General features: G+C 72.2%; 113 protein-coding genes, 1 pseudogene and 1 riboswitch (1 of these 115 only partly in view). Of the genes and pseudogenes, 56 read left to right on the forward strand and 58 right to left on the reverse strand.

From position 1 onward, the window contains the following. The first annotated feature begins 302 nt into the window (after nt 1-302). The 3 genes from ABZT74_RS27395 to ABZT74_RS27405 all read left to right on the forward strand — a co-directional run bounded on the left by ABZT74_RS27395 (nt 303) and on the right by ABZT74_RS27405 (nt 2,690). Entirely contained in the window at nt 303-1,328 is a 1,026-nt protein-coding gene (locus ABZT74_RS27395) for a 6-phosphofructokinase (protein WP_355867010.1), read from the forward strand. Between the two features lie 138 nt (nt 1,329-1,466). Continuing rightward, entirely contained in the window at nt 1,467-2,420 is a 954-nt protein-coding gene (locus ABZT74_RS27400; RefSeq protein ID WP_356167821.1) for a cytochrome c oxidase assembly protein, read from the forward strand. 114 nt (nt 2,421-2,534) lie between these two features. Beyond that, nucleotides 2,535-2,690, forward strand: a complete 156-nt coding sequence (locus ABZT74_RS27405; RefSeq protein WP_355867016.1) for a hypothetical protein — start codon at nt 2,535-2,537, stop codon at nt 2,688-2,690. A gap of 36 nt (nt 2,691-2,726) precedes the next feature. Here ABZT74_RS27405 and ABZT74_RS27410 read toward each other — a convergent pair whose 3' ends face one another. From ABZT74_RS27410 to ABZT74_RS27425, 4 genes are read right to left on the reverse strand one after another with little or no spacing between them, the layout of a single operon-like run. After that, nucleotides 2,727-3,932, reverse strand: a complete 1,206-nt coding sequence (locus ABZT74_RS27410; protein WP_355867019.1) for a histidine kinase — start codon at nt 3,930-3,932, stop codon at nt 2,727-2,729. Continuing rightward, nucleotides 3,929-5,641: a cation acetate symporter gene (locus ABZT74_RS27415; protein WP_356167818.1), complete on the reverse strand. Its 1,713-nt coding sequence runs from the start codon at nt 5,639-5,641 to the stop codon at nt 3,929-3,931. Before ABZT74_RS27415 ends, ABZT74_RS27410 begins: the two co-directional genes overlap by 4 nt. A gap of 3 nt (nt 5,642-5,644) precedes the next feature. Further along, nucleotides 5,645-6,040 (reverse strand): hypothetical protein, encoded by a 396-nt coding sequence (locus ABZT74_RS27420; protein ID WP_356438891.1) that lies wholly within the window; start codon nt 6,038-6,040, stop codon nt 5,645-5,647. Between the two features lie 10 nt (nt 6,041-6,050). Next, complete coding sequence (locus tag ABZT74_RS27425; protein ID WP_355867028.1) at nt 6,051-6,806, reverse strand: response regulator transcription factor; 756 nt, start codon at nt 6,804-6,806, stop codon at nt 6,051-6,053. 98 nt (nt 6,807-6,904) lie between these two features. Between ABZT74_RS27425 and ABZT74_RS27430 the strand changes: the two genes are divergently transcribed. From ABZT74_RS27430 to ABZT74_RS27445, 4 genes are all read left to right on the forward strand, one after another. Further along, nucleotides 6,905-7,408 carry an Lrp/AsnC family transcriptional regulator gene (locus ABZT74_RS27430; RefSeq protein WP_355867031.1) on the forward strand — a complete coding sequence of 168 codons (504 nt, stop codon included), beginning with the start codon at nt 6,905-6,907 and terminating at the stop codon, nt 7,406-7,408. A 125-nt stretch (nt 7,409-7,533) separates the two neighbouring features. Continuing rightward, complete coding sequence (gene ddaH, locus ABZT74_RS27435) at nt 7,534-8,346, forward strand: dimethylargininase (RefSeq protein WP_355867034.1); 813 nt, start codon at nt 7,534-7,536, stop codon at nt 8,344-8,346. Beyond that, the gene (gene rocD, locus ABZT74_RS27440) at nt 8,343-9,593 is read left to right on the forward strand and encodes an ornithine--oxo-acid transaminase (RefSeq protein WP_356167814.1); all 1,251 of its coding nucleotides are present in this window, start codon (nt 8,343-8,345) and stop codon (nt 9,591-9,593) included. The genes ddaH and rocD overlap by 4 nt, the downstream gene beginning before the upstream one ends. A 100-nt stretch (nt 9,594-9,693) precedes the next feature. Further along, nucleotides 9,694-10,416: a lysophospholipid acyltransferase family protein gene (locus tag ABZT74_RS27445; protein ID WP_355867041.1), complete on the forward strand. Its 723-nt coding sequence runs from the start codon at nt 9,694-9,696 to the stop codon at nt 10,414-10,416. Nucleotides 10,417-10,493: 77 nt separating this feature from the next. Here the strand turns inward: ABZT74_RS27445 and ABZT74_RS27450 are convergent, their stop codons facing one another. The 8 genes from ABZT74_RS27450 to ABZT74_RS27485 all read right to left on the reverse strand — a co-directional run bounded on the left by ABZT74_RS27450 (nt 10,494) and on the right by ABZT74_RS27485 (nt 17,715). Continuing rightward, nucleotides 10,494-12,104 (reverse strand): alpha/beta hydrolase, encoded by a 1,611-nt coding sequence (locus ABZT74_RS27450; protein WP_355867044.1) that lies wholly within the window; start codon nt 12,102-12,104, stop codon nt 10,494-10,496. 168 nt (nt 12,105-12,272) lie between these two features. Further along, nucleotides 12,273-13,031, reverse strand: a complete 759-nt coding sequence (locus ABZT74_RS27455; RefSeq protein ID WP_356168173.1) for an urease accessory protein UreD — start codon at nt 13,029-13,031, stop codon at nt 12,273-12,275. Then, nucleotides 13,028-13,705, reverse strand: coding sequence for an urease accessory protein UreG (gene ureG, locus ABZT74_RS27460; RefSeq protein ID WP_356438894.1), 678 nt, complete (start codon nt 13,703-13,705; stop codon nt 13,028-13,030). The genes ABZT74_RS27455 and ureG overlap by 4 nt, the downstream gene beginning before the upstream one ends. A gap of 253 nt (nt 13,706-13,958) precedes the next feature. Next, a complete protein-coding gene (locus ABZT74_RS27465) occupies nt 13,959-14,633 on the reverse strand; it encodes an urease accessory UreF family protein (protein ID WP_356438897.1) in 675 nt (224 codons plus the stop codon). Next, nucleotides 14,633-16,354 carry an urease subunit alpha gene (locus ABZT74_RS27470; protein WP_356438900.1) on the reverse strand — a complete coding sequence of 574 codons (1,722 nt, stop codon included), beginning with the start codon at nt 16,352-16,354 and terminating at the stop codon, nt 14,633-14,635. Before ABZT74_RS27470 ends, ABZT74_RS27465 begins: the two co-directional genes overlap by 1 nt. Next, on the reverse strand, nt 16,347-16,658 hold the full coding sequence (locus ABZT74_RS27475; RefSeq protein ID WP_355867059.1) for an urease subunit beta: 312 nt from the start codon (nt 16,656-16,658) through the stop codon (nt 16,347-16,349). The genes ABZT74_RS27470 and ABZT74_RS27475 overlap by 8 nt, the downstream gene beginning before the upstream one ends. A gap of 16 nt (nt 16,659-16,674) precedes the next feature. Further along, a complete protein-coding gene (locus ABZT74_RS27480) occupies nt 16,675-16,977 on the reverse strand; it encodes an urease subunit gamma (protein ID WP_081223127.1) in 303 nt (100 codons plus the stop codon). Between the two features lie 459 nt (nt 16,978-17,436). Then, nucleotides 17,437-17,715, reverse strand: a complete 279-nt coding sequence (locus tag ABZT74_RS27485) for a type II toxin-antitoxin system Phd/YefM family antitoxin (RefSeq protein WP_356167800.1) — start codon at nt 17,713-17,715, stop codon at nt 17,437-17,439. Nucleotides 17,716-17,914: 199 nt separating this feature from the next. On the opposite strand from ABZT74_RS27485, the gene ABZT74_RS27490 reads away from it, so the two are divergent. The 3 genes from ABZT74_RS27490 (at nt 17,915) to ABZT74_RS27500 (ending at nt 19,488) form a co-directional block, all read left to right on the forward strand. Beyond that, the gene (locus ABZT74_RS27490; RefSeq protein ID WP_356438904.1) at nt 17,915-18,163 is read left to right on the forward strand and encodes a hypothetical protein; all 249 of its coding nucleotides are present in this window, start codon (nt 17,915-17,917) and stop codon (nt 18,161-18,163) included. A 7-nt stretch (nt 18,164-18,170) separates the two neighbouring features. Then, on the forward strand, nt 18,171-18,476 hold the full coding sequence (locus tag ABZT74_RS27495; protein ID WP_356438907.1) for a hypothetical protein: 306 nt from the start codon (nt 18,171-18,173) through the stop codon (nt 18,474-18,476). A 352-nt stretch (nt 18,477-18,828) separates the two neighbouring features. Beyond that, a riboswitch (cyclic di-AMP (ydaO/yuaA leader) is annotated at nt 18,829-19,011 on the forward strand. A 3-nt stretch (nt 19,012-19,014) separates the two neighbouring features. Continuing rightward, nucleotides 19,015-19,488 (forward strand): C40 family peptidase, encoded by a 474-nt coding sequence (locus ABZT74_RS27500; RefSeq protein WP_355867071.1) that lies wholly within the window; start codon nt 19,015-19,017, stop codon nt 19,486-19,488. Nucleotides 19,489-19,622: 134 nt separating this feature from the next. Here ABZT74_RS27500 and ABZT74_RS27505 read toward each other — a convergent pair whose 3' ends face one another. Further along, entirely contained in the window at nt 19,623-20,303 is a 681-nt protein-coding gene (locus ABZT74_RS27505; RefSeq protein ID WP_356438910.1) for a LysE family translocator, read from the reverse strand. A gap of 145 nt (nt 20,304-20,448) precedes the next feature. On the opposite strand from ABZT74_RS27505, the gene ABZT74_RS27510 reads away from it, so the two are divergent. After that, complete coding sequence (locus ABZT74_RS27510; protein WP_356438913.1) at nt 20,449-21,390, forward strand: LysR family transcriptional regulator; 942 nt, start codon at nt 20,449-20,451, stop codon at nt 21,388-21,390. A 123-nt stretch (nt 21,391-21,513) separates the two neighbouring features. On the opposite strand, the gene ABZT74_RS27515 is transcribed toward ABZT74_RS27510, so the two are convergent. After that, nucleotides 21,514-21,972 (reverse strand): ATP-binding protein, encoded by a 459-nt coding sequence (locus tag ABZT74_RS27515; RefSeq protein WP_355867080.1) that lies wholly within the window; start codon nt 21,970-21,972, stop codon nt 21,514-21,516. 211 nt (nt 21,973-22,183) lie between these two features. On the opposite strand from ABZT74_RS27515, the gene ABZT74_RS27520 reads away from it, so the two are divergent. Both ABZT74_RS27520 and ABZT74_RS27525 read left to right on the forward strand, forming a co-directional pair. Further along, nucleotides 22,184-23,041 (forward strand): helix-turn-helix transcriptional regulator, encoded by an 858-nt coding sequence (locus ABZT74_RS27520; protein ID WP_356438915.1) that lies wholly within the window; start codon nt 22,184-22,186, stop codon nt 23,039-23,041. Nucleotides 23,042-23,054: 13 nt separating this feature from the next. Next, nucleotides 23,055-23,279, forward strand: coding sequence for a DUF397 domain-containing protein (locus ABZT74_RS27525; protein ID WP_355867086.1), 225 nt, complete (start codon nt 23,055-23,057; stop codon nt 23,277-23,279). Between the two features lie 12 nt (nt 23,280-23,291). Here ABZT74_RS27525 and ABZT74_RS27530 read toward each other — a convergent pair whose 3' ends face one another. Then, complete coding sequence (locus ABZT74_RS27530) at nt 23,292-24,416, reverse strand: 8-amino-7-oxononanoate synthase (protein ID WP_356167779.1); 1,125 nt, start codon at nt 24,414-24,416, stop codon at nt 23,292-23,294. A 160-nt stretch (nt 24,417-24,576) separates the two neighbouring features. Here ABZT74_RS27530 and bioB point away from each other — a divergent pair, with 160 nt between their 5' ends. From bioB to ABZT74_RS27550, 4 genes are all read left to right on the forward strand, one after another. Further along, on the forward strand, nt 24,577-25,881 hold the full coding sequence (gene bioB / locus ABZT74_RS27535; protein WP_356438918.1) for a biotin synthase BioB: 1,305 nt from the start codon (nt 24,577-24,579) through the stop codon (nt 25,879-25,881). After that, on the forward strand, nt 25,874-27,154 hold the full coding sequence (locus tag ABZT74_RS27540) for an adenosylmethionine--8-amino-7-oxononanoate transaminase (RefSeq protein ID WP_356438921.1): 1,281 nt from the start codon (nt 25,874-25,876) through the stop codon (nt 27,152-27,154). The genes bioB and ABZT74_RS27540 overlap by 8 nt, the downstream gene beginning before the upstream one ends. A gap of 1 nt (nt 27,155) precedes the next feature. Further along, on the forward strand, nt 27,156-27,872 hold the full coding sequence (gene bioD, locus ABZT74_RS27545) for a dethiobiotin synthase (RefSeq protein ID WP_356167771.1): 717 nt from the start codon (nt 27,156-27,158) through the stop codon (nt 27,870-27,872). A 171-nt stretch (nt 27,873-28,043) separates the two neighbouring features. Continuing rightward, nucleotides 28,044-28,733, forward strand: coding sequence for a class I SAM-dependent methyltransferase (locus ABZT74_RS27550; RefSeq protein ID WP_356438923.1), 690 nt, complete (start codon nt 28,044-28,046; stop codon nt 28,731-28,733). Between the two features lie 18 nt (nt 28,734-28,751). On the opposite strand, the gene ABZT74_RS27555 is transcribed toward ABZT74_RS27550, so the two are convergent. Further along, nucleotides 28,752-29,126 (reverse strand): fic family toxin-antitoxin system, toxin component, encoded by a 375-nt coding sequence (locus tag ABZT74_RS27555; protein WP_355867104.1) that lies wholly within the window; start codon nt 29,124-29,126, stop codon nt 28,752-28,754. Between the two features lie 4 nt (nt 29,127-29,130). Then, complete coding sequence (locus tag ABZT74_RS27560; protein WP_356167765.1) at nt 29,131-29,382, reverse strand: toxin-antitoxin system HicB family antitoxin; 252 nt, start codon at nt 29,380-29,382, stop codon at nt 29,131-29,133. A 246-nt stretch (nt 29,383-29,628) separates the two neighbouring features. Between ABZT74_RS27560 and ABZT74_RS27565 the strand changes: the two genes are divergently transcribed. The 6 genes from ABZT74_RS27565 (at nt 29,629) to ABZT74_RS27590 (ending at nt 37,235) form a co-directional block, all read left to right on the forward strand. Next, nucleotides 29,629-30,591 carry an ABC transporter ATP-binding protein gene (locus tag ABZT74_RS27565; RefSeq protein WP_356438926.1) on the forward strand — a complete coding sequence of 321 codons (963 nt, stop codon included), beginning with the start codon at nt 29,629-29,631 and terminating at the stop codon, nt 30,589-30,591. Nucleotides 30,592-30,598: 7 nt separating this feature from the next. Beyond that, nucleotides 30,599-33,166 (forward strand): ABC transporter permease, encoded by a 2,568-nt coding sequence (locus tag ABZT74_RS27570; RefSeq protein ID WP_356438929.1) that lies wholly within the window; start codon nt 30,599-30,601, stop codon nt 33,164-33,166. 120 nt (nt 33,167-33,286) lie between these two features. Beyond that, entirely contained in the window at nt 33,287-33,712 is a 426-nt protein-coding gene (locus ABZT74_RS27575) for a GNAT family N-acetyltransferase (protein ID WP_355867113.1), read from the forward strand. A 254-nt stretch (nt 33,713-33,966) separates the two neighbouring features. Further along, nucleotides 33,967-35,292, forward strand: a complete 1,326-nt coding sequence (locus ABZT74_RS27580) for a hemolysin family protein (protein WP_356438932.1) — start codon at nt 33,967-33,969, stop codon at nt 35,290-35,292. After that, nucleotides 35,289-36,302: a hemolysin family protein gene (locus tag ABZT74_RS27585; RefSeq protein WP_355867119.1), complete on the forward strand. Its 1,014-nt coding sequence runs from the start codon at nt 35,289-35,291 to the stop codon at nt 36,300-36,302. Before ABZT74_RS27580 ends, ABZT74_RS27585 begins: the two co-directional genes overlap by 4 nt. A 117-nt stretch (nt 36,303-36,419) precedes the next feature. Next, complete coding sequence (locus ABZT74_RS27590; protein ID WP_356438936.1) at nt 36,420-37,235, forward strand: SGNH/GDSL hydrolase family protein; 816 nt, start codon at nt 36,420-36,422, stop codon at nt 37,233-37,235. An 809-nt stretch (nt 37,236-38,044) separates the two neighbouring features. Here the strand turns inward: ABZT74_RS27590 and ABZT74_RS27595 are convergent. Next, nucleotides 38,045-39,397, reverse strand: coding sequence for a BN159_2729 family protein (locus tag ABZT74_RS27595; protein ID WP_356438939.1), 1,353 nt, complete (start codon nt 39,395-39,397; stop codon nt 38,045-38,047). Beyond that, on the reverse strand, nt 39,394-39,975 hold the full coding sequence (locus tag ABZT74_RS27600) for a sigma-70 family RNA polymerase sigma factor (RefSeq protein ID WP_355867128.1): 582 nt from the start codon (nt 39,973-39,975) through the stop codon (nt 39,394-39,396). The genes ABZT74_RS27595 and ABZT74_RS27600 overlap by 4 nt, the downstream gene beginning before the upstream one ends. 451 nt (nt 39,976-40,426) lie before the next feature. On the opposite strand from ABZT74_RS27600, the gene ABZT74_RS27605 reads away from it, so the two are divergent. The 4 genes from ABZT74_RS27605 (at nt 40,427) to mug (ending at nt 43,556) form a co-directional block, all read left to right on the forward strand. Next, on the forward strand, nt 40,427-40,903 hold the full coding sequence (locus tag ABZT74_RS27605) for a transcriptional regulator (RefSeq protein ID WP_081223151.1): 477 nt from the start codon (nt 40,427-40,429) through the stop codon (nt 40,901-40,903). Between the two features lie 6 nt (nt 40,904-40,909). Beyond that, nucleotides 40,910-41,485: a hypothetical protein gene (locus tag ABZT74_RS27610; RefSeq protein WP_355867132.1), complete on the forward strand. Its 576-nt coding sequence runs from the start codon at nt 40,910-40,912 to the stop codon at nt 41,483-41,485. An 83-nt stretch (nt 41,486-41,568) separates the two neighbouring features. Beyond that, on the forward strand, nt 41,569-43,011 hold the full coding sequence (purB, locus tag ABZT74_RS27615; protein WP_356438942.1) for an adenylosuccinate lyase: 1,443 nt from the start codon (nt 41,569-41,571) through the stop codon (nt 43,009-43,011). Beyond that, complete coding sequence (gene mug, locus ABZT74_RS27620; RefSeq protein ID WP_355867427.1) at nt 43,008-43,556, forward strand: G/U mismatch-specific DNA glycosylase; 549 nt, start codon at nt 43,008-43,010, stop codon at nt 43,554-43,556. The genes purB and mug overlap by 4 nt, the downstream gene beginning before the upstream one ends. Nucleotide 43,557: 1 nt before the next feature. Here the strand turns inward: mug and ABZT74_RS27625 are convergent, their stop codons facing one another. The 3 genes from ABZT74_RS27625 to ABZT74_RS27635 are packed head-to-tail and all read right to left on the reverse strand — an operon-like array spanning nt 43,558 to nt 45,780. Next, nucleotides 43,558-44,001: a hypothetical protein gene (locus ABZT74_RS27625; protein WP_356438945.1), complete on the reverse strand. Its 444-nt coding sequence runs from the start codon at nt 43,999-44,001 to the stop codon at nt 43,558-43,560. A gap of 58 nt (nt 44,002-44,059) precedes the next feature. Next, on the reverse strand, nt 44,060-44,848 hold the full coding sequence (locus tag ABZT74_RS27630; protein WP_356438948.1) for an ABC transporter permease: 789 nt from the start codon (nt 44,846-44,848) through the stop codon (nt 44,060-44,062). Next, a complete protein-coding gene (locus ABZT74_RS27635; RefSeq protein WP_356438951.1) occupies nt 44,845-45,780 on the reverse strand; it encodes an ATP-binding cassette domain-containing protein in 936 nt (311 codons plus the stop codon). The genes ABZT74_RS27630 and ABZT74_RS27635 overlap by 4 nt, the downstream gene beginning before the upstream one ends. A 108-nt stretch (nt 45,781-45,888) precedes the next feature. Between ABZT74_RS27635 and ABZT74_RS27640 the strand changes: the two genes are divergently transcribed. The 3 genes from ABZT74_RS27640 (at nt 45,889) to ABZT74_RS27650 (ending at nt 48,985) form a co-directional block, all read left to right on the forward strand. Continuing rightward, a complete protein-coding gene (locus tag ABZT74_RS27640; RefSeq protein ID WP_356438954.1) occupies nt 45,889-47,052 on the forward strand; it encodes a histidine kinase in 1,164 nt (387 codons plus the stop codon). Nucleotides 47,053-47,066: 14 nt separating this feature from the next. Then, nucleotides 47,067-47,729 (forward strand): response regulator transcription factor, encoded by a 663-nt coding sequence (locus ABZT74_RS27645; RefSeq protein WP_356438957.1) that lies wholly within the window; start codon nt 47,067-47,069, stop codon nt 47,727-47,729. Between the two features lie 98 nt (nt 47,730-47,827). Then, nucleotides 47,828-48,985, forward strand: coding sequence for an ROK family protein (locus tag ABZT74_RS27650; protein WP_356167731.1), 1,158 nt, complete (start codon nt 47,828-47,830; stop codon nt 48,983-48,985). Between the two features lie 123 nt (nt 48,986-49,108). Here ABZT74_RS27650 and ABZT74_RS27655 read toward each other — a convergent pair whose 3' ends face one another. Then, on the reverse strand, nt 49,109-49,870 hold the full coding sequence (locus ABZT74_RS27655; RefSeq protein WP_356438961.1) for a GntR family transcriptional regulator: 762 nt from the start codon (nt 49,868-49,870) through the stop codon (nt 49,109-49,111). 292 nt (nt 49,871-50,162) lie between these two features. Then, nucleotides 50,163-51,047: an RNA polymerase sigma factor SigJ gene (sigJ, locus tag ABZT74_RS27660; RefSeq protein WP_356438964.1), complete on the reverse strand. Its 885-nt coding sequence runs from the start codon at nt 51,045-51,047 to the stop codon at nt 50,163-50,165. Nucleotides 51,048-51,230: 183 nt separating this feature from the next. On the opposite strand from sigJ, the gene ABZT74_RS27665 reads away from it, so the two are divergent. Beyond that, on the forward strand, nt 51,231-52,061 hold the full coding sequence (locus ABZT74_RS27665; protein ID WP_356438967.1) for an alpha/beta fold hydrolase: 831 nt from the start codon (nt 51,231-51,233) through the stop codon (nt 52,059-52,061). An 81-nt stretch (nt 52,062-52,142) separates the two neighbouring features. Here ABZT74_RS27665 and ABZT74_RS27670 read toward each other — a convergent pair. Next, nucleotides 52,143-53,036 (reverse strand): annotated as a pseudogene (locus tag ABZT74_RS27670) (EamA family transporter); the annotation flags it as partial. Here ABZT74_RS27670 and ABZT74_RS27675 point away from each other — a divergent pair. From ABZT74_RS27675 to ABZT74_RS27685, 3 genes are all read left to right on the forward strand, one after another. Next, entirely contained in the window at nt 53,027-54,502 is a 1,476-nt protein-coding gene (locus tag ABZT74_RS27675) for a PLP-dependent aminotransferase family protein (RefSeq protein WP_356438970.1), read from the forward strand. The pseudogene ABZT74_RS27670 and the gene ABZT74_RS27675 overlap by 10 nt on opposite strands. A 184-nt stretch (nt 54,503-54,686) precedes the next feature. Then, nucleotides 54,687-56,282, forward strand: coding sequence for an alkaline phosphatase D family protein (locus tag ABZT74_RS27680; protein WP_356438973.1), 1,596 nt, complete (start codon nt 54,687-54,689; stop codon nt 56,280-56,282). A gap of 531 nt (nt 56,283-56,813) precedes the next feature. Beyond that, nucleotides 56,814-58,280 carry a GNAT family N-acetyltransferase gene (locus ABZT74_RS27685; RefSeq protein WP_356438976.1) on the forward strand — a complete coding sequence of 489 codons (1,467 nt, stop codon included), beginning with the start codon at nt 56,814-56,816 and terminating at the stop codon, nt 58,278-58,280. A 182-nt stretch (nt 58,281-58,462) separates the two neighbouring features. On the opposite strand, the gene ABZT74_RS27690 is transcribed toward ABZT74_RS27685, so the two are convergent. Continuing rightward, nucleotides 58,463-59,779, reverse strand: coding sequence for a PLP-dependent transferase (locus ABZT74_RS27690; protein WP_355867174.1), 1,317 nt, complete (start codon nt 59,777-59,779; stop codon nt 58,463-58,465). Between ABZT74_RS27690 and ABZT74_RS27695 the strand changes: the two genes are divergently transcribed. Next, entirely contained in the window at nt 59,741-60,247 is a 507-nt protein-coding gene (locus ABZT74_RS27695; RefSeq protein ID WP_355867177.1) for an Lrp/AsnC family transcriptional regulator, read from the forward strand. The genes ABZT74_RS27690 and ABZT74_RS27695 overlap by 39 nt on opposite strands. A gap of 63 nt (nt 60,248-60,310) precedes the next feature. After that, nucleotides 60,311-62,002, forward strand: coding sequence for a DUF885 domain-containing protein (locus tag ABZT74_RS27700; RefSeq protein ID WP_356438979.1), 1,692 nt, complete (start codon nt 60,311-60,313; stop codon nt 62,000-62,002). A gap of 56 nt (nt 62,003-62,058) precedes the next feature. On the opposite strand, the gene ABZT74_RS27705 is transcribed toward ABZT74_RS27700, so the two are convergent. Next, entirely contained in the window at nt 62,059-62,574 is a 516-nt protein-coding gene (locus tag ABZT74_RS27705) for an immunity 21 family protein (RefSeq protein WP_356167716.1), read from the reverse strand. Nucleotides 62,575-62,695: 121 nt separating this feature from the next. After that, nucleotides 62,696-63,208 carry a rhodanese-like domain-containing protein gene (locus ABZT74_RS27710; protein WP_356438982.1) on the reverse strand — a complete coding sequence of 171 codons (513 nt, stop codon included), beginning with the start codon at nt 63,206-63,208 and terminating at the stop codon, nt 62,696-62,698. 182 nt (nt 63,209-63,390) lie between these two features. Here ABZT74_RS27710 and ABZT74_RS27715 point away from each other — a divergent pair, with 182 nt between their 5' ends. Then, nucleotides 63,391-63,837 (forward strand): Lrp/AsnC family transcriptional regulator, encoded by a 447-nt coding sequence (locus tag ABZT74_RS27715; RefSeq protein WP_355867189.1) that lies wholly within the window; start codon nt 63,391-63,393, stop codon nt 63,835-63,837. A 146-nt stretch (nt 63,838-63,983) separates the two neighbouring features. On the opposite strand, the gene ABZT74_RS27720 is transcribed toward ABZT74_RS27715, so the two are convergent. The 5 genes from ABZT74_RS27720 to ABZT74_RS27740 all read right to left on the reverse strand — a co-directional run bounded on the left by ABZT74_RS27720 (nt 63,984) and on the right by ABZT74_RS27740 (nt 70,311). After that, complete coding sequence (locus ABZT74_RS27720) at nt 63,984-66,986, reverse strand: SMC family ATPase (RefSeq protein ID WP_356438985.1); 3,003 nt, start codon at nt 66,984-66,986, stop codon at nt 63,984-63,986. Between the two features lie 55 nt (nt 66,987-67,041). Further along, complete coding sequence (locus tag ABZT74_RS27725; protein WP_356438988.1) at nt 67,042-68,205, reverse strand: exonuclease SbcCD subunit D; 1,164 nt, start codon at nt 68,203-68,205, stop codon at nt 67,042-67,044. A 107-nt stretch (nt 68,206-68,312) separates the two neighbouring features. After that, nucleotides 68,313-68,939 (reverse strand): YigZ family protein, encoded by a 627-nt coding sequence (locus tag ABZT74_RS27730; protein WP_356438991.1) that lies wholly within the window; start codon nt 68,937-68,939, stop codon nt 68,313-68,315. Between the two features lie 101 nt (nt 68,940-69,040). After that, complete coding sequence (locus tag ABZT74_RS27735; protein ID WP_356438994.1) at nt 69,041-69,583, reverse strand: histidine phosphatase family protein; 543 nt, start codon at nt 69,581-69,583, stop codon at nt 69,041-69,043. Then, nucleotides 69,580-70,311 carry a hypothetical protein gene (locus ABZT74_RS27740; RefSeq protein ID WP_356438997.1) on the reverse strand — a complete coding sequence of 244 codons (732 nt, stop codon included), beginning with the start codon at nt 70,309-70,311 and terminating at the stop codon, nt 69,580-69,582. Before ABZT74_RS27740 ends, ABZT74_RS27735 begins: the two co-directional genes overlap by 4 nt. A gap of 246 nt (nt 70,312-70,557) precedes the next feature. On the opposite strand from ABZT74_RS27740, the gene ABZT74_RS27745 reads away from it, so the two are divergent. Continuing rightward, complete coding sequence (locus ABZT74_RS27745) at nt 70,558-70,965, forward strand: CoA-binding protein (RefSeq protein WP_356439000.1); 408 nt, start codon at nt 70,558-70,560, stop codon at nt 70,963-70,965. Nucleotides 70,966-71,056: 91 nt separating this feature from the next. Further along, the gene (locus ABZT74_RS27750; RefSeq protein ID WP_356439003.1) at nt 71,057-71,497 is read left to right on the forward strand and encodes a GNAT family N-acetyltransferase; all 441 of its coding nucleotides are present in this window, start codon (nt 71,057-71,059) and stop codon (nt 71,495-71,497) included. Between the two features lie 55 nt (nt 71,498-71,552). Here the strand turns inward: ABZT74_RS27750 and ABZT74_RS27755 are convergent, their stop codons facing one another. Then, nucleotides 71,553-72,401, reverse strand: coding sequence for an alpha/beta hydrolase (locus tag ABZT74_RS27755; protein WP_356439006.1), 849 nt, complete (start codon nt 72,399-72,401; stop codon nt 71,553-71,555). Nucleotides 72,402-72,579: 178 nt separating this feature from the next. Between ABZT74_RS27755 and ABZT74_RS27760 the strand changes: the two genes are divergently transcribed. From ABZT74_RS27760 to ppk2, 3 genes are read left to right on the forward strand one after another with little or no spacing between them, the layout of a single operon-like run. Further along, the gene (locus ABZT74_RS27760; protein ID WP_356439009.1) at nt 72,580-73,734 is read left to right on the forward strand and encodes an inorganic phosphate transporter; all 1,155 of its coding nucleotides are present in this window, start codon (nt 72,580-72,582) and stop codon (nt 73,732-73,734) included. Between the two features lie 19 nt (nt 73,735-73,753). Next, nucleotides 73,754-74,002, forward strand: a complete 249-nt coding sequence (locus tag ABZT74_RS27765; protein ID WP_356439012.1) for a hypothetical protein — start codon at nt 73,754-73,756, stop codon at nt 74,000-74,002. A 57-nt stretch (nt 74,003-74,059) separates the two neighbouring features. Beyond that, on the forward strand, nt 74,060-74,965 hold the full coding sequence (ppk2, locus tag ABZT74_RS27770; protein WP_355867221.1) for a polyphosphate kinase 2: 906 nt from the start codon (nt 74,060-74,062) through the stop codon (nt 74,963-74,965). 21 nt (nt 74,966-74,986) lie between these two features. On the opposite strand, the gene ABZT74_RS27775 is transcribed toward ppk2, so the two are convergent. Both ABZT74_RS27775 and ABZT74_RS27780 read right to left on the reverse strand, forming a co-directional pair. After that, nucleotides 74,987-75,346 (reverse strand): metalloregulator ArsR/SmtB family transcription factor, encoded by a 360-nt coding sequence (locus tag ABZT74_RS27775; protein WP_356167691.1) that lies wholly within the window; start codon nt 75,344-75,346, stop codon nt 74,987-74,989. Beyond that, a complete protein-coding gene (locus tag ABZT74_RS27780; RefSeq protein ID WP_356439110.1) occupies nt 75,343-75,648 on the reverse strand; it encodes a hypothetical protein in 306 nt (101 codons plus the stop codon). Before ABZT74_RS27780 ends, ABZT74_RS27775 begins: the two co-directional genes overlap by 4 nt. Between ABZT74_RS27780 and ABZT74_RS27785 the strand changes: the two genes are divergently transcribed. Next, the gene (locus ABZT74_RS27785; RefSeq protein ID WP_356439104.1) at nt 75,631-76,608 is read left to right on the forward strand and encodes a cation diffusion facilitator family transporter; all 978 of its coding nucleotides are present in this window, start codon (nt 75,631-75,633) and stop codon (nt 76,606-76,608) included. The genes ABZT74_RS27780 and ABZT74_RS27785 overlap by 18 nt on opposite strands. Nucleotides 76,609-76,703: 95 nt before the next feature. Here ABZT74_RS27785 and ABZT74_RS27790 read toward each other — a convergent pair whose 3' ends face one another. Continuing rightward, nucleotides 76,704-77,261, reverse strand: coding sequence for a YbaK/EbsC family protein (locus ABZT74_RS27790; RefSeq protein WP_356439016.1), 558 nt, complete (start codon nt 77,259-77,261; stop codon nt 76,704-76,706). A 79-nt stretch (nt 77,262-77,340) separates the two neighbouring features. Then, the gene (locus ABZT74_RS27795; RefSeq protein ID WP_355867230.1) at nt 77,341-77,913 is read right to left on the reverse strand and encodes an XRE family transcriptional regulator; all 573 of its coding nucleotides are present in this window, start codon (nt 77,911-77,913) and stop codon (nt 77,341-77,343) included. 92 nt (nt 77,914-78,005) lie between these two features. On the opposite strand from ABZT74_RS27795, the gene ABZT74_RS27800 reads away from it, so the two are divergent. Further along, a complete protein-coding gene (locus ABZT74_RS27800; RefSeq protein WP_356439019.1) occupies nt 78,006-78,863 on the forward strand; it encodes a DMT family transporter in 858 nt (285 codons plus the stop codon). A gap of 26 nt (nt 78,864-78,889) precedes the next feature. Here the strand turns inward: ABZT74_RS27800 and ABZT74_RS27805 are convergent, their stop codons facing one another. Beyond that, nucleotides 78,890-79,708, reverse strand: coding sequence for an acyltransferase (locus ABZT74_RS27805; protein WP_356167682.1), 819 nt, complete (start codon nt 79,706-79,708; stop codon nt 78,890-78,892). A gap of 153 nt (nt 79,709-79,861) precedes the next feature. On the opposite strand from ABZT74_RS27805, the gene ABZT74_RS27810 reads away from it, so the two are divergent. Beyond that, nucleotides 79,862-80,392: a gamma carbonic anhydrase family protein gene (locus ABZT74_RS27810; RefSeq protein ID WP_356439022.1), complete on the forward strand. Its 531-nt coding sequence runs from the start codon at nt 79,862-79,864 to the stop codon at nt 80,390-80,392. A 19-nt stretch (nt 80,393-80,411) separates the two neighbouring features. Here the strand turns inward: ABZT74_RS27810 and ABZT74_RS27815 are convergent, their stop codons facing one another. Together ABZT74_RS27815 and ABZT74_RS27820 are read right to left on the reverse strand one after the other, a co-directional pair. Continuing rightward, complete coding sequence (locus tag ABZT74_RS27815; RefSeq protein ID WP_356167676.1) at nt 80,412-81,062, reverse strand: DedA family protein; 651 nt, start codon at nt 81,060-81,062, stop codon at nt 80,412-80,414. Nucleotides 81,063-81,292: 230 nt separating this feature from the next. After that, nucleotides 81,293-83,761, reverse strand: a complete 2,469-nt coding sequence (locus ABZT74_RS27820; RefSeq protein ID WP_356439025.1) for a beta-glucosidase — start codon at nt 83,759-83,761, stop codon at nt 81,293-81,295. A 434-nt stretch (nt 83,762-84,195) separates the two neighbouring features. On the opposite strand from ABZT74_RS27820, the gene ABZT74_RS27825 reads away from it, so the two are divergent. Further along, entirely contained in the window at nt 84,196-85,140 is a 945-nt protein-coding gene (locus ABZT74_RS27825; protein ID WP_356439029.1) for an SDR family oxidoreductase, read from the forward strand. Between the two features lie 80 nt (nt 85,141-85,220). Here ABZT74_RS27825 and ABZT74_RS27830 read toward each other — a convergent pair whose 3' ends face one another. Then, nucleotides 85,221-85,658: a DUF4442 domain-containing protein gene (locus ABZT74_RS27830; RefSeq protein ID WP_356439107.1), complete on the reverse strand. Its 438-nt coding sequence runs from the start codon at nt 85,656-85,658 to the stop codon at nt 85,221-85,223. A 216-nt stretch (nt 85,659-85,874) separates the two neighbouring features. Here ABZT74_RS27830 and ABZT74_RS27835 point away from each other — a divergent pair, with 216 nt between their 5' ends. Both ABZT74_RS27835 and ABZT74_RS27840 read left to right on the forward strand, forming a co-directional pair. After that, a complete protein-coding gene (locus tag ABZT74_RS27835) occupies nt 85,875-86,948 on the forward strand; it encodes a hypothetical protein (RefSeq protein ID WP_356439032.1) in 1,074 nt (357 codons plus the stop codon). Between the two features lie 87 nt (nt 86,949-87,035). Further along, a complete protein-coding gene (locus ABZT74_RS27840) occupies nt 87,036-88,400 on the forward strand; it encodes an MFS transporter (RefSeq protein ID WP_356439035.1) in 1,365 nt (454 codons plus the stop codon). On the opposite strand, the gene ABZT74_RS27845 is transcribed toward ABZT74_RS27840, so the two are convergent. From ABZT74_RS27845 to ABZT74_RS27855, 3 genes are all read right to left on the reverse strand, one after another. Continuing rightward, nucleotides 88,362-89,207, reverse strand: coding sequence for a fused MFS/spermidine synthase (locus ABZT74_RS27845; RefSeq protein ID WP_356439038.1), 846 nt, complete (start codon nt 89,205-89,207; stop codon nt 88,362-88,364). The two genes, ABZT74_RS27840 and ABZT74_RS27845, sit on opposite strands and share 39 nt — an antisense overlap. A 157-nt stretch (nt 89,208-89,364) precedes the next feature. Then, a complete protein-coding gene (gene tuf / locus ABZT74_RS27850) occupies nt 89,365-90,534 on the reverse strand; it encodes an elongation factor Tu (protein WP_356167658.1) in 1,170 nt (389 codons plus the stop codon). Nucleotides 90,535-90,890: 356 nt separating this feature from the next. Next, nucleotides 90,891-91,625 (reverse strand): DNA alkylation repair protein, encoded by a 735-nt coding sequence (locus ABZT74_RS27855; protein WP_356439041.1) that lies wholly within the window; start codon nt 91,623-91,625, stop codon nt 90,891-90,893. Nucleotides 91,626-91,674: 49 nt separating this feature from the next. Here ABZT74_RS27855 and ABZT74_RS27860 point away from each other — a divergent pair, with 49 nt between their 5' ends. After that, entirely contained in the window at nt 91,675-92,499 is an 825-nt protein-coding gene (locus tag ABZT74_RS27860) for a VTT domain-containing protein (RefSeq protein WP_356439044.1), read from the forward strand. On the opposite strand, the gene ABZT74_RS27865 is transcribed toward ABZT74_RS27860, so the two are convergent. Then, nucleotides 92,496-93,671, reverse strand: coding sequence for a thiolase family protein (locus tag ABZT74_RS27865; protein WP_356439047.1), 1,176 nt, complete (start codon nt 93,669-93,671; stop codon nt 92,496-92,498). The two genes, ABZT74_RS27860 and ABZT74_RS27865, sit on opposite strands and share 4 nt — an antisense overlap. Before the next feature lie 188 nt (nt 93,672-93,859). On the opposite strand from ABZT74_RS27865, the gene ABZT74_RS27870 reads away from it, so the two are divergent. Together ABZT74_RS27870 and ABZT74_RS27875 are read left to right on the forward strand one after the other, a co-directional pair. Further along, nucleotides 93,860-94,321 (forward strand): helix-turn-helix domain-containing protein, encoded by a 462-nt coding sequence (locus tag ABZT74_RS27870; RefSeq protein WP_356439050.1) that lies wholly within the window; start codon nt 93,860-93,862, stop codon nt 94,319-94,321. Nucleotides 94,322-94,504: 183 nt separating this feature from the next. After that, nucleotides 94,505-95,380: an undecaprenyl-diphosphate phosphatase gene (locus tag ABZT74_RS27875; RefSeq protein ID WP_356167643.1), complete on the forward strand. Its 876-nt coding sequence runs from the start codon at nt 94,505-94,507 to the stop codon at nt 95,378-95,380. 51 nt (nt 95,381-95,431) lie between these two features. Here ABZT74_RS27875 and ABZT74_RS27880 read toward each other — a convergent pair whose 3' ends face one another. Beyond that, the gene (locus ABZT74_RS27880; RefSeq protein WP_356439053.1) at nt 95,432-96,229 is read right to left on the reverse strand and encodes a hypothetical protein; all 798 of its coding nucleotides are present in this window, start codon (nt 96,227-96,229) and stop codon (nt 95,432-95,434) included. 314 nt (nt 96,230-96,543) lie between these two features. Between ABZT74_RS27880 and ABZT74_RS27885 the strand changes: the two genes are divergently transcribed. Further along, nucleotides 96,544-96,723 (forward strand): hypothetical protein, encoded by a 180-nt coding sequence (locus ABZT74_RS27885; protein WP_355867276.1) that lies wholly within the window; start codon nt 96,544-96,546, stop codon nt 96,721-96,723. Between the two features lie 36 nt (nt 96,724-96,759). Here ABZT74_RS27885 and ABZT74_RS27890 read toward each other — a convergent pair whose 3' ends face one another. After that, entirely contained in the window at nt 96,760-97,500 is a 741-nt protein-coding gene (locus ABZT74_RS27890) for a glucose 1-dehydrogenase (RefSeq protein WP_356439056.1), read from the reverse strand. Nucleotides 97,501-97,750: 250 nt separating this feature from the next. Between ABZT74_RS27890 and ABZT74_RS27895 the strand changes: the two genes are divergently transcribed. Together ABZT74_RS27895 and lnt are read left to right on the forward strand one after the other, a co-directional pair. Next, a complete protein-coding gene (locus ABZT74_RS27895) occupies nt 97,751-98,236 on the forward strand; it encodes a nuclear transport factor 2 family protein (protein ID WP_356439060.1) in 486 nt (161 codons plus the stop codon). Nucleotides 98,237-98,482: 246 nt separating this feature from the next. After that, complete coding sequence (gene lnt / locus ABZT74_RS27900) at nt 98,483-100,069, forward strand: apolipoprotein N-acyltransferase (RefSeq protein WP_356439063.1); 1,587 nt, start codon at nt 98,483-98,485, stop codon at nt 100,067-100,069. Here the strand turns inward: lnt and ABZT74_RS27905 are convergent. The 8 genes from ABZT74_RS27905 to ABZT74_RS27940 all read right to left on the reverse strand — a co-directional run bounded on the left by ABZT74_RS27905 (nt 99,987) and on the right by ABZT74_RS27940 (nt 108,132). Next, nucleotides 99,987-100,898, reverse strand: coding sequence for a Gfo/Idh/MocA family oxidoreductase (locus ABZT74_RS27905; RefSeq protein WP_356439066.1), 912 nt, complete (start codon nt 100,896-100,898; stop codon nt 99,987-99,989). The genes lnt and ABZT74_RS27905 overlap by 83 nt on opposite strands. 939 nt (nt 100,899-101,837) lie before the next feature. Then, nucleotides 101,838-102,395: a hypothetical protein gene (locus ABZT74_RS27910; RefSeq protein WP_356167625.1), complete on the reverse strand. Its 558-nt coding sequence runs from the start codon at nt 102,393-102,395 to the stop codon at nt 101,838-101,840. Nucleotides 102,396-102,530: 135 nt separating this feature from the next. After that, nucleotides 102,531-103,214: a uracil-DNA glycosylase gene (ung, locus tag ABZT74_RS27915; RefSeq protein ID WP_356439069.1), complete on the reverse strand. Its 684-nt coding sequence runs from the start codon at nt 103,212-103,214 to the stop codon at nt 102,531-102,533. Between the two features lie 168 nt (nt 103,215-103,382). Then, complete coding sequence (locus tag ABZT74_RS27920) at nt 103,383-104,963, reverse strand: ABC transporter substrate-binding protein (RefSeq protein WP_356439072.1); 1,581 nt, start codon at nt 104,961-104,963, stop codon at nt 103,383-103,385. Between the two features lie 271 nt (nt 104,964-105,234). Beyond that, entirely contained in the window at nt 105,235-105,996 is a 762-nt protein-coding gene (locus ABZT74_RS27925; RefSeq protein WP_356167621.1) for an SDR family oxidoreductase, read from the reverse strand. Between the two features lie 17 nt (nt 105,997-106,013). Beyond that, nucleotides 106,014-106,775, reverse strand: coding sequence for a 3-oxoacyl-ACP reductase FabG (gene fabG / locus ABZT74_RS27930; protein WP_081223210.1), 762 nt, complete (start codon nt 106,773-106,775; stop codon nt 106,014-106,016). A gap of 203 nt (nt 106,776-106,978) precedes the next feature. Next, complete coding sequence (locus ABZT74_RS27935; RefSeq protein ID WP_355867303.1) at nt 106,979-107,362, reverse strand: DUF3037 domain-containing protein; 384 nt, start codon at nt 107,360-107,362, stop codon at nt 106,979-106,981. After that, nucleotides 107,359-108,132: a HipA family kinase gene (locus ABZT74_RS27940; RefSeq protein ID WP_356439075.1), complete on the reverse strand. Its 774-nt coding sequence runs from the start codon at nt 108,130-108,132 to the stop codon at nt 107,359-107,361. The genes ABZT74_RS27935 and ABZT74_RS27940 overlap by 4 nt, the downstream gene beginning before the upstream one ends. Nucleotides 108,133-108,342: 210 nt before the next feature. On the opposite strand from ABZT74_RS27940, the gene ABZT74_RS27945 reads away from it, so the two are divergent. Further along, a complete protein-coding gene (locus ABZT74_RS27945) occupies nt 108,343-108,813 on the forward strand; it encodes a Rieske (2Fe-2S) protein (protein WP_355867308.1) in 471 nt (156 codons plus the stop codon). Nucleotides 108,814-108,825: 12 nt separating this feature from the next. Here the strand turns inward: ABZT74_RS27945 and ABZT74_RS27950 are convergent, their stop codons facing one another. Further along, nucleotides 108,826-109,464 (reverse strand): cysteine hydrolase, encoded by a 639-nt coding sequence (locus ABZT74_RS27950; RefSeq protein ID WP_355867311.1) that lies wholly within the window; start codon nt 109,462-109,464, stop codon nt 108,826-108,828. A gap of 145 nt (nt 109,465-109,609) precedes the next feature. Here ABZT74_RS27950 and ABZT74_RS27955 point away from each other — a divergent pair, with 145 nt between their 5' ends. Next, the gene (locus ABZT74_RS27955; RefSeq protein ID WP_355867314.1) at nt 109,610-110,077 is read left to right on the forward strand and encodes a pyridoxamine 5'-phosphate oxidase family protein; all 468 of its coding nucleotides are present in this window, start codon (nt 109,610-109,612) and stop codon (nt 110,075-110,077) included. 22 nt (nt 110,078-110,099) lie between these two features. On the opposite strand, the gene ABZT74_RS27960 is transcribed toward ABZT74_RS27955, so the two are convergent. Beyond that, nucleotides 110,100-110,406: the final stretch of a LysR family transcriptional regulator gene (locus ABZT74_RS27960; RefSeq protein WP_355867316.1), read on the reverse strand. The gene runs 596 nt beyond the window's last position; 307 of the gene's 903 nt are visible here — the last part of the coding sequence; its start codon lies beyond the right edge, outside the window; it ends in the stop codon at nt 110,100-110,102.

The raw sequence follows: 110,406 nt of genomic DNA on the forward strand, positions 1-110,406 counted from the left end.
GCGCGGCGCTCCGTGCGCATCCCCGCGCCCCCCCCGCCGGCCTCGCCACCCCGCCCCCCCCCCCGGGGGCCCGGCCGAGAGGAACCGTTCCGGGGAGGAACGGTTCCTCTCGGCGTTTCCGGGGGTGCGGAGCCGGCGCCCGCCCCGGGGCCCGTCTGGCACCGGTTCCGCACAGGTGAGCGGGCTCGTCCAGCTGGCGGACGCACGGTGCGGTTCCGCCCCCTCCCGCCGGTAGGGTGGCCGGGTTCCTGCCGGACAACGTGGTCCGGTCCCCGGCCCACGTTGAGAAGGTATTTCGGGCTATGCGCATTGGTGTCCTCACGTCCGGCGGCGACTGCCCCGGCCTGAACGCCGTCATCCGGTCCGTCGTACACCGTGCCGTCGTCGACCACGGCGACGAGGTCATCGGCTTCCGCGACGGCTGGAAGGGACTGCTGGAGTGCGACTACCTCAAGCTCGACCTCGACGCGGTGAGCGGCATCCTGGCCCGCGGCGGCACCATGCTCGGCTCCTCCCGGGTCCAGCCCGCCCATCTGCGTGACGGTGTGGAGCGGGCCCGTGGCCACGTCGAGGAGCTCGGGCTCGACGCGATCATCCCGATCGGCGGCGAGGGCACGCTCAAGGCCGCCCGCCTGCTGTCGGACGCCGGCCTGCCGATCGTCGGCGTGCCCAAGACCATCGACAACGACATCGCGGTCACGGACGTCACCTTCGGTTTCGACACCGCCGTCGGTGTCGCGACCGAGGCCCTCGACCGCCTGAAGACCACCGCCGAGTCGCACCAGCGCGTGCTGATCGTGGAGGTCATGGGCCGCCACACCGGCTGGATCGCGCTGCACTCCGGAATGGCGGCGGGGGCGCACGCCATCGTCGTACCGGAGCGGCCCTTCGACATCGAGGAGCTGGCCGCGAAGGTCGGCGAACGTTTCGCGGCCGGCAAGCGCTTCGCCATCGTCGTCGCCGCAGAGGGCGCCAAGCCCCGCGAGGGCTCCATGGCGTACGACGAGGGCGGCAAGGACGTCTACGGCCACGAGCGTTTCGCGGGCATCGCCCGGCAGCTCTCCATCGAGCTGGAGGAGCGCCTCGGCAAGGAGGCCCGGCCGGTCATCCTCGGACACGTGCAGCGCGGCGGCACACCGACGGCGTACGACCGTGTCCTCGCGACCCGGTTCGGCTGGCACGCCGTGGAGGCCGTGCACCGCGGCGAGTTCGGGAACATGACCGCGCTGCGCGGGACCGACATCGTGATGGTGTCGCTCGCGGAGGCGGTGGAGACCCTCAAGACGGTCCCGGACGAGCGCTACGCCGAGGCGGAGTGCGTGCTCTGAGACGTTCACATCTGGAACTGCCCCCGGTCGCGAGTGCGGCCGGGGGCAGTTCTAGTCTGGTGCGGACAGACAGCGCACAACCCTCCCTCAGTGCCTTAAAAGGGCCCGGGAGGCACCCCCAGAAACAGGAGCCGGTGGATGGATCACAGCGGGCACGGCATGACCATGGATCTGCCGCCGTTCACGCTGGGACGAGGGCTCACGTGGTCCCCGGACCCGTTCTTCCTCGTCGCGTGTCTGCTCGGGCTCGGACTGTACGGCTGGGGCGTGGTGCGGCTCGCACGGCGCGGCGACAGCTGGTCGTGGGGCCGGACCGTCTCCTTCGTCATCGGCGTGCTGACCGTGCTGCTCATGATGTGCACCCGGCTGAACGACTACGGCATGGTCATGTTCAGCGTGCACATGGTGCAGCACATGGTCATCAGCATGCTGTCCCCGATCCTGATCCTGCTCGGCGCGCCGATCACCCTCGCCCTGCGGGCCCTGCCGGTGGCGGCGAAGCGGGGCAGCAAGGGGCCGCGTGAACTGCTGCTGATGTTCCTGCACAGCAGGTTCATGCGGATCATCACCCACCCGGCGTTCACCATCCCGCTGTTCATCGCGAGCCTGTACGCGCTGTACTTCTCCCCGATCTTCGACTTCCTGATGGGCTCCAGGACGGGCCACATCGCGATGATGTGCCACTTCCTCGCCGTCGGGCTGGTGTTCTTCTGGCCGATCATGGGCGTGGACCCGGGCCCGCACCGGCCGGGCTATCTGCTGCGGATGCTGGAGCTGTTCGCGGGCATGCCGTTCCACGCGTTCTTCGGCATCGCGCTGATGATGGCCTCGCAGCCGATGGTCGAGACCTACAAGAACCCGCCCGCGTCCCTCGGCATCGACGCGCTCGCCGACCAGACCGCCGCGGGCGGCATCGCCTGGGCGTTCAGTGAGATCCCCTCCGTCCTCGTCCTGCTCGCGCTGCTCTTCCAGTGGTACGGCTCCGAGCAGCGGCAGGCCAAGCGCCAGGACCGGGCGGCGGACCGCGACGGTGACAAGGAGCTGGAGGCGTACAACGCCTATCTGGCCTCGCTCGACGCACGCAGTCGCTGACCGGCGTGGGGCGCGGGAAGTCGCCCCGCCCCTGGCGAACTGCGTCCCTCCGGGTGAAAATGGCCCCAAAGGCCACGGTCCGCGCTGCGGGCCCGCCTGGAGGAGGGTGTCGCGATGCCCGGTTCGACGAAGACGATGGGGGTGCTCACCGTGGGCGGGCTCGTCATGGTGACGGCCTACACGGTGGCGCTGGGCAGCAACGGCTGGCTGTGGTTCGGCTGGGTCGTGCTCGGTCTGATCACGCTGGGGATGGTGGTCTCGCACGCCTGACCGCGGCGCGCGGGGCCCGGCCTTTGTGCGACCCGGTCACTGCCGGGGGCGCCGGGCCGCCGAGTGGACGCCCGGCTGGTACTTGGGCAGCCGGGCGGTGATCTTCATGCCCGCGCCGGCGGCGGTCTCGATGACGAGGCCGTGGTCGTCGCCGTAGACCTGGCGCAGCCGCTCGTCGACGTTGGACAGGCCGATCCCGCCGGAGGGGCTGACCTCGCCTGACAGGATGCGGCGCAGCCGGTCGGGGTCCATGCCGACTCCGTTGTCCTCGATGACGACGAGGGCCTCGGCTCCCGCGTCCTGGGCCGTGATGCTGATGTGGCTCTTGTCGGTCTTGCCCTCCAGACCGTGCTTGACGGCGTTCTCCACCAGTGGCTGGAGGCAGAGGAAGGGCAGCGCGACCGGCAGCACCTCGGGCGCGATCTGCAGGGTGACGGAGAGCCGCTCGCCGAAGCGGGCCCGGACGAGCGCCAGGTAGTGGTCGATGGCGTGGAGTTCGTCCGCGAGGGTGGTGAAGTCGCCGTGCCTGCGGAACGAGTAGCGGGTGAAGTCGGCGAACTCCAGCAGGAGTTCACGCGCGCGCTCCGGGTCGGTGCGGACGAACGAGGCGATCACCGCGAGCGAGTTGAAGATGAAGTGCGGGGATATCTGGGCGCGCAGGGCCTTGATCTCGGCCTCGATCAGCCGGGTCCGGGACTGGTCGAGGTCGGCCAGTTCCAGTTGGACGGAGACCCAGCGCGCCACCTCGCCGGCCGCGCGCACCAGGACGGCGGACTCCCGGGGCGCGCAGGCGACGAGCGCTCCGTGGACCCGTTCCTCGACGGTGAGCGGGGCGACGACGGCCCAGCGCAGCGTGCAGGAGGGCTCCTCGCAGTGCAGCCGGAAGGCCTCGCCGCGGCCGGTGTCCAGCGGGCCGCCGAGCCGTTCCATGATCTCGGCTCGGTGGTGGGAGCCGACACCGTCCCAGGCGAGGACCGTCTCCTGGTCGGTGAGGCAGAGCGCGTCGGTGCCGAGCAGGGTGCGCAGCCGCCGCGCGGAGCGGCGGGCGGTCTCCTCGGTGAGACCGGCGCGCAGCGGGGGCGCGGCGAGCGAGGCGGTGTGCAGGGTCTGGAAGGTGGCGTGCTCGACGGGCGTGCCGAGGCCGCCGAGGGTCTGCGGGCGCGCGGTGCGCCTGCCGAGCCAGAACCCGGCGGCGAGCAGCGGCAGTGCGGCGACGCAGAGGCCGGCGAGGAACCCGCTCACCGGCCCGCCGCCTCGGTGAGTTCCTCCGGGAGGTGGAAGCGGGCGAGGATCGCGGCCGTCCCCGCCGGTACGCGGGTGGCGGTGGCCAGGGACACGAGCAGCATGGTGACGAAGCCGAGCGGCACGGACCAGAGGGCCGGCCAGGCGAGCAGGGCGTGCAGCGGGCCGGTGCGCGGATAGCCGGCCATGGTGGCCGCGACGGCGACGAGGGCCGCGCCGCCGCCGACGAGCATCCCGGCGGCGGCCCCGGGCGGGGTGAGCCGGCGCCACCAGATGCCGAGGACGAGCAGCGGGCAGAACGAGGACGCGGACACGGCGAACGCGAGCCCGACCGCGTCGGCGACGGGCAGCCCGCCGACCAGCACGCTCGCGGCGAGCGGTACGGCCATCGCGAGGACGGTGCCGAGCCGGAAGTGCCGGACGCCGCGGGAGGGCAGCACGTCCTGGGTGAGCACTCCGGCGACCGCCATCGTCAGTCCGGAGGCCGTGGACAGGAACGCGGCGAAGGCTCCGCCCGCGACGAGGGCGCCCAGCAGGTTCCCGCCGGCTCCGCCGATCATCCGGTCGGGCAGCAGGAGCACGGCGGCGTCCGCGTCGCCGCTGAGGCTCAGTTCCGGGGTGTACAGCCGGCCGAGTGCTCCGTAGACGGGCGGGAGGAGGTAGAAGGCGCCGATGAGTCCGAGCACGGCGACGGTGGTGCGGCGGGCGGCGACGCCGTGCGGGCTGGTGTAGAAGCGGACGACGACGTGGGGCAGGCCCATGGTGCCGAGGAAGGTGGCGAGGATCAGGCCGTAGGTCGCGTAGAGGGGGCGCTCCTCGCGTCCGGCGGCGAGGGAGGTCGACATGCCGCCGTTGGTGCCGCGGTCGGCCGCGGGGACCGGGTCGCCGCGGCCGAAGGTCAGCCGGGTGCCCCGTTCGACGTGGTGGGTGCCGGGCGGGAGGCGCAGTCGCGCGGCGTCGTAGCGGCGGCCGTCCACGGTGCCGGTCGCGGTGACGGTGAGCGTCCGGGACAGCTTCAGGTCGAGGGTGTCGTCGATCCGGACGAGACGCTGCTCGCGGAAGGCCGGCGGTTCGTCGAAGGCGTGGCGGGGCGCGCCGTGGGACTGCCAGGCGAGGACGAGGAAGAGCGCCGGGACGAGCAGGGCGGTGAGCTTGAGCCAGTACTGGAAGGCCTGCACGAAGGTGATGCTGCGCATGCCGCCCGCGGCGACGGTGGCGACCACGACGACGGCGACGAGGACGCCGCCGAACCAGTCGGGCGCGTCCGTCATGACGGCCAGTGTCAGCCCCGCGCCCTGGAGTTGGGGCAGCAGGTACAGCCAGCCGACGCCGACGACGAAGGCGCCGGCGAGCCGTCGGACCGCCTGTGAACCGAGCCGTGCCTCCGCGAAGTCGGGCAGTGTGTAGGCGCCGGAGCGGCGCAGCGGCGCCGCGACGAACAGGAGCAGCACGAGATAGCCGGCGGTGTAGCCGACGGGGTACCAGAGCATGTCGGGTCCCTGGACGAGGACCAGGCCGGCGATGCCGAGGAAGGACGCGGCGGAGAGATACTCGCCGCTGATCGCGGCGGCGTTGAGGCGGGGGCCGACGGTGCGTGAGGCGACGTAGAAGTCGGAGGTGGTCCGGGAGATGCGCAGGCCGAACGCTCCGACCAGGACGGTCGCGACGACGACCAGGGCGACCGCGGGGACGGCGTAGTTCTGGTTCACGGGTCAGCGGTCCTCGACGAGCCGCACGAAGTCGCGCTCGTTGCGTTCGGCCCGGCGGATGTACCAGCGGGCGAGCAGCACCAGGGGAGGGTAGACGCAGAAGCCGAGGACGGCCCATTCCAGTCCGGCGCGGTCCGGCATCGCGGCGAAGAACAGCGGCAGCGGGGCGACGAGCAGGACGAGGACGGTGAACACGGCGAGAGCTACGCGGAGTTGGCTGCGCATGAGGGAGCGGACGTAGGTGTGGCCGAGGGTGGTCTGTTCGTCGATCTCGGTTCGTGGCCGGTAGGAGCCGGACCCGTGCGGGTGCCGTCCGCGCGAGCGGAGGCGGGCGGACGGGAGGGTTCGCCGGGGTGCTCCGGTGACGACCACACGGCGTTCGGCGGGGTCCTGCGGCACGCCGTCCTCCTCAGCTCGTGGTCCGGCGCAGCAGCAGGTCGCGCAGTTGTCGCGCGTGGCGGCGGCTGACCTGGAGTTCGACGGAGTCGACGAGGACGCTGACGGTGCCCGCGTCCAGCCGGAGTTCGGCTATGTGGCGCAGGGCGACGAGGTGGCGGCGGTGGATGCGGACGAAGCCGCGGGAGCGCCAGCGCTCTTCGAGGGTGGACAGCGGAATGCGCACCAGATGGCTGCCCTGCGCGGTGTGCAGCCGGGCGTAGTCGCCGTGGGCCTCGACGTGGGTGATGTCCTCGACGGCCACGAAGCGGGTGACGCCGCCGAGTTCGACGGAGATGTGGTCGGGGTCGGGCTCGTGGACGGGGATCCGTGGTGCGGTGTCCCGGAGTTGGGCCGCGCGGCGGATCGCCTCGGCGAGCCGTTCGCGCCGTACGGGCTTGAGGACGTAGTCGACGGCCTTGAGGTCGAAAGCCTGGACGGCGAATCCCTCGTGGGCGGTCACGAACACGACGAGCGGCGGCTGCGCGAACCCGCCGAGCAGCCGGGCCAGGTCGAGTCCGTCGAGGCCCGGCATGTGGATGTCGAGGAAGACGACGTCGATCGCCTCCGGCCCGCCCGGTCCGGACTCCAGGGCGCGGTTGATGCGGCGCAGCGCCTCGGTCGCGTCGCCTGCTCCCTCGGCGCTGCCGATCCGGGGATCGGCGTTCAGGAGATACAGGAGTTCCTCCAGGGAGGGTTGTTCGTCGTCGACGGCGAGGGCGCGCAGCATGAGAGTGGAGTGTAAGAGCGATTCGTGCGGCTGGACATGTGCGGGACATGGCCGTCGTACCCGGCGGGGTGGCGGCCGCCGCTGGATACAGTGCCGCCATGAACAGCAAGCCCGCGATGTTCGACGAGCTGGACCGCAAGATCATCACCGCTCTGATGGCCAACGCCCGGACGAGCTTCGCGGAGATCGGCGCGGCCATCGGGCTGTCCGCCACGGCGGTCAAACGCCGGGTCGACCGGCTGCGCGAGACGGGCGTGATCACCGGGTTCACCGCCACGGTGAAGCCGGTCGCGCTCGGCTGGCGCACGGAGGCGTACGTCGAGGTGTACTGCGAGGGGGCGGCCCCGCCGCGGCGGCTCGCGGAGGTGGTGCGCAACCATCCGGAGATCACCGCGGCGATGACGGTGACCGGGGGCGCCGACGCGCTGCTGCATGTGCGGGCCGTGGACGTGGAGCACTTCGAGGAGGTGCTGGAGCGCATCCGGGTGGAACCGTTCATCCGGAAGACGGTCAGCTACATGGTGCTGTCCCATCTGCTACCGGAGGCTCCGGAGGCGGGGGCGACCCATGCGGCCCCCGACGACGCAGGAAACGTGCGCTGACCCAGTCGATCACGCAGCGATGCTGCGCGTATAAGCAGCTCTCGTCGCTTGTCGCCCGTATCCCCCGTTTCCTACCGTTGAGGTATCCACCCAGCCGACACCGCAGGAAGCGGAGGGACCCCTCTGTGCCCGACAGCCGTGTGCCGCGCCCCCGGCGCTTTCTCGTCTGCGAACCCAGACACTTCGCCGTCCAGTACGCGATCAATCCCTGGATGCATCCCGACACCCCCGTGGATGTGGATCTCGCGCGCGACCAGTGGAAGGCGCTGATCGGCGCCTACCGCGCGCACGGACACTCCGTCGACTCCGTCGAGCCGGTCGCCGGCCTGCCCGACATGGTCTTCGCCGCGAACTCCGCGCTCGTCATCGCGGGCCGGGTCTTCGGCTCGTACTTCCACGCGCCGGAGCGGCGCCCGGAGTCCACCGCGTACGACACCTGGTTCAAGACGGCCGGGTTCGACGTCTACCGTCCCGAGGCGGTCTGCGAGGGCGAGGGCGACCTCGTCCCGACACGCCACTACGTCCTGGCGGGCACCGGCTTCCGTACGACGCCCGAGGCCCATCGCGAGGTCCAGGAGTTCTTCGGCGTACCGGTGATCACGCTGCGTCTGACGGACCCGCGGTTCTACCACCTCGACACCGCCCTGTTCGTCCTGGACGACGAGAACATCGCCTACTACCCGGAGGCCTTCTCGCCCGGCAGCCGTGAGGTGCTGGCCCGGCTGTTCCCGGACGCGGTGGTCGCGACCCGTGAGGACGCCTTCGCCTTCGGCCTCAACTCCGTGTCCGACGGCCGTCACGTCTTCATCGCGCCGCGCGCCGAGGCCCTGGCCGGTCAGCTCGACCGGCACGGTTACGTTCCCGTCCCCGTCGACCTCTCGGAGTTCCAGAAGGCCGGCGGCGGCATCAAGTGCTGCACTCAGGAGATCCGTTCATGACCGCTCCCGCCCGTGTGAGTACCCCCGCCGTCGACGCGCCGCGCGGCTCCGCCGAGCTGATCCGCGCCGAGGCGCCCGTTCTGGCGCACAACTACCATCCGCTGCCCGTGGTCGTCGCGCAGGCCGAGGGCAGCTGGGTCGAGGACGTCGAGGGCCGCCGCTACCTCGACATGCTGGCCGGCTACTCCGCCCTCAACTTCGGCCACCGCAACCCGGTGCTGATCGAGGCGGCGCACCGCCAGCTCGACCGGCTCACCCTCACCTCACGGGCGTTCCACAACGACCGGCTGGCCGGGTTCGCCGAGTCCCTGGCCGAGTTGACCGGCCTGGACATGGTCCTGCCGATGAACACCGGCGCGGAGGCGGTGGAGAGCGCCATCAAGGTGGCGCGCAAGTGGGCGTACGAGGTGAAGGGCGTCGAGCCCGGCCGGGCGACGATCGTGGTGGCCGCCGACAACTTCCACGGCCGGACGACGACCATCGTCAGCTTCTCGACGGACGAGACGGCGCGGGCCGGCTTCGGTCCCTTCACGCCCGGTTTCCGGGTCGTGCCGTACAACGACCTGGCCGCGCTGGAGGCGGCGATCGACGAGACCACGGCCGCGGTGCTCCTGGAGCCGATCCAGGGCGAGGCGGGCGTGGTCATCCCGGACGACGGCTATCTCGCCGGCGTCCGGGAGCTGACCCGTCGCACCGGCTGCCTGTTCGTCGCGGACGAGATCCAGTCGGGCCTCGGGCGCACGGGCACCACTCTGGCGGTGGACCACGAGTCCGTCGTCCCGGACCTGCTGCTCCTCGGGAAGGCTCTGGGCGGCGGCATCGTGCCCGTTTCCGCGGTCGTCGGGCGCCGGGACGTGATGGAGGTGCTCCGTCCGGGTGAGCACGGCTCCACGTTCGGCGGCAATCCGCTCGCCGCCGCGGTCGGTTCCGCGGTCGTCGGCCTGCTGCGGACCGGGGCCTACCAGCGCCGGGCCGCCGCGCTGGGCGTCCTCCTGCGGGACGGCCTGACGACGCTGGTGGGCCAAGGTGTCGTGGGCTTCCGCTCGCGCGGTCTGTGGGCCGGCGTCGACATCGACCCGTCCCTCGGCACGGGCCGTGAGATCAGCCAGGCGCTGATGGGCGAGGGAATCCTCGTCAAGGACACACACGGCTCGACCATCCGTCTGGCACCCCCTCTCACCATCACGGAGGAGGAACTCGGGACGGCTCTCGGGGCCCTGGAGAAGGTTCTGACGCAAGGGGTCTGATACCGGCCAAGGGGCCACAGAGGGTGACTCCGGAACGGTTACGCCCGGCGACGGCCGTGCCTACACTGATCGCTCCCCCGGGGAAATGAGGAGCGCTCCAGTGTTCTATTACGTGCTCAAGTACGTACTTCTTGGTCCGCTGTTGAGACTGGTCTTCCGGCCTCGGATCGAGGGCCTCGAGCACGTACCGTCGTCGGGCGCGGCCATCGTGGCCGGCAATCATCTGTCCTTCTCGGACCACTTCCTGATGCCGGCGATCCTGAAGCGCCGGATCACCTTCCTCGCGAAGGCCGAGTACTTCACCGGTCCGGGGATCAAGGGCCGGCTGACGGCCGCGTTCTTCCGCAGCGCGGGGCAGATCCCGGTCGACCGCTCCGGCAAGGAGGCCGGGCAGGCCGCGATCCGCGAGGGCCTCGGCGTCCTGACCAAGGACGAACTCCTCGGCATCTACCCGGAGGGCACCCGCTCACACGACGGCCGCCTCTACAAGGGCAAGGTCGGCGTCGCGGTGATGGCGCTGCGCGCCCAGGCACCCGTGATCCCCTGCGCGATGATCGGCACGTTCGAGGCCCAGCCCCCGGGCCGGAAGCTTCCGCGGATCCACCCGGTGTCGATCCGCTTCGGCGAGCCCCTCGACTTCTCGCGCTACGCCGGGATGGAGAACGAGAAGACGGTCCTGCGCGCCATCACCGACGAGATCATGTACGCCATCCTCACTCTCTCCGAGCAGGAGTACGTCGACCGGTACGCGGCCGACGTCAAGAAGGAGGAGGCCAGGAAGGCGGAGTCGCGGCGCCCGTTCCGGCGCACGCCGTCGGGCTGAGCCGCGCGGGCGACCGGACGGGAAGAACGTGAAGGGGGCGGCCGGTCGGAACCGGCCGCCCCCTCGTGTCGCGGGTACTACGGCTGAGGAGTGGCGTGCGGCGTGCACGTCACGTCGGCCGCGTCCGTCTTCCCGGTGAGCAGGTAGGAGTCCACCCGCCCGTTGATGCAGGGGTTGAGCAGACCGGTCACACCGTGCGAACCGGCGCCCTTCTCGGTGATGAGCCGGGAGCCCTTGAAGCGCTTGTGCAGTTCGACGGCACCCGCGTACGGCGTGGCGGCGTCGTTGGTGGACTGCACGATCAGGACGGCCGGCAGGCCCTTGCCGGTCTTCACGTCAACCGGCGTCTGCTGCTTGACCGGCCAGGTGGCGCACGGCAGGTTCATCCACGCGTTGGCCCACGTCATGAACGGGTAGTCCTTGTGCAGCCGGGAGTTGTCCCGGTCCCACTTCTGCCAGCTGGTCGGCCACTTGGCGTCGGTGCACTCGACGGCCGTGTAGACGGCGTTGCCGTTCTCCGCGGAGGCGTTGCCCGCGGTGTCGGACAGGTCGGGCGCCGCGGCGTCCACGATCGCCTGGGTGTCACCGGCGACGTACTTGCTGAACACCGTGGCGATCGGCACCCACGAGGAGTCGTAGTACGGGGCGCTCTGGAAGAAGGAGATCAGCTCGGCGGGGCCGACGACGCCGCCCAGCGGGCTCTTCTTCGCGGCGGCGCGCAGCTTCAGCCACTGGTCCTGGACCTTGGCGCGGGTGTCGCCGAGATGGAAGGCGGCGTCGTTCTTGGCGACCCAGTCCTCCCAGTCCTTCCAGCGGCCCTCGAAGGCCACGTCCTGGCCCAGGTTGGCCTCGTACCAGATGTTCTCGCGCGCGGGGTTGACGACGCTGTCGACGACCATGCGGCGCACGTGGCCCGGGAAGAGGGTGCCGTAGACGGCGCCGAGGTAGGTGCCGTACGAGACGCCGAGGTAGTTGAGCTTCTTCTCGCCGAGCGCGGCGCGGATGACGTCCAGGTCGCGGGCGGTGTTGGGCGTGGTCATCTGCCGCAGCACGGCCTTGCCGCTGCGCTCGGCACAGCCGTCGGCGTACTCGGCGGCCAGCTTGCGCTGGGCGCGCTTGTCCGCCTCGCTGTCCGGGACCGGGTCCGCCTTGGGCGCCTTCACGAACTCCTGCGGGTCGATGCAGGAGATCGGGGCGGAGTGGCCGACACCGCGGGGGTCGAAGCCCACGAAGTCGTAGGCCTTGGAGGTGTTCACCCACAGCGGGTTCTTGCCGGTGACCCGGGTCGGGAAGCGCATGCCGGAGCCGCCGGGGCCGCCCGGGTTGTAGACGAGGGCGCCCTGGCGCTCCTCCTTCGTCCCGGTGCTGCCGATCCGGTCGACGGCGAGCTTGATCTGCTTGCCGTGCGGGTGGGCGTAGTCCAGCGGCACGCTGACCCAGCCGCACTGGATGGGCTTCACGAAGCCCCAGTCGGCCGGGCAGTCCTGCCAGTCGATCCCCGCCTTGGCGGCCCGGTCCGCGGCGACGGCGGCACCGCGCTGCTCGCGGCTCTGCCCGTGGCTCCAGCCGTGACGCGAGTCGGCGGTGGCCGACGGGGCCGCCACGGCTCCGGCTATCAGGGTCGCCGTGACGAGCACGCCGGCCGAACCGAACGCCGTCACCCGCTTCGAGGTTCTCTTGGACCTCAAGTGGGACCTCCCCGTACATCGTTGCGATTGGTACGGGGATCCTTGCGGCTGTGAGGTCCCTGAGAACAGATGTGACCGGCGTTCTTTACCATTCCGATAGCCGGTACGCCGTGCTCCGTTGAGCGGTGAGCCTCCGGTGAACCCGCCTTTGTCCAGCGGTTCCTGACGCTACGTGAGGTCGCGCAGCGCCTCGTCCATGATCCGTCGCAGCAGCAGGGCGTCGGGGGCCAGCGCGGTGACGAGGACGGCGGGCCCGGCGAGCGGGGTGAGTGCGGCGTACTCCCCCAGCATCCGCGCCGGCGGCGGTTCCTCCTCGAACTCCGGCCGTACGACGACGAGCTGGCCGAGAGCCCGGCGTCCCGCGAGGACGGCGGGCCCGTCCCAGCCGCCCGGCGCGCCGGGGCCGCACGCCAGTTCCTGGTCCAGCAGGGTCCGTCCGTCGTGGCGCACGGTGAGCCGGCTGGTGAGGCGTCCCGGGTTCTCGGCCACCCGGCCGAGGACCTGCTCCTCCCGGAAGACGAGCCGGGCGCCGCGCCGCAGTTCGATGCGCGAGGTGACGGACAGCTCGCTGCCGCCGGCGGAGATCAACTGCTCGGGCAGCCAACGCAGTTCACCGTCCCCGTCGACGTCGAGGCGCACGTCGTAGCGTGCCTCGCCCTTGGCCTGTCCGGGCAGGGCGATGGTGGCGGCGGCCGATCCGACGTGCAGGTGCGCGTCCGGGCCGACCCGCGCCTCCACGGTGAGGTGGTCGCCGCCGAGCGGTCCGCTCATCGCGCCGACGAGCGTCACCCGCGCCTCGGTTCCGCTGCCGCGGGTGCGGCGCAGGGCGAGCGGCCCCTCGCCGTCGAGCACGGGCAGTGACGTCCCGCCCCGTCCGTCGGCCCGGGCCTCGATCCGTGCGGTGGCGCGCACGCCCTGGGTGGTCACGCCGTCCACGCGGCGAGCCGGCCGCGCACCCAGCCGGCGACGTCCGCGACCCCGGCCTCGGTCCGCAACGACTGGAAGACCACGGGAAGTTCGTCGCGCTGCGCCTTGGCGTCGGCGGCCATGCGTCCGAGGTCGGACCCGACGTAGAGGGCCAGGTCGGTCTTGTTCACCACGAGCAGGTCGGCGGTGGTGACGCCCGGTCCGCCCTTGCGCGGGATGTCGTCCCCGCCCGCGACGTCGATCACGAAGATCTGGGCGTCGACGAGTCCCCGGGAGAAGGTCGCCGTGAGGTTGTCGCCGCCGGACTCCACGAGGATCAGATCCAGCGGCCCGGCCTCGTCCTCCAGGTCCTCGACCGCTTCGAGGTTCGCGGAGATGTCGTCCCGGATGGCGGTGTGCGGGCAGGCCCCCGTCTCCACGGCGGTGATCCGTTCCGGCGGCAGGACCGCCTCCCGCAGCAGGAACTCGGCGTCCTCGCGGGTGTAGATGTCGTTCGTGACGACGGCGAGGGACAGTTCGTCGCGCAGGGCCCGGCAGAGCGCGGCGACGGTGGCGGTCTTGCCGGATCCGACGGGGCCTCCGAGTCCGATGCGCAGGGCGCGGCGTCGGCCGTCGGGCCGGTGGGCGTCGGCGCTGATCGCGGCGGGGCCGTCGTGGGAGTGGCCGAGATGCATGACAGGGCTCCTGATTCTTCCGGTCCGCTTCGGTGCGGTGCGGTGCGATCGGTCCGGCTTCGGCCGGTCGGGCGCTCCGGGCCGAGGACGGGGAGGGGTGTGCGGGTGTGCGGGTGGCTCTCGCGGTGGCGGTGGGCACCGGCCCCGACGGACCGGGGCCTTGGGGCGGGGTGGTGGGGTGCGGGGTGGCGGGACGACCGTGTCCGGCGGTGGTCGTCCCGAAGGTGCCCCTTCCGGTGCGTGCCGTGTCCGGCTAGGACGCGAAGAGACGGACGGGCCAGGCGGCGTGCGCCTCCGCGCTGATCTCCAGCATCGGTGCCGACGCCGCCGGCAGTGCCTCGACCCCTTCGTCGAGGACCCGCCGTGCCGCGCTCGCCGCCGCGTGCGCGACGACGTCCAGCTCGGGTGCCAGCCGGGCCAGTACGGCCGTCGCGTCGAACGGGTCGAGGCTGAGCAGCCGCACCGTCGCGGACGCGGGCCCGCTGACGCACTCGTACACGGAGCAGTACGCGGCGTCCTCGGGTCCGAGTCCCGCCGCCCGTGCCGCCACGCCGAGCACGACCGGCTGGTGGGCTCCCTTGGGGAACTCCTTGGCCAGCTGGTCGAGTTCGGCGCAGGGCCAGGTGGCGCGGGCGGCTCTCATGAGCTGCCGCCCCAGCCGGCGCGCGACGCCCCGCAGCGCGAGGGAGGGGGTGCGGGCGTCGGCGGCGGCGTCCAGGGCCACCGGGTCGCCGCCGAGCGCGGCGGTCGCGGCCAGCGCGGCCGCGACGAGTCCGGTCGTGTGCAGGCGGCCCCGGCAGAACTCCTCCAGGCTCGCCGCTCCGGTGATCCGCCCGGCCTTGACGGCGGCCTCGGCCCCGCCGGAGTGCGCGTGCCCTCCGGCGGGGAACCGGCCGTCGGCCAGGACGAGCAGTGCTGCGCGGGACATCAGAAGAGGAAGTAACGCTGGGCCATGGGCAGTTCGGCGGCCGGAGTCGCCTCGACGAGTTCCCCGTCGATGTGCACGGCGAAGCTGTCGGGGTCGATCCGCACGTCGGGCCGTGCGTCGTTCTCCCGCATGTCGGCCTTGGTCACCGCCCGCGTCGACTCGATGGCCACGAACCGCTTGCCGAGCGAGAGACGTTCCGGCAGCCCGTCCTCGATGGCGAGCGGTGCCACGAAGTTGAAGGAGTTGGCGGCCGGGGCCCGCCCGATCGCCCCGAACATCGGCCGGGGCAGGATCGGCTGCGGTGTCGGGATCGACGCGTTGGCGTCGCCCATCTGCGCGTACGCGATCATTCCGCCCTTGATGACGAGGTGCGGCTTGACCCCGAAGAACGCGGGTTCCCAGAGCACCAGGTCGGCGAGCTTGCCGGTCTCGACGGAGCCGATCTCGCGTGCGAGGCCCTGCGCGAGCGCCGGGTTGATGGTGTATTTGGCGACATAGCGACGGACCCTGTGGTTGTCCGCGGCGCCGTCCCCGGGCAGCGCGCCCCGGCGCCGCTTCATCACGTGGGCGGTCTGCCAGGTCCGCATGATCACCTCCCCGACCCGGCCCATGGCCTGGGAGTCGGACGAGATGATCGAGATGGCGCCCAGGTCGTGCAGTATGTCCTCGGCGCCGATCGTCGAGGGCCGGATGCGGGACTCGGCGAAGGCCAGGTCCTCGGGCACCGCCGGGTTCAGGTGATGGCACACCATCAACATGTCGAGATGTTCCTCGGCGGTGTTGACGGTGTACGGCCGGGTCGGGTTGGTCGAGCTGGGGAGTACGTACGACTCGGAGACCACGGACATGATGTCCGGCGCGTGCCCGCCGCCCGCGCCCTCGGTGTGGTAGGCGTGGATGCCGCGTCCGCCGATCGCGGCGAGGGTGTCGGCGACGAACCCCGCCTCGTTGAGCGTGTCGGTGTGGATGGCGACCTGGATGCCCGTGCGGTCGGCCACCGTGAGGGCGGCGTCGATCGCGGCGGGCGTCGAACCCCAGTCCTCGTGGATCTTCAGGCCGAGCGCGCCGCCCCGGATCTGCGACAGCATCGCGTCGTGCGAGACGGTGTTGCCCTTGCCGAGCAGACCGAAGTTGAGCGGATAGCCCTCCATCGCCTCCAGCATCCGGGCCAGATGCCAGGGGCCGGGCGTCACGGTGGTCGCCTTGGAGCCCTCGGCGGGGCCGGTGCCGCCGCCGACGAGCGTGGTGATGCCGGAGGCGAGCGCCTCGTCGGCGATCTGCGGGCAGATCAGATGGACGTGGGCGTCGATGGCGCCCGCGGTCAGGATGCGCCCGTTGCCCGCGATGATCTCGGTCTCGGGACCGATCACCAGGTCGGGGTGGACTCCGTCCATGGTGTCGGGGTTGCCCGCCTTGCCGATGCCGGTGATCCGGCCGTCGCGGATACCGACGTCGGCCTTGACGATCCCCCAGTGGTCGATGATCACGACCCCGGTGACGACCGTGTCCGGGGTGCCGTCGGCGCGGGTGGCGCGAGACTGCCCCATGGACTCGCGGATGACCTTGCCGCCGCCGAACACCGCCTCGTCACCGGCGAGTCCGGGACCGCCGGAGCGGTCCTCCTCGATCTCGACCAGCAGGTCGGTGTCGGCGAGGCGGATGCGGTCGCCGGTGGTGGGGCCGAACAGATCGGCGTACCGGGCGCGCGAGATCTCAGGCATCGAGGGCACCTCCGGTCTCGCCGCGCAGACCGGGCACCACACGGGCACCGGCGAGCGGGACGAGTTCGACGTCGACGGGGATTCCGGGCTCGAAGCGCACGGCGGTGCCGGCGGCGACGTTGAGCCGCTTGCCGCGTGCGGCGGCGCGGTCGAAGTCCAGACCGGGGTTGGCCTCGGCGAAGTGGTAGTGGGAGCCGACCTGGACGGGACGGTCGGCGGCGTTCAGGACGGTCAGGCGGGTGACCTCGCGGCCCTCGTTGTAGCGGACGGGCCCGTCGGCGAAGAGGATCTCTCCGGGAATCATGGCGCGTGCTCCCCCGTCAGACGATCGGGTCGTGGACGGTGACGAGCTTGGTCCCGTCGGGGAAGGTCGCCTCGACCTGGACGTCGTGGATCATCTCGGGGATGCCCTCCATGACGTCGTCACGGGTGAGGATCTTGCGCCCGGAGGACATCAGCTCGGCGACGGTGCGTCCGTCCCGGGCGCCTTCCAGGATGTGCGACGTGATCAGTGCGATCGCTTCCGGATGGTTCAGTCTCACTCCGCGGGCCCGCCGCTTCTCGGCCACGTCGGCGGCCACGTGGATCAGCAGCCTCTCCTGCTCGTGCGGGGTCAGTTGCACGGCTTCCCACCTCACAGTCCTCGCTCCGGACCGTGCGGGGCCCGGGGTGCCGCAACCATCGCGACGAGATAGATGTAACACACCGACACTTGTCGCGTTCTTGGCGAATCCGGGCACAAGAACCCCTGGCGGCGTGGATCGGCAGGTTAGTTGGACGGAGTTTCAACTACGTTAACCAGTCCTTGATCCACTCATGACCGGTACCTGGCCGGCCGCATACCCGGCGCGCGCCGCGGCCTCGGCCGCGTCACCTCCGGGCAGGGAACGGACGGCAGGCACCGCCATCATGGCCGCCGGGGCACGCGTGCGCGGGGTACGACACCAGGGCGCGGGCGACGGACCGTATACGGCGGGAGCGCGGCCTGCGGGAGCGCGGGCACCCCCGCAACGCCGGGTGCCCCGTACCGGAGTACGGGGCACCCGGCTCGCGACGCGAAAGCGCTCTCAACCCTCGGGCGGTCAGGAGGCGTTGGGCCCCCGGTGCTCGGCGGCGATGCCGAAGCCCCGACGCTCACGGGGCGCCGACGCCACGTCACGGACGCCGGACACGGAGCCGACCACCCGCTCGCCGGAGGAGCCGTGGAGTTCTTCGAGGCGTTCGAGGTCCGCGGCGGAGACGAGGGCGACGAGAGGCTTTCCGTGCCGCGTCACGACGACGCGCTCGCCTCCGTAGACGACGCGGTTGATCAGCTCGGCCAGCTCGGCCCTGGCTCGGGTCACCGGAATCTCGTAGGCCATGGGGCCAGCCTAGACCGGTCGTGCCGCGTTCCCAGGAGCGCGGGATCTCTCCGGAACGCGACGCGAGCGCAGCCGAAACGGCTCCCGGCCGCCCGACAGGGCCCTTTGGCTCTCGGCATCGGCCCCCTTCCCGAGCGACGTACGGCCTGTACATTTTTTACAGACGTCGTCGATCCATCGACCGCGAGGAGGGGTGCCCATGCACCGCCCGTCCGCCCGCCCCGTCCTGCCCGATCTCACGGAAGGCGCCGGCGCGGGACCCCGGAGGCCGGACCCCCGCTCGAAACCGCTCGACGAGCGGGTCGCGTCCCTCGGGGCACCCATCGACGGCACGTCGCCGAACGACGTGACGGCACGGCTCAGGCACCGCGAACACCGCGACCCCGACCGGAACGTCCCGCCGTACACCGACTCGCCCGGCGCACCCGGCGCACCCGGCGCGAGGTGAGCGGCCGATGATCCCCGACCTTCCTCCGCTGCCCGCGCTCACCCGCGCGGAGGCCGAACTGATCGACCGCTATCTGGACGTGGTCGACCTGGTCGGCCGGATCAACCCGGCCCGCCCCGGCGACACCTACCGGGGGCTGCGCGCCGCCCAGGCGCTGGTCTCCGAGGCGACGGCCCTGCGGGACGCGCTCGCGCTCATGCACCAGCGGGGCGAGAGCGAGGTGCACGCGCCGACCCTGGCCCAGGCGCTGCGCGTACTGGACGGTGAGCGGCGGGCCGCCCGGGTCACGATCCCGCCCGCGACCGGCAGTTGAGGCACTCGCACCCGGGTCCGGCGCGCGCCGCGTCGCCGGACCGTCCGTGCCGCGACTCAAACGCACCAGATGGTGTACCCCCTGATGGCGTAGGAATCGGTCCTTTCTCGGACCCCTCCGACTTGCGCAACACGGAGGACAGAAAGGCGGAATGAGGGGTTCCGATGCAGGTGCGGGGGTCGCCCGCGTCCCCAACACCCCCTCGAACAGAGGGGTGTCCACCCGAACGGGTGAGTGGTGAGTAAGCCCACAAAACACCGGTTCCGCTCGGATTTTCCGTCGTTCATGGGTGAAGATCCCTTCCGACGACAAGCCCCCGCCGCAGCGGCGGGGCGGTCCGGGCGGACGCCGAGTCCTGCCGCCGCCCGGATGCCCGGTCGACAGAAGTGCATCGGCAGGAGTGGAGGACCCAGCACGACGGTCCGCCGGAGCAGCATTCCGGGCGGTCCTTGGGGTGAAGCCGCAGCAGCGGCCGGGCAACTTCGCCAGCCCGAATCCGACAGGTCATCCTTCACAGGCGGCTGACGAAGGGTTGCGCATGACTGCGCTCAATCGTGTCCCGTCGCTGTGGACCAGGGCCGGTACGGCCTCGGCCCTCACCATCGCCGCCGTCGGCGGCAGCCTCGTGGTCCCTGGCCTCGCACCTGACGCCCAGGCGGCCACGACCGCGACGAAGGCACTCCAGGTCGCGGCCTCGAAGCACGGCGCCCCGTACAAGTACGGCGCCACGGGACCGCACCGCTTCGACTGCTCCGGGCTCACGCTCTACTCGTTCAAGAAGGCGGGCAAGAAGCTGCCTCGAACGGCCGCGGCGCAGTACAACAAGACGCACCACGTCTCCGCCTCGCATCGCAAGGCCGGGGACCTCGTGTTCTTCCACTCGGGCCGGAGCGTGTACCACGTCGGCATCTACGCCGGGAAGGGAAAGATCTGGCACTCCCCGAAGACCGGGGAAGTGGTGAAGCTCCAGAAGATCTGGACACGGAGCGTCTGGTACGGGCGGGTCAGCTGACCTGACCTCGGGCGGCGGCGGGGGCCGCCGCCCGGGGAACACACCGGTCCGAACGCCTCTTCGGCGCGCCGCCCCTGGACGGCCGTGCGCCGGAGGGCCGTCGGCCGTCCCCTCCGCTCGCCGGCAGCGCCCGCTCAGCCCCTCAGCGGCTCCAGGAGCAGCACGAGGCCGAGCACGGTGAGCGCACCGCCGGTGACGGCCTCCACGGCACGTGCGGCACGCGGCCGGCGCAGCCACCGTCCCAGCCGGTCCACGAGCAGCGCGACCGCCGGGAACCACACCAGGGCCAGCACGACCACGATCAGCGCCAGGAGCAGCGTCCGCGGCATCGCGGGGCTGCCCGCCGGCACGAACTGCGGCAGCAGGCTGAGAAAGGTGATCGGCGCCTTCGGATTGAGGGCGTTGGTGACGAAGCCCTGCCGCAGCGGCCGAGCGGCCGGTCCCGGCCCGGCCGGCGCCGCCCCACTCGTCTCTGCTCCCGGCCCCTCCCCCCGGTCCGTCGAGGGCGTACCCGTCCCGTCGGCCCCGCACGGCCGCCCCAGCACGTGCAGGGTACGCAGGCCCAGATACAGCACGTAGGCGCCGCCGAGCAGCTGGAGCGTCCGGAACAGCGCCGGTACGGCGGTCAGGACCGCGGCGACCCCGGCGACGGCCAGTGCCGTGTGCAGGAGCAGCCCGCCCGCGATGCCGAGGGCGCACGCGACTCCGGCCCGGCGCGAGACGAGGGCGTTGCGTACGACGACGGTGAAGTCGGCTCCGGGCATGGCGACCATGCCGGCGGCGACCCCGGTGAAGGCGAAGAGCTGTGCGTCCATGCCTCCAGGTTCACCCGCACGGGCCTTCAGCAGGTATGTCGAATATCCTGGGTTCCTCTTAAGCATTCGTTCATACCTCGGGGAGAGGTCGTACCGAGCCCCCTCCCCTTCGGTCCGGCGGAGGCCCTGGGTCAGGGAGTGGCACATGTACGACCCGACGCGACTGGCCGCGCTGGTGGCGGTCGCCGAGGCGGGCTCCATCACCCGCGCCGCCGAACGGCTCGGATACACACCGCCCGCGCTCTCCCAGCAGGTGGCGAAGCTGGAACGGGAGGCGGGGGCCACACTGCTGGTGCGCTCGCACCGCGGGACCCGGCTCACCGGTGCCGGCGAGCTGCTGGTGGCGCGGGCGCGGCGGGTGCTCGACGAGATGGAGCTGGCCCGGCACGAACTCGCCCGGCTGGCGGGCCTGTCGGGCGGCACACTGCGGCTCGGCACGTTCCAGACGGCGGGCATCCATCTGCTGCCGCCCGTGCTCAGCGCGTTCCGCCGGGCCCATCCGGACGTGGAGCTGGCGGTCGCCGACTACGAACCTCCGCACGGGATCGCGGCGGTCGCGGCCGGCGAGGTGGACCTGGCACTCACGCACACCTACGAACCCGCACCGCCCGTCCCGCTTCCCGCGTCCGTCGCCGTCGAGCCGGTCCTGGTCGAGGAGTTGGTGCTGGTGACCGCTCCCGGACACGTGCTCGCGGCCGGTTCGGGACGGCTGGCCCTCGCGGACCTCGCGGGCCAGCCGCTGATCAGCATGGCACCGGACCACCCGCCGCGGCAGGCCGTGGAGGCCGCTCTCGCGCGGGCCGGCGCCACCCCCGCCGTGCTCGTCGAGACGCCGGGCTACGCCCTGGTGTGCGCGCTGGTCAGCGCCGGGCTCGGGGTCGCGGTCGTGCCGGAGATGGTGGCGTCGACCGCCGCGACTCCGGTGGGGACACGGCTGCTCGACCCGGGCGACCTGCGCCGCACGATCTCGGTCGTCCACCGGGCCGACGGGACCACCCCCGCGGCGGACGCGTTCCGTGCCCTGCTGCGCGGCGCGTTCGGCCGCGTCGGCCGTCAACACCCTTACGGCAACGGGCCGAACGCATAGGTCCGTGCGCCTCGCGGCCGTCCGTCGCACCCCGCGTCGTGCACGCGTCGAGCCGTCCGCGCCGGAAGGCGGGTTCGCCCAACTGCCCTTCTCGCGGCCGGGGATGCGGCCCCTACGGTGTCCCTATGCCTCGGGCGGTCCTCCGGCGGCGACCGGCTGGACCGGTACCGTCCAGGGGAGTTCGATGGCGACCGTCTTGCCGCCCTCGCGGGTGGCCCGGACGGTGAGCCTGCCGCCGCACTCTTTGGCGAGCCAGCGGATGATCACCATGCCACGGCCGTTGTCCTGCTGGACCGCCGCGGGCAGTCGCTTCGGGAAGCGCGGATGGCTGTCGGTGACGCCGATCCGCAGGCGCTCCTCCCGGTCGAGGCACACGTCGACCGTGAAGGTGGGCGACTGCCCCAGGGTGTGCTGAACGGCGTTGGTGGCCAGTTCGGACACGATCAGGCGGACGGTGTCTCCGACTTCCGCGTCGCCCGGCAGGCCCCATTCGGCCAGCACTTCCGCGACGAATTTACGGGCCACGGAAACCGAGACGGCTTCGCTCGGCAGAGTGACGGCTGCTTCCTGGTGATCTGCCATGGCGAGGTCGTCCCTTTCCCACGGGACCGGAGTCCGACACGGAGCGGATGGTTCGAGTACGGTCCCGGACTGGTGCTTGCGCCAGACTGCCATTACCGGGGCGGTCGCGGGTGCGATCCACCGAGTAATGCATATATCTGTCGCTCGATGCGGTGAACTCTGCGCCGGCGGAGCGTATTCGGGCGGCTTGGAAGGAGTAAGGAGAACGGCCATGCAGCACGGTCCCGCGGTGCGCCGCCGCAAGCTCGGCGCCGAACTGCGCGCGCTGCGCGCGGGCACCGGTCTGACGAGCGGACAGGCGGCCCGTCTGCTCGGCTGGCACCAGTCGAAGGTGAGCCGCATCGAGACCGGCACCAGCGGAGTGAAACCGGTCGATGTCGAGCGCCTGTTGGACGCCTACGGGGTCGAGGACACCGAACTGCGCGAGCTTCTGGTCGTGCTGGCGGGATCCGAGGGCAACGGCCGGCACCACTGGTGGCACGCGTACCGCGGGGTGCTGCCGCCGGCATACCGCGACTTCATCAGTCTGGAGTCGGGCGCGAGTGTGATGCGCACCCTGGAGACGTCCGTCGTACCGGGACTGCTGCAGACGCCGGACTACGCCCGTGCGGTGACGCGGGCGGCCGTGGACGGGCTGGAGGATAGCAAGCTCGACACCCTGGTCGAGGTGCGGCTGGCCCGGCAGGACGTGCTGCGCGCCGATCCTCCGCTGGAGTTGTGCGCGGTGCTCGACGAGGCGGTGCTCCGACGGGAGGTGGGCGGTCCCGAGGTGATGGCACGCCAGCTGAGCCGACTGTGCGAGGCGGCGGCGCTCCCCCAAGTCCGGCTTCAGGTACTGCCGTTCGCCGCCGGAGCGCACATCGGGATCACCGGGCCTTTCGTTATCTTCTCATTTCCGAACACAACTGATCTGGATGTGGTTGTTCTCGACCACTTGACGAGTAGCCTCTACCTCGAACGGAAAGAAGACCTCCAGGCCTATACGGAGGCCTTCAACACCCTTCGGTTCCACGCACTTTCGCCCGAGGACTCGTTGGACTACATCGCCGGGATAGGTGACGGCGCGTAAGGAGGCACCCCCATTGTCTGCATCGCCTCGGTACGTACCCTCCAGCACTTCACTGCGCGACGTGCGATGGCTGCGCAGCAGCCGCAGCACGGGAATGAACAACTGCGTCGAGACAGCGCGCCCCGGCTCCGGACCATGGTCCGGAACGGTCGCGGTGCGCGATTCCAAGAATCCGGCAGGCCCCGCCCTGCTGTTCGCCCCTGCCGCCTGGGAGGGGTTCATCACCGGCCTGGCCTGACCGCGGGCCGGTTCACCGGTTGCGGCTGATCACGTCCACCGCGCGCTCGATCTGCTCCTCGGAGAGGTCCGCGCGGGCCGTCAGCCGCAGCCGCGACACGCCGTCGGGCACCGACGGGGGACGGAAGCAGCCGACGGCGAGGCCCGCCTCGCGACAGTCGGCGGCCCAGCCGAGGGCCCGTTCGGGGGACGGTGCCCTGACGGAGACGACGGCGGCGTCCGGCCGTACCGCCGACAGGCCCTCGGCCGTCAGCCGGGTGTGCAGCGCCGTGGCCACCGCACGCGCCCGCGCCGCTCGCTCCGGTTCGTCGCGCAGCAGTCGCAGCGCGGCCAGCGCCGCTCCCACCGCAGCCGGCGCGAGGCCGGTGTCGAAGATGAAGGTGCGTGCCGCGTTGACGAGGTGGTCGATGACCGCCGCCGGGCCGAGGACGGCTCCACCCTGGCTGCCGAGCGACTTGGACAGCGTGACCGTCACGACGACGTCCGGGTTCCCGGCGAGCCCCGCCGCGTGCGGGGCGCCCCGGCCGCCGTCGCCGAGGACACCGAGCCCGTGCGCGTCGTCGAGGATCAGCCCCGCCCCGTACTCCCGGCAGGCGAGGGCCAGTTCGGTGAGCGGCGCCGCGTCCCCGTCCACCGAGAAGACCGTGTCCGAGACGGCGACGGCCGGGCCATCGTGGGTACCGAGCGCCTTGCGCACACCCGCGGGGTCGGCGTGCCCCACGACCTGGGTGGTACCGCGGGCGAGCCGGCAGCCGTCGATCAGCGAGGCGTGGTTTCCCGCGTCCGAGACGAGGAGCGAGCCGTGCGGGGCGAGGGCGGTGACGGCGGCGAGGTTGGCCGCGTAACCGGAGGAGAGGACCAGCGCGGACTCGAAGCCGCAGAAATCGGCCAGCTCGCGCTCCAGCTCGGTGTGGAGTTCGGTGGTGCCGGTGACGAGCCGGGAACCGGTCGCGCCGCCGCCCCAGGTGCGCGCCGCCTCCGCGGCGGCGGCCGTGACCCGGGGGTGGCGGGCCAGACCGAGGTAGTCGTTGCTCGCGAGATCGAGCAGCGGCGAGTCGGCGGGGCGCGGGCGCAGAGTCCGTACGAGACCGGCGGCGCGGCGCGCCGCGGCCTGCTCGTCGATCCAGCCGAACGCCATGTGTCCTCCGGACCGTCGTGACGGGTGATTTGTAGGCAGTGCACAGACCCTAGCGGCCGGACCAGCCGCCCAGGATGTGGCAATACCCACACGTCGAACCCACTCTGTTGTCCGATCTCTCCTTGGCCGGGGCCGGTCGTATACGCCAGGATCGGACCTCATGGACCTGCTGAACACGCTGGTGGACAAGGGGCTTCGGCGCGAGCTGCCGACCCGCGAGGAGGCGCTGGCCGTACTGGCCACGTCCGACGACGACGTGCTGGACGTGGTGGCCGCGGCCGGCAAGGTGCGCCGTCGCTGGTTCGGCCGGCGGGTGAAACTGAACTATCTGGTCAACCTGAAGTCGGGCCTGTGCCCGGAGGACTGCTCGTACTGCTCGCAGCGTCTCGGTTCCCAGGCCGGGATCCTGAAGTACAGCTGGCTGAAGCCCGACGAGGCCTCCCGTGCCGCGGCGGCGGGGCTCGCCGGGGGAGCCAAGCGGGTGTGCCTGGTGGCCAGCGGCCGCGGACCGACGGACCGTGACGTGGAGCGGGTCTCCGACACGATCAAGGCCATCAAAGACCAGAACGAGGGCGTCGAGGTGTGCGCCTGCCTCGGTCTGCTCTCCGACGGCCAGGCCGAGCGGCTCCGCGAGGCCGGCGCGGACGCCTACAACCACAACCTGAACACGTCCGAGGGGACGTACGGGGACATCACGACCACGCACACGTACGCCGACCGGGTCGACACGGTCCAGAAGGCGCACGCGGCGGGGCTGTCGGCCTGTTCGGGGCTGATCGCGGGCATGGGCGAGTCGGACGAGGACCTCGTCGACGTCGTGTACGCGCTGCGCGCGCTCGACCCCGACTCCGTGCCGGTGAACTTCCTGATCCCGTTCGAGGGCACCCCGCTCGCCAAGGAGTGGAACCTCACCCCGCAGCGGTGCCTGCGCATCCTCGCCATGGTCCGGTTCGTGTGCCCGGACGTCGAGGTCCGGATCGCCGGTGGCCGCGAGGTCCATCTGCGCACCCTCCAGCCCCTCGCCCTGCACCTCGCCAACTCGATCTTCCTCGGTGACTACCTGACCAGCGAGGGCCAGGCGGGCAAGGCGGACCTGGACATGATCACGGACGCCGGCTTCGAGGTGGAGAACGCGGGCGAGGTGACCCTGCCGGAGCACCGTGCGGCGGGCGGCTGCGGTTCGCACGCGCCGGCCGGCGACGCGGTGTCCGAGGGCGCCGGGTGCGGTGCGCACGCGGAGGCCGGGTGCGGGTCCCACGCGGGTGGCGGCTGCGGTTCCCACGAGGACGCCGGGGTGTGCGGCTCGGTCCCGGCGCCCGCCGGGGCGGCGCGCGCGGAGACCGCGGGCACCGAGTCGGCGGATGCGGAGACGGCAGGCGCGGAGACCGCGTCCGCCGGCGCCCGGACCGACCTGGTCGCCGTCCGCCGCCGTGGTGCCGGAACGGACCTCGCGCCCAATGCCTGAGCTGTCCATGCGGGAACTGCTCGACCTCGACCAACGGCACGTCTGGCATCCGTACGGGCCGATGCCCGGCCGTCAGGAGCCGCTGGTCGTGGAGTCGGCGAGCGGGGTCCGGCTGCGGCTGGCCGGAGGCGCGGGTGAGCTGATCGACGGGATGTCGTCCTGGTGGTCGGCGATCCACGGCTACGGCCATCCGGTCCTCGACGAGGCCGCGCGCGGCCAGCTGGACCGGATGAGCCACGTGATGTTCGGCGGGCTCACCCACGAGCCCGCCGTACGGCTCGCCAAGCGGCTGGTGGACATCTCTCCGGACGGCCTGGAACACGTCTTCCTCGCCGACTCCGGATCCGTGTCCGTCGAGGTGGCCGTCAAGATGTGCCTCCAGTACTGGCGTTCGCTCGGCCGCCCGGCCAAGCAGCGGCTGCTGACCTGGCGCGGCGGCTACCACGGGGACACCTGGCAGCCCATGTCGGTGTGCGATCCCGAGGGCGGGATGCACGAGCTGTGGCAGGGCGTGCTCCACCGCCAGGTGTTCGCCGACGCGCCTCCGGCGGAGTACGACGACGCGTACGCCGACCGGCTGCGCGAGCTGATCGGCGAACACGCGGACGAACTGGCCGCGGTGATCGTCGAGCCGGTGGTGCAGGGCGCGGGCGGCATGCGGTTCCACTCCCCCGCGTACCTCCGGGTGCTGCGTGAGGCGTGCGACGCGCACGGCGTGCTGCTCGTCTTCGACGAGATCGCCACCGGTTTCGGTCGGACGGGCGAGCTGTTCGCGGCGGACCACGCGGGCGTGACACCGGACGTGATGTGCGTCGGCAAGGCCCTGACCGGCGGCTATCTGACGATGGCGGCGACGCTGTGCACCGCGCGGGTGGCCGAGGGCATCTCGCGCGGCGAGGTCCCGGTGCTGGCCCACGGCCCGACGTTCATGGGCAACCCGCTGGCCGCCGCGGTGGCGTGCGCGTCCGTCGACCTGCTGCTCGGGCAGGACTGGCGGACCGAGGTGAAGCGGATCGGGACGGGACTGCGGGACGGGCTCGCGGAGGCCACGTCCCTGCCGGGCGTGCGGGACGTACGCGTGCTCGGCGCGATCGGGGTCGTCCAGCTCGACCACGAGGTGGACATGAAGGCGGCGACGGCGGCCGCGGTGCGCGAGGGCGTGTGGCTGCGGCCGTTCCGCGACCTCGTCTACACGATGCCGCCGTACGTCACGGGCGACCGGGACGTCGAACGGATCGCGCGCGCGGTGTGCGCGGCGGCACGGGAGGGTTGAGATGCCGGTACTGGTGATCACGGGAACGGGCACGGAGGTAGGCAAGACGGTCGTCACGGCCGCCGTCGCCGCCACGGCGCTCGCGGCCGGACGGTCGGTGGCCGTGCTGAAGCCGGCGCAGACCGGTGTGGGACCGCACGAGCGGGGCGACGCCGACGAGGTCGCGCGGCTCGCGGGAGCCGTCACGACGCTCGAACTCGGGCGTTTCCCGGAGCCGTTGGCGCCGGCCACCGCCGCCCGGCGGGCCGGGCTCGTGCCGGTGGCGCCGCGGGACGTCGCCGAGGCCGCGGCCAAACTGGCCACCGAGCACGACCTGGTGCTCGTCGAGGGCGCGGGCGGCCTCCTCGTCCGCTTCGACGACGAGGACGGGACGCTGGCGGACGCGGCCCGGATGCTCGACGCTCCCGTGCTGGTCGTCACACCGGCCGGCCTCGGCACGCTCAACGCGACGGAACTGACGGCCCGTGAACTACGGTCACGTGAGCTGGAGTTCGCGGGCGTGGTCATCGGCAGCTGGCCGGACGCGCCGGATCTGGCCATGCGCTGCAACCTCGCGGACCTGCCGGCCGTGTGCGGCGCGCCGCTGCTGGGCGCGGTCCCGGCGGGGGCGGGGAGACGGTCGGCCGCCGACTTCCGCGCGGGAGCCCCGGGCTGGCTGGATCCGCGCCTGGGCGGTCGCTGGAACGCGGACGCCTTCGCCGCGGCCAACAGCGCCTGAGCCCCTGCGGGCCGGACGCGTGGACGCCCGGGGAGGTCGCCGCGGACCGGCCCGCGGTCCGGCGGTCTCCCGGCGCGGAGCCGCGAAGGGAGCGGGTGTGCCGTCCGGCGCGTGCGACGGACCCGTCGGGGGGACAATCCCGGTAGGACCCGTCCTCCCGGGAGGCCCGTCATGCCGTTCAAGCCGTTGCGTCCGGCCGGCTCCGGCAAGGTGACGGCGGACGCCGTGCACCATCCGGTGTTCGCCCGCTCCTACGCCCGCCTCAGCGTCGGCGCCGAGTCCCGGATGGGCATGGGCCGGATGCGGGACCGGCTGCTCGCCGGGCTGTCCGGCCGGGTCATCGAGGTCGGCGCGGGCAACGGACTGAACTTCGCGCACTATCCGGGCACCGTCTCCGAGGTCGTCGCCATCGAACCCGAGCGGCTGCTGCGGCAGTTGGCGGTAGAGGCGGCCCTGCGCTGCGAGGTCCCGGTCGATGTGGCGCCGGGTGTGTCGGAGGCCCTGCCGGTCAAGAGCGAGGCGTACGACGCGGCGGTGCTGTCGCTGGTGCTGTGCAGCGTGCGGGACGTGCCGAGGACGCTCGCCGAGGTGCGGCGGGTACTGCGCCCCGGCGGCACGGTGCGGTTCTTCGAGCACGGCAGCGGCGGCGGACCGGTGATGCGGTCGACGCAGCGGGTCCTGGACCGCACGGTGTGGCCCCGGCTGGCCGGCGGTTGCCACCTGTCCCGCGACACGGTCTCCGCGCTGCGCGACGCCGGCTTCGAACTGGGCCCGTACCGCAGGCTGTTCATGCCCGAGAAGGGCATGCGGCTGCCCACCTCGTTCTGCGTCCTCGGCACCGCGTACCGCCCGGCGGAGTAGGGACCGCAAGCTGTCGCGCTAGAGGCTCCAGCGGCGCAGCTCGTGCGTGATCTCGTGCACGGTTGCCTCACCGCTCTTGACCAGACGGGCCAGCTCCCGCACCTGTTCGGGCGAGGTGACGACCTTCAGGCCGCTGGCGACGAGATAGGCGTACGCGACGGCCGAGGCGAACATCGCGTTGGATCGTTCGAGCGCCGGGACGTGCAGCAGGAGCTGGAGCAGCGCGGCGGCGCGGGCGTGCGGACTGTCGTAGACGGGGATGCCGAAGATCTCCGCCTCGTGCCGGCTGACCGCGGCGACGAGGGCTCCCCAGTCGGTGACCTGGGGATCTCCGGGTGTTTTCTGTTCGGCGATCATGAGGAGCCAGGCAAGGTCGACTCGGAGACTGCTCAAGGGATCAACGACGACCTTCGCGGGTGCCTTCACGGGTGCCTTCACGGTCCGACCCGAACTCCTCGGCGAACACGGACTCGTACTGCTTCATGAAATCGGCGGCGGCGTCCACGAACGTGTGGCCCACCTCCCCGGTGTCCTGCCGGACCAGCTCCTCGATGTAGCGGTTCACGCTCATCCCCCGTTCCAGGGCTCGCTCACGGGCGGCTCGGGCCGTGCCCTCGTCCACCCGGACGTTCAGCTGAGTCTTCGCCATCCTTCGAAGCTAGCGCGGAACCGCTAGCACCCGCAAGAGGGCCTGCCTCTCCGGGACCCGGGACGGCGCCCGGCGACACCAGGAGCCCGGCGACCACGGGTGGAGAGTGCCCCTTACATCCGGGCCCGGAGCGCGACCTGGGGCGGAGGGCATCCGGCACTCAAGGGGGATACCGGGTGTGCCCGCCGTCACACTACGCTCGGGCGCGACGAGGGATTCGGGACGTCGAACACGGAGGAGGCGGCCTTGTCCACAGCTGCTGCGGAGCAGGTACCCGGCCGCGCGGAGGGGGACGGGATCGCCGCCCGCGCCCGCGGTCTGACGAAGGCGTACGGCTCGGGCGAGACCGCGGTGCTCGCCCTCGACTCGGTCGACGTGGACATCGCGCGCGGCCGGTTCACCGCCGTGATGGGCCCGTCGGGCTCCGGGAAGTCGACGCTCATGCACTGTCTGGCGGGGCTCGACACCGTCTCGGCCGGACAGGTGTGGCTGGGCGGCACGGAGATCACCGGGCTGAAGGACCGTGAACTGACGCGGCTGCGCCGGGACCGGATCGGCTTCATGTTCCAGTCGTTCAACCTGATCCCGACGCTGAACGCCGCGGAGAACATCACGCTGCCCATGGACATCGCGGGCCAGAAGCCCGACCGGCAGTGGCTGGACCAGGTCATCGACACGCTGGGGCTGCGTGACCGCCTGAAGCACCGGCCCGCCCAGCTCTCCGGCGGCCAGCAGCAGCGCGTGGCCTGTGCGCGGGCGCTCGCCTCACGGCCCGAGCTGATCTTCGCCGACGAGCCGACCGGCAACCTGGACTCCCGCGCCGGGCTCGAGGTCCTCGGCTTCCTGCGCGAGGCGGTCGACGAACTGGGCCAGACCGTCGTCATGGTCACGCACGACCCGGGCGCGGCCGCCCACTCCGATCTGGTGCTCTTCCTCGCGGACGGCCGGATCGTGGACGAGACGCACCGGCCGACCGCGGAGGCCGTGCTGGAGCGGATGAAGCGCTTCGACACGGTCCGCGTGACCTACGACGGCCGCGAACCCGACGGCAGCGCGGCGGACACCGGCGGGTCCGGCGACACGGCAGCCGGGGGCGGGCCCGGTGAGGTGCCCCACGTGCGCGGCTCCGTCGAGGGGTCTCCCCCGGCGGGCTCCGGGAACGGTTCCGCCGCGCCCGGCTCCGCCGACGTGACCCTCGACAAGGACTGAGGCGGCTGTGCTCAAGGCGACCCTGCGGAGCTTTCTCGCGCACAAGGGGCGGCTGCTCCTGTCGGCGCTCGCCATCGTGCTGTCCGTCGCGTTCGTCGCGGGCAGCCTCATCTTCTCGGACACGGTGACCCGCACGTTCGACCGGCTCTTCGCCTCCACCTCGGCCGACGTGACGGTGGAGCCGAAGAACGACCTGAACTCCCAGCTGCCGACCGGCGCCACCGAGACCGTGCCGGCCTCGCTCGCCGGGCGGATCGCCAAGGTCGAGGGCGTCGCCGCGGCCCGTGTCGACGCCTCCGTCGAGAACGCCCCGGTCGTCGACGGCGCGAACAAGTCCGTCGGCCCGACGACCGGTGCCCCCACCATCGTCACGGACTGGCAGGTCACCGACCGCAGTCCGGTGAAGCTGACCTCCGGACACGCTCCGAAGGGCGACGGCGAGGCGCTGCTCGACGCCGACACCGCCGACAAGAAGCACCTCGGCATCGGGGACACGCTGACGGTGCAGGCGCAGCCCGGGTCGTTCGAGGTGCGGATCGTCGGGATCGCCACCTTCACCACGACGAACCCCGGTGCCGCGCTGCTCTTCCTCGACACCCCGACCGCGCAGGCGAAACTCCTCGGGTCCACCGACGCCGCCACCAGCATCTCCGTGGACGCGGCGGAGGGTGTCGGCGACGCGACAGTCAAGCAGCGGATCGCCGCCGAGCTGGGCGCCGCGAAGTACGACGTGAAGACCGCCGACGAACAGGCCGAGTCGTCCGCCGAGCAGCTCGGCGGCTTCCTGGACATCATCAAGTACGTGATGCTCGGCTTCGCCGGGATCGCCGTCCTCGTCGGCATCTTCCTGATCGTCAACACGTTCTCCATGCTGATCGCCCAGCGCACCCGCGAACTGGGCCTGTTGCGGGCGCTCGGCGCCGACCGCCGCCAGGTGCGCCGGTCGGTGCTCACCGAGGCGCTGCTCCTCGGCCTGGTGGGTTCGACCCTCGGCCTCGCGGCCGGGATCGGTCTCGCGGTCGGTCTGATCAAGCTGATGACCGCGTTCGGCATGAACCTGAAGTCCACGGAGATGGTGATCGGCTGGCCGACACCCGTCGCGGCGTACGTCGTCGGGGTGGGCGTCACGTTCGTCGCCGCGTATCTGCCCGCCCGGCGCGCGGCGACCGTCTCCCCGATGGCCGCCCTCTCCGACGCCGAAGTCGCCGGTGTCGGGAAGCCGTTGCGGAACCGGGCCGTCGTGGGCGTGGTCGTCGGGGTGGCCGGGGCGGCGGCGCTCGCCGGATGCGCGGCCGCCTCGAAGACGTCGACGTCCGCCTCCCTGCTCGGGCTCGGTGTGGTCCTCACCCTGATCGCCACGGTGATCGCGGGGCCGCTGCTGGTCCGGCCGGTGATCCGGGTCCTCGGGGGCGCCTTCCCCGCGCTCTTCGGCTCGGTCGGCCGGATGAGCCAGCGCAACGCCCTGCGCAATCCGCGCCGCACGGGCGCCACCGCCGCCGCGCTGATGGTGGGGCTGGCCCTGGTCGGCGGAATGTCCGTGGCCAGCGCCTCGATGAGCAAGTCCTTCGACAGCCAGATCGACAAGACGCTCGGCTCCGACTTCGTGCTGCAGAACGACAACTTCGTGCCCTTCTCCAAGGAGTTGACGGACAAGGTGCGCGCCACCGAGGGCGTGGGGCTCGTCGTACGGCAGCGGTTCACACCGCTTGCCGTCCGGCTGCCGGACGGCAAGCGGGTCGAGACGTCCGCCGCGGCCTACGACCCGCGGCTCGACGACGTCGCCCACATCACGTACGCGCGGGGCGACACCGCGGCGGCGCTCGCGGACGGACGCCTCGCCATGGACGCGACGTTCGCGAAGGACCACGGCGTACGGGTGGGCAGCACGATTCCCGTCGAGTTCCCGGCGGGCCGCACGGCGGACCTCACGGTGGGCGCCCTCACCGACCAGGCGGGCAGCGGCGGGTTCGGGATGCAGGGCGGGCTCGTCATCGGCTTCGGCACGGTCGAGAAGTACGTGCCCGGCGGGCAGGACTCCGCTCTGTACGTGAACGCGAGCCCGGGCACCGACGCCGACCGGCTGCGCCCGCGCCTGGAGAGAACCCTCGATCCGTACCCCCAGGTACAGGTCCGCGACCAGGCCGACTACAAGAAACTGGTGCACGACCAGATCGCCGTGCTGCTGTACCTCGTGTACGCCCTGCTCGGGCTCGCCATCGTCATCGCGGTGCTCGGTGTCGTCAACACCCTCGCCCTGTCGGTGGTGGAGCGGACCCGGGAGATCGGGCTGCTGCGGGCCATCGGACTCGGCCGCCGCCAGCTGCGCCGCATGATCCGGCTGGAGTCGGTGGTGATCGCCGTGTTCGGAGCCGTGCTCGGGCTGGCGCTGGGGCTCGTCTGGGGCGTGTGCGTCCAGCGGGTGCTGGCCCTCCAGGGGATGGAGGAACTCGCCGTCCCCTGGACGACGATCGTGGCGGTCGTGGTCGGCTCCGCGCTCGTGGGAGTCGTGGCGGCCCTGCTCCCGGCGCTGCGGGCGTCCCGGATGAACGTCCTGGCGGCGATCGCCCACGAGTGACCGGCGCGCCGCCGGCCGACCGGGCTCCTCGCGTACCGGTCGGCCGCGCCCTGTGGGCCGTTGACCGTCCGGATGGTGGAATGCGGTGTCTCCGCACGGCCCGCGTGATGGGATCGGCGCATGACCGACCTGCGCATACGGGCCGCCGCGCCCGAGGACCTGGACGCGGTGCTCGCCTTCTGGAAGACGGCCGCCGAGGGCACGAGCATCAGTGACGACCGCGAGGGCGTCGAGCGGCTGCTCGCCCGGGACCCCGAGTCGCTGCTCCTGGCGGAACGCGGTGGAGAACTGGTCGGCACCGTGATCGCCGGCTTCGACGGCTGGCGCTGCCACCTGTACCGGCTGGCGGTGCATCCGGACCGGCGGCGGCTCGGCATCGGCTCGGCGCTGCTCGCCGCCGCGGAGGAGCGCTTCGTACGGCTCGGCGGGCGGCGTGGGGACGCGATGGTGCTGCGGCGGAACGAGTCGGCCCACCACGCGTGGCGGGCCGCCGGGTACGCGCCCGAGGAGCACTGGCGACGCTGGGTGAAGCCACTCGGTGGGTAGCGGGTGTCGTCCGGACCGGTCGGGGGAACCGGACTGATCCCGGCGACACCCTGGTTCCCGACCGGGTGCGGGGGCCACCGAGGAGAACGCTTTGCCCTTCCTTTACCCTTGGTGGACAGTCCGTCCCTCTACGAAAGGTGTGAGCGTCCGCCCATGGGCGAACCTCCCAGTACCCGGCGCCGTGCATCTCATGGCGGCCGCGGACATCGCGCGATCCCCCCGACCCTGGCCGATCATGGGACGGAGGTGACCCGATGACCGAAGTTCTCCTGCTGCTGGTGGCCGTTCTGCTGTCGCTGGCCTGCGGCGCCTTCGTGGCGGCGGAGTTCTCGCTGACCACGGTCGAACGCAGCGAACTGGAACGTGCCGCGGAGCGTGGCGAGCGGGGCGCCTCGGGCGCCCTGAAGGCCGTACGCAACCTCACCTTCCAGCTGTCGGGCGCCCAGCTCGGCATCACCGTGACCAACCTGGTCGTCGGCATGCTGTCCGAGTCCTCGATCGCCAAGCTGATCGCGGGCCCGCTGGAGTCGATCGGGGTTCCGGCCTCCGCGTCGCGCTCGGTCGCCCTCGTCATCGGCACGGCGCTCTCGACCGTCTTCCTGATGGTCGTCGGCGAGCTGGTGCCCAAGAACTGGGCGATCTCCTCACCGCTGGCCGTGGCCAAGCGGGTGGCGACGCCGCAGGGCTGGTTCAGCGCGGCCTTCCGTCCGTTCATCGCGCACCTCAACAACACGGCCAACCACGTCGTACGGCGTTTCGGCCTCGAACCCGCCGAGGAGCTGGCCTCCGCGCGCGGGCCCCAGGAGCTGGTGGCGCTCGCCCGGCACTCCGCCAAGGAGGGCGCGCTGGAGGCGGACACCGCCGAGCTGTTCGTGCGCACCCTGAACCTCGCCGACCTGACCGCGGAGAACGTGATGACGCCGCGCGTCCAGGTCATCGCGCTGGACATGCAGGCGACCTGCGAGGACGTGGCGAACGCGACCCGGGCGACCGGGCTGTCCCGTTTCCCCGTCTACCAGGACAGCCTCGACGAGGTCGTCGGCGTGGCCCACATCAAGGACGTCCTCACGGTCCCGGCCGAGGACCGGACACAGACACCCGTCGCCCGGATCATGCGGGAGCCGCTGCTCGTACCCGAGTCGCTCACCGTCGACCGCCTGCTGGACCGGCTGGCCGGCAGGCGCACGATGGCCGTGGTCATCGACGAGTACGGCGGTACGGCCGGTGTCGCCACCCTGGAGGACATCGTCGAGGAGGTCGTCGGCGAGGTCCGCGACGAGCACGATCCGCACGAGACACCCGACCTCGCCCCGGTCGGCACGGACGACGACGGCCGGGCCCTGTACTCGGCCGACGGATCCGCCCGCACCGACCAGCTCGCCCGGGTCGGACTGCGGGTGCCCGACGGCCCGTACGAGACCCTGGCCGGTTTCGTCGCGGCCGAGCTGGGCCGCATCCCCGCCGAGGGGGACTCCGTCGAGGCCGCCGGCTGGCGGCTCGACGTGGTGGACGCCTCGGGACGGCGAGCCGCCCGCGTGCTGCTGCACGCGCCGCACGACGCCGAGGAGAGCACGCGATGACCGCCGTACAACTGCTGATCGGGCTCGCGACGCTCGTCGTGAACGGCTTCTTCGTGGGCGGCGAGTTCGCGCTGATCTCGGTGCGCCGCAGCCAGATCGAGCCGCACGCGGAGCAGGGCGACCGACGTGCCCGCAGTGTGCTGTGGGGACTCGAGCACGTCTCCGCGCTCCTCGCCACCGCCCAGCTGGGCATCACGCTGTGCACCCTGGTGCTCGGCATCGTGGCCGAACCCGCGATCGCGCATCTGCTGGAGCCGGTGTTCCACGCGGTGGGCGTGCCCTCCGGCGCGGGCCACGTCGTCTCCTTCGCCATCGCGCTGACCCTGGCGACGTATCTGCACATGCTGCTCGGTGAGATGGTGCCGAAGAACGTGGCGCTCGCCGAACCGGTACGGACGGCGCTGCTGCTCGGGCCGCCGCTGGTCGCCCTCTCGCGGGCGCTGCGCCCGGTGATCTTCACGGTCAACGCCTTCGCCAACGGACTGCTGAAGCTGTTGCGGGTGGAGACCAAGGACGAGGTCACGGCGACCTTCTCGGACGACGAGCTGGCCCGCCTCGTCAAGGACTCCGGTGCCGCCGGGCTCATCGACGACCGGGCCCAGGAGCGCCTGCACGACGCCCTGGAACTGGGCCGCCGGCCCGTGCACGACGTCGTGCTCCCGGTGGAACGCGTGGTCTACGCGCACGCGGGCGTCACGCCCGAGGAGCTGGAGCGGCTGTCGGCCGAATCGGGCTTCTCGCGTTTCCCGGTCGTCGACGACGGCCGCCGCATCCTCGGCTATCTGCACGTCAAGGACGCGCTGGACGCCACCCCGCGTGACCTGCCGTTCCGGGTCGAGGACATGCGGCCCATCGCCCGGATCCGGGAGAGCACTCCCCTGGACGACGTCCTGACGGCCATGCGCCGCAGCCGTACGCACCTCGCGGCGGTGATGGGCAGCGACGGGCGGCTCGCGGGGCTGGTGACCATGGAGGACGTTCTGCGGGAGCTGTTCGGGCAACCGGTCTAGGGCCTCCGACCGCGGAGACATGCCGGGTGCCCGGCGGACGGCGACCGTCCGCCGGGCACCCGTGCGACCCACCCGACCGACCGATAAGTATGTGTTCGGGTTACCATCTTTCCCGCCATGCAGACGAATGCCACCTACACCAGTCTTGTCGCGGTCGGCGACTCCTTCACCGAGGGCATGTCGGACCTGTTGTCCGACGGTTCCTACCGTGGATGGGCCGACCTCCTCGCGGCCCGGATGGCGGCCCGCGCCCCCGGTTTCCGCTACGCCAACCTCGCGGTGCGCGGCAAGCTGATCGGACAGATCGTCGCCGAACAGGTCGACGTCGCCGCCGCCATGCGGCCCGACGTGATCACTCTCGTCGGCGGCCTGAACGACACCCTGCGGCCCAAGGTCGACATGGGGCGCGTCCGCGGCCTCCTGGAGGAGGCGGTGGAGCGGCTCGCCCCGGCCTGCGAACAGCTCGTCCTGATGCGCAGCCCGGCCCGCAACGGTCCGGTCCTCGAACGCTTCCGCCCGCGCATGGAGGAGCTGTTCGTCGTCGTCGACGACCTGGCGAAGCGGCACGGCGCCCTGGTGGTCGACCTCTACGGGGCACCCTCGCTCGCGGACCCGCGCATGTGGGACGTGGACCGGCTGCACCTGACCGCCGAGGGACACCGCAGGGTCGCCGAGGCCGTGTGGCAGACGCTCGGGTACGACGGCGAGGACCAGGAGTGGCGTACCCCGATGGGGGCCACCACCCTGCCCGGCTTCATCTCCCGCCGCACCGCCGACGCCCGATTCGCCCGGCAGCACCTGATGCCGTGGATCGGACGGCGTCTGACGGGCCGCTCGTCGGGCGACGGCCGCCCGGCGAAGCGCCCCGACCTGCTGCCGTACGAGGGTCCTGTCACGGGAAGTCACGGCGCGGATTCCGTGCACGGGGGCTGAATCGGTATCCCTGGTGTACGGGGTGTGTGTCCACGGGGCGCGGAGCCGCAACGGCCGCCTCGCTCGGGCGGATCCGTGGGCGGCCGGCGCCGGTCCCGGTCGCTCCGGGGTGCCGCCGGTCTCGTCACCTGCGGTGCGCGGGCGGCTTCCGCCGTGCCTCTCCGTCGAGCGACACGGCGGCCATGCTCCGCATGAGAGGCAAGCTACCGCCTCGCGCCGCGGCCTCCACAGGGCGCACAGGGGGCGCTCGACGGCGCGACGCCCACTGACGGCTCGCGGCACGCGCTCCCGGGAACTACGGCTGGGCCCGGCGTGAGCACCGGGCCCAGCCGACGGCCCCTTCAGCTTTGCGGAGCATGGAAAGGAGCCGTCTCACCACCCGGATCGGATGGCGAGCAAGGGGCCGGCCGGCGGACCCGGCCGGGTTCAGCATCCAAGCACTCCTGCGGGAACCTGAGAAGTACGCCCCTGGGCAGCACGGGGCGGGCGGGTCGCCGCCGGGCCGCACGGGCGCACGGTGCGGCGACGGACTCGTACCTTTTCGCCCCGTCGCGCCATCGGTGGACGGATCAGGGCCGATGTGCCCCACCGACGGCACCTCGTCACCGCGTGACGGAGGGAGAGAACCGGCCAGGCCCGACTCGCTCGCCTACAACCCGTGCGGGAGGTTCTGGGCCAGTTGCAGTACGGGGTTCCGGCGGGCCCGTGGACACGTGACCGTGGTTCTTCTGGTGCAGAGGTGCGGGTTGGCACAGGTGAGAAACAGTCACCCGGAGCGGAGATTCCTGTGGCTCGATCGCGTCGCTCGACTACACGCCGCCCCCGTCGGTGCCGGCCATGGGCGGGGCGGTGGTGGTCAGTGGTCCGTGGGCCATGACGATCGCGGCCAGCGGGTACGGCGGACCGGCGGTACCGCGCAGCACCAGTAGCGGCATCCCGCGCTCGTCCTGTCGCCGTCCGAGTGACAGCCAGACACGGTCGGACCGGTCGGTCTGCCCCACGCCGAGGTCGTAGATCCGTCCCCAGAGATAGAAGGGGTCGGCCGCCGCGTCGCTGGCCTCCTGAAGAAGTTCGGGAACACCGTGGGCGGTGAGGTGGACCGCGACGCCGTCGAGGGTCCCGGCCGCCACCTGCGCGTGCCCGGCCGTCCGGGTGCGTACGTTGCGGGCCGCGCCGATCGCGTCGAGCCAGTACTCCCAGTCGGCCAGACACGTGGCCTTGATGGCCACCGTGACGCGCTCGCAGTCCGCGGTGATCCGCATGGCCTCCAGGCGCGCGAGGTGTTCGGACTGAAGCGTCGCGGCGACGGAGACCGCACGGGCGGAGGCGGTGTCCCATCCGGCGGTGCGGGACCGCGCGGCGGCCGGGCGCACCCGGGGAGCCTGTCCGTCCACCGGTTCGGGTACCGGCTCGGGCACCATGGCGACCTCGGCTCCGAGCACACCATCGGCCCCGGACGCGGTCGGGTGCGCGTGTGCCCCCTCGTGGCCGGCCGCGGCCTCACGTCCGGGCGTCGCCTCGGGATCTGCCGCGAGCGCGTGTCCGTGCGCCGTCTCGTGTCCGGCGGTGCCCTCGCAGCCGTTCTCGTCCGTGCCTGCGTCCACGCTCCGGTTCTCGATCCCGCTCTCGATCGCGTTGTCGACCCCGTACTCGATCCCGTTCTCGCGGTCCGGCCCGTGCCCGTGCCCGCCGCCGTACTCGCTCCCGGGCGCACGCTCGACACCCCGCTCAAGGCCGTGTTCACTCCCCTGTACGTGGTCGGCGGAGGGACGTTCCCTGCCGCGGTCGGCGAGGTGCAGGACGATGGCGCCACGGGCTCCGGGGACGAGGGGCACCGCCGAGGGGCCGTGGTCGTGCCGGGGTTCGGGTTCCTCGCCGCCCGGGAGCAGCCCTTTGCGGTTCAGCGCGGTGGCGATCCGCATCGCGACCTCACTGGGGTAGCCGCAGTCCTCGACGATCGTCTCCACGGCCACCCGATAGGACTCCGGACCGTTGCGCCAGGCCTCGACCTGGGTCCGCAGTCGTTCGAGGACCCCGGCGCCGCCGACCTCCACCAGCCGCCCCTGCGCGTCCAGTGTGGCGACGAACTCCCGCGCGAAGACGCCGAGTTGATCGGCGAGATCCGCTTCGACCGCGGTGCGGCCCCCGGGCGCGGCGGTCATGCCGCGGCTCCCTGGTACTCGCTGCGCAGCTTGGCCAGCGCCCGGAACTGCAGGGTCTTGACCGCGCCCTCGGTCCGCGCCATGTGCCGGGCGGTCTCCAGCACCGACAGTTCCATGAGGAAGCGGCGGGTGAGCACTTCGCGCTGCGGCGGCCGCAGCTGGCCGAGGGCCTGGCGCAGCAACTCCTCGTCCAGGCCGATCAGTACGGTGTCCTCGGTGCTGAGGGTGAGGTCCTCGTCGAAGCCGAGCATGTCCTCGACGACGAACTCCCGCCGCTGCGCGCTCTTGCAGTGATCGATGACCTTGTTGCGCGCGATGGTGATGAGCCATCCCACGAACCCGACACCGCGGTAGGTGAAGGTGCCGCGTTTCATCCAGGCGTTGAGGAAGGTCTCTCCCGTGATGTCCTCGGCGACCTGCCGGTTGCGCACGCGGCGCTGTACATAGGCGAGCACCGCGGGGTGGTGCAGTGCGTAGAGCTCCCCGAACGCGTCCCGGTCGCCCGCGAGGGCGCGAGCGATCAGGGCCGGTTCTCTGGTGTCGGACCGCGGTGTGGCGGCGTTAGCCTCGGCGATCAAGGCCTACTCCGTTCATGAGTGGATGATCTGTGGTGGGCGGGTGCGCTGACGGTCTGCCGGACGGCGAGCTGTGACGGTGTGTTCCGGCCGTGGCCGGCTCCGGGCGCCGGGCGGCCCGGGCCTCGTGAGCGAGGGTCTTGCGGTCGCGCGGTGCCCCCCGCCGTCGCCTCGCAGCTCCGCGACGTGATCGAGCTGATGCCGAGGCGCTGCGCGCAGAGGTCCCCACGACCAGGACTTGCATACGTGCGACTAACTCACAGTCATGCAACATATGCAACTTGCGTACACGTACGCAAGTTGCTTCGCGGTACAGCCGCAGGACTTTTTGCCCTGAACTGGCGTACGAACGCTGCCCCTTGGCCTGTCGAGACGAGATCGCTCCGACTGACCTGCGACGATGACCGCGTGCAAGTCGTGTGCAACTTGCACACGTGCGCGCTACTCTCCGGGCATGCGGAGCATGGAAGAGTCCCCCCACGAGTCCCGCGGTGAGCGACAAGCTCTCGCAAGGAGGGTTGGCGAGTACCTCACGAAGGCCGCGACCGCGGCCGGGTACGACGTCCGCCCACGAGCAGGCGGCCGGGCCCAACTGGCCGTCTCGATCGGAGTGAGCCTGACGACGATCAGCAGAACCCTGGAGGGGAAGACGCTCCCCCTCCCCTCACAACTGACGACATGGGCGTCGGTGCTCGGTCTCGACCAACGGGAGATGTTGGTCAACAGCGGCATGCTTTCCCCGGAACACGGGCCTCAGCCGACGATCCGGAGGGTGGCCTCGGCGTCACTCACGCCGGAGGAGGCCATGGACGCCTGGGGAATCACCGATCTCAGAATCCGCACGATGCTCAACGGGAACATCGTCCAGGCGATCGAGCTCCAGAAGGACCTCGACGCAGGCGACGACCGGGGGGCCACGGCAAGGGGGTAACGAAACGTGGCGTACAGACTGGCAATCGCGTCCACCGCCAGCTGCACAGCCGGCGGGACATTCGTGGGCGAGGGCGTCTGGCACCGTACGTGGGAACTGGCGGCTGTCGGGGGCGCTCTTCTGACCGTGGGCGTCGCGGGGCTGCTGGCCGCCCTGCTGCGCCACACGCTCAGCCAGGTCGAGGCCCGCACACGGCACGACCTCGGCGTGCTGGCGGAGCACCGGAGGTGTCTTGAGCTGGACATGCAGATGCGGGAAGCGGACCTGTCCCGGCGCGAGCGGGCCCTGGCCCGCAGCGCCACCCTCACGTCGCTGCGGCTCGCCGGTCACGCGAGGGCGGTCGACCAGGCGCGCAACGAGAACGCGGCGCTGCGCGCCAGGAACGCGCAGCTGATGGAGGAGATCGAGGAGGTCAACGACGAGCGGAACCAGCTGATCACCACCGAACTCGGCCTGGCCCGCGACCGTTTCACCACCAAGACGTACGGGGGTCTGCGTGCCGTGGTCGGCAGCCGGCAGTCCCATCCGGACCCGCACGCGCGAGCGGGTTACGAGACCCGTCCACCGCGCTCGGGATCATGAATCCGGAGGTCTTCGTCCAGGGATCATGAGGCCCGACCCGGCGGTACGGGAGCGGCTCTGTGCAGCCGGTATGCTCCGTTCACGTGACTGCCGCGCCCGCAAAGCCCCGTATCCCCAACGTCCTCGCCGGACGCTACGCCTCCGCCGAGCTCGCCACGCTCTGGTCCCCCGAGCAGAAGGTGAGGCTGGAGCGTCAGCTCTGGCTCGCCGTGCTGCGTGCCCAGAAGGACCTCGGGATCGAGGTGCCGGACGCCGCCGTCGCGGACTACGAGCGCGTCCTGGACCAGGTCGACCTCGCCTCCATCGCCGAGCGCGAGAAGGTCACCCGGCACGACGTGAAGGCCCGGATCGAGGAGTTCAACGACCTCGCCGGACACGAGCACGTGCACAAGGGCATGACGTCCCGCGACCTCACGGAGAACGTCGAGCAGCTGCAGATCCGTCTCTCGCTGGAGCTGATGCGCGACCGCACGGTCGCCGTCCTCGCCCGTCTGGGCAAGCTCTCCGGTGAGTACGCCGAGCTGGTCATGGCCGGCCGCTCGCACAACGTGGCCGCGCAGGCCACCACCCTGGGCAAGCGCTTCGCGACCGCCGCCGACGAGATGCTCGTCGCCTACGGCCGCCTCGAGGAGCTCCTCGGCCGCTATCCGCTGCGCGGCATCAAGGGTCCCGTCGGCACGTCTCAGGACATGCTGGACCTCCTCGGCGGGGACGCCGCCAAGCTCGCGGACCTGGAGCAGCGGATCGCCGGGCACCTGGGCTTCGCGCAGGCCTTCACCTCCGTCGGCCAGGTCTACCCGCGCTCCCTGGACTACGAGGTCGTGACCGCGCTGGTGCAGCTGGCCGCCGCTCCGTCCTCCACCGCCAAGACGATCCGGCTGATGGCCGGGCACGAGCTGGTCACCGAGGGCTTCAAGCCCGGCCAGGTCGGCTCCTCTGCGATGCCGCACAAGATGAACACCCGCTCCTGCGAGCGCGTCAACGGCCTGATGGTCATCCTGCGCGGCTACGCGTCGATGACGGGCGAGCTGGCGGGCGACCAGTGGAACGAGGGCGACGTGTCGTGCTCGGTGGTGCGCCGCGTCGCGCTGCCGGACGCGTTCTTCGCGCTGGACGGGCTCCTGGAGACCTTCCTGACCGTCCTCGACGAGTTCGGCGCGTTCCCGGCCGTCGTCGCCCGTGAGCTGGACCGCTACCTGCCGTTCCTCGCGACGACCAAGGTTCTGATGGGCGCGGTGCGCGCCGGTGTCGGCCGCGAGGTCGCCCACGAGGCGATCAAGGAGAACGCGGTCTCCTCCGCCCTCGCCATGCGCGAGCAGGGCGCGGAGCGCAACGAACTGCTCGACAAGCTCGCCGCGGACGAGCGCATCCCGCTGGACCGCGCGCAGCTGGACGAGCTGATGGCCGACAAGCTGTCCTTCACCGGCGCCGCCGCCGACCAGGTCGCCGTCGTGGTGGCCCGCGTCGAGGAGATCGCCAAGCAGCACCCGGAGGCGGCCGGCTACACGCCGGGGGCGATCCTCTGACGCGGCTCACCCCCGCGGACCTGGAGGCCGCCCGCGACCGGCTCGTGCCGGATGTCGTCGCGGACGGCCTCTCGGTGCTCTTCTGCGGCATCAACCCGGGTCTGATGACGGCTGCCACGGGCCATCACTTCGCCCGGCCGGGCAACCGGTTCTGGCCCGTGCTGCATCTGTCCGGGTTCACGCCGCGGCTCATGAAGCCGGCCGAACAGCAGGAGCTGCTCTCCTACGGACTCGGCATCACCAACGTGGTGGCGCGGGCGACCGCGCGGGCCGACGAGCTGAGCGCCGGGGAGTACCGCGAGGGCGGCCGGCTGCTCGGTGAGAAGGTGGCACGGCTGCGTCCGAGGTGGCTGGCGGTGGTGGGCGTGACCGCCTACCGGGCGGCTTTCGACGACCGCACCGCGCGCATCGGTCCCCAGGAGCGGACCATCGGGGCGAGCCGGGTGTGGGTGCTGCCCAACCCCAGCGGGCTCAACGCGCATTGGACCGCCGCGACGATGGCCGAGGAGTACGGCCGACTGCGGTCGGCCGCCGAGTCGTCCTGAGTCACGGCGGGTCCGTCACGGTGACCAGGGCCAGGAGCTGGAACGGCAGTTCGCGGTCCCACTGCCCTATGCCGAGGGCGACCCAGCGCTCCACGCCCTCCGGTCTCCAGAGGTGCAGGTCGGGCACATGGGAACTCAGGCCACCCCAGGGCTCCGGTATGTCCTCGCCGCTCGTCGACCGCTCGAGGACACTCGCCAGGCCGACGCGCTGCGGAGGCCCCCATCGCCGGGTGAGCAGTTCCGAAAGGCCGTCCCGCTCCGCCTCGAACTGCTCCTCCGTCTCCTCCCGCGTCGCGCCGTCCGTGTCCCAGAAGTCCCCGCTCGTCACCAACTCGGCCAGGTGGTAACCGGGTCCGGCGGTTCCCACGTCGGAGCGGCCGTGCTCCGTGGGGAACTTCTCGGAGCACAGCCGGTCGATCGTGGCGAGATGCCGCGCGATGGTCATGGCCTCCAGTAAAGCCCCCGGCACTGACAATTGGTGGGGCGTCAGAAGCCCGTCGGGGTCAGGCGTCCCGGCGCCGGACGCTCCAGGATCCGGCACCGAGCGCCGCGGCGGTCCACAGAGCGGTCACCCCGAGGCCGGTCCAGGGACCGAGCGTGCCGTCCTGTGTCCGGTGCAGGACCAGCTGGCCGGCCCTGTCCGGGAGCAGGTCCGCCACGCTTCCCGACGCTCCGCCGACGACGAAGGACACGGTCAGCAGGAACGGGATCAGGATGCTCAACGTGGCGACTCCGCTGCGCAGTACGGCCGCGAGACCCGCCGCGAACAGGGCCATCAGCGTCAGGTAGAGCGCGCAGCCGACGACCGCGCGGGCCTGCTCCGCCGGGCCGAGTCCGTCCGCCCTGTCACCGAGCACGGACCTCCCCACGAACAGACCGGTGATTCCGGTGGCCAGGCCGACGACGAGGACCGGGGCGCCGATCGCCGCCGTCTTCGCGAGGAACCAGCGCCCCCGGCCGGGGACCGCCGCCAGCGACAACCGCAGGGCGCCGTCCCGGTATTCGGCCGCCATCGCCTGCGTGCCGAAGGTGATGGCGGCGATCTGGCCGAAGCTCACTCCGAAGAGGGCCGAGAACAGCGGGTCGAAGTCCGCTCCCTCGGAGTCGTCGAGTCCGGCGAGCGCGGAGAACGTCACGGTGGTGAGGAGAACGGCGAGCAGGGCGACGACGAGCGGACGCAGGGTGCGGATCTTGATCCACTCCGCGCGGAGTGCGGGCGCGGAGACCCCGGAACGGCCCACAGGGGTGGCGCCCGATTCCGTCGGGCCCTTGGTCGCGGCGGTGTGCGTCATGACCGGGCCTCCTGGTGCTGCGTCGGACCGGTGCCGAACTCGGTCTCGGTGGCGGTCAGATCGAGGTAGGCCTGTTCCAAGGTGCCCTCTTCCGCGGCGAGTTCCAGGATCGGGAGGCCGGACGCCGCGGCGAGGCGCCCGATGTCCTCCACCCGGACGTCCAGGGCGGTCCAGAGCCCGTTCTCGCCCTCGACGGCCTCGATGCCGTGTCCGGCGAGCAGGTCTCCGAGGGCGGCGCCGTCCGTGCTGCGCACCCGGACCCGGGGCCGCACGCGTGCGTGGATGAACTCCCGCATCGGCAGGTCGGCGAGGAGCCGTCCCCGGCCCAGGACGATCAACTGGTCGGCGAAGGAGGCCGTCTCGCTCATGAGGTGGCTGGAGACGAGGACGGTGCGCCCCTCCCGGGCCAGACGGCGCAGCAGCTCCCTGATCCAGATGATGCCTTCCGGGTCGAGCCCGTTCGACGGCTCGTCGAGGAGCATGACCGGCGGATCGCCGAGGAGCGCCGCCGCGATGCCCAGACGCTGACGCATCCCCAGGGAGTACGTCCTCACCCGGCGCCGGGCCACGGAGGCGAGCCCGGCCTCCTCCAGCACCTCGTCCACCCGCCCTTCGGGGATGCGGTTGGTGGCGGCGAGCGCCCGCAGGTGGTCCCGGGCGGTGCGCGAGCCGTGCGCGGCCCCCGCGTCGAGCAGCGCGCCCACCTGCCGGAGCGGTTCGTCGAGGGAGGCGTACGCGCGGCCTCCGACGGTGGCGGTGCCGGAGTTCGGCCGGTCCAGGCCCAGCACGAGCCGCATCGTGGTGGACTTCCCGGCGCCGTTGGGGCCGAGGAATCCTGTGACACGGCCGGGGAGGACGCTGAAGGTCAGGTGGTCCACGGCGCGCCTGCCGCCGTACTCCTTGGTCAGTTCGTGGACGTCGATGCTGGTCATGGGCTCAGCGTGACGGTGCCACGCGCGTCGCCGCCTCCCCCGTCGGCGGGGACCGTCTCCCCCGCCCGGGGGAGGCTCGTTGTCGGTGCCCGCTGGCACGATGTCCGCATGGCCGGCTTTCTGCGCCCGCTGCGGTGGGGGACGACGTACACGCGCTTGCTGCACCTGTGGGTGCCGATGCTGTTCGTCAGCGTCTGGCTCTTCATCGACCTGTCGAAGCCGTGGGTCCCCGCGGTGCTGCTCATCCCGCTGGGCCTCGTCCCGGCCGTGCGGCGGGGCGAGGGCGTGCAGGCACGGTTCATGCTGGCGCCGGGTGAGCGGGGCGGTGAGGACCAGGCGTTCTCGGTGGCTCCCTCCGCCGGTCCGCGCGACCGGTGGCGGACGGTGCTGTGGCTGGAGGCACGACTCCTGCTGGGCTGGCTGACGTGCGCCGTCACCGTCTGGCTGCCCGTCCTGGCCTTCGACCTCGGCAGAGCGGCGGCCGGTCGCCGGCCGGCGGGCGACCCCGTGGTGTCCCTGCTGGACCCGCACTGGAGCTGCGCCCTGCTGGTTCCGCTGCCACTGCTCGCGCTGTACGGCGCGGTCGTCGGCCTGGGTGAGCTGGTGACGGTCCTCGCGCGCGGGCTCCTGGGGCCCTCCGCCGCCGAGAGGCTCGCCGCTCTGGAGCAGCGCACCGAGCAGCTCCTGGAGCGCAACCGCATCGCCCGCGAACTCCATGACTCCATCGGCCACGCCCTGACCGTCGCGGTCGTGCAGGCCGGCGCGGCACGGGCAGCGGGGGACCCGGCGTTCACCGAGCGCGCCCTGGTGGCCATCGAGGAGACGGGGCGCGCCGCCCTGGAGGACCTGGAGCGGGTCCTGGGTGTGCTGCGCGAGGCGGAGCGTCCGGCGAGCGGCCGTCCCACGCTGGCCGACGCCGACCGGCTGCTGGACTCCGCCCGGGCCTCGGGAGCGACGGTGGACGCCGAGGTGAGCGGCCCGCTGGAGACCGTGCCCGGCCCGGTGTCGCGCGAGGGCTACCGCATCCTCCAGGAGTCGCTCACGAACGTACTCCGGCACGCGGGGGGTGTCCCGGTGCGGGTCCGCATAGAGGTACGCGACGGCACGCTCGGCCTGGAGGTGCGCAACCCGCTGCCGGCCGGTCCGTCGGGGCCCGCTCGGGGCAGCGGACTGCACGGCATAAGGGAGCGGGCCGCGCTGCTGGGCGGGCGCGCGAGAACGGGCCCGCACGAGGGTGACTGGCAGGTGCACGCCGAACTGCCGGTGAGTTGATCTACGCTGGCCCGATGCCGGTCACCGTTCTCCTCGTCGACGACGAACCTCTCGTGCGCGCGGGCCTGCGTGCCGTGCTGGAGGCGGAGTCCGACATCGAGGTCGTCGGTGAGGCGGCCGACGGTGCCTCGGTGATCCCGCTGGTCCGGCGGTTGCGGCCCGACGTGGTCGCCATGGACGTACGGATGCCGCTGCTCGACGGCATCGAGGCCACCCGCGCGCTCCTGCGGACGGTCGCCGATCCGCCGAAGATCCTCGTGGTGACGACCTTCGAGAACGACGAGTACGTCTACGAGGCGCTCCGCGCGGGCGCTGACGGGTTCCTCCTGAAGCGGGCGCGCCCGGCGGAGATCGTGCACGCGGTGCGGCTGGTCGCCGAGGGCGAGTCCCTGCTGTTCCCGTCCTCCGTACGGCAGCTGGCGGCCGCGTACGGGAACACCGCGGGGAATCCGGTGGCAAGGGCGGCCATGGAGCGGGCCGCGCTCACCGAGCGGGAGGCCGACGTCCTGCGGCTGATGGCCCAAGGTCTGTCGAACGCGGAGATCGCCGCGCGGCTCGTCGTGGGGACCGAGACGGTCAAGTCCCACGTCAGCGCCGTACTGGCGAAGCTGGACGCCCGGGACCGCACGCAGGCGGTCGTCGCGGCGTACGAGTCGGGCTTCGTGGAGCCGGGCTGAGGGGGACTCGTGACGACGAAATGGTCCCCGGCACTCGCCGGGGTCCCCCGCGCCGAGTACGATCCGGCCAACACGCGCACGAGCTGGGAGGACGGACGTTGGGGCGGTTGACCGGCGGGGATCCCTCTCTGCTGCGACGGATCAATTCCGCGGTGGTGCTGCACGCCCTGCGTGCCACGGACTGCGCGACCCTCACCGAGGTCACCCGGGTGACGGGGCTGTCGCGGCCCACGGTCGAGGGCGTCGTCGAGGGACTCATCGAGAACGGACTCGTCGTCGAGCAGGCGGCCGAGGAAGGCGCCGCGCGCCGTCAGGGCCGTCCGGCACGCCGCTACCGGTTCCGGGCCGAGGCGGGGCACCTGCTGGGCCTGGAGATCGGCCCGCACCGTGTCGCCGCGCTCCTCGCGGATCTGGACGGCCGTGTCATGGGCGCGATGGCCAAGGACGTGGACGAGACGGCGTCGGCCGACGAGCGGCTGGAACGGCTGCGGCTCGCGGTCGCCGAGCTGCTGCGCCGGGCCGGTGTGGCACGCAGCTCCCTGCGGGCGGTGGGGGTCGGCAGCCCCGGCATCGTGGAGGCCGACGGCACCGTGCGGCTCGGCACGGCGTTGCCGGAGTGGACGGGCCTGCCGCTGGGCGAACGGTTGAGCCGCTCCTTCAAATGCCCGGTGCTCGTGGAGAACGACGCCAACGCGGCGGCGGTCGCCGAGCACTGGAAGGGCGTGGCGACGGAGACCGACGACGTGGTGTTCGTGCTCGCGGGGCTGAGTCCGGGCGCCGGTTCGCTGATCGGCGGGCGGCTGCACCGGGGGTACGGCGGCGCTGCCGGCGAGATCGGCGCGCTGCATCTGCTGGGCCGTGACGTCACGCCCGAGACCCTGCTGTCGACGACGGACGAGCCCCTGCACCCGCTCGACGAGCAGGCGGTCGCCAAGGTCTTCGCGCTGGCCAAGGACGGGGACCAGCGGGCGGGCGCCGCGGTCGAACGGTTCATCCAGCGGCTCGTGCACGACGTCGCGGCGCTCGCCCTCGCCCTCGACCCGGAGCTGGTCGTCATCGGCGGCTGGGCGGCGGGCCTGGACGGTGTACTGGAGCCCCTGCGGCGGGAGTTGGCACGCTACTGTCTGCGCCCGCCCAAGGTGGCCCTCTCCCTGCTTGGCGAGGCGGCCGTCGCGACGGGAGCCCTGCGCCTGGCCCTGGACCACGTCGAGGAGCAGCTCTTCGCCGTGGAGGGAACGGTCACGGCCCGCCGCTGACCCGAGGTCCACGCACCCGGGGAAGGCGGCAGCGGGGAAACGGCTCGCGCCCCGGAGGGTTCCGGGGCGCGGAGCGGGTGACGCGATGGTGCTCCACGGGGCGCGGGACCCCGTGCGGGTGGCTCAGGAGGCGCGGCGCTCCGGGTCGTGGTGTATCTCCACGCCGCCGGTGACACCGAAGGTGAGGCGGCAGGTGTCCGCGCGGTACGTGGCCACGGAGACCGCCGCGGTGCGTCCCCCGGCGAAGAACCGGGTCGTGACGACGAGGACCGGCGCGCCGGGCAGACGGTCGAGTTCCCGTGCGTCGTCCGCGCGGGCCGAGCCCAGCTCGACGGCGCGGTCCTGGCCCTCCAGCTCAAGACGCTGCAGCTCGCGCAGCACCGCACGCGCGCGTGCGGCACCCGAGGGCGCGTCGATGGCGGACAGGTCGGGAACCGAGGACGCCGGGATGTAGAGGAGTTCGGCGGCGACGGGCTGACCGTGCGTCACGCGGGACCGGCGCACCGTGTGCACCGCTTCGCCCTCGACGGTCTCCAGCACGCCGGCCACCGGCGCGGGCGGTGCGGCGACGACGCAGTCGGCGGCCTGCCAGGCGTCCCCCGTCGCCCCCGGCCACACGTGCTGTTCGCTGCCGACGGCCACACCTACGCGCGGCGGGGCGACCGTGGTGCCCACGCCCCGGCGGCGCTGCAGGCGGCCTTCGAGTTCGAGCTGTTCGAGCGCCTGGCGCAGCGTGGCCCGGGCGACGCCGAAGCGGGCCGCTAGGTCACGTTCGTTGGGCAGGATCTCACCCACGGTGAACTCGGAGTCCAGCGCCTCGCTGAGCACGGTCTTGAGATGCCAGTACTTCGGTTCCGGCACCGATTCCAACTGCGTGGTCCCCACCCTGTGCCTCCGCAATCGCCGTGTCCCGGCGGCGTTTTAGCGCCCTTGTTTATTAAAGGTTCCTGCACTATCCCTGCGACCATAGGGCCGCCCCCACCCTTGGTCAAGACCAATCCTCGATCCTTGGGGAACGCACAGGCGCGTTGCAGCACAGCGTTCACGGGGCGTTCGCGCTGGGCGACGTTCGCGACACAACGCCGAAAGCCCCCGGCCAGGAAGGCGGGGGCTTTCACTGTGTGCGGCGATGCGGAACCCGTGCCGGACGGCTGGACCGGACCGGGCGCGCGGCGGCCTAACTGACGGGAAGCGACACGAGTTTCTCCGGGTTGCGGATGACGTAGACGCACCTGATGCGCCCGTCGGCGACGTCCAGTTGGAAGACGGTGTCGGGCTTCCCGGCGGACAGTGCGACCGCCGCGACACCGCCGTTGAGTTCGAGGAAGCGGAACGAGAGGTCGGGTACGCCCTTGCGGCCGGCTCCGACGATGAAGCGGCTGATCTTGTCGGCGGTGTCGAGCACGCGCAGCGGCGCCTTGGAGAGGCCTCCGCTGTCTCCGATCAGACGCGCGTCCGGCGCCAACAGGGTCATCAGCCCTTCCAGATCGCCTTCCACGGCGGCCGCGAGGAATCGCTCGGTGAGGTCCTTGCGTTCGGCCGGGTCGACCTCGTAGCGCGGGCGTCGCTCCTCGACGTGTCGGCGGGCCCGGCCGGCGAGTTGGCGCACCGCCGGTTCGCCCCGGTCGAGGACGGCGGCGATGTCGGCGTAGGGGTAGCCGAACGCCTCGCGGAGGACGAACACCGCGCGCTCCAGGGGCGAGAGGGACTCCAGGACCACGAGGACGGCCAGCGAGACGGTGTCGGCGAGGACGGCCCGTTCGGCGCTGTCCTGCACGGTGTCCGCGAAGTCGGTGACGTACGGCTCGGGAAGCCACTGTCCGACGTAGGCCTCGTGGCGCGCCTGGATCTGGCGGAGCCGGTCGATGGCGAGGCGGGTGGTGACGCGGACGAGGTAGCCGCGCGGTTCGCGTACGTCGGACCGGTCGGCGGCGGACCAGCGCAGCCACGCCTCCTGGACCACGTCCTCGGCGTCGGCCACCCGCCCGAGCATGCGGTAGGCCACGCCCGTCAGGACGGGCCGGTGCTCTTCGAACACGTCGGTCGCGATGTCGGTTGCCACCGGACCATCCCACCCGACGCTCTCCCTCCTGTCCAGGCGAACCCGCCGCCGCGATCGGCCCGGTCGGTGTCCTCGGCGCGGCTCGCGCGGTTGATGACGGACAGGGGCTACCCGTCGGTAGCAGTTGCTGACAAGCTGTCTACGATTCAGCCTTTCCCCGCGTCCCAGACGAGGAGCAGCTCCATGTCCGACACGGTCTCCTTCAGCGTCCCCTCCCCACGCGGCCCGAGGACGGTCACGCTGTCCTACGCGCGCGTGGGCACCGGTGAACCGCTGCTCCTGCTGCACGGGATCGGACATCACCGGCAGGCCTGGGACCCGGTCATCCCGCTGATCGCCGGCGAACGGGACGTCATCGCCGTCGACCTCCCCGGTTTCGGCGCGTCCCCGGCGCTGCCCGACGGGCTCACGCACGACCTGTCGACGGTGGTACCGGTGCTCGGCGCGCTGTGCGAGGCACTGGAGATCGAGCGTCCGCACGTCGCCGGCAACTCGCTGGGCGGGCTGCTGGCGTTGGAGCTGGGCCGCGAGAAGCTCGTACGGTCCGTCACGACCTTCTCGCCCGCCGGTTTCTGGTCGCCCGTCGAGCGGAGGTACGCCTTCGGTGTGCTGCTCGCCATGCGCCAGGCGGCCCGGAACATGCCGGTCCCCGTCGTCGAGCGGCTCTCGCGCTCGGCTGCCGGACGGACGGTGCTGACCAGCAGCATCTACGCCCACCCCGCCCATCGTTCACCCGAGGCGGTGGTCGCCGAGACCCTCGCGCTGGCCCATGCCGAGGCGTTCACCGAGACCCTGCGGGCGGGTACGACCGTCCGGTTCACCGACGACATCCCGGCGCTGCCCGTCACCGTGGCCTGGGGTACCCGTGACCGGCTGCTGGTGCGGCGCCAGGGTGTCCGAGCCAAGCAGATCATTCCGCGCGCGCGGCTGGTGCGGCTGCCGGGCTGCGGCCACGTCCCGATGAACGACGACCCCGCCCTCGTCGCCCGCGTGCTGCTCGACGGCAGCCGCTGACGTGCTCGGCCCCTCTCCCGTGACGGCGCCCCGACGCCGGGCGGTGAGGGGGCCCGACGCCCCTGATCCGAGGGCCACTCCGGCGGCCACGAGGGCGCTGCCTACGGCCTGGGCGGTCCCGTAGGAGCCGGTGCCGACGAGCGGGGCGGTGGCGGCCGCGGCGACGGGGATGAGGCCGGAGAAGAGTGTGGCGCGCTCAGCGCCGATCCGCTGCATGCCCGTGTACCAGCAGACGAACCCGACGACGGTGACCACCACCGCCTGCCACACCAGCGCCGTCGCCTCCGTGGCGTCCGGCATCCGCAGCCAGGCCCCGCCGTCCGCGATCAGCCCGGCCGCCGCCGACTCGAGAGCGGCGATCCCGCACACGGTGGCCGACAACAGCCTCGGCCCGAGCGGGCGCAGCACCGGAACGGCGAGCACGGCGAAACCGACCTCTCCGGCCAGTGCGCCGGCCGAGTAGGCGATCCCCGCGCCGTCGGTACGGCCCCAGCCCTGGACGGCGAAGGCTCCCAGGGCGACGAGCGATGCCCCGTACAGCACCCGCCGGCGTGGGCGACGGCTCTCCTGGAGGGGTACGAGAACGGCCACGACGACCGGGGCGCAGCCGACGAGTACGCCCGGGACCGCCGGTTCCGCCGTGCGCTCGGCGGCGAGCACGGCGAGGTTGAAGCCGACCATGCCGACGGCCGCCAGCAGAGCGAGGCGCGTCCAGTGGCGGACGCCGAGCAGCCGCAGGGGAGCCGTTCCGCGCCTGCCCACCAGGGGCAGCAGCAGGACGCAGGCGAGGCCGTAGCGGAGGAACTGGCCGCCCGCGTACGGGTAGTGGCCGAGGAGGCTGTTGGCGGTGAAGGAACCGCCGACAAGGACGCAGGCCAGGGCGGCGAGCAGGGCGCCCCGGGTGGTGGTGGCGTTCATGACGGTGACGCTATGAGGGGACGTGGTCCGGTTTAAGGTCCACTTCCATGACGTCATCGGGGACCAATCACGACGGGCCGCCGCACGCCGATCCGTCCGGTGCGGCGCCGTGGGCGACCGCCTGGGAACTGCTGCTGCCCGCCGCGGCGGCACCGGCACGCGCGCGGGGGCGCGCGCTCCAGGAAGCGCTGCGCGGGGCCGTCCGTTCCGGACGGCTCGTCCCGGACACCCGGCTGCCGTCCAGCCGCGAACTGGCCGGGGATCTCGGGGTGTCCCGGGGCCTGGTCACGGAGGCGTACGAGCAACTCACCGCGGAGGGATACCTGCGCAGTGGCCGGGGAGCGGGCACCTGGGTCGGCGGCGCGGTCCGCGCGGTCGCCCCGCGCGCGCGGGACCACTCCCCGCGGCCGCCGGGAGTGCGGGCCGACTTCGTCGCGGGCACGCCCGATCTGTCGCTGTTCCCGCGCGCCGCGTGGGCCGCCGCGCACCGCGCCGTGCTCGCCGAACTGCCGCACGAGGCACTGGGATATCCGGATCCGCGGGGTCTGCCGGCGCTGCGGACCGCCCTCGCCGCGCTCCTCGGCCGCCGCCGCGGCGTGGTCGCCGACCCCGACCGCGTCGTCGTGGTCTCCGGTGTCGCGCAGGCGATGACCCTGCTCGGATTCGTGCTGCACGCGCGCGGCGTGCGCGGTGTCGGCGTCGAGAACCCCGGAAGTCCGGAGCACGGAGCGCTGTTCGCCTCGGCCGGCCTCGGCACCGTACCGCTGCCCCTGGACGACGAGGGGCTCGCCGTCGATCCGCTCCGGCTCTCCGGCGTACGCGCCGTCGTGACGACGCCCGCGCATCAGTTCCCCACCGGGATCGCCTACTCGGCGCGGCGCCGCGCCGAACTCCTCGACTGGGCGCGCCGGGTGGACGGGCTGGTGATCGAGGACGACTACGACGGCGACTTCCGCTACGACCGCGCCCCGGTGGGCGCCCTCCAGGGCCTCGACCCCGAGCACGTCGCGTACACCGGTTCGGTCAGCAAGTCGCTCGCCCCCGGGCTGCGGCTCGGCTGGCTGCTGGTCCCCGCGTCCCACGTCGAGGAGGTCGTCGAGCGGAAACGGACCATGGACCTCGGCAACCCCGTCCTCGATCAGGCGCTTCTGGCCCGGTTCGTCGAGCGGGGCGACTACGACCGGCAGCTGCGCCGCTGCCAACGGGCCTACCGGGAGCGGCGGGACGCACTGGTGACGGCGTTGGAGGAGCACTTCCCCGGAACGCGGGTGTCCGGTGTCGCTGCGGGCCTGCACGCGGTCGTCGCGCTCCCGGACCGGTACGGGCCGCAGGACCGTTTCCTGGAGCGGGCCGCGACGGCGGGAGTGGCGGTCCGCCCGGCGGCCCACTACGGGGAGACCGCGTCCGACGGTGTGCGGCTGGTCCTGGGGTACGCGCATCTGCCGCCCGCGCGGATACGCGACGGCGTCCGTCTGATGGCGCAGGCGCCGCGCGACGCAGGTGCCCGTACGCCGGAGCCGTGAGCACCGGCGGCGCCTCCGGGCTCCCCCGAGGCGTCCGTCGCAGTGGTCGGCAGGCCGGTCCGCGCCTGCGTCATTCCCCTTGCCCTCAGCGAGAGTTGTTCACCTCTGGTTTCCGTGCGCGCTGCGGCGCACCAGTAGGTGTTGCAGTCCACACCGGCCGAATCCGTCCCCCGGAGGCGCCTTCATGTCGCACCGCCCGCACAGCTCCCTCCCCGGCCGCCGCAGTGTGCTGCGCGGCTCGCTCGCCGCGTCGGCGGCACTGGCTCTGCCCACCGCGCTCGGCTCGGCACCGGCCTTCGCCCTGTCGGGCCGGCCGAGAGCGGGCTGGGGCGTCCAGGCCGGTGACGTGACCGCCGACTCCGGGCTCGTCTGGGTCCGCTCCGACCGGCCGGCCCGGATGATCGTCGAGACCTCGGCGACCGAGTCGTTCCGCAACCCGCACCGTTGGCACGGCCCCGTGATCGGCCCGGACACGGACTTCACCGGGACCACGCGGCTGCGCGGGCTGCCCTCCGGCGAGCAGATCCACTACCGCGTCCTGCTCGCCGACCCCGACGACCCGCGCCGTACCGGCGAGCCCGTGGCCGGAACGTTCCGTACGACGCCGCGCGGCCGGCGCGGCGGTGTCCGCTTCCTGTGGTCGGGAGACCTGGCGGGACAGGGCTGGGGCATCAACCCCGACATCGGCGGCTACCGCATCTACGACGCGATGGCCCGGCTCGACCCGGACTTCTTCCTCTGCAGCGGCGACAACATCTACGCGGACGGCCCGCTCACGGCCACGGCCGCGCTCCCCGACGGCAGCACCTGGCGGAACATCACGACCGAGGAGAAGTCCAAGGTCGCGGAGTCGCTGGCGGAGTTCCGCGGCAACTTCAGATACAACCTGCTGGACGACAACCTCCGCCGCTTCAATGCCCAGGTGCCGTCGATCATCCAGTGGGACGACCACGAGGTGCGCAACAACTGGTACCCGGGCGAGGTGATCGCGAGCACGGACACCCGGTACACGGAGAAGAGCGTCGACGTGCTGGCCGGCCGGGCGCGGCGGGCGTTCAGCGAGTACTTCCCCGTCTCGACGCTGCCGCCGGGCCGCCGGGACGGCCGTGTGTACCGGGTCATGCGGCACGGCCCGCTGCTGGACGTGTTCGTGCTCGACATGCGCACCTACCGCAACGCGAACTCGCCCGACGACCAGACCACGGACCCGCAGGGGATCCTCGGGGCCGAGCAGCTGGAGTGGCTGAAGCGCGAGCTGTCCCGCTCACGTGCCGTGTGGAAGGTCATCGCCGCGGACATGCCGATCGGTCTCGTCGTGCCCGACACCACCGAGGGGAAGCCGAACATCGAGGCCGTGGCGCAGGGCGACCCGGGCGTTCCGCTCGGACGTGAGCTGCAGATCGCCGAGCTGCTGCGGTTCGTCAAGCACCGGCGGATCACCGGCACGGTGTGGCTGACCGCCGACGTGCACCACACCTCCGCGCAGCACTACCAGCCCTCGCGGGCCGCTTTCACCGACTTCGAGCCCTTCTGGGAGTTCGTCTCCGGCCCGCTCAACGCCGGCGCCTTCCCGGCGAGCGCCCTGGACGGAACGTTCGGACCGGAGCGGGTGTTCGTGAAGGCGCCGACCGCCTCGAACGTCTCGCCCGCCGGCGGCTACCAGTTCTTCGGCGAGGTGGACATCGACGGCGGCAGCGGTGAGCTGACGGTGCGGTTGCGCGAGCAGGACGGGACGGTGCTGTTCACCCAGCGGCTCCAGCCGGGGCGCGTGGGCCAGTAGGGACAGCAGTCCGAGGCCGGCCGGGACCGGTCGGCGCGCTGCCGGTGCCGCGCGTCACCGTGACCGTGCGGGGCGTTCGGATCCCGTACTCTCGAAGAGTCCGCCGCGCACCGGAGTCATCCCCCGGTGCGCGGCTCCACGAGACCGCGGTACGAGCTGCGATCGAGCAATTCCTCGTAGGCCGGGCACCGTTGATGGCAGATGTCTCCGCGGTTTTCCATAACGTGATCCTTGCGGGCCGTGGCGTGCGCGCCGATTCTCCGCGCCGGAGTCCTCACCGGGCCTGCGCCGCCCGGGACTTGAGACCTCGGAATACGCAACGCCCGCCCGCTTCCGGTGGCGTTGGCGGCTGTCGCGGCCGCCGGGAACGGGTGCGCATGGCCTGACCGAGTGGACACCCGCGCGCACGTTCGAAGCAAAGACCTTCAAAAAAGAACTACAAAAGGGGCAGAGCGACACTTAACCGATCAGTCACAAAGCGTTCGTGATCACGCAACACGATTCCTTCACAGTGTCGGTATGACTCCAGACATGTCTGATGTGACGCGTGCGAAGCACGGGCGCCCCGTCCACCACTGGCGACGCGACGTCGTCGAACTCGCAGCCCTGTTCACGGCCGTCGCGGTCGCCGACGGTGTGGCCAACCTGATCGGGCACGGGCCCGACGGCCCCGCCCTGCTGGCGATCTCGGCGGTGCTCCTGGTCGCCACCGCCGGATTCCACACATGGTGGGCACGCCGCCACGGTCACGCACCGCCGACGGGCGATACCGGCACCCGGCCCCTCGCCGAGCGGCGAGCGGCCGGGCCGTCCGACGAACAGGAGAGGGCACAAGAGCCCGGCGCGCCGGAGGCCGTACCCGAGGAGACCGTGCTGTGGCGCATGCGCACGACGGTCAAGGACGCTCCGGGTTCCCTGGCCAGGCTGTGCGCCGCCCTCGCCCACCGGCAGGTCGACATCCTCAGCCTGCAGACACATCCGCTGGCGGACGGCACGGTCGACGAACTCCTGCTGCGCGCGCCCGCCGGGTTGGCCGCGTCCGAGATCACCCGTGACGTGGCACGCGCCGGCGGCACCGCCACCTGGATCGAGCGGGCGGACGCACACGACCTCGTGGACGCGCCGACCCGGGTACTCGGCCTGGCCACCCGCACGGCCCTCGACGCCTCCGAACTCCCGCTCGCGCTGCGGCAGTTGCTCGGCCGCTGCACCATTCGCTCGCTGCCCGCGAAGTCCCCTCTCTCGGGGCGGGCGGCGGAGGGCACTCCGGTCGAGGGGGCACTGGAGGACACGGTGATGCGGCTGCGGGCGCCGGAGGGCGGAGTCATCACGGTGGAGCGGCCCTACCTGCCGTTCACACCCACCGAGTTCGCGCGGGCGCGGGCGCTGGTGGAACTGGACGCGCGGCTCGGTCCGCGGATCCCGGGCGGCAGGGACCTGCTGACGCTGCCGCAGGGCAACGCCATCACCGTGCGGCGCGCCGACATCTCCGACGTCGAGGCGGCCAAGGCGATGCACGAGCGCTGCTCGCCGCGCACGCTGGGCATGCGCTACCACGGCCCGGTCGGTGACGCGGACCGCTACCTCAACCACCTGCTCAGCCCCAGTTTCGGCCGCACCCTCGCCGTACAGACGGCCTCGGGCCGGATCGTCGGGATCGGGCATCTCCTCTGGGACGGCGACGAGACGGAGGTCGCTCTCCTCGTCGAGGACGAATGGCAGCGGCGCGGCATCGGGACCGAACTCATCGGCCGTCTGGTGACCATGGCCGTGGAGGCCGGCTGCGAGAGCGTGTACGCCGTCACGCAGGCCTCCAACACCGGCATGGTCGCCGCGATGCGCGGCCTGGGCCTCCCCCTCGACTACCAGATCGAGGAGGGCACCCTCGTCATCACCGCCCGCCTGGAGGAGACGCCGGTGACCACCTCGCTGCTGCCGTACGACCAGGTCGCGGGCGAGGGCCGGGAACAGCACGGGACGCGGGCGGTCCGGGACTGAACCCTGAGCCGGTCAACGGGCGCGTGCCCGTCCACCGGCGGGGTGGGGGGCGGCGGGCGGGAGCCACCAGCGGGGCGGAGGCGGCGGGCCGCAGTCACCAGCGGTGGACATGCCACCCGCCTGACCCCTCCTCCGGCACTCCGCCCCTCCCCGGGCGACCCTCCGCTCCCCCCGCCGCCCGCTCAGGCGCCGCTCGTGAACCCCAGCGCCCCGTCCAGGTCCGTCCAGAGGTCGTCGACGTCCTCCAGGCCCACCGACAGGCGCAGCAGCCGGTCGCTGACGCCCGCGTCGCGGCGGTCCTCGCTGGGCACGATGCGGTGGCTGATGGACGCCGGGTGCTGGATGAGGCTGTCGACACTGCCGAGGCTCACCGCCGGGGTGATGAGCCGGACCCCGGCGATGACGTCGTGCGGGTCGCCGTGCACCTCGAAGGCGATCATGGCGCCGCCGATGCGTGGGTAGTGGACACGGGCCACGCGCGGGTCCTCGGCCAGCCTGCGGGCGAGTTCGGCGGCGTTCGAGGACGCTGCCCGGACCCGTACCGGGAGGGTCGACAGGCCGCGCAGCAGCAGATAGCCGGCCAGCGGATGCAGGACACCGCCCGTCGCGAACCGCACCTGGCGCAGCCCCCGGGCGAACTCCTCGTCGCACGCGACCACTCCGGCCATCACGTCCCCGTGGCCGCCGAGGTACTTGGTCGCGCTGTGCAGCACCAGCCGGGCGCCCTGTTCGACGGGACGCTGCAGCACGGGGGTGGCGAACGTGTTGTCGGCAAGGAGGGGGACGGAACCGCAGGCGTGCGCGACAGCCCGCAGGTCGAGTTCGGCGAGCGTCGGGTTCGCAGGCGACTCGACCATCACCAGGCCCGTGTCCGGACGCAGCGCGTCGGCGATACCGGCCGGGTCGACCCAGGTGACCTCGGAGCCCAGGAGCCCCGCCGTGAGCAGGTGGTCGCTGCACCCGTAGAGGGGCCGGACGGCGACGACGTGGCGCAGGCCCATCGCGTTCCGCACCAGCAGGACGGCGCTCAGTGCGGCCATGCCGCTCGCGAAGGCGACCGCGCTCTCGGTGCCTTCGAGACGCGCGAGGGCGGTCTCGAAGCGGGCGACGGTCGGATTGCCGAGGCGGCCGTAGACCGGCGGGCCCTCGGGTTCGGCGCCCTCGGCGGCGAAGGCGTCGATCCGGGCGGCCTCACCGCGACTGTCGTACGAGGGATAGGTGGTGGACAGGTCGATCGGGGCGGCGTGCAGCCCCAGGGCGGCCAGGTCCTCCCGCCCGGCGTGCACGGCCTCGGTGGCGAGGGCCCGCGGCCGGGCGACGGAAACGCCGCCGGCGCCCCGCCTGTCGTCGCGGGCGTCGGCGTCGTACGCGTCAGGGGTGTCGTACACAACGGAGTCCATGAGGGGCAGCCTGAACACCCGACGGGGTTCGGGCGCCGGATCCCGTGTTACGTTCGCGCCATGGCCGATTCCGTCGTACTCGATCCGGTGGATCTTCATCTACTGCGCCTGTTGCAGAACGACGCACGGACGACGTACCGCGATCTCGCGGCGCAGGTGGGCGTCGCGCCCTCGACCTGTCTGGACCGCGTGACGCGGCTGCGACGGGCGGGGGTGATTCTCGGCCATCAGCTGCGGCTGGACCCGGCGAAGCTGGGAAGGGGTCTGGAGGCCCTGCTGTTGGTCCAGGTCCGGCCGCACCGGCGGGAGCTGGTGGGGCCGTTCGTGGACCGGATCAGGCTGCTGCCGGAGTCCCGGACCGTCTTCCACCTCACCGGACCGGACGACTACCTCATCCAGGTCGCGGTCGCGGACATGGCGGATCTTCAGCGCCTGGTACTCGACGAGTTCACCTCGCAGCGTGAAGTGGCCCGCGTGGAGACGCGGTTGATCTTCCAGCAGTGGGACTGCGGTCCGCTGCTGCCCCCGGCCGCGACCGGGTCGTCACCAGCGGCGAAATCCGGTTGATGCGGTGACCGGACCGGCGGACCGGGGCTGACGCGGCGGCCGTCCCCGTACGAGGATGGCCGCATGTCACAGACGAAGAAGCCGCTGCCCCGCGAGGTCGCCGACGCGTACGTCGACGACCTCACCGCCCTCGATCCGGTCCTCGGTACCTATCTCGGTGTTCCGGAGAGCTACGGCAGGCTCCCCGACACCTCGCCCGCCGGCCAGGAGGCCGTCGCCGAACTGGCGCGCGTCACCCTCGCCCGGCTCGATGAGGCCGAGCGGCAGCCCGGCGCGGACAGTGACATCGAGCGCCGCTGCGGCCGGCTGCTGCGGGAGCGGCTCACCGCCGAACTCGCCGTCCACGACGCCGGCGAGGGCCTGCGGGCGGTCGGCAACCTGCACACTCCGGTGCACTCGGTGCGGCAGGTCTTCACCCTGACGCCGACCGGGACGGACGAGGACTGGGCCACCGTCGCGCAGCGGCTGCGGGCGGTACCGGCCGCGCTCTCCGGCTACCGGGAGTCCCTCGCCCTCGGCCTGGACCGCAAGCTGTACGCGGCCCCGCGCCCGGCCGCGACCTTCATCGAGCAGCTCACCGAGTGGTCGGACACGGACGGACAGGGGCGCGGCTGGTTCGAGGACTTCGTCTCGGCGGGCCCCGCGTCGCTGCGCGAGGAGCTGGACGCGGCGGCGCGGACCGCGACGGAGGCGCTGCTGTCCCTGCGCGACTGGATGCTCGACGTGTACGCGCCGACGATCGAGGGCGCGCCCGAGACCGTGGGCCGGGAGCGGTACGCGCGACTCGCGCGCTACTTCAACGGCACGGATCTCGACCTGGACGAGGCCTACGCGTACGGCTGGGCCGAGTACCACCGGCTCCTCGCCGAGATGAGGACGGAGGCCGAGAAGATCCTCCCGGGCGCCGGCACCCCGTGGGTGGCGCTCGCGCACCTCGACGAGCACGGCCGGCACATCGAGGGTGTGGACGAGGTCCAGGCCTGGCTCCAGGGGCTGATGGACGAGGCGATCACGGCCCTGGACGGCACACACTTCGAACTCGCCGAGCAGGTCAAGCGGGTGGAGTCGCGCATCGCCCCGCCCGGCAGTGCCGCCGCCCCCTACTACACCGCCCCCTCGCAGGACTTCTCGCGCCCGGGACGCACCTGGCTGCCCACGATGGGGCAGACCCGCTTCCCGGTCTACGACCTCGTGTCCACCTGGTACCACGAGGGCGTGCCCGGCCACCACCTCCAGCTCGCGCAGTGGGTGCACGTCGTCGAGGACCTGTCCCGCTACCAGTCCGGCGTCGGCCGGGTCAGCGCCAACTGCGAGGGCTGGGCGCTGTACGCGGAGCGACTGATGGACGAACTCGGGTTCCTCAGCGACGCGGAGCAGCGGCTCGGTTACCTCGACGCGCAGATGATGCGGGCCGCCCGCGTCATCATCGACATCGGGATGCACCTGGGGCTGGAGATCCCGGCCGACTCGCCGTTCCACCCGGGCGAGCGCTGGACGCCGGACCTGGCGCAGGAGTTCTTCGGCGCGCACAGCAGCCGTCCCGCGGACTTCGTGGAGAGCGAGCTGACCCGCTACCTCACGATGCCCGGGCAGGCGATCGGCTACAAGATCGGCGAGCGCGCCTGGCTGCTGGGCCGTGAGAACGCGAAGCGGCGCCACGGTGACGCCTTCGACGCCAAGGCGTGGCACATGGCCGCCCTGTCCCTCGGTTCCCTGGGGCTGGACGACCTGGTGGAGGAGCTGTCCCGGCTCTGACCACCCCGTGCGTGGTGGCCCGTACCGCGAGGAGCCGGGCCACCGCGCGCGACGTGTCAGTCGGCGAGCCGACGCAGCTGGACGAGACCCACCCACGTCTCGGGTCCCGGCTCGACACGGGCCGCGCGGACCCCGTAACGGCCCGGAGCGAGAGCCACCTTCAGGTGGTCGGTGCGCTCGGAGACGGGGCCCGGCCACGCGGCGTCGAAGAGGACGACGGGACCGGGCACATGCCACTGCACCTCCGGATCCCACACGGCCGTCGCGAGGGCCGCCGGGACGACGGCGAGCAGTTCGTCCTCGGACTCGGCGGCACTCCAGCGTACGAAGGTGCCGTGCTCGGGGAGGTAGGAGGTCGAGGCGGGTTCGTCGCCGAGGACCAGCGCCCTGGAGTCGCCGACGGGTACGAGGCCGATGGAGCCCTCGACGTCGCAGGCCCGGTCGTAGTCGGAGGACATCTCGTCGCCGTCCGCCCCCGACCAGAACGGCAGGACCGCTTCCGGGATCGCTATGAGCGGCCCGCCGCCCGACTCCACCCATTCGACCGCACCGGGCTCCGCGTATCTGACCATGGGCAGAAGCTACACGGCGTCCTTCGGCACCCGTTCGGCAGGCGCCCCGAATCCGCCCGGCGGCGCTCCGAAGGTGCCCTGGTCACCCAAGTAGCCTGGCTGAGAACGCTGTTGGGGACGCTCAACAACCGCAGTCATCGGCGTCCACCGGCGACGTCAGCAGGTCGGCGGCGCGGCGCTCGCGACCCTGCCAGGTCTCGAACTCGAAGCCCTCGCGCGCCCAGTACTCGAAGCCGCCGAGCATCTCCTTGACCTGGTAGCCGAGTTCGGCGAGAGCGAGCGCCGCCCGGGTCGCGCCGTTGCAGCCGGGGCCCCAGCAGTACGTGATGACGGGCACCGACCTGTCGAGCAGGTTCCCGGCCTGCTCCGGGATGAGGGCGGTGGGCAGGTGGACCGCGCCGGGAACGTGTCCCTGGTCCCAGGACCCGGTGGAGCGGGAGTCGACGACGACGAACCCCGGGTCACCGCCGGCGGAGAGCGCCGCCGCCACGTCGGACACGTCCGCGTGGAAGGCGAGACTCGCCCCGAAATAAGCCGCGGCCACCGCCGGAGAGGCGGGCGCCACCCGCAGAACAGGGTTCACCGCGGTGCCGGTCGCCGTTCCGGCAGTGGTTCCGTCAGCTGTGACAGTCATGGTCTGGCCTTCCACCCGTGCCCCGCCGACCCGGTGCCGCCGTTGCCACCCCGGTGCCTCTGCCGCACCGGTTCCGCGGGACTTTCCTGACCAGAAATCTATGGGCGGCGGGCCCCGTCCTGAAGCGGTGATCCACGGCATCACTCTTGTTCCGCCGGGGATTCAGCTGGTATTCATCAAGGATGACCGCGTATTCCCCGGACGCCACCGACTGGCGCATCCTCGACGTCCTCCAGCGGGAGGGCCGGGCCAGCTTCGCCGACCTCGCCCGGGCCGTCTCCATGTCCGCGAGCGCGGTCACCGAGCGGGTGCGGCGCCTGGAGGAGGCGGGCGTCATCCAGGGGTACGCGGCCGTCGTCGCCCCGGAGAGCCTGGGGATGCCCGTCCTCGCCTTCGTGCGGCTCCGGTATCCGAACGGCAACTACAAGCCGTTCCACGACCTCGTCGAGACGACGCCCGAGATTCTCGAGGCCCATCACGTGACCGGCGACGACTGCTTCGTCATCAAGGTCGCGGCGCGCTCGATGACCCACCTGGAAACGGTGGCGGGCAAGATCGGCGCGCTGGGCTCGGTGACGACGAGCGTCGTCTACTCCTCGCCCCTCCCCCGCCGCCCGCTGGGCCACTGACCGACACGGAGCGCTCACGGGTCGTCCCGCCCCTGCCGGCCCGGCGTCGAACGGCGACCGGGACGACGGGCGGATGTCCGAACCCGATCGGGCCGCCGAGGGCGCCGCCGGCAGCCGTCGGCCTCGCGACGCGCTGGGCGCACGGCTCACCCCTCGCCACCCCGCTGCCGTACGACCGACCCCGTCCTCCCCTTCACCACTTCCAGCTGGGCGTGGATGCGACGACGCAGGTCGGCGACGTGGCTGACGATGCCGACGCTGCGGTCGCGCTCGCGCAGCGAGTCGAGGACGTCGAGGACCTCGTCGAGGGTCTGGTCGTCGAGGCTGCCGAAGCCCTCGTCGATGAAGAGCGTGTCGAGCCGCACTCCGCCGGCCTCGTCGGTCACGACGTCCGCGAGGCCGAGGGCGAGGGCGAGGGAGGCGAAGAACGTCTCGCCGCCCGAGAGTGTCGCCGTGTCGCGCTCGCGCCCGGTCCACGCGTCCACGACGTGCAACCCGAGCCCGCTGCGACCGCGGCCGGCGCGGTCGTCGGAGTGCACGAGGGTGTAGCGGCCGGAGGACATGCGCTGGAGCCGTACGGTCGCGGCCGCGGCGACCTGCTCCAGGCGGGCGGCGAGGACGTACGACTCCAGGCGCATCCTGCGTTCATTGTCCGCCGACGTGCCCGCGGCGAGACCGGCCAGCCCGGCCACGCGGTCGTACTCCTCACGCAGGGGGGCGAGCCGGACCACTCCCCTGACCGCGCGGGCGGAGAGGCCGTCCAGCTCGGTGCAGCTGCGGGCCGCCGCGTCCTGCGCGGAGGCCGCCTCCCGAAGGCGCCGGCCTGCGGCTTCGGCGGCCCGCTCGGCTGCGGCCAGTTCCGCGGGCGGGCGGCGGGCGGCGTCCGCCGTGTCGGCCTCGGTGAGCACCGCACGGACTGCGGACTCCTCCAACTGCCAGGAGTCGAGCCGTCGTTGGAGGTCGCGGTGGGCCTCGTCGTCGAGCAGCGCGTCGGCTGCGGCCTGCGGGGTCTCGAACCCGGCGCGGAAGGCGGCGTCGGCGAGTCGCGCGTCGGCGTCCTTCAGCCGCTGCGCGGTGTCCTCGAACGCGCGGGCGCTGTCCGCCGCCTCGGTGAGGAGCGCGGCCTGCCGCTCCAGCTGGGCGGCCCGCACGGCCACGCTCTCGGCGGCACCGCGCGCCTGCTCCAACTCCCCCTCCAGGGAGGCCTTCTCCCGGTCGAGGGCGTCCCTGAGGGAGGCGCGTGAGGCGACCCGGCGGGAGGCCTCCTGCTGGGAGGCCAGCCGCTGCCGGTGTTCGCGCTCGGCCTGCTCGCGGGCCTCGCGTGCCGCGTGCAGCCCGGAGGCCGCCCTGCGCGCCTGCTCCAGGAGCTGTTCCAACTCCTCGGCTTCTGCGGCGAGTTGCCCGGTCGGCGCGTCCCCGGCCTCGGCCGTGGCGGCGGCCAGGGCCTCGCGGACGACGCCGAGGCGTCGCTCGGCCTCGGCACGTTCCTCGTCGGCGCGCTGGTAGGCGGCGAGGGCGCGCTCCTCCGTCTCGCGGTCGACGTGTCCGGCGATCTTCCGTGCGGGGGCCGGGTGTTCGGTGGCACCGCAGACCGCGCAGGCTTCTCCATCGACGAGGCCGGAGGCGAGTTCGGCGGCGATGCCCAGCAAGCGCTGTTCCTTGAGGTCGAGCCACCGGGTGCGGGCCTCGGTCGCGGTCTCGCGCGCCGTGAGAGTCGCCTCGTGAGTGTCCTCGGTGTCCCGGGCGAACTGGTCGCGCCGGCGGGCCGCGCCGAGCCGCTTGATCGCGGGGTCGCGCCGTACGCCGAGCTGTTCGGCGCGGGAGGCGGCGTCCTGCGCCGACTCGATCCGCGTCTCGATGTCCGCGCGCAGGTTCTCCCAGTCGGCCAGCCAGCCGCCGGTGTCCTGGAGGACGTCCTCGTCGGCCCGTTCCTGGCGGTCCAGAGCGGCGCGCTCCGTGCCGAGTTCGGTGAGGCGGCGCTCGGCACGGCGTGCCGATTCCAGGCCGCCCAGTTCCTCGGCGGCCTTGCGTGCGGCGGCGGCCAGTCCGGGGGCTCCGGCCCCGGCGAACGTCTCCGGCAGGGCCGCACGCGCGCGCGTCTCCGTGTGGGCCGCCCGCCGGTGCTCGGCCTCGGCCGCGTCGCGCAGGTCGAGCGCTGGAGCGACCGCCTCGGCCTTGCGGGCGCGCTCCATCCGGGTGCGGGCGTCCCGGTGGGCCTCGGCGCGGTCCTCCAGGCGTGCGGCCCGCTCCCGCGCATCGGTGAACCGGCGCTGCAGCCGGTCCACTTCGCGTACGTCGTCGAGTGCGCGATCGGCCGCCGCCTGCGCCGACTCGGCCGTCCGGCGAGCGCAGTGGGCGATGGTCAGCCGCTCGCGCGCGGTGCTGCGGGCCACCGCGGCCCAGTCGAGCACCGACGCGGCGAGACCCGGATCGCCCGGGGCCAGGTCGGGGAAGGGCACGTCGGTGGTGTCCCCCGCCTCCTGCTGCATGCGGTGCGCGTCGGCGAGCAACGCGGCGTCACCGGAGCGCACTTCGGCCTCGGTGGTCCGGCGCCGCTCGGCGAGGCGCTTCTCGACCTCGGCGAACCGGTGCGTGTCGAAGAGGCGGCCGAGCAGTTTGCCGCGGGCCTCGGCGTCGGCGCGCAGGAAGCGCGCGAAGTCTCCCTGGGGCAGCAGCACGACCTGGCAGAACTGCTCGCGGCTCATGCCGAGCAGCTGGGTGATCTCCTCGCCGATCTCCTGGTGGGAGCGGCTGAGGTCCGTCCAGGCGCCGGCTGCGGAGTCGTAGGCGCGCAGCCGGCTCTGGGCCTTCTCGGTCGTGGTGCCGGTGCCGCGCTTCTTGGGGCGCGCCCAGGGCGGCTGCCGGGTGACCTCCAGGCGCCTTCCGGCGACGGTGAGTTCGAGGCTCACCTCGGTGCGGGTGGCGGGGGCCGCGTGGTCGCTGCGCAGGCCGAGGCCCTGACCGCTCTGCCGGGCCCCGGGAACCGCGCCGTACAGCGCGAAGCAGACGGCGTCGAGGACGGAGGTCTTGCCGGCGCCCGTCGGTCCGTGCAGCAGGAAGAGCCCGGCGGCGGACAGCTCGTCGAAGTCGACCCGCTGGGTGCCGCCGAAGGGGCCGAAGGCGGTGATGTCCAGGCGGTGCAGCCTCATCGGGTCCTCTCGATCTCCGGGCGGGCGGTCCGCGGGGCGTGCGGCGGGCGGGGTGTCACCGGGCGGTCTCCCGTACGGTCTCGTCGGCGCGGACGGCGTCGAACGCGTCCCGCAGCACGGCCTGTTCGCTGGGGTCGGGGCCCGCGCCGCGCACGTGGGCGACGAAGTCCTCGGCGATCTCCTGCTCGCTGCGGCCGGCCAGCCGGCGGGCGTACGAGACGTCGGGGTCCTGTGGGGCGCGCTCGGGGTCGAAGACGAGGCTGAGCGTGTGCGGGAAGCGCTCGGTGAGCCGGGCCATCGGGTCGGCGGGCCGCACCGGGTCCGTGAGGGTGGCCTCGACCCAGGCGTCCTCGTGGCGCGCGAGGCCGGGGTCGGCGAGCAGATCCTCCAGGTGACCGCGGACACGGGCGAGGGCGCGGGGCACGGGGCAGTCGATCCGCTCCGCGTCCAGGGAGCCGTCGGGCCCGAGGTCCACCAGCCACATGGTCTTGCGGTGGTCGGCCTCCGAGAAGGAGTACGGCAGGGGGGAGCCCGAGTAGCGCACGCGCTCGCCGATGGTCTGGCTGCCGTGCAGATGGCCGAGGGCGGCGTAGTCGACGCCGTCGAAGACCCCGGCGGGCACGGAGTCGACCCCTCCGACGGTGATGTCCCGCTCGCTGTCGCTCACCGCGCCGCCGGTGACGAAGGCGTGGGCGAGGACGACGGAGCGGGTGCCCGGGGCGCGCGTGGCGAGATCGGCGCGGACCCGGTCCATGGCAGCGGCCAGCACGGCTTCGTGACCCGGCTTCTCCACGCCGAACTCGTCCTTCACCAGGGCCGGTTCCAGGTAGGGCAGGCCGTAGAAGGCGACGTCGCCGTGACGGTCGGCGAGCACCACGGGGGTGCCGCAGGCCGCGGCGTCGGTGCGCAGGTGGATGCCCGCCCGGTCGATGAGGCCGGCCCCGACGCCGAGGCGCCGCGCGGAGTCGTGGTTGCCGGAGATCATCACCGTGGGCACGCCCAGGCCGGCCAGCCGGTGCAGGGCGTCGTCGAAGAGCTGGACGGCGGCGAGCGGCGGGACGGCACGGTCGTACACGTCTCCCGAGACGACCACCGCGTCCACCTCGCGCTCGCGCGCGGTGCCGACGAGATGGCCGATGAACTCGGCCTGGGCGTCGAGCATGTTCACCCGGTGGAACGCCCGGCCCAGATGCCAGTCGGAAGTGTGCAGGAGCCTCATGATCCCCGAAGGGTAACGGCCGGGTCTGACATCACGGGCGGTTACTCCCGTATCAGCCCGTCATGGCCGTCACCGGAGTTGACCGTTTCATCCCGTTCGCCCGACCGTCATACGTCGCCGTAGGCCTCCCCGCCCAGCTCGAACCCGGCTGTCCCCGCTGTCGCGTCGGCCAGCCAGGAGCGGAAGGCGTCCACGTCGGCGTCCGGCAGCCCGATCTCGATGGTGACCGCCTCGCCGTAACGAACATCACGCACCTCGCGTCCGGTGGAGCGCAGATCGTTCTCCACCTTGCCGGCCCGCTGGTGGTCGACGGTGACGGTCGCCAGCCGGAACCGGCGGCGGGTGATGGTGCCCAGCTCGTCCAGCGCCTCGCCCACCGAACCGCCGTACGCCCTGATCAGTCCGCCGGCGCCGAGCTTGACCCCGCCGTAGTAGCGGGTGACGACGGCGACGACGTACCGCATGTCGCGGCGCAGCAGCATCTGGAGCATGGGGACGCCGGCCGTGCCGCCCGGTTCGCCGTCGTCGCTCGCCTTCTGCACGGCCGCGTCGGCCCCGATGACGTACGCGGAGCAGTTGTGGCTCGCGTCGGCGTGCCGCTTGCGGACGGCGGCGATGAAGTCCTGGGCCTCCCGCTCGGTGGCGGCCGGGGCGAGGGCGCACAGGAAACGGGAGCGGTTGATCTCGGTCTCGTGCACACCCGCGCGGGCCACGGTGCGGTACTCGTCCTGCATCGTCCCAGCGTATGCGCTGTACGCACGCGTGCCCGACGGCGGTGCCCTCCCGACCCGGGCCGGCGGGGCCGGGGCCACCCGGCGACGGCCGGCCCGCCGGATCAGGCCTTCTTGCCGCGTGGCACGGCGACGTCCGTCAGCAGCGCCGTGCCGGGCGCCAGTTCGTGCCAGCCCGCGCCGTGCCAGACGAGGACCGCGACGGCCGACGTCGGGTACTTCGTGCGGACCTGGTCCAGCGTGTCGTCGAATCCGTCCCCGGCGAGCGTGAGGATCAGCTCCTCCAGTCCGGGGTTGTGTCCGATCAGCAGCAACGTCCGTACGTGTTCGGGGACGTCGCGCACCACGTCGAGCAGCTCGGGTACGTCCGCCGCGTACAGCCGTTCGTCGACCCGTACCGGCGGCGGCGTGCCCCACTGATCGGCCGCGAGCTCCCAGGTCCGCCGGGCGCGTACGGCGGTGGAGCAGAGCGCGAGATCGGGGATCCAGTCGGCGTCGGCCAGGGCGCGGCCGGCGGCGGGCGCGTCCCGCAGGCCGCGCGGCGCGAGGGGGCGCTCGTGGTCGGGGACTCCGGCGGGATAGGCGGACTTGGCGTGCCGCAGTACGACGAGTCTGCGTCGCGGGCCGGCCGCGGCGCGCCGGCTCACCACGCCGTACCGATCTCGCGGGTGAGTTCGAGGCCGAGCAGCCGGTCGGCGTAGGCGAAGGACTCGAAGCGGGCGCCCTCCGCGACGTCCGACGTCTCCATCCACCGCAGCACGTCCAGCACGGCGGGGATGTCCAGGTCGTCCTCCCAGGCGGTGCGCAGCCGCAGGCGTACGTCCTCGGGGACGGCCTTGGACGGCCGGGTGGCCCATCCGGCGACAGCGGCGCGCCAGCGCTTGAGCGTGCCCTCGGCGTCCGCCAGGGTCGCCTCGTCGAGACGCAGGGCCCGGTCCCTGCGCGGCGCGAGCAGCGCCAGCCGCAGCGCGGTGGGGTCCGCGGGATCGGGAACCGGGCCGCCGCCGTTGTCGACCGGCGCCACCTCGAACGGGACGGCGTCCGTCGGGGTACCGCCCGCGGCGCGCACCTCGATGGTCTGTGTCGCCGCGGGTCCCGTCCCGGCGTCGTGGTGCTCCTCGAAGGGCCTGATGCCGAGTCCGGCCGCGCTCTCCCTCAGCCTGTTCGCGTCGGCAGGGTCCTCCGCCGAGGTCAGGGTCGCCCACACGGGGTTGCTGCCGACCTCCAGGGTCCGTACCAGGACGTCGGCGCAGACCAGCACCCGCAGCGCTGTGGCGTCGAACGTGTCCACGCGCGCGTGGACCCGGACCAGGCCGCGGCGGGCGCGGGCGGCGTCGATGAGTTCGCCCGTACGGGCGTCGAGGATACGGAGCACGGGCTGAGCCTAGGCCGGTGGGCGGCCGGGCGCGGGGAGGTGGGAGCCGTTCCGGACAGCCGCTCCCGGTCGCGGGGCCTTCCGGTGCCGGGCCGCCCCACGTTCCCCGGCTTCTCCGGCGTCCCGGCGACCGCGACCGCGAGCCGCTGGGAACGGACGGGAATCACCGCGTGCCGCGAGCCGTTGTGGCTGGTGAGCGGCCGGACGGCCGAGCACTCATGGCAGGGACCCACGAGGAGGCCGAACGTGTACGGCGACCAGGCAACGATCCGCAAGATCCTCACCGAGCTGGGCGACACCTGGGCCATCGTCGGGCTCTCCTCGAACCAGCACCGCGCGGCCTACGGCGTCGCCGACGTCCTCCAGCGTTTCGGCAAGCGGATCGTGCCGGTGCACCCGAAGGCCGAGACGGTCCACGGGGAGAAGGGGTACGCCTCGCTGGCGGACATCCCGTTCGAGGTCGACGTCGTCGACGTCTTCGTCAACAGCGGGCTGGCCGGTCCGGTCGCGGACGAGGCCGTCACGACCGGGGCCAAGGGCGTGTGGTTCCAGCTCGGTGTGGTCGACGACGGAGCCTACGAGCGGACGCGCGCCGCCGGGCTCGCCATGGTCATGGACCGCTGCCCCGCGATCGAGATCCCGCGTCTCGGCTGATCCGGCCGGCACGACCGCCCCCGGGCCGTGCGAACGGCCGTACGCGGAAACGCGGTTGACGCCGGACGGCCCGCGCGGCTTTCCTGCTCCGGTGCCCCTCCTTCGTATCGAGAAGCCCGCCGACGAAGCCCGTCTCACGGACTGGCAGCACGTCCACAACGTGATCGTCCCGCCCGCGGCCCTGTCGCTCGACGACGTGCGCGAGCGGGTCCGGCGCAACCGTCTGGAGGTCGCCTACCTCGGTGACGTCCTGGTGGGCTGTACGACCGTGCGTCCGCCGGCCGAGGACGGCGGGACGGCGACCGTCATCGCGCGCGTGCTGGCCGCGCACCGCGGACGGGGCTTCGGCGAGGAGCTGTACGCGCGCGGCCTGGACCAGGCCCGGGAGCTGGGCGCCGAGACGGTCGAGACGGTCGTCCTCGCGGCCAACGAGGCAGGGCTGCGCTTCGCCCGGCACCACGGGTTCGTGGAGATCGATCGCTACGTCCTGCCGGGCGAGACGGCGGAATGGGTCGATCTACGCCTGGCCTAGGGCCGGCTCAGCTCCTTCGCCCGCCTCCCGCGGTGGGACCGGGGAGCCGTTCCGCTCACTCCTGGCTGTCGAGGAACCTCGCGACCGTGTCCGAGAAGAGCCGCGGATCGTCGAGCCACGGGAAGTGCCCGGCCCCCGGCAGGACGGCCTGCTCGGCTTGCGCGAAGAGGTCCGCGACGGCCGCCGCCACGCGCGGCAGCGGACCGCTGTCCAGGGCCCCCGACACGAGCAGCACCCGCACGTCCCAGGCGGCGACCACCGAGCGGGCGACGGCGGGCCGGAAGGCTTCCGGCGTCGCGTAGCGGTCGGCGGCGTCCTCGTTGGTCTGGTGCACGTCGGTCGCCGCGTGCGCGCGTGCGGCCGTGTCCCAACGGCCGTAGAAGAACGGGGTGGCCGCGTCGAAGTCGGCATCGCTCGCGGTGCCCGCCCAGATCCGCCCGTACGCCTCGTGCGCGCCCTCGAACCACCGCTCCTCCGAGCGGAGCGCCGCACCCTCCGCCCGGTGCTCCGGCGTGAAGTCGACCCCGAGCACCCGCGCCCGGGCGGTGACGAGGGTGAGGGAGCGGACCCGCTCGGGGTACCGGACGGCGTACAGGAGGGCCAGGTCGCCGCCCGCCGAGTGGGCGAGCAGATCGACCCGGTCGAGCCCGAGGTGCCCGCGGAACGCCTCCACGTCGTCGACCTGCCGGTCGCAGCGGTAGGTCGCCGGGTCGGCCGGACGGTCCGAGGTGCCGGTGCCCCGCAGATCGAGCAGGCACAGCCGGCGGTGCCGCGCTAGCCCTCCGAGGTCACCGAGGTAGGCGGAGGCACGCATCGGTCCGCCCGGCAGGCAGAGCAGCGGCGCGCCCTCGCCCCTGCTGTGATGGGCGAGTCGGGTTCCGTCGGGTGCGGCGAAGGTCGGCATGGCCGTCATCCTGATCACCGCGTCCGGCGGCGGGCAAGCGTTTTGACGGTCCATCAGCGAAGCCCGCACGCGTGGATCCGTCCGATACGCCGTGAACACACGTCCATCTCGACTCGGCCATGCGTGCGCTTTGCCTCAGGTTCTCCCGGCGTACGCCTCCGATTGCTTCCATCGAGGGATGGACCACATCACGTTCCTCGTGGCGGTCGTCATCGTCACGGCTCTGGCCTTCGATTTCACCAACGGATTCCACGACACGGCGAACGCGATGGCCACGTCCATCGCCACCGGTGCCCTCAAACCCAGAACTGCCGTCCTCATCAGCGGTGTTCTGAACGTCGGCGGCGCGTTCCTGTCCACCGAGGTCGCCAAGACGATCTCCGGCGGGATCGTCGACGACACCCTCGTCACCCCGGGCATGATCTTCGCGGGTCTGGTCGGGGCGATCCTCTGGAACCTGCTGACGTGGCTGCTCGGGCTGCCGTCCAGTTCCTCGCACGCCCTGTTCGGCGGGCTCATCGGCGCCGTATGGGTCGGCGCGGGTGCGAAGGGCGTCCACTTCGACAAGGTGGTCGAGAAGATCCTGCTCCCGGCGGTGGCCTCGCCGGTCGTGGCGGGCGTCGCCGCGCTGCTGGCCACCTACCTGGCGTACCGGATCACCGCCCGGGCCCGCGAGAAATCGGTGACCAGGGGCTTCCGGCTCGGCCAGATCGCCTCGGCCTCGCTGGTGTCGCTGGCGCACGGAACGAACGACGCGCAGAAGACGATGGGCGTCATCACGCTGACGCTGATCTCGGCGGGCGCGCTCGGCCACGACGCCGGCCCGCCGGTCTGGGTCATCGCGTCGGCGGGCCTGGCGATCGGGCTCGGCACCTACATCGGCGGCTGGCGGATCATCCGGACGATGGGCAAGGGACTCACGGACATCCAGTCGCCCCAGGGCTTCGCGGCCGAGGCGGCGTCCACGACCGTGATCCTCACCTCGGCCCACCTCGGCTTCGCGCTGTCCACCACCCAGGTCTGCTCGGGAGGCATTCTCGGCGCCGGGCTGGGCAGGCGGCTGGCCGAGGTGCGCTGGGGCACCGCGGGACGGATGGCGGTCGCCTGGCTGGTGACCCTGCCGGCCGCCGCGCTGGTCGGCGGTGTGTCGGCGAGCGTGGTGAAGCACGGCGGGACCGTCGGCACCGTGGTGATCGCGCTCGTCGCGGTGGCCGTCGCGTCGTTCATCGTCGCCGCCTCGCGCCGCAACCCGGTGCACGCCTCGAACGTCAACGACCACCACCAGGTCTCCGTCCGTACAGCCTCGCCGGCCGGCGTCGGCTCGGCCGCCTGAGTCAGGGAGAGTTCCGGACATGCATCTCGACTGGACCGCACTCGGCGAGGTCGCCGCGGTGAGCACGGGAGTCACCGTGGCCGTGGTCGTCGTCTTCGCCCTCGGCGTGCTCGGGCTCGCCCGGGTCGAGGCCGCTCGCGAAGGCGACACCGGCACGGGCTCCCCCGGCGCCGGCGCCCTGGGGATCACCCAGGCCGGGCTCTGCTTCCTGGCCTGCGCGGCCGTGGTGGCGTACGGGATCTATCTGATCGTGCCGCAGTTCCACTGACGCGGCGGGAAGAACGCGGTGGACGGGGAACACGCGGTACGAGAAGGGGAGGGCCGGATGACGGAACTGCTGGCAGGCATGCGGGTCGACTACACCGACCACGACGACCCGGTACTGATCCGGCCGGACGGCAGCACGGTCGACACGTGGCGGGAGAACTACCCGTACGAACAGCGCATGGAGCGCAAGGAGTACGAGTGGCACAAGCGGCTCCAGCAGATAGAACTGCTGAAGCTGCAGAGCTGGATCAAGGAGACGGGACGGCGGCTCGTCATCGTCTTCGAGGGGCGTGACGCGGCCGGCAAGGGCGGCACGATCAAGCGCTTCACCGAGCACCTCAACCCGCGCGGCGCCCGCGTCGTGGCCCTGGAGAAGCCCACCGAGCGGGAGCGCGGTCAGTGGTACTTCCAGCGGTACGTCGAGCATCTGCCGACGGCGGGCGAGATCGTGATGTTCGACCGGTCCTGGTACAACCGGGCCGGTGTGGAGCGGGTGATGGGCTTCTGCGGCGACGACGAGTACCGGCGCTTCATGCGGCAGGCGCCCGCGTTCGAGCGGATGCTCGTCGACGACGGAGTGGACCTGATCAAGTTCTGGTTCTCGGTCTCGCAGGGCGAGCAGCGCACCCGTTTCACGATCCGCCAGGTCGACCCGGTGCGGCAGTGGAAGCTCAGTCCCATGGACCTGGCCTCGCTGGACCGCTGGGACGACTACACGGCGGCCAAGGTCGCCATGTTCCGCGAGACGGACACCGAACAGGCGCCCTGGACCGTGGTGAAGAGCAACGACAAGAAGCGGGCCCGCGTCGACGCCATGCGCAGTGTGCTGGCCCGGTTCGCCTACGCGGACAAGGACGAGGAGGTCGTCGGTCTGCCCGACCCGAGCATCGTGGGCGCGGCGGCGAACCTGATGGAGGAGGGCGAGGACGACACGGTGCCCCTCGACGGTGCCGCGACGCCCTGAGTGCCGGGCGCGCGCGTGGACTCAGTCGTGCGCCGGACGGTCGGACAGCCGGTGGTCGGCCAGGCTCAGCGCCTCGTCGACCACCCGGCGCAGATGACCGTCGCCGAGCGAGTAGATCACCCTGCGGCCGTCCTTGCGCGTGTTCACCAGTCCGGCGAGGCGGAGCCGGGCCAGGTGCTGGCTGACGGCCGGACGGGCGGCCCCGCAGCCCTCGGTCAGCGTGGTGACGTCCGCCTCACCGTCGGCCAGCGCGTGCAGCAGCGTCAGACGGGTGCGGTCGCCGAGCAGGGCGAGGAGTTCGGCGGCGAGCGCGAACTGTTCCTCGCCGGGGCTGCGCGGGTGCGCATCGTGCGCAGGTGACAGGTGCATGCGTGCGCTCATACGCACATAATGGCGGCGTGGGCGTCCGCGCGTCCACTCCCGCGCAGCGGAAGGGGACGCCCGTGCACGAACGGCACCATCACGAGGACGGACACCACGACCACCACCGTGAACACGAGGCGCACGGCGACGACGGTCATCACGGTCGTCCGCCGGGCGAGCACGTCCGGACCGAGCACCGGCACGCACACGGCGATCAGGACCGGACCGGCCACGCCCACCCGCACGGCGATCACGAACACACCGGCCACCGTCACCCGGCGGGCGACCGGCCCCCCGGGCCGATCGGCCGGCTCCGCCATCGGCTAACCCCGCACTCCCACGACACGGCCGACCGCGTCGACGCCGCTCTGGAGTCCTCTGCGCGGGGCATGCGCGCGCTGTGGGTGTCACTGGCCGTCCTCGGCACAACAGCCCTGGCGCAGGCGGTGGTTGTGGTGCTGTCGGGGTCGGTCGCCCTGCTGGGCGACACCGTGCACAACGCGGCCGACGCGCTGACGGCCGTACCGCTCGGGATCGCGTTCGTGCTGGGCCGTCGCGCGGCGACCCGGCGGTTCACCTACGGCTACGGACGGGCCGAGGATCTCGCGGGCGTCGCGATCCTGCTGACGATCGCCGCGTCCGCGGGTTTCGCGGCGTGGACGGCGGCCGGCCGCCTGCTCGATCCGCACCCCGTGCGGCACCTTCCGGTGGTGGCGGCCGCCGCGCTCATCGGCTTCGCCGGGAACGAGTGGGTCGCCCGGCACCGGATCCGCGTCGGCCGCGAGATCGGCTCGGCGGCACTGGTGGCGGACGGACTCCACGCCCGTACCGACGCGTTCACCTCGCTGGCGGTGCTGGCGGGCGCGGGCGGCTCGGCCCTCGGCTGGCAACTCGCCGACCCGCTGCTGGGGTTGGCGATCACGGTGGCCATCCTGGTGGTGCTGCGGGACGCGGCCCGCGAGGTCTTCCGACGCGTGATGGACGCCGTGGACCCGGAGCTGGTGGACCGTGCCGAGCGTGCGCTGCGGGACGTCGCGGGCGTGCGGGACGTGGGCGAACTGCGGCTGCGCTGGATCGGCCACCGGCTGCGCGCGGAGGTGGCCGTGGTGGTGGACGGCGAGGTGACCGTACGCCGGGCCCACGCCATCGCCGTCGAGGCCGAGCACGCCCTGCTGCACGCGGTGCCGGGGCTGACCGCCGCCCTCGTCCACGCCGACCCGGCGCCGCTGCCCGGCGAGGAGGACCCGCACGGGAGGCTGGCGCATCACGTCACCGCCTGAACGAGCGCCGGTGGGGCGTGGCGGCTGCCACGGCAACCGCCTCCCCCGCACACAGCCTTCCGGAACCAGAAGGTTCCGCTCCCCCGGCGGACGGGTCAGGCGAGGCCAAGCCCTTCCAGCACCACGGCGTTCGGCAGTTCCGCGAACGCCGCTCCCGGCACGAGGAGTTTGCCGCGCCGGAGGCCACTGCCCACGAGCACGTACGGCAGCGCGACGACGGCCGAGTCCACCAGCACCGGCCAGTCGGCGGGGAGTCCGATGGGGGTGATACCGCCGTACTCCATGCCGGTCTCACCGGTCGCCGTGTCCATCGGCGCGAACGAGGCCTTGCGGGCTCCGAGTTGGCGGCGCACGACGCCGTTGACGTCGACGCGAGTGGCGGACAGCACGACACACGCGGCGAGGGTCGTCTCACCGCCGCGCTTGCCGGCGACGACCACACAGTTGGCGGACCGGTCGAGCAGTTCCTTGCCGTAGTGCTCGACGAAGGTGGCGGTGTCGGCCCATTCGGGGTTCGTGTCGACGTGCACGATCCGCTCGGCGGGGGTGGCTCCACGCCAGCCGCGTACGGCGTCGGCGACGGGGCCGTTGAGTTCGTCCAGGCAGTCGGGGGCGGGGACGGCGTGGTCGAAGTGTCCGATCGGTGCGCGCATGACGGCACGCTAACAGCCCTACGAACCGGGTTCGCGGGAGTGTCCGCCCAGCGAACGGGGACGGGTCGCGCCCGGCCGCTCAGTGCACCAGCGGGACCGACACGGCCATCACCATGTCGACCGGGACCTCGCCCTTGTTGGCGTAGACGTGGGGCGTGTTGGCCTCGAAGGACGCGCTCGCGCCCTCGGGGACGCGGTGTTCGACTCCGTCCACGGTCAGCGTCATCTCGCCCGCGAGGACGTGCACGAGTTCGACGGTGCCGGCGGGGTGCGGATCGGAGGGGCTGCCGTCGCCCGGCATGAGCCGCCAGTCCCACATCTCCAGCGGGCCGGGCGCCTCGGTCCCGGCCAGCAGCCGGTTGTAGCTGCCCGCGTCGGTGTGCCACAGGCGTACGGCCTGTTCGGCGGGGACGATCCGGACACGGGGTCCCTGTTCGTAGTCGAGCAGGGTGGTGATGCTGACGCCGAGCGCGTCGCCGATCTTCACGACGGTACCGAGGCTGGGGTTGGTCCTGGCCTGCTCGATCTGGATGAGCATGCCGCGACTGACTCCGGCGCGGGCGGCGAGCGCTTCCAGGGTGAAGCCGCGCTCGGCGCGCCAGCGTTTGACGTTGCGCCCCAGGGACTGAGTCAGCAGGTCGAGATCCGACACATTCCGTCCAATATTTTGAATGACAGAGTTCAAACAGGTGAACTATCGTGTGGTGCACCTGATCGTTCACCGAACTGTACTGCGAGGCCCCCGTGACAGCACTCTTCGCCCTGGCCACCAGCCTCCTGTGGGGTCTGGCGGACTTCGGGGGAGGCCTGCTGACCCGCCGCACGCCCGCTCTGACGGTGGTGGTCGTCTCCCAGTCGATCGCGGCGGTGGTGCTCGGCACGATCGTGCTGGTCACCGGCGCCTGGAGCGCGGCGGGGCCGCAGCTGTGGTTCGCGTTCGCGGCGGGCCTGGTCGGTCCGGTCGCGCTGCTCTCCTTCTACAAGGCGCTCGCGCTCGGCCCGATGGGGGTGGTCTCCCCGCTGGGCTCGCTGGCCGTCGCCGTCCCGATCGGCGTGGGCCTCTTCCTCGGCGAGCGTCCCGGGCTGCTCCAGGTCGCCGGCATCGCGGTCGCCGTGTCGGGGGTCGTGCTCGCGGGCGGACCCCAGCTGCGCGGCGCGCCGGTGCAGCGGCAGGCGATCCTCCTCACGCTGATCGCGGCCGCCGGGTTCGGCACGGTGTTCGCGCTCATCGCGGAGGCGTCCTCGTCGGTCACCGGGCTGTTCCTGGCCCTGTTCGTGCAGCGCGTGACGAACGTCGTCACCGGCGGCGCGGCACTCGCCGTATCCGTGCGGCGCGGGGCGTCCGCCCTTCCCGAGGGCGGTTTCCCCTGGGCGTCCGTGCCCGCTCTCGCCTTCGTCGGCCTCGCGGACGTCGCGGCCAACGGCACGTACTCGGTGGCCGCCCAGCACGGCCCGGTCACCGTCGCCGCCGTCCTCGCCTCGCTCTACCCGGTGGTCACGGCGCTGGCCGCGCGCGGCCTCCTGCGTGAACGGCTGCGTGCCGTGCAGGCCGCCGGAGCGGGGCTCGCCCTGGTCGGCACGGTTCTGCTGGCGACGGGCTGACCGCGGGCCGGGGTGGACCGAGCGGTTCAGGACTCGGCTCGGACGTCCCCGGTCTGCGCGGGTACCTCCCCGGACACCTCCGCCGTGTCGGGGTCCAGTGCGGCGAGGCGCGCGGCCGTCTCCTCGTCGAGCCCCGAGAGCGCCGACAGCTGGTCCGGGGTCACCCCGTCGGGGATCGGCACCGGCGGCGGGGTCCGCAGCGGCGGCTGCCACCCGGCCACCGGGTCCCAGCGCCGGACGACGCGTGCGGGCGCTCCGGCGACCACGGAATGGTCGGGCACCGTGCCCCGTACGACCGCGCCGGCCGCCACCACGACGTTCCTGCCGATCCGCGCACCCGGCAGGATCACCGCCCCGGTCCCGATCCAGCAGCCGGGGCCGATCTCCACGGGCTCCATCCGGGGCCACTGCCGGCCGATGGGCTGGTGCGGATCGTCGTACGAGTGGTTCGTGGAGGTGACGTAGACGTAGGGCCCGAAGTAGCAGTCGCTGCCGATCGTGACGGTCGTGTCGGCGATGACGTGGCTGCCGCGGCCGAGGACGACGCCGTCGCCGACGCGCAGGATCGGGTCGGGTCCGAGGTCGAGGTCCGGCATCAGACCCGCGGTCAGCGTGACCTGTTCGGCGACGATGCAGTGCGAGCCCAGATGGATCCAGGGTTCCCCGAAGACCGTGCCGAGCGGGAAGGCGAGGCGGGTGTTCGGCCCGATGGCGCCGAAGCGGAAGCGTCCCGGGTGTTCGGCCGTGACCGCACCCGCGCGCTGCACCCGGGCCCAGCCCGCGTGCACGACGCGCTGCGCGAGACGTCGCCGCCATGATGAGAACGTGTTCTTGCTCCTGGGCACCCGCTCACGGTACTCAGCGCGGGGTACGCGGGCGCCGTCGCACCGCTGTGATCTTCACCCCACCGGAGGCGCCGGCCATGGCATACGGTGCCGGTGCGGCCGGTGCCACGCGCCGCGCGACGACAACCGACGAGACGACGAGACGGTGACACGGTGACGACTCAGCAGGCGCTGATCAAGGGAATCGGCGGCAAGGACCCGCAGGTCGACGGGGAGGCGTTCGTGGCGCCCACCGCGGTGGTCATCGGGGACGTCACGCTGCACGCGGGCGCGAGCGCCTGGTACGGCGCGGTGCTGCGGGCCGACTGCGGACCGATCGTCATCGGCGCGGACAGCAACGTGCAGGACAACTGCAGCCTCCATGTCGACCCCGGATTCCCCATCACCGTCGGGGAGCGGGTCTCCATCGGGCACAACGCCGTGCTGCACGGCGCGACCGTCGAGGACGACTGCCTGATCGGCATGGGCGCCACGGTGCTCAACGGAGCCGTGATCGGGGCCGGTTCACTCGTCGCCGCGCAGGCACTGGTGCCGCAGGGGATGCAGGTCCCGCCGGGCTCGCTCGTCGCGGGAGTGCCCGCCAAGATCAGGCGCCTGCTGACCGACGAGGAGCGCGAGGGCATCACCCTGAACGGCACGCTCTACGTGGAGCTGGCCAAGGCGCACCGCGGGATCCACGAGTAGGCGGTCCCCGGGGGATCCGCTAGTCGGCGGCGGGGACGGGCTCCGGCTCCGCCGCCCCGTGCTCCGCGGACGCCTTGTTCGCCCTGCGGCGGACGATCAGCATCGAGCCGAGACCGATCAGTACCGCCGCGAGCAGGCCGAGCCAGGAGAAGCGCTTCAGCCAGGACTCGGCGACGACACCGACGTAGTAGATGACGGCGGTGGTGCCGCCCGCCCAGACGATGCCGCCGAGGACGTTGGCGATCAGGAACTTCCAGTACGGCATGTGCAGCACACCCGCGAGCGGGCCCGCGAAGATCCGCAGCAGGGCGATGAAGCGGCCGAAGAAGACGGCCCACATGCCCCACTTCTGGAACGACCGCTCGGCGGTGGCCACATGGCCCTCGCTGAAGTGCCGGGGGAACTTCGCGCCGAGCCAGGCGAGCAGTGGGCGCCCGCCCTTGCGGCCGATCGCGTACCCGATGGAGTCGCCGACGATGGCCCCGAGGCTGGCACAGGCTCCGAGGATGACGGGGTTGATGCCGGCGTGCTGCGAGGAGAGCAGCGCCGCCGAGACGAGGACGATCTCTCCGGGCAACGGGATGCCCAGGCTCTCCACGCCGATGACCAGGGCCACGAGCGCGTAGATACTGACCGCGGGCACCGTCTCGAGCCATTCCTGGACGTGCAACGCCGGTTCCTCCCGTTGAGCTGTGCCTGACCCGGGCGGCTGCGTCTCGCTCGGTCACCCGGCGCGCGATTCCCCCGGAGCGCCCGCCCGGAAGCCTACCTGGTCGCTCACGGCCGGGTCCCGTCGTGCGGCCCGGCAGCCGCCCCCGCCCGTCGGTGCGGGGCAGGGGCGGCGCAGGAGGGACGGGCCGCCGGGCCGCGGGACCGGCCCCGTGGAGCTCCGGCTCCGGATCAGGCACGCACCTCCGCGGTGGTCCTGAGCCGCAGGTCGCGCGAGGACGCCCCGACCCAGACGGTCCGGCGCCCGGTTCCGAGCACCCAGCCGTGCTTCGTCGCGTCCCAGGAGGAGAGGGTGCGTGCCGCGACCCGCACGGTGACCCGGCGCCGCTCCCCCGCGCGCAGCGCGAGCCGCTGATAGCCGCCCAACGCCCGTACCGCCTGGTCGAGTTCGATCCGGGGCGAGGGCCCGACGTAGACCTGCGCGACCTCGATGCCGTCGCGCCGCCCGCTGTTGCGCACCGTGAACTCGACCCGCAGTCCTTCCCGGTCCTGCCGGACGCGGACGTCGTCGTAGGTGAAGGAGGTGTACGAGAGTCCGTGGCCGAACGGGAAGAGCGGGCGCACGCCCTCGGCGTCGTACCAGCGGTACCCGGCGTGGATGCCTTCGGAGTACTCCTCCTCGCCGTCGACACCCGGGTAGCGGCGGGGGTCCCCGGCCACGGGGTGGTGGTCGTCGTCGACGGCGAAGGACTGGGTGAGCCGGCCCCCGGGATCGCTGTCGCCGAACAGGACGGCGGTGGTGGCGGCGGCGCCCTCCTGGCCCGGGTAGTACATCTGCAGCACGGCCGCGGTGCGGCGCAGCCAGGGCATGGACGTGGAGGACGAGGTGTTGAGGACGACGGTGGTGCGCGGGTTCGCCGCCGACACCGCCTCGATGAGGTGTTCCTGGTGCCCGGGGAGGGCGATGGTTGTGCGGTCCAGGCCCTCGGTGGCGTCCTCGTAGGCGAACAGGACGACGCTGTGGGCTGCCCGGGCCGCGCGGAGTGCATCGGCGACGTCCTGGGCGCGGGTCGCGCCGGTGATCCGGCGCAGCCGGAAGACCTGTCCCGCGGTCCCGCCGTTCGCGGTGATCCGGAGCGGATGGGCTCCCCGCGCGAGGGTCAGGGTCGCGCGCCGCACCGCCAGTCCGTCCGGCGCGGCGGAGACCAGGCCGCCGGAGAAGTACTCGCCGTAGCCGGGCGCCACGGGGAAGAGGTCCTGCCCGTCGAGGAGGACCTTGGGCCGTTCGCCCGAGTAGTGGATGACGAGCGTCCACTCGTCTGTCCCGGCGACGGTGAGCGTCCCCTCGTAGGACCACGCCTGTCCTGCGGGGACGGTCTGTTCCTCGGTGGTGAGCCCGGGGCTCACCGCGCTCGTGGGGACGGCCTTGCCGAACAGGTCCTCGCCCAGCGAGTAGGAGACATGGGCGCCGCGTCCGGCGCGGGCGCGGATGGCGTCGAGCGGGCTGTCGGCGTGGTCGGGCACCACGTGCGCGCTGCCGCCCCCACTGACGAAGGGCAGCATGCCGGTGGGCCCGACGACGGCGATGTCGCGTGCGGCGGCGCCGGTGAGCGGCAGCGCGTGGTGCTCGTTGCGGAGCAGGGTCGCTCCCGCCGTGGCGACCTCCAGGGCCACGGCCGCGCCCGCCTTCGCGTCGCGGGCCGGGCGGGCCGGTGCGCTCCCGTCGAGCAGGCCGAAGCGGTCCATCACCCCGAGGATCCGGCGCACGGCGCGGTCCACGTACGTCTCGGCCACGCTGCCGTTGCGGACCGCGGCCTTCAGTGCCTCGCCGAAGTAGGTGCCGTCGGGCATCTCCATGTCGAGGCCCGCGGTGATCGCGGCGGCGGTGCTGTGGGCGGCGAACCAGTCGGTCATCACCCAGCCGTCGAAACCCCACTGATCGCGCAGGACGCCGGTCAGGAGCGGCCGGCTCTCGCAGGCGTAGGTGCCGTCGACCTTGTTGTAGGCGCCCATGACCGCGCCGGTGCCCGCGTCGACGGCGGCCTCGAAGCCGCGGAGTTCGACCTCGTGCAGGGTCTGTTCGTCCACGACGACGTCGACGGACTGACGGTCCTTCTCCTGGTTGTTCAGGGCGAAGTGCTTGACGGTGGCGATGAGTCCCTCGCCCTGGATGCCGCGGATCTCGGCGGCGACCAGGTCCGCGGCGAGCAGCGGGTCCTCGCTGAAGGTCTCGAAGTTGCGGCCCGCGTACGGGGCCCGGATGAGGTTGACCATCGGGGAGAGCAGGACGTCCTGGCCGAGGGCGCGTCCTTCGCGTCCGATGACCTGGCCGTAACGGCGGGCCAGTGCCGGGTCGAAGGCGGAGGCCAGCAGCACGGGGGCGGGCAGGGCCGTCGCGTGACGGGTGACACGGACGCCCGCCGGGCCGTCGGCGAGACGCAGGGAGGGGATGCCGAGGCGGGGGACTCCGGGGACGAAGCCGGCCTGGCCGAGCGACTGCGGGTCGGCCGCGCCGTGCAGGAGGGAGATCTTCTCGTCGAGCGTGAGTCTGCGGATCAGGCCCTCGACGCGCTGGCCGGCGTCCGGTCCGGATGCCGCGTGGGCGCTGGGCGCGAAGCCGGGAGAGGTGGCCGCCGCGGCGACCGCGACGGCGCCGCCGACCAGTCGCAGGGCCGATCGCCGGGAAAAGGTGTGGGACATGAGCCGTCACTCCTTCGGTGCGCGGGCACGTCGTCGTGGTCCGCGTGTCCGGGTGCCGGCGGCCGTCACGTTCGGGCCTTGAACGCGGCGTGCGTGCAAGCGACTTGACCGGCCGTCAGACACCGTGGGTACGGCGCGAAAACTATGACCCGAGGTGACTCGTGTCAATGAAGTGAACAGAAACAGCGATGACTCGAACAAGAACCGAAGGAGTGCGGTCAGCCGGACGTCGCGGATGGCACGGTCGCGCTCCGCACGCCGCTTCTCGCCGAGGGCGCGCGCCTCACGGCGGGCGCGCCTCACGACAGGCGCACCGGAGGGTGCACGCGGGCCCCCGACTACAGACCCCCGGTCTATTGTTATCAGGCCAGCGGTCTGCTACGTTCGGAAGACAGAAGAGACCGTTGGTCTCTTGAATCGCCGAGGGAGTTCTCATGTACACCGTGCCGGACCGGACCGGGAAGCTCGTCGTGGTCACCGGGGCCAACAGCGGCACCGGCAGGGAGGCGACCCGGCGGCTCGCCGCCGCCGGAGCGCACGTGATCATGGCCGTCCGTACGGTCGCCAAGGGCGAGCAGGCCCGCGCCGAGATCCTCGCCCGCCACCCACAGGCCCGGCTCGACGTGCGCCGCGTCGATCTCGCCGACCTGGCGACGGTCGAGGAGTTCGCGGACGGGATCCTGGCCGACGGCACCCCGCTCGACCTGCTGGTCAACAACGCGGGGGTGATGGCGCCGCCGACCCGGATGGCCACGGCGGACGGGTTCGAGCTCCAGATGGGCAGCAACTTCCTCGGCCCGTTCGCGCTCACCGTGCGGCTGCTGCCGGCCCTGCTCGCCGCGGGCGCCCCGCGGGTCGCCACGATGAGCAGCGGCACGGCCACCTACGGGCGGATCGACTTCTCGGACCTCCAGTGGGAGCGCCGCCGCTACAGCGCCAACCTGTCCTACGCCCAGTCGAAGCTGGCCGACCTGATCCTGACCCGGCAGCTCGCGGCCATCGCCGCCGAGCGCGGCTGGAACCTGCTGAGCACCGGGGCGCACCCCGGGTACACCGTCACCAACCTCCAGACGGCGGGCGCGAGCCTCGGGCGGGACAAGCCGAAGCGGTCCCTGCTCAACGCGCTGGACTTCCTGCCCAAGCAACAGGTCGAACAGGGCACCGAGCCGCTCCTCCACGCGGCCACCAGCCCCGACGCGGTGGCCGGCGGCTACTACGGCCCGGGCGGGCGGTTCGGACTCGTCGGCCCGACGGCCAAGGCCCGTGTAACCCGCCGGGCACTCGACCCCGGGACCAACGCCCGCCTGTGGGCCGAGGCCGAACGGCTCACCGGGGTCGCCCTGCCGGCGGCCACGGCCGGGGCCGGCCCCACGGTCTGAGCACCGGCGGGGGCCGGGAACGACCGCGGGCCCCGATCGGGTCGTACTCCCCGATCAGGGCCCGGTGCGGACGATGCGGCTCAGCCGTTGGGACGCAGCGTCCACACGACGGTCATCTCGCCGGTCACGGCGCCGTCGCCGCGCCGGATCTCGATGGCGACCGGGAACTCGGGACGCTCACCGGCGTCGAGTTCGGCCACCACCTCGGCGGCGGGCCGGCCGAGCGTCGCGGTGGCGGTGACGGGACCCATCGCCAGCTTCCTGTACGCGATCTCGGCGCTCACGGCGAGCGGCACGGCGCGCGAGAGCTGGTCCCCGAAGGCGGCGAGGACGATCGCCCCGCTGGCCGACTCCCCCAGCGTGAACATGGCGCCGGCGTGCGGTCCGCCGACGTGGTTGTGGAAGTCGCCCTGGTCCGGGAGCGCCACGACGGCCTTCTCCGGAGAGGTCTCGACGAAGTCGAGGTTCAGGGTCCGGGCCATCGGCACGGTCGCGGCGAGCATCTCGCCGATCGTCATCTGGTCTGCGCTCATAGCTCGATGTTACCCATGGGTAGCAAACATTGACCAGCCCGCCGACCGCGCCCCGTGCCGGCCGACCGGCCGACCGCGCCGGCCCCGAGAGCCCGCCGCCGGTCGCAAGCCGGGACCAAAGGGGGCAAGTACCGTGACGGCACGGCCCTTTCGGGGACCGCCATGGCACTCGGGTCTCCGGCCCCTCTATCGTTACCGGCCATGTGGCCAGGACAGCAGCCGCCCGGGGGCGAGCAGAACCCGCAGGACCAGAACCCGTACCAGCAGCCGGGGTACCAGCAGCCGAATCCCTACCAGCAACCCGGCTATCAGCAGCCGGGCCCGCAGCCGGGGCAGCAGCAGCCCGGCCCGTACGGACCGCAGCAGGGCATGCCGCAGTGGGGGGCTCCGACCGAACCGCTCGGCGGACCCCGGGCGACCGGCGGCAGCGGCAGCGGCAGCGGGGGCGGGGGCGGCGGCAACAAGACCAAGGTCACCGCGATCGTCGCGGCCTCCGCCGTGGTGATCGCCGCCGGGGTCACCGCGTTCCTCGTCCTGGGCGGCGGTGACAAGGACGACAACGCGGGCGGTGACGCGTCCAAGTCGCCCAAGGCGTCCGCCTCGACGTCGCCGAGCGCGAGCGTCAGCGGGAGCGACGACGACCCGCGCGGCGGCGACGAGGAGAAGGCTACGGTCGCCGGCTGGAAGGTCGTGGTGAACCCGAAGTGGGGCACCGCCTTCGACGTTCCGGCGGACTGGAAGGTCGAGACGCCCGGCACCTTCATCGGCTTCGAGGACGACAAGAAGGGCGACGGCTCCCCGTTCATCGGGATGTCCGCACCCGCCTTCCTCAAGGAGAAGTGGTGCACGTCCGACGACGACAAGGACGGCCGAGACAGTGACACGTCGCTGGCCGCCGCGGGCACCAAGGGCCAGAGCGGCGCCAAGGACACCGCCGACGTGGCGCGCAACGACGCCGCGGTATGGGTCTTCGGCGGGTACACCGACCAGAAGGAGTCCTCGAAGAAGCTGCTGAAGGTCGGCAAGCCCGAGACGTACACCACGGCGTCGGGCATCAAGGGCAGCGTCGCGACGACGTACTCCGTGGGAGTCCCGAAGAAGGGCAAGTGCGACTCCGACGGCAAGGCGACCACCTTCGCCTTCAAGAACTCGGCGGGCGACTTCGTGTCATGGACGCTCTACGGCGCCAAGGGCGTCAAGGAGGAGGTCCCCGACGCGACCGTGCGGAAGATCCTCAGCACGGTACGGCTGCACGGCACCCCGACCGACTCCTGAGGGCCGGGGTTCGTCCCGGCGGGGCGTTTGCTCGACGCGGGTGCAATCGGTTTGGCAAGTCGGGCGACAGGCGGCGATAGTCTCGGAGTGACCTCAGCCGCCCCCCTCCCCCGCCGCGCCCGACGCCCCTCCTGGGCGGGACGGAACTACACCCTGCTGACCGCCGCCGCGGTCGTCACCAACCTGGGCAGCCAGGGCGCCCTCATCGCGTCGGCGTTCGCGGTGCTCGACACCGGCGGCGACGGCGGCGACGTCGGTCTGGTCGCGGCGGCACGGACGTTGCCGCTGGTCCTGTTCCTGCTCATCGGCGGGGCGATCGCGGACCGGCTGCCGCGGCATCGGGTGATGGTCGCCGCCAACGTCCTCAACTGCGTCTCGCAGGGCGCCTTCGCCCTGCTGGTCCTCGGCGGTCACGCACAGCTGTGGCAGATGATGCTGCTGTCCGCGCTCGGCGGCACCGGACAGGCGTTCTTCGGCCCCGCCGCCGAGGGCATGCTGATGTCCTCGGTCGACGGCGAACAGGCCGGCCGCGCGTTCGCGGTGTTCCGGATGGCTATGCAGGGCGCCGGCCTCGGCGGAGCGGCCCTCGGCGGAGCGCTGGTGGCCGTGATCGGGCCGGGCTGGGTGCTCGCCGTGGACGCCGTGGCGTTCGCCGTCGCCGGCGCGCTGCGCTCGTTCCTCGACGTCGGCCACATACCGCCGCGCGAACCCGGCGGCGGCCTGCTGGCCGATCTCCGCGACGGCTGGCACGAGTTCGTCGGCCGCCCCTGGCTGTGGACGATCGTCGCGCAGTTCTCCGTGGTCGTCGCGGTCGTCGGCGCCGCGGACGCGGTCTACGGTCCGCTGGTCGCCCGGGACAGTCTCGGCGGCCCGGGGCCCTGGGGACTGGCCCTCGGCGCGTTCGGCGCCGGAACCGTCGTCGGTGCCCTCCTCATGACCCGCTGGAAGCCCCGCCGGCTGCTGCTCGCCGGCACCCTGTGCGTCTTCCCGCTCGCGGCACCCGCGGCCGCGCTGGCGGTCCCCGTCCCGGTGGGTCCCCTGTACGCGGTGATGTTCGTCAGCGGGCTGGCGATAGAGGTGTTCGGTGTGTCGTGGATGACCGCCCTGCACCAGGAGATCCCCGAGGAGAAGCTCTCCCGGGTGTCGGCGTACGACTGGTTCGGTTCGGTCGCGATGGTCCCGCTGGCCACCGCGCTCGCGGGCCCCGCCGAGCAGGCCTTCGGCCGCACGTCCGCGCTGTGGGGCTGCTCCGTGCTGGTCGTGGTGGTCACGGCGGCGGTGCTGTGCGTGCCGGACGTACGGAACCTGACGCGCCGGACCCGGCAGGTGGCCCAGCGGACGCCGGTGTCCCCCGCCGACGGTGTCCCGCTGCTCGCCGCGGAGGCAGCCCAGCTGTCCGGCGGAGCGCTGTCGTCAGCCGATGCCGAAGGATCCGCCGGGCGGCTCGGGTGACGGGACCGCGTCCTCGTCCCCGACGGGCGCGGCTCCGGCGACGAAGCGCCTGAGCGCGGCACCGTGTTCGACGCGCGCCGGGAAGGCGTCGGCGGCGGTACGGCGGGCCAGGGCCGCGGTGTCGAGGGGCCGGTGGGAGGCCACGAGCACGGCGTTCCCGAAGCGCCGCCCGCGCAGCACCCCGGGTTCGGCGATGAGGGCGATCTCCTCGAACACCGTCGAGAACGTGGCGAGTTGGGAGCGGAGGAAGGCGAAGGGCGCCGCGTCCGCGAGGTTGGCGAGGTAGACGCCGTCCGGGCGCAGGGCCCGTTCCGCGGCGTACGCGTAGGCGGTGGACGTCAGATGGGCCGGGATGCGCGAGCCGCCGAAGACGTCGGCGATCAGGATGTCCACGGAGCCGGGGGCCGCCGCTTCGAGCCACTGCCGGGCGTCGGCGCCGTGCAGGGTGACGCCGGTGCCGGACGGCAGCGGCAGGTGCTCGCCGATCAGCGCGAGCAGGCCCAGGTCCGCCTCCACCACGTCCTGCCGTGAACCGGGCCGGGTGGCAGCGACGTACCGGGGCAGGGTGAACGCCCCGCCACCGAGGTGCAGGACGTCCAGTGCCCGTCCCGGCTCCGCCACCGTGTCCAGTACGTGCCCGAGGCGACGCGTGTACTCGAACTCCAGGTGCGTCGGCTCGTCGAGGTCCACGTACGACTGGGGTGCGCCGTCCACGGTGAGCAGCCACGCGCGTTCGCGGTCCACGTCGGGCATCAGCTTCGCGGTCCCGTGATCCACGGCCCGCGTCACGGGTATCGGCTCGTCCACGGCTCCATTGTGCGGCCTGCCGCCGGTCGCGCCGCCCCGGGAGCCCGGCAGCGGAGTCCGGGCGCGGTGCCCGGTCCCCGTCCGTGCGGGCGGGGACCCGTGTCGTCACCCTGTGGGGCGACGACACGGGTGCACCGCCATGGGCCGGCCGGGGCGGTCAGCCGATCGACGTCACCGTTCCGGCGCCGACCGTCCGGCCGCCCTCGCGGATCGCGAAACCGAGCCCCGGCTCCAGCGGGACGTCGCGCCCGAGCTCGACCGCCATGGTGACGGTGTCACCGGGCCGCGCCACGGCCCGCTCGCCGAGGTCGACGTCGCCGACCACGTCCGCGGTGCGGATGTAGAACTGCGGCCGGTACCCCGTGGCGACAGCGGTCGTACGGCCGCCCTCGCGGGCCGACAGCACGTACACCCGCGCCGTGAAGCGACGGCTCGGGACGACGCTGCCGGGAGCGGCGGCGATGTGCCCGCGGCGGACCGCGTCGCGGGGCACCCCGCGCAGCAGCAGCGCCACGTTGTCGCCGGCCTGCGCCTCCTCCATGGGCTTGCCGAAGGTCTCCAGGCCGGTGACGACCGTGTCGACGCCGGCGCCGAGCACCTCGACGCGGTCACCGACGCGGATCGTGCCGCGCTCCACGGCACCGGTGACGACCGTTCCGCGTCCGGTGATGGTGAGCACGTTCTCGACGGGCATGAGGAACGGCGCGTCGAGATAGCGCTCGGGCATCGGCACGTAGGTGTCCACCGCGTCGAGCAGCGCGTCGATCGCCGCGGTCCAACGCGGGTCCCCCTCAAGGGCCTTGAGGCCGGACACCCGTACGACGGGGACCGTGTCGCCGCCGTACCCCTGCGCGGAGAGCAGCTCGCGGACCTCCAGCTCCACGAGGTCGGTGAGCTCCTCGTCACCGGCGTCGGCCTTGTTGAGGGCCACGACGATGTGGTCGACGCCCACCTGCCGGGCGAGCAGCACGTGTTCGGCGGTCTGCGGCATGATCCCGTCGAGCGCGGACACGACGAGGATCGCCCCGTCGAGCTGGGCCGCGCCGGTGACCATGTTCTTGACGTAGTCGGCGTGGCCCGGCATGTCCACGTGCGCGTAGTGCCGGGTGTCGGTCTCGTACTCGACGTGCGCGATGTTGATGGTGATGCCGCGGGCGGCCTCCTCCGGGGCACGGTCGATGCGGTCGAACGGGACGAAGGTGCCGGTGCCGCGCTCGGCGAGCACCTTGGTGATGGCGGCGGTCAGTGTGGTCTTGCCGTGGTCGACGTGACCCATGGTGCCGATGTTCAGGTGCGGTTTGGTGCGCACGTAAGCCGTCTTGGGCATGGCTGTACCTCGAAGCCTTCAGTGTCAGCGGAGCTGAGTGATGGCCCCGGCGTGAATCGGCCGGAGCGGGGACCCCCAGGAGTTGCCGACCCTCCCCCTGCGGGGTCCGCCGGACGATCCGGGAAGGGTCAGCTTCGGGCGCCGTCGACGGCTGCCGCGATGAACGGGACGGCAGCCTTCGGCGCATCCGCGACTGCGGCTGCTGCGAAGAGGAAGGCGTACCGGAACATGAGGAGATACTCACCCACGCGTCGTCGCACGTCGAATGGTTTTCCGTCCGCCTTCAGCGGGCTCCGGGCTCCGGGGCGTGAACGGGACTTGAGGAGGCGGGGGTTCAGGAGAAGGCCGCCCGAGCGTCAGGGGCCGACGTTCTTGAGGGCTTCGCGCACGGAGAGCGGGGCGAGCCTCCCGCGCTCCGCGGCCACGAAGTCCCGTACCGCCCGCGGGTCCGTCTTCGCGTACTCGCGCAGACACCACCCGATCGCCTTGCGGATGAAGAAGTCCGTGTCCCCGGACCGGCGGACGCAGTACGCGAACAGCCGCTCCACGTCGGTGGCTCCCTTGCGACGAAGTTGGTGGAGCAGCGCCGTCCGGGCGACCCACAGGTCGTCGTCCTCGATCCAGGCGTCCATCTCGGACCGCAGCGCGGGGTCGGCGGCCACGAGCCCGCCCACGACGTGCGCGGCGAGCGCGTCGACCGTGTCCCACCAGGACACGGTGGCGACGAGGTGCCGGGTCACCGGCAGGAAGTCCGAGGACAGGCGCGTCACATGGCGGCGCAGGTAGTCGACGGCGAAGTACTGGTATTCGCGTTCGGGCAGCTCCCAGCAGCGCAGCGCGAGCGCGGTGCAGTCCCTCTCCTCGGGGCGAGGGGTGTCCAGGAGCACGGTCCGCGAGAGGGCACGGCGCCCGGGTGTGGTCAGCCCGAGGAAGGGGGCGATGTCCTTCATGTACGCGCCCGTCGACGCGGCACGCTCCGGATCCGCGGCCGACGGATAGACGACCGTGAGCCGTTCCATCAGGGTGTCCGCGAGCGTGCTGTTCGGCACCTCGAACGGAGCATCTGACGTTCCGGAAGCTGTGACGCCCATGAGACGAACCATACGGCGATCACACACATCCGTCGGTTAGTGTCACCGGATGCTCGATGCCACCAACCGCTCTGGGGGCACCGCCACGGCCACTCCCCAGGCCACCGCAGGCAAGCTCGGCGTCACCACCGACCTGGCCGTCGCCGCCGAGCTCGTCGGCGCCGCGCCCGCCGCCCTCGCCACCGCACGTACCGGCCCGGCCGCCCGGTGTCTGAGAGTGCTCCTCTCTCCCTGGTCACGCCTGTCCCTGCTCCTCGTCCTGCTCGCCGGCGCCGCGTCGAGCGTGCTGCTCTTCGAACCGCAGCGCCTGCTCGCGGACGGCTGGCCGCCCCAGCTCGGCGGCGCGGCGGCCGCCCTCGCGTTCGCCGTCGCGTACGGACTGTGCACGGTCGCGTTCGTGCCCCGCCCACTGCTCAACCTGGCGGGCGGCGCCCTGTTCGGTTCGCAGCTGGGCCTCGGTACGGCTCTGGCGGGCACCGTGCTCGGCGCGGGTGTCGCCTTCGGGCTGGGCCGGATGCTCGGGCAGGACGCGCTGCGCCCGCTGCTGCGGGCCCGCTGGCTGAAGGCGGCGGACGGACAGCTCAGCAGGCACGGGTTCCGCTCGATGATGGTGGCCCGGCTCTTCCCGGGGGTGCCCTTCTGGGCCGCCAACTACTGCGCCGCCGTCTCCCGCATGGGCTGGCTGCCCTTCCTGCTCGCGACGGCGCTCGGCTCGATCCCGAACACCGCCGCGTACGCGGTCGCCGGCGCCCGCGCGTCGAGTCCGACGTCTCCGGCCTTCCTCATCGCGATGGGATTCATCGCGGTTCCGGCCCTGGTCGGCGGGGTGGTGGCCTGGCGCAAGCGCCACCACCTGCGCGGGACGGCGTCCTAGGGCCGGACGGCTTCCAGGATCATCGCGTTGGCCAGGCCGCCCGCCTCGCACATCGTCTGCAGCGCGTAGCGGGCTCCGCGGGCGCGCATCGCGTGGACGAGGGTCGTGGTGAGCCGGGTGCCGCTCGCGCCGAGCGGGTGGCCTATGGCGATCGCTCCGCCGTTCACGTTGACCTTGGACAGGTCGGCGCCCGTCTCCTGCTGCCAGGCGAGGACGACCGCCGCGAAGGCCTCGTTCACCTCGAAGAGGTCGATGTCGCCGAGGTCGAGGCCCGCCCTGCGCAGCACCTTCTCGGTGGCCGGGATGACGCCGGTGAGCATGAGCAGCGGATCGGAGCCGGTGACGGCGAAGCTGTGCAGCCGGGCGAGGGGCCGCAGGCCGAGGCGCTCGGCGGTCTCGCCGGACATGATGAGCACGGCCGAGGCGCCGTCGTTGATCGGGCTCGCGTTGCCCGCCGTGACCGACCAGTCGATCTGCGGGAAACGGTCGCCGAACCCGGCGTCGTAGTAGGCGGGCTTCAGGCCGGCGAGCGTCTCGGGTGTGCTGCCCGGCCGGACGCTCTCGTCACGGGTGACGCCGTCCAGAGGTGCGACCTCGGCGTCGAAGAGACCGCTGTCCCACGCTTTGGCCGCCTTGCGGTGCGAGCCGACGGCGTAGGCGTCCATGCGCTCGCGGGTGATGCCCCACTTGGCGGCGATGAGTTCGGCGCTGATGCCCTGGGGCACCAGTCCCTCGGGATAGCGCTCGGCCACCCCGGGCCCGAACGGGTCCTTGCCCGCGGGCACGTTCGACCACATCGGAACCCGGCTCATCGACTCGACCCCGCAGGCCACGACGATGTCGTACGCCCCTGCCATGACGCCCTGGGCGGCGAAGTGGACGGCCTGCTGGGACGACCCGCACTGACGGTCCACGGTGGTCGCGGGCACGCTCTCCGGGAAGCCCGCGGAGAGCCCGGCGTACCGGGTGGTGTTCATGGCCTGCTCGCCGACCTGGTCGACGGTGCCGCCGACGACGTCGTCGATCAGCGCCGGGTCGATCCCGGTGCGCTCGACCAGCGTGCGGAGGGTGTGGGCGAGGAGCTCGACGGGGTGGACATGGGCGAGCGAGCCGTTCGGCCTGCCCTTGCCCACGGGGGTGCGTACGGCTTCGACGATCACGGCGTCACGCATGGGATGCCTCTCAGGTCTCCGAGGTCGGGGCGGGGTGTCCGAGCGGGTCCGGCTTTCCCGCTCGGCGCACCGTGTGGGGTGCGCCGGCGACGCGTCCCGAGTGAGTGCGTTTGATTTCCCAACCTACTAAGTGACCCTAGAGTAACCGAGTGAGTTGGAACATCCAACCCTCCCCGTAGACTGTGGCCATGAAGGACGCGCGCCCCTGTTCCATCGCCGCCACCCTCGCCCTCGTCGGCGAGAAGTACTCCCTGCTGGTCATGCGCGAGGTGTCGCTCGGCGCCACCCGCTTCGACCAGCTCGTCCGCAACACCGGCGCCCCGCGGGACGTGCTGACCACGCGGCTGAAGCGCCTCGTCGACGTGGGCGTCCTGGAGAAGGTGCAGTACAGCGAGCGGCCCAGGCGTTACGAGTACCGGGCGACGGCCGCCGGGCTGGAGCTGCAGCCTGTCCTGCTGACCCTCATGGCGTGGGGCGACCGGCATCTCCAGGAGAGCGGCGCGCGGCCCATGGTGCTGGAGCACACCTGCGGTCACGAACTGGTCCCCCAGGTGGTCTGCCGGGAGTGCGGCCGCCAGGTCGAGCACGACACGGTGACGGCTCACCCCCAGAGCCCGGGGTGGACGGTGACAGGGCCGGTGGTGGCGTAGTTCGCGGACCGCAGTTCGCGGACCGCCCTCACCGGCGAGCGGGACGTGGGGGGCCGGTGAAACCCCTGTGGCGGGACGGTCGGGCACGGACGCTACGCTGCCCTCAACACCCGTGATCACCTCGCACCGCGATACGGCGTGCCCGTCGCCCTCCCTCGATCAGCGCTTGGACCACGTAACTTCATGTCTTGGTTTGAATCCCTCATCCTCGGACTCGTCCAGGGGCTGACCGAATTCCTTCCCGTCTCCTCCAGCGCGCATCTGCGGCTCACCGCCGCGTTCGCGGGCTGGGAGGACCCCGGTGCGGCCTTCACGGCGATCACGCAACTGGGCACCGAGGCGGCCGTGCTGATCTACTTCCGCAAGGACGTGGGACGCATTCTGTCGGCGTGGTTCCGCTCACTCACCGACAAGGCGATGCGCAGCGACCACGACGCCCAGATGGGCTGGCTGGTGATCGTCGGCTCGATCCCGATCGGGGTGCTCGGCATCACCCTCAAGGACCAGATCGAGGGGCCGTTCCGTGATCTGCGGGTCACCGCGACCATGTTGATCGTGGTGGGCATCGTCATAGGCGTCGCCGACCGGCTCGCCGCTCGCGACGAGACGGGCGGCCGGCACCGGGCGGCCAAGCAGCGCAAGGCACTTGAGGACCTGAACACCAAGGACGGCCTGATCTACGGCCTCTGCCAGGCGATGGCCCTGATCCCCGGTGTCTCCCGCTCGGGCGCGACGATCAGCGGCGGCCTGTTCATGGGCTACACCCGTGCGGCGGCGGCCCGTTACTCCTTCCTCCTCGCCATGCCGGCCGTCCTGGCCTCCGGCACCTTCGAGCTGAAGGACGCGGCGGCGGAGGGCCATGTGGCCTGGGGCCCCACGATGTTCGCGACGGTCATCGCCTTCGCCGTCGGCTACGCGGTCATCGCCTGGTTCATGAAGTTCATCTCGCACAAGAGCTTCATGCCCTTCGTCTGGTACCGGATCGCCCTCGGCATCGTCATCATCGCCCTGGTCACGATGGGCACCCTGAGCCCCCACGCGGCGGAGTCGGCGGGCTGATCCCGGGCGGCTGGGTCGGCTGTGGTCCAAGCCCGGCGATGCCGTGCGACGTCACCTGCGCCGCTGCCACCAGCGCCGCTTCCGCCCGGCTGTCCGAGGACCGGATCCGACCCGCTCGGGAGCTGACGCGCCGTCCGGTGGGAAGGTCCTCAAGGCGGCGCGGATGCGGTCGAAGGGGGCAATGGCGTGATGGCCGTCGGCGGGAAGCATCACACCGACGCAGACGAGCTTGAAACTGTCCTCGCCGAGGGGCGCGCCGATGAACACCGGTGCGCCCACGCACCCTTGCGGCAGGTCTCCCATCCACCGGATGCCGCCGTCGCCGGAGCGAGCGATCCGGCCGAGCACGACAGCCTGTTCTCGGGAACCGTCCCCGTCGTTGACGTGTCCCAGCAGATAGGCCGGGACCGGCGACTCACCGAGGCCCGCGAGGTCCTCTTCCGTGGCCGCGATGCCGTCGGTGATCTCGTCGGTCGTCCAGTGCCATCCCTTGCGGGCGCCGTGCGCGTGCAGCCCGGCAGAGGGCATGACCGCGACTCCCAGGTCGGCGAGGTGAGTCCACCCCTCCGCGAAGTCGAGCATCATCAGCTTCTGAGCGCTCATCATGGGCGCGCAGAGGTCGGGGCGCAGCGTGAACTCGCCCAACTCGACTCGTGCCGGCTCACTCGCGGTCACGAGGTACTGCCGGATGACCTCGCCTTGGGAGGTCGTTTCCACGAGTTCGTTGAACCAAAAGGCCGTCGCGTGCTGCTCCTCCCGGTGGGCTCGCTGGAAGGGAAGCGTCGAGCGGCCGATGTGACCGACTATCGCGTCGATGGTCGCACTGGAATGTTCGGGCAGGTCAGACATGGATCGAGAGGTTAACGCACGGCCTCAGACAGCTGACGGACAGCATGGCAGAGCCCACCCGCGCACCCTCCGGTCCTCGGCCCTCGGGCCTCCGTCGTCGGTGACGGTGACGGTGACGGTGACGGTGACGGTGACGGTGACGGTGACGGGCAAGAGTCGGTCAACGCGCGACGATGATCCAGGTCAACCGGCGTCCCCCCAAAGGAAGTTCGGCGATCGGCGTGACGTTGTTGCGGTTCGTCGTGATGAAGTGCATACGGGTTGCGTAGCCGTCCGGTAGCGCAGTGTCAGTCCTTGCCCCTAGGCTGGTGCGCATGTCCCCCGACTTCGATTCCTATGGTTCCGTGCGTTCGGCCGCCGCGTTAAACGAACAGATCCGCGCCCTGTGGACGCGGGCGGGCGGATCCCTGTCCGCTCAGGAGCGGGCGGAGTACGAGCTGTTGGTCGTGCGGTGGGCCGAGGCGATCCGCGGGGAGATCATCGAGGCGGCCTGAGGCCCCGACCGCCGCACACCCGTGGGTCTCCCGGGCTCAGCGCCCGCCGGACACCCGCAGCACCGCGCCCGTCGCGTACGACGCGTCGGCTGACATCAGCCACGCGACAGCGGCGGCGATCTCCTCCGCCCGGCCGGCCCGGCGCAGCGGAATCGACGCGGCCGCGCGCTCGGCACGGTCGGGGGCGCCCATGGCCGCGTGCATCTCGGTGTCGATCATTCCGGGCGCGACCGCGTTGACGCGGATGCCGTCGGCACCGAGTTCCTTGGCGAGTCCCGTGGTCAGCGCGTCGACGGCCGCCTTGCTCGCCGCGTAGTGCACGAACTCGCCGGGACTCCCGAGGGTGGCCGCGGCCGAGGACACGTTGACGATGACACCACCGCCCAGGGCCGTCATCGAGCGGGCCGCGCGGCGCGAACACAGCAGCGTTCCCAGCACGTTGACCTCCAGCACGCGCCGCAGGTCAGATGGATCGGCGTCCGCGAGACGGCCGAGCGGTCCGGTCACGCCGGCGTTGTTCACGAGTCCCGTCACCTGTCCGAGCCGGTCCTCGGACGTGCCGAACAGCCGCTCCACGTCGGCCTCGTCGGAGGTGTCCACCCGCACCGTGACGCACCGCGCGCCGGTCTCACGAACGGCGGACGCGGTCCGCTCGGCCGCGTCGGCGTCGCTGACGTAGCCGACGGCCACGTCGTGCCCGTCGGCCGCGAGCCGCACACAGGTCGCGGCCCCGATGCCCCGGCTGCCACCCGTGACGATCGTGACAGGACGTGCCATGACAACCTCCTCGCGCGGCCGGCCGCGTCACCCAGGTCCGCGGCCGGAAGTGGATCACCCACGATCGCAGATCCGCTCCGACGCCGCGCCACCGGCCGCGGTCGGTGGTCCGTGATCCGTGGTCCGTGATCCGCGCCCGGTCTCCGCGGTCCGCGACATCCGCGGCGGAAACGGAACCCGGTGCGGCCGGGCGCCGAATAACCCCGCCGACCCCCTTGGCGTGGCAGGCCCGGTGGCCAACACTGAGCCGATGACGCAGCGTGTGGAACTCGCGACCGTGATGGACCGGTTGGCCGTGGACGGACTCGTGACCGAGTACGCGGTGGCGGTGGACGACGGCGACTGGGACGCCTACCGAAGGCTGTTCACGAAGGACGGACGCGCCGACTACCGCACAGCCGGCGGCATCGAGGGCGACGCCGGCGAGGTCGCGCAGTGGCTCGCCCGCAGCCTGGAGCTGTTCTCGATGCGCCAGCACCTGATCGTCAACCGGCGCGTTCGCTTCGACCTCCTGGACCAGAACGCGGGCGACACCGCCCTGCTCCAGGCGGACTACATCAACCCGATGAGGCTGGCCGGCCAGGACAGAGCCTCCACCGCCCCCGACTTCGTGTGCGGCGGACGCTACGCGTTCGGCCTGCTGCGTACGGACGACGGCTGGCGGCTGCGTCAAGTGGTCGTCGAGGAGAAGTGGCGCCGGATGCCGCAACCCCGGAACGCCCCCGCGACGACCTGACCGGCCACGGCCCTCGGCCCCTTCCCGGTGGGCCCTGCCCCGGTGGGCCCTGCCCCAGTGGCCCCCGCCCCGGTCCCCTCCGCGCCGACGGCCCCGACTACCCCGCCCTCCCTCCCCGCCAACGTGCCAGGTGTCACGACCTGGGTCGCTTCCCCCGGTGCGCGCCCCGCCCCGCGCTCAGTGCCCCCTGTCGTAGATCGCCGGGGACGCGCACACTGGAGGGACCACCGGGGAGGGAGGCACGTTGTGACGAGGCCCGATCGCCCGCTCGGCCGATGGCTCGCCTCCCCCTGGAGGCGGAACGTCGTGGCGGCGCTGGCCGGCGCGCTGCCCATGTTCGCCTTCCCCGCCCCGTCCTGGTGGTGGTTCGCGTACGTCGCGCTGGTGCCCTGGATCCTGCTGGCCCGCGCGGCGCCCACGGGCAGGCGGGCCGCGTACGACGGCTGGCTCGGCGGGCTCGGTTTCATGCTGGCCGTGCACCACTGGCTGCTGCCGAGCCTGCACGTCTTCACGGTCCTCATAGCGGCCCTGCTCGGCGCGCTGTGGGCCCCTTGGGGCTGGCTCGTCCGCCGGTTCCTGGCGGGAGTGCCGTCACCGGGCCGGATCGGCGCCGCCCTGCTCGTCCTGCCCTCGGGCTGGCTGGCGATCGAACTCGTCCGCTCCTGGCAGGGGCTGGGCGGCCCCTGGGGTCTGCTCGGTTCGAGTCAGTGGCAGGTCGAACCCGCGCTGCGGCTGGCCTCGGTCGGCGGGGTGTGGCTGCTCAGCTTCCTGCTCGTCGCGGTCAACGTCGCGATCGCCGTCCTGGCCGCGGTGCGCGAGTCCCGGGTGCCCGCCCTGGCCGGACTGGTCGCGACGGCCGCCGTGACCTCGGCGGCCTGGGTGTGGTCGCCGCGCCCGGACGTCGACGGCCGCATACGGATCGCCGTCGTGCAGCCCGGCGTCGTGGACGGCAGTGCCAGTGGTGACAAGCGGTTCGACCGGGAGGAGGTCCTCACCCGGCAACTCGCGGGCCGGGCGGCCGACCTGGTCGTCTGGGGCGAGAGCAGCGTCGGGTTCGACCTCGCCGGCCGTCCCGACCTGGCGAACCGCATCGCGGCACTGTCGCGCGAGGTGGGCGCCGACATCCTGGTGAACGTCGACGCGCGCCGCTCCGACCGGCCAGGGATCTACAAGAGTTCGGTGCTGGTGGGTCCGCAGGGCCCGACCGGCGACCGCTACGACAAGATGCGGCTGGTCCCGTTCGGCGAGTACGTCCCCGCGCGTTCCCTGCTCGGCTGGGCCACCTCCGTCGGCAAGGCGGCCGGCGAGGACCGGATGCGCGGCACCGAGCAGGTGGTGATGGACGTCGGGCACGGGCTGCGCATCGGCCCGATGGTCTGCTTCGAGTCCGCGTTCCCCGACATGAGCCGCCATCTCGCCGAGGACGGCGCCGAGGTGCTGCTCGCCCAGTCCTCGACGTCGAGCTTCCAGCACAGCTGGGCACCGGAGCAGCACGCCTCGCTCGCCGCGCTGCGTGCCGCCGAGACCGGCCGCCCCATGGTTCACGCCACACTCACCGGAGTCTCGGCGGTCTACGGCCCGAGCGGCGAGCGGATCGGCTCCTGGCTCGGCACGGACGCGAGCGAGGCCACGGTGTACGAGGTGCCGCTGGCCACCGGCGTGACCCCGTACGTCCGCTTCGGGGACTGGCCGGTGCACGGTGCCCTGCTCGTGCTGGCGGCACTGTGCCTGACGGAGGGTGCCCGTGCGCTCAGAGTGCGGCGGAGCGCTCCTGAACCGCCAGGACAACCCGCTCGCACAGCTCATGAGTCGCCAGCGCGTCCCGGGCGCTGAGCACCTTTCCCGCACGGACGGCGTCGAGGAACGACAGGACCACCTGCTCGATGCCCCGCTGACGGGCCACCGGCACCCAGTCCCCGCGCCGCCGGACTGTCGGCTGTCCCTTGTGGTCCACGACCTCGGCGAGGTTGACGACCTGTCGCTTGGTGTCCTGGCCCGACACCTCCAGGATCTCCTCGTTCGAGCCGCTCATCCGGTTCATCACACCGAGCGCGGTGAAACCGTCTCCGGCGAGCTGGAGCACGATGTGGTGGAGCAGTCCGCCCTCCGTACGGGCGCGGACGGTCACGTCGTCGACCGGGCCGGGCACCAGGAACCGCAGGGTGTCGACGACATGGATGAAGTCGTCGAGGACCATCGTCCGAGGGGCCTCGGGAAGCCCGGTGCGGTTCTTCTGCATGAGGATCAGCTCGCGCGGGTGCTCGACGCACTGCGCGTATCCGGGCGCCAGGCGCCGGTTGAAGCCGACGGCGAGGCTGACGTTCCGTTCCTCGGCGAGCCGCACCAGCCGCTCGGAGTCGGCCAGTTCGTAGGCGAGCGGCTTGTCGACGTACGTCGGGACGCCCGCCTCCAGCAGGCGCGTGACGATCTCCGGGTGGGCGACCGTGGCCGCGTGCACGAACGCCGCGTCGAGGTCCTGCGCCAGGAGGTCGTCCAGGCCGGTGTGGCGCTGCGCCTCCGGCAGGTGAAGGGTGTCGGCGACCCGGGTGAGTGTCTCGGGGTTCCGCGTCTGGAGGTGCAGCTCGATGCCCGGCTGCACGCCGAGCACCGGCAGATACGCCTTCTGCGCGATGTCGCCGAGTCCGATGCAGCCGACCTTCACAGCGATCTCCTTCGTTCGTCCCAGCCTGTCCGCGGGCGCCTGTCCCGGCGCGCCCGTCCGAGGGCGGGGCCGGAGCCCCTGCTCCGTCGGAAGCATACGGCCGGCGCGTCGGGCGTCCGTCGGCGATGCCGTCCGCGCGGCACGGGAAAAGCGCAGGTCCGCCGTGGTCGGCGCGGTCGCCTTCCCGCGGAGGGCCGCGTGGGCGTCCGCCCGTCGCGACCGCGGGCCAGCCCGGACGGCACCCCTTCTCCGCCTGCCGGGGCGGGAAGCACCGACGATGGAGGGATCCGGCCCGACGGGACCGCGCCCCCGGCTCGCGTCCTCCCCCGTCGTCAGCTCGCCGGGCCTCGCGCCCGCCGGAGGAGCGGAAGGATCACTCGTGCGGGGCAACCTGCGCCTCTCTGCTCCCCAAAGCCGGGCGGAGTCAGCAGAGTTGTGGGGTGCATCGAACGACGACGACCGCGACGCTCCTGGTCACCGTGGCGGTCACCGCCCTCTCCGGCTGTATGACCGTCCAGCGGCCGCCCGCCTCCGGCCCGCCGACCGCTCCGTCCGGTTCCGCCGTGCCGTCGCCCGGTGGCAGGGCGGAACCGCAGATCGTGCAGGCGCCGGCCCGTGAGGCCCTGGAGCGGGTCGGCCCTGCGAAGAGGCCGAAGCCCGCCGCGTCACCCCGGCAGCGGGCGGCCGCGCCACCGGCCCCCGCACCGGCGGCACCCGCCCGTCCCCGCCCGCATCACCCGCGCCCGGCCCCTCCTGCCGCGCCGCGCCACTCGGAGCCTCGCGCCGCTGTCCCGCGTGTCTCCCCCGACGTACCGAAGAACGCGGACGTGTGTGCCCTGGGAAGGGCCTACGGGGGCTGGAAGGCGGACAGCCCGGAGGCGGTCATCTGCTCCGGAACCTACGGAAACTGACGTCCGCCCGGGGCGCGCCCGCACGGCGTCACGGACGCTGCCTCGGTGGTCCCAGGGTCTCGCCGCCGGGGCCACCGAACCGGTCGGGTCTGTTCGTGTCCACCGAGCCGCCGGTGTCCTGGATGCGCAGTTCGAGGCGGCCGATGGCCGCCCGGACGCCGTCGCCGTACCGGTCGTCCGTGAGCGCGCCGGTCGCTCCGCGCGCCCGGGTCAGATGCCTGCGCGCCGCCTCGGAACGTCCGAGTTTCACGTAGTCGGCCGCGAGGTTCAGATGGAGCGAGGGATAGAACGCGCGCACGGCGAGGGACTCGTGGTGCTCGGCAACCCTGCCGTCCGTCAGCTCGTCGGCGGCCGACAGGGCCCGCAGGTCCCACGCGAGTTCGTCCGCGGGGTCGTCCTGGGTGTCGGCCATGTAGTGCGCCAGGGTGCAGCGGTGCAGGGCGTCGCCGCCCTCGCCGATCTCCCCCCACAGATCCAGGAAGCGGGTGCGGGCCTCTTCGCGGTCACCGGCGTGATGCAGCATGACGGCCTGTCCGATCCTGGTCATCATGGCGTCCGGCGCCGCCTGCTCCTGTTGCTCCGCCACCGTGTCCTCCAGGCTCGTCACTGTCTTCGCCGACGCTAGCCCGAGCCACTGACAATCCCGCTCAGGCGCCCCCGTACACCGCTGGGCCAGGACGGTGACGGTCCTGGCCCAGTGATGGTCCCCGGCGGACGACGGTCAGCCGAGGTCCGGAACGGTCCAGTCGATCGGGTCGTGGCCCTGTGCGGCCACGGCCGCGTCGATCTGCGTGAACGGACGCGAGCCGAACCACTTCTTCGCGGACAGCGGCGAGGGGTGCGCCCCCTTCACCACCACGTGCCGCGTCTCGTCGATGAGCGGGAGCTTCTTCTGCGCGTAGTTGCCCCAGAGCACGAAGACCGCGGGGTCGGGGCGCTCGGCCACCCCGCGGATGACCGCGTCGGTGAACTTCTCCCAGCCCTTGCCCTTGTGCGAGTTGGCCTCACCGGCGCGCACCGTCAGCACCGCGTTGAGGAGCAGGACGCCCTGTTCGGCCCACGGCATGAGATAGCCGTTGTCCGGGATCGGGGTGCCGAGCTCCTCCTTCATCTCCTTGTAGATGTTCCGCAGCGACGGCGGGGTCTTCACTCCCGGCCGGACCGAGAAGCACAGGCCGTGTCCCTGGCCCTCGCCGTGGTACGGGTCCTGACCGAGGATGAGCACCTTCACCCGGTCGTACGGTGTGGCGTCGAGCGCGGCGAAGACCTCCTCCCGCGGAGGGTAGACGGGGCCGTTCGCACGCTCCTCCTCGACGAACTCGGTGAGTTCCTTGAAGTAGGGCTGCTGCAGCTCCTCGCCCAGTACGCCGCGCCAGGACTCGGGCAGCATGGCGATATCGGTCACGTCAACTTCCTCCGATGTGCGGTCACTTCCAGACCACAGAACCTACCGTCGCCCACTGACAACCGGTTCCGTGCCCCGTGCCGCTCACCGTCGGCCAGGACCCGACCCGGCTGCAGGTCCTGATGTCCGGCCGCACACGGGTCGTCGCGGCGGCCGGTCCGGGCCCCGCTACCAACTGGTCTTCCGGTCCAGTTCCCACATCGTCATGATCGTCGACGGGTCGAGGGCCCGCTCGCCGCCGGAGATCTCCCCGCTCGCGGCCACGTACTGCTTGCCCTGCCACAGGGGCAGCAGCCGTGCGTCGTCGACGAGGATCCGCTGGGCCTCCTCGAACTCCTTGACCACGGCGGCGCGGTTGGTCACGCCACGGGAGTCGGGCAGCAGGTGGTCGGTGATGCGCGGGGCCGGGTACGGCGTTCCGAGCGCGTTCTGTTCGCCGACGAAGGGCGCGATGAAGTTCTCGGCGTCCGGGAAGTCGGGGAACCAGCCGCGTCCGAACACCGGGTACTCGCCGTCGCGGTAGCCGGCCTCGTAGGTCTTCCAGGGGCGGCTTCTGAGCGTGACCGTGAACAGGCCGGTGCTGTCGAGCTGTCGCTTGAGCTCGCGGAACTCCGGAGCCGTCTCGGAGCCGTAGCGGTCGGTGGTGTACCAGAGGGTGAGCGGGACGCGCCGGTTGATCCCGGCGTCCAGCAGGATCTTGCGGGCCTTGGACGCGCTGGGGCTGCCGTAGGCGTCGAAGTAGCCGGTGGTGTGACCGACCAGGCCGGCCGGGACCATCGAGTACAGGGGGTCGACGGTGTCCCGGTAGACCTTGTGCGCGATGGCGGGCCGGTCGACGATCTGCGCGATCGCCTTGCGGACGGCGGCCTTCCCCGCCCAGGGGTCCTTCGGGTTGAAGACCAGGTAGCTGATCTCGGTGCCCGCGCCCTCGACGAGCTGGAGGTCTTTGTCGGTGCCTCCGTCCTGCAGGTCGACGATGTCGGAGGCGGCGAGCCCGCGGTAGGTGAGGTCGATCTTCCGGTCCTTCAGGGCCCCCACCATCTGGGCCGAGTCCGGGAAGTAGCGGATGGTCACCGCGTCGTTCCGGCGCTTGGCGAAGCCCTCGTAGTGGCTGTTCCTGACGAGTACGGCCTGCATGCCCTCCTCGTAGGAGTCCAGGCTGTAGGGACCGGAGCCGAAGACCTCGTCGCCCTTGTGCAGGGAGCCCGCCGGGTACTCCTCGGGGTCGACGATCGACATCGCCGGAGTGGCCAGTACGAACGGGAAGGTGGCGTCCGGCTGGTTGAGGTGGAAGACGACCTCGCGCTCGCCGAGCACCTGGACCCGATCGAGGCTGCCGAGCAGGCCCGCGGGGCCGCCCCGGACGTTGATCTTCCTGATCCGGTCGATGGAGTACTTGACCGCCCGTGCGTCGAGCGGGTCGCCGTCGGAGAACGTCAGGTCCGGCCGCAGTTCACAGCGGTAGGTGCGGTTGGTTCCGTCTGTGAACGCGCACTTCTCCGCCACGTCCGGCTGGGGGCTGACCGAGCCGTTCGGGTAGCCCAGCAGGGTCTGGTAGATGTTGCGGAACAGCTCCCAGGACCCGTCCCAGGAGGCGGCCGGGTCCAGCGTGCTCGGGGCGCTCGTGGTACCCACCACGATCGGCCCCTTGTCGTCGGACGAGCCCGAGGAGAAGACGCCACATCCGGCCACCAGGGTTATGGACGTGATCGCAGCCAGCTGTCTCAGGCATCTGTTCCGGTTGAACACGCGCACGCTCCTCGATCTGCCGTACCAAGGGTCGGCAGACCATACCGCAGCGTCCCGCCGCCGGAACCGTCTTCGCGGCAGGGCACTTGATCAGCACGTTTGTGACTACGTTGTCAGGATCCTGTGAACCGTCCGGCGCTCCGGATATCGGACTCCGCGTCGTCCGACGCGGGCACTCGCGTCGTCGACCGCCCACAAAACAAGGGCCGGTGGCCTCCCGCGTGCGGGAGGCCACCGGCCCTTGGCTCGGGGAGCATTCCCCGACCGTGTCTCAGGCGACGCCGGCGTTCAGGAACAGACCGCCGTCGACCACGAGCGTCTGACCGGTGACCCAGTCCGACTGCTGCGAGGTGAGGAACGCGGCGGCCCCGCCGATGTCGGTGGGCACGCCGAGCCGGTTGAGCGGGTAGGCCGCGGCGGCCTCCGCCTCACGGCCCTCGTACAGTGCGGCCGCAAACTTCGTCTTCACGACGGCGGGCGCGATCGCGTTGACGCGTACCTTCGGCGCGAACTCGTGCGCCAGCTGCACGGTCAGGTTGATCATCGCGGCCTTGCTGATGCCGTACGCCCCGATGAACGGGGAGGGCGCGAGGCCGGCGACGGAGGCGATGTTGACGATCGCGCCGCCGTTCTCGCTCTGCCAGGCCTTCCAGGTCTGCTGGGCGAAGCCGAGCGCGGAGACGACGTTGGTCTCGAAGACCTTGCGCGCCACGTTGAGGTCCAGCTCGGCGATCGGGCCGAACACCGGGTTCGTACCGGCGTTGTTGACCAGGTAGTCGACGCGTCCGAAGGCCTCCATGGCGCGTTCCACGGCGACGGCCTGGTGGGCCTCGTCGTGCGCCTTTCCGGCGACACCGATGACACGCTCGGCGCCGAGTGCCTCGACGGCCTCCTTGAGGGCGTCCTCGTTGCGGCCCGTGATGCAGACCCGGTCGCCGCGGGCGACCAGGGCCTCCGCGACGCCGTAGCCGATGCCGCGGCTCGCGCCCGTGATGAGCGCGACCTTGCCCGAGAGTTCGGGAAGAGTGGTCATGTCGGATTCCCCCGGCCTCAGTTGAGCGGTCCGCCGGCCACGTACAGCACCTGGCCGGAGACGAATCCGGCGGCTTCGCCGGTGAAGAACGCGATGCTGTTGGCGATGTCGTCGGGGTTGCCGACGCGCTGCACGGGGATCTGCGTGGCGGCGGCGGCCTGGAAGTCGTCGAAGTCCATGCCGACGCGGGCGGCGGTGGCGGCGGTCATGTCGGTGACGATGAAGCCGGGCGCGACGGCGTTCGCGGTGACACCGAACTTGCCGAGCTCGATGGCGAGCGTCTTGGTGAAGCCCTGGAGTCCGGCCTTGGCCGTGGAGTAGTTGGCCTGGCCGCGGTTGCCCAGCGCCGACGAGGACGACAGGTTCACGATCCGGCCGAACTTGGCCTCCACCATGTACTTCTGGACGGCCTTCGCCATCAGGAAGGCACCGCGCAGGTGCACGTTCATGACGGTGTCCCAGTCGGTCGCGCTCATCTTGAACAGCAGGTTGTCGCGCAGGACACCCGCGTTGTTCACCAGGATGGTCGGCGCGCCGAGCTCCTCGGCGATGCGGGCGACGGCGGCCTCGACCTGGGCCTCGTCGGAGACGTCGCAGCCGACCGCGAGGGCCTTGCCGCCGGCGGCGGTGATCTTCTCCACGGTGTCCTTGCACGCGGCCTCGTCGAGGTCGATCACCGCGACGGCGCGGCCCTCGGCGGCCAGACGTACGGCGGTCGCGGCGCCGATGCCGCGCGCGGCACCGGTGACTACGGCGACGCGCTGCTCAGTGGTGGACATTGCTGGTTCTCCTCGCCCTTGGAAAAGCCGGCCCAAGCCCGGCCAAGCTGTCTCGACAACCTTGCGGCGCCTTCGGAAGCCCGAAGGACCTGCGGCTCACACGGTACGCCCGTCCGGTGAGCGACCGCTTAGTACCTTCAGCAGACGTGACGCTAGAAGCCCTGGCACCCGGTGTCAACGGCACACCGCGCGCATGTGATCCATTACCTGACCAGCAGCTGGAGCAACCGCTCGGTCTCGGCCTGCGGATCGGCGGTCAGGCCGGTGTGCACGGGGCCCGGCTGGACGACCGTCGAGCGGGGTGCGATCAGCCAGCGAAAGCGCCGCCCGGCGTCGTCGCCGGCCGCCTGACCGGCGGCTTTCCCTCCGGCGCAGACCCCTTCGACGGCGCGTAGCGCGGCTCGCACGCCCGCCACGTCGGCGCCCGGGTCGAGAGCGAGCAGCTTGCCCTCGTCCAGATGGGTGCGGGCCGCCACGAAGGTCCGGGCGCGGCAGTACACCAGCACGCCCGCGTTGAAGCACTCCCCGCGTTCGACGCGCGGCACCACCCGCAGCAGCGCGTACTCGAAGACGTCCCGCTCGCTCACTTGTCCCCCTCGATGCCGTCGACGCCCTTGATCCGCCGGTGGATGACGCCGGCCCGTGCCAGCAGTGGTCGCGCGTACGCGCGGCGCAGCGCCTCGGCCGACTCGAATCCGGGTTCGTCCGCCAGCCAGGCATCGGGGATCTCGGCGGTGACCTCGGCGAGCAGGTCCTCGGTGATCAGCGGGGCCAGCTCGGCGGCCGCTGCCGCGATGTCCGGGCGGAAGGGCGCGAGCGCGTGGTCGGCGATGTCGTAGGGTTTGGCGGCGGATGCCTCCGCGCCGGGCCAGTGGTGGTGCCAGATCATCGTGGCACCGTGGTCGATGAGCCACAGTTCGCCCTGCCACATCAGCAGGTTGGGGTTGCGCCAGGACCGGTCGACGTTGTTGACCAGGGCGTCGAACCAGACGATCCGGCCGGCCTCCTCGGGGCCGGCCTCGAAGGCCAGCGGGTCGAAGCCGAGAGCGCGGGAGAGGAAGTCCATCCCGAGGTTCGGGCCGCCGCTCGACTTCAGCAGTTCCTGGACCTCCTGGTCGGGTTCGCCGAGGCCGAGGACCGGGTCGAGGCCGATCGTCACGAGTCCGGGCACCCGCAGTCCGAGCCGGCGCGCCAGCTCACCGCAGACGACCTCCGCGACGAGCGTCTTGCGCCCCTGGCCCGCGCCGGTGAACTTCATGACGTACGTCCCGAGGTCGTCGGCCTCGACGAGTCCCGGCAGCGAGCCGCCCTCACGCAACGGCGTGATGTAGCGGGTGGCGTTGACTTCCTTGAGCATCGCCCCAGGCTACTGGGGCGTTCACGCCCGGCCGACGCAGCCCGCGGGCCTCGCCCGAACCGGTTTCGCGGTCGGGGACCCCCGTCGCGGTGGCCCTCCTGTCGACTCGCTGTCGATCCGGTCAAGAAGTCCTCATGCCCTGAACAGGGCGGACGGCCCGACCGTACTTCTGATCAGATCCATCTCATGTCCGTCGAAGGGAACGTCAGCATGACCAGCGAATCGCTTCACCCCGTGCCGGGACCGGCACGGCGCACCGTCGTGGCGGCGGTCGGCGCGGCGGGACTCGCCGTGGCGCTGACCGCGTGCGGTGCGGACGACAAGGCCTCCGACAGTGTGGCCCCGGGCGACGGCGGGGGCGGCAGCAAGAGTTCGGGCAGCGGGGCCGGCGGCGGCACGGAGCTGGCGAAGACCGGCGATATCCCGGAGGGCGGCGGCAAGGTCTTCGCCGACCAGGGAGTCGTGGTGACCCAGCCGGCGGCCGGCACCTTCAAGGCCTTCTCGTCCAAGTGCACCCACCAGGGCTGTGCGGTCAAGGGCATCGCGAACGGCGTGATCACCTGCCCCTGCCACGGCAGCCAGTTCTCGGCAACCGACGGCAGCGTGAAGAAGGGGCCCGCGACCAGTGCCCTGGCCGCCGCGACCATCACCGTCGAGGGAGACTCGATCAAACTCGCGTGACCGTCCGGGGCGTCACCGCCGGGGCCCCTTCAGGCAGGCGAGCACGTCGTCGGTCGTCGTGATGGTGGCGACCAGCGCGAGGGTGTTCCGGATCATCGCGGGGGTGTACTCGGCGGGCACCCCCGCGATGGCGTCCGCCGGCACGACGACGGTGTAGCCGCGGTTCACGGCGTCGAACACGGCATTCGGGACGGCGATGTTGGCGGACACGCCGGTCACGACGAGGGTGCGGCAGCCCAGATTGCGCAGCAGCGGATCGACGTCGGTGCCCGCGATCGGGGAGAGTCCGTGCAGCCGGCGGACGACGAAGTCCTCCTCGGCGACCACGATGGGCGGCGCGACCCGCACCGCCGTGGTGCCGGTCAACTGCTGTACGGGCAGGCGTTCGGCGGCGCGGAAGAGCCGGGCGTTGCGGTTCGCGCCGCGGCCGTCCGGGCGCCGCTCGGCCACCGCGTGCACGACCTGCACGCCGCTCTCGTGCGCCGCTTCGACCAGCCGGGCGACTCTGGCCAGCACTCCGGAGGAGCGTGCCTCCTTGGCGAGTTCGGGTAGCGCGCTGTCCTGGCCCACGACACCCTGTTGGCACTCGATGGTGAGCAGTACCGTGCCGGCCGGATCGAGGAGTTCGCTGAGGTGCTCGGACGACGGCATGACTCTCCTTGTCGTCGTGGGTCGGGGCGGGCGAGCGTAACGACCATTGCGTGAGGACGGAAGACACCTCATGCTTTTCTGACGGAACGTCAGAAACCCCGGCCCACAGGGAACGGGGCCGACAGACACAGGACGAGGGGACCGCATGGCCGTCACTCAGCGCCGAGGCCGGAAGATCATGATGACTCCCGGTGAACTGGACGAGTTCCTCACCACCCAGCGCACCTGCCGCGTCGCGTCCGTGTCGAAGGACGGCGTCCCGCACGTCAGCGCGCTCTGGTTCACCTGGGACGGCGCCTCTCTGTGGCTCTACTCGGTGGTGCGCAGCAAGCGCTGGGTGCAGCTGCGCAACGACCCGCGCGTCGCCGTGGTGGTCGACTCCGGTGAGGAGTACGGGGAGTTGCGCGGCGTCGAGCTGTCCGGCACCGTCGAGTTCGTGGGCGAGTTCCCGCGCACCGGGGAGCTGTGCGCCGAACTCGACGTCCCGGAGACCCTGTTCGCCCGGAAGAACTTCGGCCTGGAGGAGATGCCGCACGACGGGCGGCACGCGTGGATGCGGCTGACGCCGGACGCCATCGCCTCCTGGGACTTCCGCAAGCTGCCCCCGATGTAGCCGAACCACGGCTCCGGACAACTCACTTGACCGCCTCTCCCGCTCTGCGCAGGGCGTCGACCGCCGCCCTGATCGAGGGCCTGCGGTCGGCGTCGGCCCGCCAGACCACGTAGACGTGCCGGCGCACCCGCTGGCGCACCGGGACCGTGACGACCCCCTCGGGCATCGGATGACGCCCGAGGAGCGGGGCCACGCACACGCCGAGTCCGGCGGCGACCAGTCCGAGCTGGGTGTGCGTCTCCGCGGCACGGTGTCCGACGTGCGGTTCGACGCCCTTGGAGCGCAAGGTGAACATCAGCCACTCGTGGCAGAACTCGCCCTCGTTCCAG

The organism is Streptomyces sp. NPDC005302, assembly GCF_040607345.1.
In the GTDB taxonomy this organism is placed as follows: domain Bacteria; phylum Actinomycetota; class Actinomycetes; order Streptomycetales; family Streptomycetaceae; genus Streptomyces.

What these genes read in the sequence shown, in the direction of transcription:
- ABZT74_RS27595 (WP_356438939.1), bottom strand. Translation starts at nt 39,397, where the DNA reads ATGACCGCCGCGCCCGGGGGCCGCACCGCGGTCGAAGCGGATCTCGCC.
- ABZT74_RS27530 (WP_356167779.1), bottom strand. Translation starts at nt 24,416, where the DNA reads ATGGCGTTCGGCTGGATCGACGAGCAGGCCGCGGCGCGCCGCGCCGCC.
- ABZT74_RS27940 (WP_356439075.1), bottom strand. Translation starts at nt 108,132, where the DNA reads ATGCTCAAGGAAGTCAACGCCACCCGCTACATCACGCCGTTGCGTGAG.
- ABZT74_RS27825 (WP_356439029.1), top strand. Translation starts at nt 84,196, where the DNA reads ATGTACACCGTGCCGGACCGGACCGGGAAGCTCGTCGTGGTCACCGGG.
- ABZT74_RS27515 (WP_355867080.1), bottom strand. Translation starts at nt 21,972, where the DNA reads ATGGCAGATCACCAGGAAGCAGCCGTCACTCTGCCGAGCGAAGCCGTC.
- bioD (WP_356167771.1), top strand. Translation starts at nt 27,156, where the DNA reads ATGCCGGTACTGGTGATCACGGGAACGGGCACGGAGGTAGGCAAGACG.
- ABZT74_RS27780 (WP_356439110.1), bottom strand. Translation starts at nt 75,648, where the DNA reads ATGGCGGAGCCGGCCGATCGGCCCGGGGGGCCGGTCGCCCGCCGGGTG.
- ABZT74_RS27860 (WP_356439044.1), top strand. Translation starts at nt 91,675, where the DNA reads ATGCTCGATGCCACCAACCGCTCTGGGGGCACCGCCACGGCCACTCCC.
- ABZT74_RS27715 (WP_355867189.1), top strand. Translation starts at nt 63,391, where the DNA reads ATGACCGCGTATTCCCCGGACGCCACCGACTGGCGCATCCTCGACGTC.
- ABZT74_RS27925 (WP_356167621.1), bottom strand. Translation starts at nt 105,996, where the DNA reads ATGACCACTCTTCCCGAACTCTCGGGCAAGGTCGCGCTCATCACGGGC.
- ABZT74_RS27665 (WP_356438967.1), top strand. Translation starts at nt 51,231, where the DNA reads ATGTCCGACACGGTCTCCTTCAGCGTCCCCTCCCCACGCGGCCCGAGG.
- ABZT74_RS27580 (WP_356438932.1), top strand. Translation starts at nt 33,967, where the DNA reads ATGACCGAAGTTCTCCTGCTGCTGGTGGCCGTTCTGCTGTCGCTGGCC.
- rocD (WP_356167814.1), top strand. Translation starts at nt 8,343, where the DNA reads ATGACCGCTCCCGCCCGTGTGAGTACCCCCGCCGTCGACGCGCCGCGC.
- ABZT74_RS27645 (WP_356438957.1), top strand. Translation starts at nt 47,067, where the DNA reads ATGCCGGTCACCGTTCTCCTCGTCGACGACGAACCTCTCGTGCGCGCG.
- ABZT74_RS27405 (WP_355867016.1), top strand. Translation starts at nt 2,535, where the DNA reads ATGCCCGGTTCGACGAAGACGATGGGGGTGCTCACCGTGGGCGGGCTC.
- ABZT74_RS27510 (WP_356438913.1), top strand. Translation starts at nt 20,449, where the DNA reads ATGTACGACCCGACGCGACTGGCCGCGCTGGTGGCGGTCGCCGAGGCG.
- ABZT74_RS27400 (WP_356167821.1), top strand. Translation starts at nt 1,467, where the DNA reads ATGGATCACAGCGGGCACGGCATGACCATGGATCTGCCGCCGTTCACG.
- ABZT74_RS27475 (WP_355867059.1), bottom strand. Translation starts at nt 16,658, where the DNA reads ATGATTCCCGGAGAGATCCTCTTCGCCGACGGGCCCGTCCGCTACAAC.
- ABZT74_RS27835 (WP_356439032.1), top strand. Translation starts at nt 85,875, where the DNA reads ATGTGGCCAGGACAGCAGCCGCCCGGGGGCGAGCAGAACCCGCAGGAC.
- ABZT74_RS27705 (WP_356167716.1), bottom strand. Translation starts at nt 62,574, where the DNA reads ATGGTCAGATACGCGGAGCCCGGTGCGGTCGAATGGGTGGAGTCGGGC.
- ABZT74_RS27945 (WP_355867308.1), top strand. Translation starts at nt 108,343, where the DNA reads ATGACCAGCGAATCGCTTCACCCCGTGCCGGGACCGGCACGGCGCACC.
- ABZT74_RS27830 (WP_356439107.1), bottom strand. Translation starts at nt 85,658, where the DNA reads ATGACGATCGGCGAGATGCTCGCCGCGACCGTGCCGATGGCCCGGACC.
- ABZT74_RS27895 (WP_356439060.1), top strand. Translation starts at nt 97,751, where the DNA reads ATGACGCAGCGTGTGGAACTCGCGACCGTGATGGACCGGTTGGCCGTG.
- ABZT74_RS27875 (WP_356167643.1), top strand. Translation starts at nt 94,505, where the DNA reads ATGTCTTGGTTTGAATCCCTCATCCTCGGACTCGTCCAGGGGCTGACC.
- ABZT74_RS27790 (WP_356439016.1), bottom strand. Translation starts at nt 77,261, where the DNA reads ATGCGCGCACCGATCGGACACTTCGACCACGCCGTCCCCGCCCCCGAC.
- ABZT74_RS27485 (WP_356167800.1), bottom strand. Translation starts at nt 17,715, where the DNA reads ATGGCCTACGAGATTCCGGTGACCCGAGCCAGGGCCGAGCTGGCCGAG.
- ABZT74_RS27880 (WP_356439053.1), bottom strand. Translation starts at nt 96,229, where the DNA reads ATGTCTGACCTGCCCGAACATTCCAGTGCGACCATCGACGCGATAGTC.
- ABZT74_RS27540 (WP_356438921.1), top strand. Translation starts at nt 25,874, where the DNA reads ATGCCTGAGCTGTCCATGCGGGAACTGCTCGACCTCGACCAACGGCAC.
- ABZT74_RS27490 (WP_356438904.1), top strand. Translation starts at nt 17,915, where the DNA reads ATGCACCGCCCGTCCGCCCGCCCCGTCCTGCCCGATCTCACGGAAGGC.
- ABZT74_RS27505 (WP_356438910.1), bottom strand. Translation starts at nt 20,303, where the DNA reads ATGGACGCACAGCTCTTCGCCTTCACCGGGGTCGCCGCCGGCATGGTC.
- ABZT74_RS27675 (WP_356438970.1), top strand. Translation starts at nt 53,027, where the DNA reads ATGACGTCATCGGGGACCAATCACGACGGGCCGCCGCACGCCGATCCG.
- ABZT74_RS27560 (WP_356167765.1), bottom strand. Translation starts at nt 29,382, where the DNA reads ATGGCGAAGACTCAGCTGAACGTCCGGGTGGACGAGGGCACGGCCCGA.
- bioB (WP_356438918.1), top strand. Translation starts at nt 24,577, where the DNA reads ATGGACCTGCTGAACACGCTGGTGGACAAGGGGCTTCGGCGCGAGCTG.
- ABZT74_RS27470 (WP_356438900.1), bottom strand. Translation starts at nt 16,354, where the DNA reads ATGCCTGAGATCTCGCGCGCCCGGTACGCCGATCTGTTCGGCCCCACC.
- ABZT74_RS27755 (WP_356439006.1), bottom strand. Translation starts at nt 72,401, where the DNA reads ATGCCGACCTTCGCCGCACCCGACGGAACCCGACTCGCCCATCACAGC.
- ABZT74_RS27500 (WP_355867071.1), top strand. Translation starts at nt 19,015, where the DNA reads ATGACTGCGCTCAATCGTGTCCCGTCGCTGTGGACCAGGGCCGGTACG.
- ABZT74_RS27605 (WP_081223151.1), top strand. Translation starts at nt 40,427, where the DNA reads ATGCGGAGCATGGAAGAGTCCCCCCACGAGTCCCGCGGTGAGCGACAA.
- ABZT74_RS27635 (WP_356438951.1), bottom strand. Translation starts at nt 45,780, where the DNA reads ATGACCAGCATCGACGTCCACGAACTGACCAAGGAGTACGGCGGCAGG.
- ABZT74_RS27885 (WP_355867276.1), top strand. Translation starts at nt 96,544, where the DNA reads ATGTCCCCCGACTTCGATTCCTATGGTTCCGTGCGTTCGGCCGCCGCG.
- ppk2 (WP_355867221.1), top strand. Translation starts at nt 74,060, where the DNA reads ATGACGGAACTGCTGGCAGGCATGCGGGTCGACTACACCGACCACGAC.
- ABZT74_RS27590 (WP_356438936.1), top strand. Translation starts at nt 36,420, where the DNA reads ATGCAGACGAATGCCACCTACACCAGTCTTGTCGCGGTCGGCGACTCC.
- ABZT74_RS27465 (WP_356438897.1), bottom strand. Translation starts at nt 14,633, where the DNA reads ATGTCCCGCGCAGCACTGCTCGTCCTGGCCGACGGCCGGTTCCCCGCC.
- ABZT74_RS27425 (WP_355867028.1), bottom strand. Translation starts at nt 6,806, where the DNA reads ATGCTGCGCGCCCTCGCCGTCGACGACGAACAACCCTCCCTGGAGGAA.
- ABZT74_RS27585 (WP_355867119.1), top strand. Translation starts at nt 35,289, where the DNA reads ATGACCGCCGTACAACTGCTGATCGGGCTCGCGACGCTCGTCGTGAAC.
- ABZT74_RS27690 (WP_355867174.1), bottom strand. Translation starts at nt 59,779, where the DNA reads ATGAAGATCCACCGGATCGAGTACGACGGAATCGGCCATGGCGCGAAC.
- ABZT74_RS27725 (WP_356438988.1), bottom strand. Translation starts at nt 68,205, where the DNA reads ATGAGGCTCCTGCACACTTCCGACTGGCATCTGGGCCGGGCGTTCCAC.
- ABZT74_RS27720 (WP_356438985.1), bottom strand. Translation starts at nt 66,986, where the DNA reads ATGAGGCTGCACCGCCTGGACATCACCGCCTTCGGCCCCTTCGGCGGC.
- ABZT74_RS27640 (WP_356438954.1), top strand. Translation starts at nt 45,889, where the DNA reads ATGGCCGGCTTTCTGCGCCCGCTGCGGTGGGGGACGACGTACACGCGC.
- ABZT74_RS27495 (WP_356438907.1), top strand. Translation starts at nt 18,171, where the DNA reads ATGATCCCCGACCTTCCTCCGCTGCCCGCGCTCACCCGCGCGGAGGCC.
- ABZT74_RS27430 (WP_355867031.1), top strand. Translation starts at nt 6,905, where the DNA reads ATGAACAGCAAGCCCGCGATGTTCGACGAGCTGGACCGCAAGATCATC.
- ABZT74_RS27710 (WP_356438982.1), bottom strand. Translation starts at nt 63,208, where the DNA reads ATGACTGTCACAGCTGACGGAACCACTGCCGGAACGGCGACCGGCACC.
- ABZT74_RS27685 (WP_356438976.1), top strand. Translation starts at nt 56,814, where the DNA reads ATGTCTGATGTGACGCGTGCGAAGCACGGGCGCCCCGTCCACCACTGG.
- ABZT74_RS27550 (WP_356438923.1), top strand. Translation starts at nt 28,044, where the DNA reads ATGCCGTTCAAGCCGTTGCGTCCGGCCGGCTCCGGCAAGGTGACGGCG.
- ABZT74_RS27765 (WP_356439012.1), top strand. Translation starts at nt 73,754, where the DNA reads ATGCATCTCGACTGGACCGCACTCGGCGAGGTCGCCGCGGTGAGCACG.
- ABZT74_RS27680 (WP_356438973.1), top strand. Translation starts at nt 54,687, where the DNA reads ATGTCGCACCGCCCGCACAGCTCCCTCCCCGGCCGCCGCAGTGTGCTG.
- ABZT74_RS27700 (WP_356438979.1), top strand. Translation starts at nt 60,311, where the DNA reads ATGTCACAGACGAAGAAGCCGCTGCCCCGCGAGGTCGCCGACGCGTAC.
- ABZT74_RS27870 (WP_356439050.1), top strand. Translation starts at nt 93,860, where the DNA reads ATGAAGGACGCGCGCCCCTGTTCCATCGCCGCCACCCTCGCCCTCGTC.
- ureG (WP_356438894.1), bottom strand. Translation starts at nt 13,705, where the DNA reads ATGCATCTCGGCCACTCCCACGACGGCCCCGCCGCGATCAGCGCCGAC.
- ABZT74_RS27865 (WP_356439047.1), bottom strand. Translation starts at nt 93,671, where the DNA reads ATGCGTGACGCCGTGATCGTCGAAGCCGTACGCACCCCCGTGGGCAAG.
- ABZT74_RS27395 (WP_355867010.1), top strand. Translation starts at nt 303, where the DNA reads ATGCGCATTGGTGTCCTCACGTCCGGCGGCGACTGCCCCGGCCTGAAC.
- ABZT74_RS27855 (WP_356439041.1), bottom strand. Translation starts at nt 91,625, where the DNA reads ATGGGCGTCACAGCTTCCGGAACGTCAGATGCTCCGTTCGAGGTGCCG.
- ABZT74_RS27520 (WP_356438915.1), top strand. Translation starts at nt 22,184, where the DNA reads ATGCAGCACGGTCCCGCGGTGCGCCGCCGCAAGCTCGGCGCCGAACTG.
- fabG (WP_081223210.1), bottom strand. Translation starts at nt 106,775, where the DNA reads ATGTCCACCACTGAGCAGCGCGTCGCCGTAGTCACCGGTGCCGCGCGC.
- ABZT74_RS27630 (WP_356438948.1), bottom strand. Translation starts at nt 44,848, where the DNA reads ATGACGCACACCGCCGCGACCAAGGGCCCGACGGAATCGGGCGCCACC.
- ABZT74_RS27775 (WP_356167691.1), bottom strand. Translation starts at nt 75,346, where the DNA reads ATGAGCGCACGCATGCACCTGTCACCTGCGCACGATGCGCACCCGCGC.
- ABZT74_RS27730 (WP_356438991.1), bottom strand. Translation starts at nt 68,939, where the DNA reads ATGCAGGACGAGTACCGCACCGTGGCCCGCGCGGGTGTGCACGAGACC.
- ABZT74_RS27890 (WP_356439056.1), bottom strand. Translation starts at nt 97,500, where the DNA reads ATGGCACGTCCTGTCACGATCGTCACGGGTGGCAGCCGGGGCATCGGG.
- tuf (WP_356167658.1), bottom strand. Translation starts at nt 90,534, where the DNA reads ATGCCCAAGACGGCTTACGTGCGCACCAAACCGCACCTGAACATCGGC.
- ABZT74_RS27820 (WP_356439025.1), bottom strand. Translation starts at nt 83,761, where the DNA reads ATGTCCCACACCTTTTCCCGGCGATCGGCCCTGCGACTGGTCGGCGGC.
- ABZT74_RS27575 (WP_355867113.1), top strand. Translation starts at nt 33,287, where the DNA reads ATGACCGACCTGCGCATACGGGCCGCCGCGCCCGAGGACCTGGACGCG.
- ABZT74_RS27695 (WP_355867177.1), top strand. Translation starts at nt 59,741, where the DNA reads ATGGCCGATTCCGTCGTACTCGATCCGGTGGATCTTCATCTACTGCGC.
- ABZT74_RS27625 (WP_356438945.1), bottom strand. Translation starts at nt 44,001, where the DNA reads ATGACCATCGCGCGGCATCTCGCCACGATCGACCGGCTGTGCTCCGAG.
- ABZT74_RS27760 (WP_356439009.1), top strand. Translation starts at nt 72,580, where the DNA reads ATGGACCACATCACGTTCCTCGTGGCGGTCGTCATCGTCACGGCTCTG.
- ABZT74_RS27955 (WP_355867314.1), top strand. Translation starts at nt 109,610, where the DNA reads ATGGCCGTCACTCAGCGCCGAGGCCGGAAGATCATGATGACTCCCGGT.
- ABZT74_RS27950 (WP_355867311.1), bottom strand. Translation starts at nt 109,464, where the DNA reads ATGCCGTCGTCCGAGCACCTCAGCGAACTCCTCGATCCGGCCGGCACG.